At 48.5% G+C, this 115343-nt stretch carries 106 protein-coding genes (1 of these 106 running past the window's edge); 46 read left to right on the forward strand and 60 right to left on the reverse strand.

Annotated elements, in window-relative coordinates; all coding sequences use genetic code 11:
* Positions 1–275: 275 nt before the first annotated feature.
* Positions 276–1001 carry a hypothetical protein gene (locus EHO60_RS02050; protein ID WP_135766519.1) on the reverse strand — a complete coding sequence of 242 codons (726 nt, stop codon included), beginning with the start codon at positions 999–1001 and terminating at the stop codon, positions 276–278.
* Between the two features lie 322 nt (positions 1002–1323).
* Between EHO60_RS02050 and EHO60_RS02055 the strand changes: the two genes are divergently transcribed.
* Positions 1324–2100: a hypothetical protein gene (locus EHO60_RS02055; RefSeq protein ID WP_135766520.1), complete on the forward strand. Its 777-nt coding sequence runs from the start codon at positions 1324–1326 to the stop codon at positions 2098–2100.
* An 81-nt stretch (positions 2101–2181) separates the two neighbouring features.
* Here the strand turns inward: EHO60_RS02055 and EHO60_RS02060 are convergent, their stop codons facing one another.
* Together EHO60_RS02060 and EHO60_RS02065 are read right to left on the reverse strand one after the other, a co-directional pair.
* A complete protein-coding gene (locus EHO60_RS02060; protein ID WP_135766521.1) occupies positions 2182–2913 on the reverse strand; it encodes a hypothetical protein in 732 nt (243 codons plus the stop codon).
* A 100-nt stretch (positions 2914–3013) separates the two neighbouring features.
* Complete coding sequence (locus EHO60_RS02065) at positions 3014–3877, reverse strand: flagellar hook-basal body protein (protein WP_135766522.1); 864 nt, start codon at positions 3875–3877, stop codon at positions 3014–3016.
* Positions 3878–4003: 126 nt separating this feature from the next.
* Here EHO60_RS02065 and EHO60_RS02070 point away from each other — a divergent pair, with 126 nt between their 5' ends.
* From EHO60_RS02070 to EHO60_RS02085, 4 genes are read left to right on the forward strand one after another with little or no spacing between them, the layout of a single operon-like run.
* A complete protein-coding gene (locus EHO60_RS02070; protein ID WP_135766523.1) occupies positions 4004–5269 on the forward strand; it encodes an ATP-grasp domain-containing protein in 1266 nt (421 codons plus the stop codon).
* Positions 5259–5891 (forward strand): class I SAM-dependent methyltransferase, encoded by a 633-nt coding sequence (locus EHO60_RS02075; protein WP_135766524.1) that lies wholly within the window; start codon positions 5259–5261, stop codon positions 5889–5891. The genes EHO60_RS02070 and EHO60_RS02075 overlap by 11 nt, the downstream gene beginning before the upstream one ends.
* A complete protein-coding gene (locus tag EHO60_RS02080) occupies positions 5867–6754 on the forward strand; it encodes a class I SAM-dependent methyltransferase (protein ID WP_135766525.1) in 888 nt (295 codons plus the stop codon). Before EHO60_RS02075 ends, EHO60_RS02080 begins: the two co-directional genes overlap by 25 nt.
* The gene (locus tag EHO60_RS02085) at positions 6751–9003 is read left to right on the forward strand and encodes a YhjD/YihY/BrkB family envelope integrity protein (RefSeq protein WP_135766526.1); all 2253 of its coding nucleotides are present in this window, start codon (positions 6751–6753) and stop codon (positions 9001–9003) included. Before EHO60_RS02080 ends, EHO60_RS02085 begins: the two co-directional genes overlap by 4 nt.
* Positions 9004–9014: 11 nt before the next feature.
* On the opposite strand, the gene EHO60_RS02090 is transcribed toward EHO60_RS02085, so the two are convergent.
* The 6 genes from EHO60_RS02090 to EHO60_RS02115 all read right to left on the reverse strand — a co-directional run bounded on the left by EHO60_RS02090 (position 9015) and on the right by EHO60_RS02115 (position 14226).
* Positions 9015–9485, reverse strand: a complete 471-nt coding sequence (locus tag EHO60_RS02090; RefSeq protein WP_135766527.1) for a rod-binding protein — start codon at positions 9483–9485, stop codon at positions 9015–9017.
* Positions 9486–9487: 2 nt separating this feature from the next.
* Positions 9488–10561 carry a flagellar basal body P-ring protein FlgI gene (locus EHO60_RS02095; RefSeq protein WP_135766528.1) on the reverse strand — a complete coding sequence of 358 codons (1074 nt, stop codon included), beginning with the start codon at positions 10559–10561 and terminating at the stop codon, positions 9488–9490.
* Entirely contained in the window at positions 10558–11229 is a 672-nt protein-coding gene (locus EHO60_RS02100) for a flagellar basal body L-ring protein FlgH (RefSeq protein ID WP_135766529.1), read from the reverse strand. Before EHO60_RS02100 ends, EHO60_RS02095 begins: the two co-directional genes overlap by 4 nt.
* Position 11230: 1 nt before the next feature.
* The gene (gene flgA, locus EHO60_RS02105) at positions 11231–12139 is read right to left on the reverse strand and encodes a flagellar basal body P-ring formation chaperone FlgA (protein ID WP_135766530.1); all 909 of its coding nucleotides are present in this window, start codon (positions 12137–12139) and stop codon (positions 11231–11233) included.
* 5 nt (positions 12140–12144) lie between these two features.
* Positions 12145–12942, reverse strand: coding sequence for a flagellar basal-body rod protein FlgG (flgG, locus tag EHO60_RS02110; protein WP_135766531.1), 798 nt, complete (start codon positions 12940–12942; stop codon positions 12145–12147).
* 120 nt (positions 12943–13062) lie between these two features.
* Entirely contained in the window at positions 13063–14226 is a 1164-nt protein-coding gene (locus EHO60_RS02115) for a DNA methyltransferase (RefSeq protein WP_135766532.1), read from the reverse strand.
* 172 nt (positions 14227–14398) lie between these two features.
* Between EHO60_RS02115 and EHO60_RS02120 the strand changes: the two genes are divergently transcribed.
* The 3 genes from EHO60_RS02120 to EHO60_RS02130 all read left to right on the forward strand — a co-directional run bounded on the left by EHO60_RS02120 (position 14399) and on the right by EHO60_RS02130 (position 18057).
* A complete protein-coding gene (locus EHO60_RS02120; protein WP_246028095.1) occupies positions 14399–14911 on the forward strand; it encodes a hypothetical protein in 513 nt (170 codons plus the stop codon).
* On the forward strand, positions 14908–15759 hold the full coding sequence (locus tag EHO60_RS02125) for a penicillin-binding transpeptidase domain-containing protein (RefSeq protein WP_135766533.1): 852 nt from the start codon (positions 14908–14910) through the stop codon (positions 15757–15759). The genes EHO60_RS02120 and EHO60_RS02125 overlap by 4 nt, the downstream gene beginning before the upstream one ends.
* A 126-nt stretch (positions 15760–15885) precedes the next feature.
* Complete coding sequence (locus EHO60_RS02130) at positions 15886–18057, forward strand: cation:proton antiporter (protein ID WP_135766534.1); 2172 nt, start codon at positions 15886–15888, stop codon at positions 18055–18057.
* Here EHO60_RS02130 and EHO60_RS02135 read toward each other — a convergent pair.
* The 9 genes from EHO60_RS02135 to EHO60_RS02175 form a co-directional block, all read right to left on the reverse strand.
* Positions 18054–18758, reverse strand: coding sequence for a response regulator (locus tag EHO60_RS02135; RefSeq protein WP_135766535.1), 705 nt, complete (start codon positions 18756–18758; stop codon positions 18054–18056). The genes EHO60_RS02130 and EHO60_RS02135 overlap by 4 nt on opposite strands.
* Positions 18751–21414, reverse strand: a complete 2664-nt coding sequence (locus EHO60_RS02140; protein WP_135766536.1) for a sensor histidine kinase — start codon at positions 21412–21414, stop codon at positions 18751–18753. Before EHO60_RS02140 ends, EHO60_RS02135 begins: the two co-directional genes overlap by 8 nt.
* A gap of 21 nt (positions 21415–21435) precedes the next feature.
* Positions 21436–22023 (reverse strand): potassium-transporting ATPase subunit KdpC, encoded by a 588-nt coding sequence (gene kdpC / locus EHO60_RS02145; protein WP_135766537.1) that lies wholly within the window; start codon positions 22021–22023, stop codon positions 21436–21438.
* Complete coding sequence (gene kdpB, locus EHO60_RS02150) at positions 22020–24113, reverse strand: potassium-transporting ATPase subunit KdpB (protein WP_135766538.1); 2094 nt, start codon at positions 24111–24113, stop codon at positions 22020–22022. Before kdpB ends, kdpC begins: the two co-directional genes overlap by 4 nt.
* A 3-nt stretch (positions 24114–24116) precedes the next feature.
* Positions 24117–25805: a potassium-transporting ATPase subunit KdpA gene (kdpA, locus tag EHO60_RS02155; protein WP_135766539.1), complete on the reverse strand. Its 1689-nt coding sequence runs from the start codon at positions 25803–25805 to the stop codon at positions 24117–24119.
* 9 nt (positions 25806–25814) lie between these two features.
* A complete protein-coding gene (kdpF, locus tag EHO60_RS17355) occupies positions 25815–25931 on the reverse strand; it encodes a K(+)-transporting ATPase subunit F (protein WP_167880137.1) in 117 nt (38 codons plus the stop codon).
* A gap of 119 nt (positions 25932–26050) precedes the next feature.
* Positions 26051–27094, reverse strand: coding sequence for an arsenosugar biosynthesis radical SAM (seleno)protein ArsS (arsS, locus tag EHO60_RS02165; RefSeq protein ID WP_135766540.1), 1044 nt, complete (start codon positions 27092–27094; stop codon positions 26051–26053).
* 19 nt (positions 27095–27113) lie between these two features.
* Positions 27114–27455, reverse strand: coding sequence for an arsenosugar biosynthesis-associated peroxidase-like protein (locus EHO60_RS02170; protein WP_135766541.1), 342 nt, complete (start codon positions 27453–27455; stop codon positions 27114–27116).
* 152 nt (positions 27456–27607) lie between these two features.
* The gene (locus EHO60_RS02175; protein WP_135766542.1) at positions 27608–28096 is read right to left on the reverse strand and encodes a DUF4395 domain-containing protein; all 489 of its coding nucleotides are present in this window, start codon (positions 28094–28096) and stop codon (positions 27608–27610) included.
* A 70-nt stretch (positions 28097–28166) separates the two neighbouring features.
* Here EHO60_RS02175 and EHO60_RS02180 point away from each other — a divergent pair, with 70 nt between their 5' ends.
* The 6 genes from EHO60_RS02180 (at position 28167) to EHO60_RS02205 (ending at position 38010) form a co-directional block, all read left to right on the forward strand.
* Positions 28167–29558 carry a hypothetical protein gene (locus EHO60_RS02180; protein WP_135766696.1) on the forward strand — a complete coding sequence of 464 codons (1392 nt, stop codon included), beginning with the start codon at positions 28167–28169 and terminating at the stop codon, positions 29556–29558.
* 35 nt (positions 29559–29593) lie between these two features.
* Complete coding sequence (locus tag EHO60_RS02185; RefSeq protein ID WP_135766543.1) at positions 29594–30895, forward strand: adenylate/guanylate cyclase domain-containing protein; 1302 nt, start codon at positions 29594–29596, stop codon at positions 30893–30895.
* A 41-nt stretch (positions 30896–30936) separates the two neighbouring features.
* On the forward strand, positions 30937–31668 hold the full coding sequence (locus EHO60_RS02190; RefSeq protein ID WP_135766544.1) for a methyltransferase domain-containing protein: 732 nt from the start codon (positions 30937–30939) through the stop codon (positions 31666–31668).
* Between the two features lie 93 nt (positions 31669–31761).
* Positions 31762–35034, forward strand: a complete 3273-nt coding sequence (locus EHO60_RS02195) for an efflux RND transporter permease subunit (protein WP_135766545.1) — start codon at positions 31762–31764, stop codon at positions 35032–35034.
* Between the two features lie 132 nt (positions 35035–35166).
* On the forward strand, positions 35167–36741 hold the full coding sequence (locus tag EHO60_RS02200) for an FAD-dependent thymidylate synthase (protein WP_135766546.1): 1575 nt from the start codon (positions 35167–35169) through the stop codon (positions 36739–36741).
* Between the two features lie 90 nt (positions 36742–36831).
* Positions 36832–38010 (forward strand): M20 metallopeptidase family protein, encoded by a 1179-nt coding sequence (locus EHO60_RS02205; protein ID WP_135766547.1) that lies wholly within the window; start codon positions 36832–36834, stop codon positions 38008–38010.
* On the opposite strand, the gene EHO60_RS02210 is transcribed toward EHO60_RS02205, so the two are convergent.
* The 4 genes from EHO60_RS02210 to EHO60_RS02225 all read right to left on the reverse strand — a co-directional run bounded on the left by EHO60_RS02210 (position 38007) and on the right by EHO60_RS02225 (position 42046).
* On the reverse strand, positions 38007–38387 hold the full coding sequence (locus EHO60_RS02210) for a hypothetical protein (protein ID WP_135766548.1): 381 nt from the start codon (positions 38385–38387) through the stop codon (positions 38007–38009). The genes EHO60_RS02205 and EHO60_RS02210 overlap by 4 nt on opposite strands.
* A gap of 152 nt (positions 38388–38539) precedes the next feature.
* Entirely contained in the window at positions 38540–39829 is a 1290-nt protein-coding gene (locus EHO60_RS02215; RefSeq protein ID WP_135766549.1) for an aminopeptidase P N-terminal domain-containing protein, read from the reverse strand.
* Positions 39830–39831: 2 nt separating this feature from the next.
* On the reverse strand, positions 39832–40854 hold the full coding sequence (locus tag EHO60_RS02220) for a glycosyltransferase family 9 protein (protein WP_135766550.1): 1023 nt from the start codon (positions 40852–40854) through the stop codon (positions 39832–39834).
* Positions 40855–40921: 67 nt separating this feature from the next.
* Positions 40922–42046, reverse strand: coding sequence for a thiolase family protein (locus tag EHO60_RS02225; RefSeq protein ID WP_135766551.1), 1125 nt, complete (start codon positions 42044–42046; stop codon positions 40922–40924).
* Positions 42047–42175: 129 nt separating this feature from the next.
* Between EHO60_RS02225 and bfr the strand changes: the two genes are divergently transcribed.
* The 5 genes from bfr (at position 42176) to EHO60_RS02250 (ending at position 46371) form a co-directional block, all read left to right on the forward strand.
* Positions 42176–42643: a bacterioferritin gene (gene bfr / locus EHO60_RS02230; protein WP_135766552.1), complete on the forward strand. Its 468-nt coding sequence runs from the start codon at positions 42176–42178 to the stop codon at positions 42641–42643.
* A gap of 421 nt (positions 42644–43064) precedes the next feature.
* Positions 43065–43649, forward strand: coding sequence for a hypothetical protein (locus EHO60_RS02235; protein WP_135766553.1), 585 nt, complete (start codon positions 43065–43067; stop codon positions 43647–43649).
* Between the two features lie 56 nt (positions 43650–43705).
* Complete coding sequence (locus EHO60_RS02240) at positions 43706–44815, forward strand: THUMP domain-containing class I SAM-dependent RNA methyltransferase (RefSeq protein WP_135766697.1); 1110 nt, start codon at positions 43706–43708, stop codon at positions 44813–44815.
* A gap of 18 nt (positions 44816–44833) precedes the next feature.
* A complete protein-coding gene (locus EHO60_RS02245; protein ID WP_135766554.1) occupies positions 44834–46024 on the forward strand; it encodes an acetylglutamate kinase in 1191 nt (396 codons plus the stop codon).
* Positions 46021–46371: a DCC1-like thiol-disulfide oxidoreductase family protein gene (locus tag EHO60_RS02250; RefSeq protein ID WP_135766555.1), complete on the forward strand. Its 351-nt coding sequence runs from the start codon at positions 46021–46023 to the stop codon at positions 46369–46371. Before EHO60_RS02245 ends, EHO60_RS02250 begins: the two co-directional genes overlap by 4 nt.
* Positions 46372–46388: 17 nt before the next feature.
* On the opposite strand, the gene EHO60_RS02255 is transcribed toward EHO60_RS02250, so the two are convergent.
* The 3 genes from EHO60_RS02255 to EHO60_RS02265 are packed head-to-tail and all read right to left on the reverse strand — an operon-like array spanning position 46389 to position 49425.
* Positions 46389–47072 (reverse strand): iron-containing redox enzyme family protein, encoded by a 684-nt coding sequence (locus EHO60_RS02255; protein WP_135766556.1) that lies wholly within the window; start codon positions 47070–47072, stop codon positions 46389–46391.
* Entirely contained in the window at positions 47069–48121 is a 1053-nt protein-coding gene (locus EHO60_RS02260) for a D-alanine--D-alanine ligase family protein (RefSeq protein ID WP_135766557.1), read from the reverse strand. Before EHO60_RS02260 ends, EHO60_RS02255 begins: the two co-directional genes overlap by 4 nt.
* Positions 48121–49425, reverse strand: a complete 1305-nt coding sequence (locus tag EHO60_RS02265) for a KamA family radical SAM protein (RefSeq protein WP_135766558.1) — start codon at positions 49423–49425, stop codon at positions 48121–48123. The genes EHO60_RS02260 and EHO60_RS02265 overlap by 1 nt, the downstream gene beginning before the upstream one ends.
* Before the next feature lie 95 nt (positions 49426–49520).
* On the opposite strand from EHO60_RS02265, the gene EHO60_RS02270 reads away from it, so the two are divergent.
* The 3 genes from EHO60_RS02270 (at position 49521) to EHO60_RS02280 (ending at position 52677) form a co-directional block, all read left to right on the forward strand.
* The gene (locus EHO60_RS02270; RefSeq protein ID WP_135766559.1) at positions 49521–50195 is read left to right on the forward strand and encodes an HAD family hydrolase; all 675 of its coding nucleotides are present in this window, start codon (positions 49521–49523) and stop codon (positions 50193–50195) included.
* A 217-nt stretch (positions 50196–50412) separates the two neighbouring features.
* The gene (locus EHO60_RS02275) at positions 50413–51240 is read left to right on the forward strand and encodes a GerMN domain-containing protein (RefSeq protein ID WP_135766560.1); all 828 of its coding nucleotides are present in this window, start codon (positions 50413–50415) and stop codon (positions 51238–51240) included.
* A gap of 183 nt (positions 51241–51423) precedes the next feature.
* On the forward strand, positions 51424–52677 hold the full coding sequence (locus EHO60_RS02280) for a GGDEF domain-containing protein (protein ID WP_135766561.1): 1254 nt from the start codon (positions 51424–51426) through the stop codon (positions 52675–52677).
* On the opposite strand, the gene EHO60_RS02285 is transcribed toward EHO60_RS02280, so the two are convergent.
* The gene (locus EHO60_RS02285; RefSeq protein ID WP_135766562.1) at positions 52640–53026 is read right to left on the reverse strand and encodes an LIC11299 family lipoprotein; all 387 of its coding nucleotides are present in this window, start codon (positions 53024–53026) and stop codon (positions 52640–52642) included. The genes EHO60_RS02280 and EHO60_RS02285 overlap by 38 nt on opposite strands.
* A gap of 71 nt (positions 53027–53097) precedes the next feature.
* A complete protein-coding gene (gene mqnC, locus EHO60_RS02290; RefSeq protein ID WP_135766563.1) occupies positions 53098–54204 on the reverse strand; it encodes a cyclic dehypoxanthinyl futalosine synthase in 1107 nt (368 codons plus the stop codon).
* Between the two features lie 304 nt (positions 54205–54508).
* Here mqnC and EHO60_RS02295 point away from each other — a divergent pair, with 304 nt between their 5' ends.
* Entirely contained in the window at positions 54509–56593 is a 2085-nt protein-coding gene (locus tag EHO60_RS02295) for a heterodisulfide reductase-related iron-sulfur binding cluster (RefSeq protein WP_135766564.1), read from the forward strand.
* Between the two features lie 342 nt (positions 56594–56935).
* Here the strand turns inward: EHO60_RS02295 and EHO60_RS02300 are convergent, their stop codons facing one another.
* Complete coding sequence (locus tag EHO60_RS02300; RefSeq protein WP_135766565.1) at positions 56936–57535, reverse strand: CsgG/HfaB family protein; 600 nt, start codon at positions 57533–57535, stop codon at positions 56936–56938.
* Positions 57536–57815: 280 nt separating this feature from the next.
* On the reverse strand, positions 57816–59429 hold the full coding sequence (locus tag EHO60_RS02305; RefSeq protein ID WP_135766566.1) for a peptide chain release factor 3: 1614 nt from the start codon (positions 59427–59429) through the stop codon (positions 57816–57818).
* Between the two features lie 298 nt (positions 59430–59727).
* Here EHO60_RS02305 and EHO60_RS02310 point away from each other — a divergent pair, with 298 nt between their 5' ends.
* Both EHO60_RS02310 and EHO60_RS02315 read left to right on the forward strand, forming a co-directional pair.
* Positions 59728–60660 carry an ornithine carbamoyltransferase gene (locus EHO60_RS02310; RefSeq protein WP_135766567.1) on the forward strand — a complete coding sequence of 311 codons (933 nt, stop codon included), beginning with the start codon at positions 59728–59730 and terminating at the stop codon, positions 60658–60660.
* A 102-nt stretch (positions 60661–60762) separates the two neighbouring features.
* Positions 60763–61752, forward strand: a complete 990-nt coding sequence (locus EHO60_RS02315) for an HpcH/HpaI aldolase/citrate lyase family protein (RefSeq protein WP_135766568.1) — start codon at positions 60763–60765, stop codon at positions 61750–61752.
* Between the two features lie 387 nt (positions 61753–62139).
* Here the strand turns inward: EHO60_RS02315 and EHO60_RS02320 are convergent, their stop codons facing one another.
* Positions 62140–62580 (reverse strand): LIC11177 family protein, encoded by a 441-nt coding sequence (locus EHO60_RS02320; protein ID WP_135766569.1) that lies wholly within the window; start codon positions 62578–62580, stop codon positions 62140–62142.
* Between the two features lie 168 nt (positions 62581–62748).
* Positions 62749–63753, reverse strand: a complete 1005-nt coding sequence (locus EHO60_RS02325) for a rhomboid family intramembrane serine protease (RefSeq protein WP_135766570.1) — start codon at positions 63751–63753, stop codon at positions 62749–62751.
* A gap of 161 nt (positions 63754–63914) precedes the next feature.
* Here EHO60_RS02325 and mtnA point away from each other — a divergent pair, with 161 nt between their 5' ends.
* Positions 63915–64994: an S-methyl-5-thioribose-1-phosphate isomerase gene (gene mtnA, locus EHO60_RS02330; RefSeq protein ID WP_135766571.1), complete on the forward strand. Its 1080-nt coding sequence runs from the start codon at positions 63915–63917 to the stop codon at positions 64992–64994.
* Between the two features lie 27 nt (positions 64995–65021).
* Here the strand turns inward: mtnA and EHO60_RS02335 are convergent, their stop codons facing one another.
* From EHO60_RS02335 to EHO60_RS02350, 5 genes are all read right to left on the reverse strand, one after another.
* Positions 65022–66512 carry a DUF342 domain-containing protein gene (locus EHO60_RS02335; RefSeq protein WP_135766572.1) on the reverse strand — a complete coding sequence of 497 codons (1491 nt, stop codon included), beginning with the start codon at positions 66510–66512 and terminating at the stop codon, positions 65022–65024.
* 250 nt (positions 66513–66762) lie between these two features.
* On the reverse strand, positions 66763–67053 hold the full coding sequence (locus EHO60_RS17340) for an alpha/beta hydrolase family protein (protein WP_342775984.1): 291 nt from the start codon (positions 67051–67053) through the stop codon (positions 66763–66765).
* Positions 67050–67793: an alpha/beta hydrolase gene (locus EHO60_RS02340; RefSeq protein ID WP_342775985.1), complete on the reverse strand. Its 744-nt coding sequence runs from the start codon at positions 67791–67793 to the stop codon at positions 67050–67052. The genes EHO60_RS17340 and EHO60_RS02340 overlap by 4 nt, the downstream gene beginning before the upstream one ends.
* Positions 67794–67830: 37 nt before the next feature.
* The gene (locus EHO60_RS02345) at positions 67831–68343 is read right to left on the reverse strand and encodes a chemotaxis protein CheX (protein ID WP_135766573.1); all 513 of its coding nucleotides are present in this window, start codon (positions 68341–68343) and stop codon (positions 67831–67833) included.
* Positions 68334–69299, reverse strand: coding sequence for a hypothetical protein (locus tag EHO60_RS02350; protein WP_246028097.1), 966 nt, complete (start codon positions 69297–69299; stop codon positions 68334–68336). Before EHO60_RS02350 ends, EHO60_RS02345 begins: the two co-directional genes overlap by 10 nt.
* Before the next feature lie 130 nt (positions 69300–69429).
* Here EHO60_RS02350 and EHO60_RS02355 point away from each other — a divergent pair, with 130 nt between their 5' ends.
* On the forward strand, positions 69430–70173 hold the full coding sequence (locus tag EHO60_RS02355) for a class I SAM-dependent DNA methyltransferase (RefSeq protein ID WP_135766575.1): 744 nt from the start codon (positions 69430–69432) through the stop codon (positions 70171–70173).
* A 104-nt stretch (positions 70174–70277) separates the two neighbouring features.
* Positions 70278–71696: a dihydrolipoyl dehydrogenase gene (gene lpdA / locus EHO60_RS02360; RefSeq protein WP_135766576.1), complete on the forward strand. Its 1419-nt coding sequence runs from the start codon at positions 70278–70280 to the stop codon at positions 71694–71696.
* On the opposite strand, the gene perRB is transcribed toward lpdA, so the two are convergent.
* Positions 71686–72144 (reverse strand): peroxide-responsive transcriptional repressor PerRB, encoded by a 459-nt coding sequence (gene perRB, locus EHO60_RS02365; RefSeq protein ID WP_135766577.1) that lies wholly within the window; start codon positions 72142–72144, stop codon positions 71686–71688. The two genes, lpdA and perRB, sit on opposite strands and share 11 nt — an antisense overlap.
* A gap of 229 nt (positions 72145–72373) precedes the next feature.
* Here perRB and EHO60_RS02370 point away from each other — a divergent pair, with 229 nt between their 5' ends.
* Entirely contained in the window at positions 72374–73864 is a 1491-nt protein-coding gene (locus EHO60_RS02370; protein WP_135766578.1) for a sodium:proton antiporter, read from the forward strand.
* A gap of 92 nt (positions 73865–73956) precedes the next feature.
* Here the strand turns inward: EHO60_RS02370 and EHO60_RS02375 are convergent, their stop codons facing one another.
* Positions 73957–74967 carry a hypothetical protein gene (locus EHO60_RS02375; protein WP_210409308.1) on the reverse strand — a complete coding sequence of 337 codons (1011 nt, stop codon included), beginning with the start codon at positions 74965–74967 and terminating at the stop codon, positions 73957–73959.
* 16 nt (positions 74968–74983) lie between these two features.
* Positions 74984–75598, reverse strand: coding sequence for a helix-turn-helix domain-containing protein (locus tag EHO60_RS02380; RefSeq protein ID WP_135766579.1), 615 nt, complete (start codon positions 75596–75598; stop codon positions 74984–74986).
* A 98-nt stretch (positions 75599–75696) separates the two neighbouring features.
* Here EHO60_RS02380 and EHO60_RS02385 point away from each other — a divergent pair, with 98 nt between their 5' ends.
* Entirely contained in the window at positions 75697–76431 is a 735-nt protein-coding gene (locus tag EHO60_RS02385; protein ID WP_135766580.1) for an RluA family pseudouridine synthase, read from the forward strand.
* Positions 76432–76486: 55 nt separating this feature from the next.
* The gene (locus EHO60_RS02390; protein WP_135766581.1) at positions 76487–77329 is read left to right on the forward strand and encodes an SDR family oxidoreductase; all 843 of its coding nucleotides are present in this window, start codon (positions 76487–76489) and stop codon (positions 77327–77329) included.
* On the opposite strand, the gene EHO60_RS02395 is transcribed toward EHO60_RS02390, so the two are convergent.
* The 4 genes from EHO60_RS02395 to EHO60_RS02410 all read right to left on the reverse strand — a co-directional run bounded on the left by EHO60_RS02395 (position 77315) and on the right by EHO60_RS02410 (position 80660).
* Entirely contained in the window at positions 77315–78136 is an 822-nt protein-coding gene (locus EHO60_RS02395) for an HAD family hydrolase (protein ID WP_246028098.1), read from the reverse strand. The genes EHO60_RS02390 and EHO60_RS02395 overlap by 15 nt on opposite strands.
* A 10-nt stretch (positions 78137–78146) precedes the next feature.
* The gene (locus EHO60_RS02400; protein ID WP_210409309.1) at positions 78147–78965 is read right to left on the reverse strand and encodes a M23 family metallopeptidase; all 819 of its coding nucleotides are present in this window, start codon (positions 78963–78965) and stop codon (positions 78147–78149) included.
* Positions 78966–79368: 403 nt separating this feature from the next.
* Positions 79369–79800: a thiol-disulfide oxidoreductase DCC family protein gene (locus tag EHO60_RS02405; protein WP_135766584.1), complete on the reverse strand. Its 432-nt coding sequence runs from the start codon at positions 79798–79800 to the stop codon at positions 79369–79371.
* A 14-nt stretch (positions 79801–79814) separates the two neighbouring features.
* Entirely contained in the window at positions 79815–80660 is an 846-nt protein-coding gene (locus EHO60_RS02410) for a sulfurtransferase (protein WP_135766585.1), read from the reverse strand.
* 311 nt (positions 80661–80971) lie between these two features.
* Here EHO60_RS02410 and EHO60_RS02415 point away from each other — a divergent pair, with 311 nt between their 5' ends.
* From EHO60_RS02415 to EHO60_RS02430, 4 genes are read left to right on the forward strand one after another with little or no spacing between them, the layout of a single operon-like run.
* Positions 80972–81823, forward strand: a complete 852-nt coding sequence (locus tag EHO60_RS02415) for an LIC11113 family protein (protein WP_246028099.1) — start codon at positions 80972–80974, stop codon at positions 81821–81823.
* The gene (locus EHO60_RS02420) at positions 81816–83306 is read left to right on the forward strand and encodes a S1C family serine protease (RefSeq protein ID WP_135766586.1); all 1491 of its coding nucleotides are present in this window, start codon (positions 81816–81818) and stop codon (positions 83304–83306) included. The genes EHO60_RS02415 and EHO60_RS02420 overlap by 8 nt, the downstream gene beginning before the upstream one ends.
* Positions 83303–84679 carry a PDZ domain-containing protein gene (locus EHO60_RS02425; protein ID WP_135766587.1) on the forward strand — a complete coding sequence of 459 codons (1377 nt, stop codon included), beginning with the start codon at positions 83303–83305 and terminating at the stop codon, positions 84677–84679. Before EHO60_RS02420 ends, EHO60_RS02425 begins: the two co-directional genes overlap by 4 nt.
* A gap of 55 nt (positions 84680–84734) precedes the next feature.
* Positions 84735–85634 (forward strand): ATP-binding response regulator, encoded by a 900-nt coding sequence (locus tag EHO60_RS02430; protein WP_135766588.1) that lies wholly within the window; start codon positions 84735–84737, stop codon positions 85632–85634.
* Here EHO60_RS02430 and EHO60_RS02435 read toward each other — a convergent pair.
* From EHO60_RS02435 to EHO60_RS02445, 3 genes are read right to left on the reverse strand one after another with little or no spacing between them, the layout of a single operon-like run.
* Entirely contained in the window at positions 85631–87028 is a 1398-nt protein-coding gene (locus EHO60_RS02435) for a hypothetical protein (RefSeq protein ID WP_135766589.1), read from the reverse strand. The two genes, EHO60_RS02430 and EHO60_RS02435, sit on opposite strands and share 4 nt — an antisense overlap.
* A gap of 53 nt (positions 87029–87081) precedes the next feature.
* Positions 87082–88377: a lipopolysaccharide biosynthesis protein gene (locus EHO60_RS02440; protein ID WP_135766590.1), complete on the reverse strand. Its 1296-nt coding sequence runs from the start codon at positions 88375–88377 to the stop codon at positions 87082–87084.
* A gap of 3 nt (positions 88378–88380) precedes the next feature.
* Positions 88381–89334 (reverse strand): phosphatase PAP2 family protein, encoded by a 954-nt coding sequence (locus tag EHO60_RS02445; protein ID WP_246028100.1) that lies wholly within the window; start codon positions 89332–89334, stop codon positions 88381–88383.
* Between the two features lie 277 nt (positions 89335–89611).
* On the opposite strand from EHO60_RS02445, the gene EHO60_RS02450 reads away from it, so the two are divergent.
* The 3 genes from EHO60_RS02450 to EHO60_RS02460 all read left to right on the forward strand — a co-directional run bounded on the left by EHO60_RS02450 (position 89612) and on the right by EHO60_RS02460 (position 94458).
* Entirely contained in the window at positions 89612–90451 is an 840-nt protein-coding gene (locus EHO60_RS02450) for a lysophospholipid acyltransferase family protein (RefSeq protein WP_135766592.1), read from the forward strand.
* Entirely contained in the window at positions 90432–93797 is a 3366-nt protein-coding gene (locus EHO60_RS02455; RefSeq protein WP_135766593.1) for a methylmalonyl-CoA mutase family protein, read from the forward strand. The genes EHO60_RS02450 and EHO60_RS02455 overlap by 20 nt, the downstream gene beginning before the upstream one ends.
* 142 nt (positions 93798–93939) lie before the next feature.
* Positions 93940–94458 (forward strand): TIGR04452 family lipoprotein, encoded by a 519-nt coding sequence (locus EHO60_RS02460; RefSeq protein ID WP_135766594.1) that lies wholly within the window; start codon positions 93940–93942, stop codon positions 94456–94458.
* Between the two features lie 5 nt (positions 94459–94463).
* Here EHO60_RS02460 and EHO60_RS02465 read toward each other — a convergent pair whose 3' ends face one another.
* Positions 94464–96182: an O-antigen ligase family protein gene (locus EHO60_RS02465; RefSeq protein WP_167880138.1), complete on the reverse strand. Its 1719-nt coding sequence runs from the start codon at positions 96180–96182 to the stop codon at positions 94464–94466.
* Positions 96183–96569: 387 nt separating this feature from the next.
* Here EHO60_RS02465 and EHO60_RS02470 point away from each other — a divergent pair, with 387 nt between their 5' ends.
* Positions 96570–96881, forward strand: a complete 312-nt coding sequence (locus tag EHO60_RS02470) for a hypothetical protein (RefSeq protein WP_135766596.1) — start codon at positions 96570–96572, stop codon at positions 96879–96881.
* 28 nt (positions 96882–96909) lie between these two features.
* Here EHO60_RS02470 and EHO60_RS17240 read toward each other — a convergent pair whose 3' ends face one another.
* Positions 96910–97248: an LIC_11321 family protein gene (locus EHO60_RS17240; protein ID WP_246028101.1), complete on the reverse strand. Its 339-nt coding sequence runs from the start codon at positions 97246–97248 to the stop codon at positions 96910–96912.
* Positions 97249–97377: 129 nt separating this feature from the next.
* Between EHO60_RS17240 and EHO60_RS02480 the strand changes: the two genes are divergently transcribed.
* A complete protein-coding gene (locus EHO60_RS02480; RefSeq protein ID WP_135766597.1) occupies positions 97378–98376 on the forward strand; it encodes an LA_0442/LA_0875 N-terminal domain-containing protein in 999 nt (332 codons plus the stop codon).
* 88 nt (positions 98377–98464) lie between these two features.
* Here the strand turns inward: EHO60_RS02480 and EHO60_RS02485 are convergent, their stop codons facing one another.
* Together EHO60_RS02485 and EHO60_RS02490 are read right to left on the reverse strand one after the other, a co-directional pair.
* Positions 98465–99520, reverse strand: coding sequence for a class I fructose-bisphosphate aldolase (locus EHO60_RS02485; protein WP_135766598.1), 1056 nt, complete (start codon positions 99518–99520; stop codon positions 98465–98467).
* 98 nt (positions 99521–99618) lie between these two features.
* Positions 99619–101118: an ATP-binding response regulator gene (locus EHO60_RS02490; RefSeq protein ID WP_135766599.1), complete on the reverse strand. Its 1500-nt coding sequence runs from the start codon at positions 101116–101118 to the stop codon at positions 99619–99621.
* Positions 101119–101411: 293 nt separating this feature from the next.
* On the opposite strand from EHO60_RS02490, the gene EHO60_RS02495 reads away from it, so the two are divergent.
* From EHO60_RS02495 to EHO60_RS02505, 3 genes are read left to right on the forward strand one after another with little or no spacing between them, the layout of a single operon-like run.
* Positions 101412–101852, forward strand: coding sequence for a CBS domain-containing protein (locus EHO60_RS02495; RefSeq protein WP_135766600.1), 441 nt, complete (start codon positions 101412–101414; stop codon positions 101850–101852).
* 57 nt (positions 101853–101909) lie between these two features.
* Entirely contained in the window at positions 101910–102098 is a 189-nt protein-coding gene (locus EHO60_RS02500; RefSeq protein ID WP_135766601.1) for a hypothetical protein, read from the forward strand.
* A complete protein-coding gene (locus EHO60_RS02505) occupies positions 102095–102604 on the forward strand; it encodes an LIC_12238 family plasminogen-binding lipoprotein (RefSeq protein WP_135766602.1) in 510 nt (169 codons plus the stop codon). Before EHO60_RS02500 ends, EHO60_RS02505 begins: the two co-directional genes overlap by 4 nt.
* Positions 102605–102609: 5 nt before the next feature.
* Here EHO60_RS02505 and EHO60_RS02510 read toward each other — a convergent pair whose 3' ends face one another.
* The 8 genes from EHO60_RS02510 to EHO60_RS02545 form a co-directional block, all read right to left on the reverse strand.
* Positions 102610–104541 carry a hypothetical protein gene (locus tag EHO60_RS02510; protein WP_135766603.1) on the reverse strand — a complete coding sequence of 644 codons (1932 nt, stop codon included), beginning with the start codon at positions 104539–104541 and terminating at the stop codon, positions 102610–102612.
* Positions 104538–105002: a chemotaxis protein CheW gene (locus EHO60_RS02515; protein ID WP_135766604.1), complete on the reverse strand. Its 465-nt coding sequence runs from the start codon at positions 105000–105002 to the stop codon at positions 104538–104540. Before EHO60_RS02515 ends, EHO60_RS02510 begins: the two co-directional genes overlap by 4 nt.
* A 9-nt stretch (positions 105003–105011) precedes the next feature.
* A complete protein-coding gene (locus EHO60_RS02520; RefSeq protein ID WP_135766605.1) occupies positions 105012–105746 on the reverse strand; it encodes a hypothetical protein in 735 nt (244 codons plus the stop codon).
* 289 nt (positions 105747–106035) lie between these two features.
* Positions 106036–107097, reverse strand: a complete 1062-nt coding sequence (locus tag EHO60_RS02525) for a mannose-1-phosphate guanylyltransferase (RefSeq protein WP_135766606.1) — start codon at positions 107095–107097, stop codon at positions 106036–106038.
* Positions 107098–107099: 2 nt separating this feature from the next.
* On the reverse strand, positions 107100–107981 hold the full coding sequence (locus EHO60_RS02530) for a hypothetical protein (protein ID WP_135766607.1): 882 nt from the start codon (positions 107979–107981) through the stop codon (positions 107100–107102).
* The gene (hfq, locus tag EHO60_RS02535; protein WP_010411443.1) at positions 107982–108233 is read right to left on the reverse strand and encodes an RNA chaperone Hfq; all 252 of its coding nucleotides are present in this window, start codon (positions 108231–108233) and stop codon (positions 107982–107984) included.
* A gap of 14 nt (positions 108234–108247) precedes the next feature.
* Positions 108248–109144: a tRNA (adenosine(37)-N6)-dimethylallyltransferase MiaA gene (gene miaA / locus EHO60_RS02540; RefSeq protein WP_167880143.1), complete on the reverse strand. Its 897-nt coding sequence runs from the start codon at positions 109142–109144 to the stop codon at positions 108248–108250.
* Positions 109144–109593, reverse strand: a complete 450-nt coding sequence (locus tag EHO60_RS02545; RefSeq protein WP_135766609.1) for a TIGR02300 family protein — start codon at positions 109591–109593, stop codon at positions 109144–109146. The genes miaA and EHO60_RS02545 overlap by 1 nt, the downstream gene beginning before the upstream one ends.
* Before the next feature lie 111 nt (positions 109594–109704).
* On the opposite strand from EHO60_RS02545, the gene EHO60_RS02550 reads away from it, so the two are divergent.
* Positions 109705–110460 (forward strand): pyridoxine 5'-phosphate synthase, encoded by a 756-nt coding sequence (locus tag EHO60_RS02550; RefSeq protein ID WP_135766610.1) that lies wholly within the window; start codon positions 109705–109707, stop codon positions 110458–110460.
* Here the strand turns inward: EHO60_RS02550 and EHO60_RS02555 are convergent.
* On the reverse strand, positions 110411–111334 hold the full coding sequence (locus EHO60_RS02555) for a hypothetical protein (protein ID WP_210409310.1): 924 nt from the start codon (positions 111332–111334) through the stop codon (positions 110411–110413). The two genes, EHO60_RS02550 and EHO60_RS02555, sit on opposite strands and share 50 nt — an antisense overlap.
* Positions 111335–111457: 123 nt before the next feature.
* Here EHO60_RS02555 and EHO60_RS02560 point away from each other — a divergent pair, with 123 nt between their 5' ends.
* Both EHO60_RS02560 and nadB read left to right on the forward strand, forming a co-directional pair.
* A complete protein-coding gene (locus tag EHO60_RS02560; RefSeq protein ID WP_135766611.1) occupies positions 111458–113278 on the forward strand; it encodes a S41 family peptidase in 1821 nt (606 codons plus the stop codon).
* Positions 113279–113334: 56 nt separating this feature from the next.
* Positions 113335–114936: an L-aspartate oxidase gene (gene nadB, locus EHO60_RS02565; RefSeq protein WP_135766612.1), complete on the forward strand. Its 1602-nt coding sequence runs from the start codon at positions 113335–113337 to the stop codon at positions 114934–114936.
* Positions 114937–114947: 11 nt separating this feature from the next.
* Here the strand turns inward: nadB and omp85 are convergent, their stop codons facing one another.
* Positions 114948–115343, reverse strand: partial view of an Omp85 family outer membrane protein gene (gene omp85 / locus EHO60_RS02570; protein ID WP_135766613.1) — the 3' end only. 1128 nt of this gene lie beyond the right edge of the window; 396 of the gene's 1524 nt are visible here — the last part of the coding sequence; the start codon falls outside the window, past its right edge; the stop codon is at positions 114948–114950.

A 115343-nucleotide genomic window follows, 5' to 3' on the forward strand; every position in this document is an offset into this window, starting at 1 on the left:
AAAACGACGAACCAATTTTAGAAAATTAGGAAATTTCTTTCTGAAGAAATGTCAGCCGAATACTATCACTGTACAAATCTGAGAAAACCATAATTCTCGCAATGCCTCTTCCAGGTCTCATAGAGGAACTTTACAAACTCCGAATCGTACTTATCTAATTCATTCTTTCTCCTCTTCAGATATTCATAGAATCTGGATCGAGATGGTTTTCTCGAATTTAACAACTGTTCAATCGGATACTACCGTACAACAGCATTAGAATAAAATAAACTTTTCTAAAAGGTTTTCCCAAAAGATAAATTAAAAAATGCATTCCCTGACTTTGAAACTGAACTTACAGCAAGGTTTTGCTCATAAAGGGTTGTCGATATATTAGCAACTTGTGTACCTGGATCAAATATTCTTTGATCATATTGTGCCTTAGCGGAACGCCCACCTGTGACTTCTTTTAGAATTCCAATTTCTGTCTGTAAAAATGAATTTTCCCAAAAACTCCATCGCCATCCAAAATTTAGTGTAACGTAACCTACATTAAATCTCCTATATACTATATCCGTAGCTGATGAAGTTGTAAACCCCTGATTCCCTCCTAAAATAAAATCACGCCCCAAGTGAAAATTTTGCCTATAATCTGGCTGCCTACCAAGCGTCAACGTAATAAAAAATGAATTTGCAAATGGAAAGTATCTTAAATATGCCAATCCACCTGTTTTACTTGACTTCGAAGATTTATTAGAGCAAGAAAGCAATTGTGAATCGCAGCCGCTCGCAAAGTTATTTTCGATTTCTGCATCTCGCATAGTATAATTTAACGTTAATCCTATAGCAAATTTAGAAGATAGCCTTCTTTCATACGAAATTGTAGATGCAACAACTGGATCTAAGACTGAAGCACCAACCATTACTACATTTTGTTTCAATTCCTTTTCCTCTGCGTATAAAGGAATTGAATATAAAAATCTAAAAGCCAAGATACATAAATATGTTCTTTTGATAATCATTCGAACTTTTCCAAAATAGATTTATAAGGTGCTTTATCGTCGCAAAGAATCAGGCAATTTTCTTTGTCTAAGTTCATAAGAACATCACCTCCTAATATCGATATCCCGGAAGAAAACCAACTCTTCTACATTAGTTTATTTTCCTAACTGGAGATCCAAAACAATCTCCAAAAGAAATCAGATTCCCTTTTTACCAAATTTCCATTGATTATCCGATTTCTCTTATTTTAATATAACTGTGTCCCTGACTCATTTGAAAAAGTTGATTTTACTCTGGGCTGTACCCTTCGTAACATATTGCAATCGCGGAAGCAGTTCCGATATGGCACAGAATTTGACCCTGATTTCTCTTCTTACGGGGGGATCCGGGTGTGCGACTTTACAACCTACGAGTACTGTGCGACGGATGGCATTCGGCTATTTCAACGAGACAATAGGAACAGATCAAGGAATTCATACCGAAAATAAGATGCTAATTAACAATCTTGAATTAGGTCGAGGCGTGGTAATGATTTCTACTTCGACTGATTTGTCAAAATACTCGTCCTTTTTTTATAAAAATTACGATCCTTGTTCTCAAGTAGATACGTATCAATCCTCTCCTTCGCCCGATATCGCCTTGCACCAACATTCTCCAAATATTTCAGTGCCTGGTCCCATTTCTGGGTCTGGAAATTATTTGGTCATTACGGAATCAAATCAGGCGACGACCGCTGCCCCATCTGATGTTATGGTCTCGCTTAGTTCCGCAAATCCTTGCAAAAGCCCTGTTATAGTTACTACTTCGAGTCAGCCTGTGAGCTTTTACCAGATTGGATCGAATTCACTCCTTTTTCTCTATATATCGAACATTACCATTAGCCAGTCCGTAAATATTTATAGCACCACTACCAGTTTAGTACCTTTTGCGAATTTCCAATATCTATCGGGTACCAACGCTTGTTTTCCTGATTCCTTTAACACTGGAGCTTTTTCCATAAATGGAGCGAGTACATTTTATCATGTTATACTTAACCCTTCCACAAATGGTAGCTACTATATCTTCTTAAATGGAATAAACTTGGCGACACCAAGCGATATAACAGTAAAGATTCAATAATAATGATAAAATGATCGATAGATATCTTCCTTATCAAAGCGCCTATAATATAATCTTTTTAAATTACAAAGAAATCTATTTTTAGAATTTTACTCCTGCCGAAAAATTCAAAAAGGAACCACCAGGACGTGAAATATTACTTTGAGCATAGGCTACTTCGAAGAGCAACGTGTTTAGACTAGCGATGCTCGCTCCGGGCGCTGAAATACGACTGTCATAATGAACACTAACAGATCTATGACCGGAAAATTCTTTTATTGCCCCTACTTCGGCTTGAACAAAGAATTTTTCCCAGAAACTCCATCTCCATCCTACAGTGATAAGACCAAAATTTACATTCGTTCGCTTGTATTCTAACATTGTCACTGACGAACTCGTCGATGACGATGGAGAATCCAAATTAAAATCCTGATTTAAATGCATGTCTTGTTTTAAATTTGGTGTGTTTCCGGCACCTAACGATAGAAAGAAGGAACCTGAAAATGGATAAAATCGTAAAAATAACAATCCACCCAATTTTTTAGATTTATTATCAATCTTGCAATTTGAATCCGGCAAGATACAGCCGAATATTTCATTCTGATGCGATTCATCGTCAGATCGCACGAAATTAGCAGATAATCCGACCGAAAGTTTTTCCAAAGTAAATCGTTCGTAAGAAAGAGAAGTTGACAATACCGGTTCAATTCCGGAAAATCCCGCGAAAATAGCGTTTCTACTTTTTTTTCCTTCCCCATCCTCAGCTAAAATGGGTAGTGATAAAAGGAGGAAAATAATCGAAAAATTAGCGAAACTGGGGCGAGAGCGGTACACTCGATTTCTCGAAATAGAAGCCCGGAGGAAAGCTACGCTTGGTCTTCTTTTGTCGAAGAATTGTGTACTGCTCTCGGTTAGGATTGTCAACAAAAAATATCTACCTCAGAATATCGTTCAACAAACGACCTAACATCTGATCCTGCGTTTGGACGGTTTTTTGGTTCGCTTCATAGGAACGATTCACTTCGATCATTTCCACCATTTCGGTGACTACACTCACGTTAGACGCCTCTAGATACCCTTGGAGAACGTTCGGTTCGTCTTTCTCTTCGAAGGGCATCGGCTCTCCGGACTCGGGCGTATCGGAATAAAAGGAATCCCCTTCCTTATCCAAATGCCTCGGATTTTCCACGGTCCGTATTTTGATCTTATCCAACAGAACCGGAGTTTCGAATCTGTTCTTGTCTATGGAAGTGGAATTGACCGGATCGTTTCCGATTTCTCCGTTGATCCACACTTCCCCGTTTTCCCGGATGATGAAATTTCCTCTAGCGACTTTGATAGGACCGTTTTCTCCCATCAACGGAAATCCCTGAGGGGTGACCAGATACCCGTTCGTATCCAGAACGAATGCTCCGGAACGGGAAAGTCTTTCCCCCCGGTTCGTAAGCACGCTGAAAAATGCGGGGTGCTCGTTCCCGGGACGATCCTGGAGCATCAGATCGAAAGGATTGTCCGTCTTCTTTACGGCTCCCTGTTCGAACCTCGTATAAACTTCGTTGATTTCCCCGCCTAATCCTAGTTTGCCGATTACTGGCGCGGTGTCGAAGGATCCCATCGGAACCTTACCCACTCCGTCTTCGTTGTATCTATGCAGCAATAATTCGGGAAATGTTTTGAATACCGTGGTATCTCTCTTATATGCGGTCTTATCCACGTTGGCCAAATTGTTGGAGATCACATCCATCCGTGTCTGCTGGATGGTCATCCCGTTGGACCCGGTATATAATCCTCGTAGCATACCTTTTCTCCCGTTCTACTTCCGTAATGTACATCGGTATTTTTCGGATTTCCGAAAGAGGGATTTTGTCCCATATAGAAAAAACCTTTGACAGTCCCTTGTCTCGCAAGGATATCTATCCGTTAAATGAAAATGAAAGGGTACTTTCTTTCCGTCGGGGCAGGCAGAAACCAATTACCTTTAATCCGAGCTTGCAGGGATTTGGGGCTGGAAGTCATCTCCGTCGACCGAGACGACCGCGCTCCCGGCTTTGCTCTCTCCAACCTCAAAATCATAGAATCCACCAACGAATATCGCAAAATCCATAAATTGGTTTCGGAAAACCCTCTTCCCATTCCCGTTCTCGGGGTCGGCACCAGGTCTTACGGAAAAGCGACTTACACCACCGCTTATCTCGCCGAAAAGCTGAAGTTACGGTACGCGAGTACGGACTCGATCTCTCTTTTTTCGGACAAGCGTATCCTAAAATCCGTCGCGAGCGGAAAAGGGATCCGTGTTCCGAATGAAATTCCTTTTTCGGAACTCAAGGCAAAGGAGAAATCCTTCCCCTTCCCTTGGATCCTGAAGCCGAGCCAAGGCAGCGGCAAACAAGGAATCCAACTCCTCCATTCGAACTCGGATGTGGAACGTTTCCTTTCTACCCTAAATACTACAAAAAAGAAAAAGAGCAAAACGTCTCCCAAAGCGCCTTCTCCAAAATCGGTTCCTGAGGAAAAATGGGTATTGGAAGAGTTCATCCTCGGAACGGAATGCACCGTTTTGGGTCTGGTATCGGATACGGAATTTCATCTAGTTAGTCTCACCTTAAAGGAGACTTCCGATTTCCCTCCCTTTCTGGAGGCGGCTCATAGACTTCCCTTTCCGAAAAAGGAACTCACTGGAGAAGTCTTGATGCTTTGCAGATCCTTGGTAAAAGCCACCGGATTAAAGAACTGTCCTTTCGTTGCGGAATTCAAAATCGATCCTTCCGGAGAACCCGTATTGATCGAAGCCGCACCGGAAGTCGGAGGAGAATACCTAGCCGACGTCCTGATTCCCGAATATTCCGGTTACGATTATTTTGCCAACTTGGTAAAGCTGCTCGTAGGAGAACCCTTCGACCCGCCACCTTCTCTTTTGAAGATCGACTCGAAGCGGAAAGCGCAGATCCGATTCGAAATTCCTCCGCGCGGAGTCTCGGTACTAAAACGGTTTTCCTCTTTTTCCAAAACCTCTTCCGAAAAGATACTTTTTGAAAAAGGTTTACAGGAAGTGGGTTCCAAATTGGACACATCCGCCGGAAACGAGGTCAGGCCCATGGTGATAGGAATCGAATCCCGCACCTCCTCTCCGGAAGAAGCCTGGAGCGAAAGCGTCAAAAGTAGAATCAAGGCCGAATACGATGTCCGCTGACCATCCGTCAAAGGAAGTTTGGGAAAAGCATTACACCAGACCCAAATCGAAGCTCGCCTATCCGGACGAGAATTTGGTTCGTATTTTAGCGCGCATCCCATCTCCGGGAGATTCCTTCCAAGCCCTGGATTTCGGTTCCGGTTCCGGAAGACATTGTGTGTTGTTAAAAGAATTCGGCTACGAAGTCAGCGCGGCCGATTACAGCCAAAACTCGATTTCTTCGATACGGGAATCTTTCCCTTGGACAAAAACATTTCTCTTAAACAAGCCACCCTACCCTTTTTCGGATTCCGCATTCGATCTCGTTGTCTGCTGGGGAGTATTGCATTATAATCCTCCCGAGCTTGCGAGAGAAATGCTACTCGATATAAAACGTATTATGAAAAAAGGATCCTTTCTTGCCGCTTCCGTTCGCGCCGAAGGAGACACTCATTTGCGGGCAAAAGGGGAAAGGATAGGAACTCCCGACTTGGAAGGCGGATCTACTTGGTTTTATTCCGAAGATGAGATGAGACGAATCGGATCCGATTTCGATTCCTTTCAACTGGGATATACGGAACGAACACCTTTGGGAAAACTAGAAGAGAGGATTTGCCATTGGATCTTTCTCGCGAGGAAGTAATCCGGAAAGAATGCCCGACGGACGGACTATGTTCCTGGGAACCTCTATACGTCTCGGAGTTTCAGGACTTCCATCTGCAAATCCGGATCTGCAAAACCTGCGGATTCCAAGCGCAATTCCCTCGCCCGAAACCCGAGGAATTGTATACGGAAGATTATTATACGGGAAAAGAAGGCTTCACTTACAGGGACGAGCGACTCACGGAAAAATACGATCGATACGTCTGGTTTGCAAGATTGAAGAATATCTCCCGATTCAAGTCCTCGGGAAATTTTTTGGATGTCGGTTGCTCCTTCGGAGGCTTCCTCCAATGCGCCCGAGAAAAAGGGTTCTCCCCTTTCGGCGTGGAAATCTCGCCCTATTCCTCCGAAGTCGCAAAATCCAGAGGGATAGAAGTTTGGACTGGCCAATTTCTAGAAGCGGACCTACCCGAAAATTTCTTCGACGTGGTAACCATGATCGAAGTCATAGAACACCTGGAAAATCCGAAAGCGGTCTTCGATAAGTTAGCGCGGATCCTAAAAACGAACGGACTCCTTGTACTCCAAACGGCAAATTTCGAAGGATGGCAGGCCAGAGAAGCCGAAGCGAAATACCATTACTATCTGCCGGGGCACGTATATTACTATTCCGCCTCTCTGATTCATAAAATTCTTGCCAAGAGGGGATTTCGGAAGCAAATTACCTACTTCGGAGTGGATTTTCCGTTGCTTGCCAAACTTTTAAAATCCAGAGGCTCCTTTTCCTCCTGGAAGGATTACGGAAAATGGTTTTGGACCGCTTTGTACCATTTCCGTAGCAAACTCAAACAGGGCGGTTATCCTCTAACTTCTTCCATGGTACACTACGCGGTCAAACGATGAATTCCCATCCCAACCACAAATACAGCAGACTTTTCGATTATATTCCTGATTCTGGAATATTAAGAAAATTGAATTTTTCGGCGAGAGTCCTGGCCTCTTCCGCCTACCGTTTCGTCAAGGATGACTGCCTGATGAAGGCTTCCGGAATTTCCTACACGACGATCGTTTCCTTGATTCCGATGTTCACCGTGGCTCTTTCTCTGCTTACGATCACTTCCGGCCTGGAAAACAGAAAAGAGGAGATTTTCGACAGGATCAACGTCTTCTTTCTCGCGAGTAACATCAATCTGGACATCAATCCGTATTTGGAAACGATCGGAGATCTGATCGACGCGGCGAGGCAAATCGGCACAATCGGATTCGTAGTTCTCGTTTTCTCCGCCACCGCTGTGCTTCGTTCCTTGGAAAACGCCTTCAACGCGATTTGGCGCATCGAAGTCAGTCGTTCGTTTTTGCAAAAATTCGTATTTTATTTTTTTATCCTTTCGATAGGGCCGCTTTTGATCGTAATCGGACAAGGCCTGGTGGAGCGGATGACCGATTTCTTCCGCCCTCCTCACTATTTGAGCATGGACAAGGAACCGGACGGAAAGATCTGGATCGCCGGGGAAAACGGAAGCTTATTCAGACTGGATAAGGATTTAAAAGCGGATTATTCGTTAAACGAATCGGATATCGATCTGGAAAACATCCGTTGTCTCGATTCCTTCGGAACCAGACTGGACCTTTGTAAGAAACCGGAACTTCGCCGCGAGGAGTTCACCAAGGTTTTGGTCCGTGAGGAAAAAGTCTACGCCCTGTCCAAGAAAGGACTCTTTTTACACAGACCTTTGGAAGGTTCCGTCTGGAGCGCGATTTATTTCGAAAACGTCCAATTCTCCGATTTCGAATTCGTGGCGGACGGAAATTTTTATTTCATTTTCGGAAACGGGGAAGTCTTGCATTTTTTCAACCAAGGAACCAGCTATAAGCCTGTCTTTCCGAACACTCTGAAAATCCAAGCGAACCGGATTTATTTTCCCGAATTCGACCAAGGGTATCTCGTGGACGACGACGGAAACGTATGGAAGAGCGAAGACGGAGGCTTGACCTGGAGCGCAAACAAGATCTCCGGCCAGGGCCTGAAAGACATACATAGGATCCGCCCCGGAGAACTCATCGTAGCGGGAGAAAGAGGCGCCATCTACAAAACCGCGGACGGCGGACATACCTGGAAAAACCTGACCCACAAACGTTATACGTTCCGAAAAGTTTGGTCGATGGAAAACCAGGAATCCACGGATATTTTTCTGTTAGATTCCTTGGGAAATATCCTAGTTTCCATAGACGAGGGTGAACATTGGAATTCCTTTTATGTTCCCGCGGGCGGGAAAGTCTTCGCATCCGTCCTCTTCGACAGGAACGAAAACGGTAGATTCCGACTTTTGAATATTGGCGAATATAAAAAGATCAGCCTCTCGGAATACAGGGACGTGAAGTACGTAACAAAGATCATCCAAGGCGGCGACTCCCTACTTTCCCCCTACAATATATTGAAACTCGCATTTCCCTTGACCGCGATCTGGCTGTTTTTCCTGTCCTTATTCACGTTGATCCCCAATACGCGCGTCCCGATCCGCGCTTCGTCCATAGGCGCTGCGTTTACCAGCGCGATCTTTCTGCTCTTCCTCTACGGTTTTCGGGTGTATCTCACTTCGTTCTCGGAAACCACAATGATCGTGTACAAGGCTTTGGCCGCCATACCCATCTTCCTCATCGGAGTATATTCCCTTTCTTTAATCGTACTGTACGGCGCGGAGATCACCGCCTGTGTCCAGTTCCCGGCGAGATATCTTGTCCCTTTCCAATTGGCGGAAGAACAACATACCGCGTTCGGATACGAATTCCGGAAACTCTTGGCGGTCCTAAAAGCAGCTTATCTGGTGCAAAAGGAGGAAAAGACTTCGGCGAGCGAGGGAGCTCTCGCAGTCCGATCCGGAATCAATCCGGGAGAAATCCCTAGGTTGACCAAAACGCTTTCTCAAGCAGGTCTGTTAAGCGAAACGACGGACGAGACGTGGGTTCCTTCCGCTTCGGGAGAAGATCTTACTTTAGCAGATTTTTATAGGAAAATCCCCGAACCTCTATTGAAAGAGGACGGACACGGAATTTATCCCGACAAGGTCCGGGAAAAATTGGAACGCACGGAAGCGAACTTCCAAAAGGATTTGGACTCGATCACATTCCGGGATTTGATCGAGGGAAGGTAGCTTTCTCCGAATTAAGCCTTCGAGTTCAGCTTGGAAACCGGAGGCAGATTGGAAGACAAAGACTGATAGATCTGTTCCGCCAATCCTAAAGAGGAGTTTGCGGATAGATTCTTGGAGTATTCGTCGTACAACATATCCTCGAAAATTTCCTCTGCATATCCGCCTTCTATCAGACCGGATTTATGAACGGTGGATTTCATTTCCTTTAACATCATCTTTACGAATACGGATTCGAATTCCACGGATGCGTCGTATAATTTCTTTCTGTACGGATCCACGGAGATTTCTTCCCGGATATTGTGAGGCATACGCACTTCCGAGGAAGAGACTTTTCCGGATAACTTATCGTTGAATTCCTCGCGCAGCGCTTCCGGAAAACTCCGAGCGCCTCGGATCTGCTTTTCTTCCCGTAACAGATTTTGGATCTCCGGTTTTTCGATCAGATTCAATCTGTTGGAATAATCGTTGATTCTATCGATCATATTTATTGCACCTCCAGTTCCGCGTGCAATGCCCCGGCGGATTTCAGGGCTTCCAAGATGGCGATGATATCCTTGGTCGAGGCGCCCACTTTATTCAACGCGTCCACCACGTCCGAAACCTGGGTTGCCTCCTGTATGACGAAGGATTCCTTGACCGTCTGTTGGTTGTCTCTTCCTAGTCTCTGGGTGCGACGGTTTTTATCCGCTACGGATAAACTCAGTCCGGAACGGGAGACCGCCACTTCGTCGATGACGATACTTCCCCCCATAACGATGACTCCGGTACGCTCGTTGATAACCACTTTGGCTCTAGGAGAGGATTCCACTGTGATGTTTTCCAGATCCGAAAGTAAGGCCAATAGACCGGGAGACTTTGCGGAAAATCCGGGTCCGACTTCCATCACGATTTCGGAAGGGGAAAGCGCTTGGATCGATTCGCTTTTCAGACCGAATTTCTCGGGAACGGTCTCCCTGATCTTATTGATCAAATTGTTTAAAAGGGAAAAATCGGGAGAGTTCAATCGTACGACCACTCTTTGGCTGGAAAAGAATTCTTCCTTCAATTCTGACTCTACGATCGCCCCTTGGTGGACGGTGCCCACAGTCTTTTTGGAGCTCCGAGAAGAACGTTCGTTATCCGGTTTTCCTCCGAAGGAAATCACTCCGCTCGCCACCGCATAGATCTTATCGTTTGCGGTCTTTAACGGAGATTGTAAAAGGACTCCACCTTCCAGGGACTTCGCGTCTCCGATCGAAGAAACCGTTACGTCCAATCGATCGCCTTTTTTGGCGATCGAAGGAATATTCGCGGTGATTAATACGGATGCGATATTTTTGATCTGATCCGGTTTCAGATTCGATTCCACGCCCAGATTTTTCAGATAGTTCTTCATGCTCTCCGTCGTCATCGGAGTCTTGCTATCTCCGGTACCGGGCAGACCGACGACGATTCCGTATCCGGTGATCTGATTCACTCTGATCCCTTCGATTTTGGCCAGATCCTTGAGGCGTACCTCTGCGGCAAACGCAAAGGAAAAGCCGAAGAGAAAGAGAGACAATGCGAAGATCCGATTCATTTTGATTCACCTAACAGACGGTTTAGCTGCTCTAAAATGATCCTTTGCTTTTCTTCGTCCGAAAGTTCCGCCTTTAAAGTCACGGATCCGTCCGGATTCGTGATCGTTTTCATCGCGATCGGAGGCCTTAGATCCTTAGGCTCTATCCTTCCGACAAATTGGATCTGAAGGTCCGCGATCCGATCCGCATCCACCGAATTATCTCTGGAAAGAAATTCAGGGGAAAGCCTCCCGCTCAAGGAAACGGAGGAAGGTTCTCCGTTATAGGTGGAAGTCCTTTGCCCCTGTACGGTCAGCAGTCCGGTAGCCGGATCGATCGCGGTGACCGTCGCAGTAAGACTTCCCTTCAATTTTCCTTGGGATTTTATCTTTCCTTTATTCTTTCTTACGATACTTCTATCGCTGTTAAAGGACGGGTTGTCCGGAATGATTTTTTTGTCGGGAACGGATTTCACGGTGATATTCTCGTCCGCGGTGGATTCGATTTCGAATTCGGCGTTCCATCCATCCTTCAAACGGACAAAAACGGCGGTCCCTACTTTCAGGTTCTGGGACCTGGCATAAGGGTTCTTGTCCTGCCATTGCGAGAGTTCCTGCGCGGCGAGGGCCATACCCGCTCCGACCAGAATCGATAAGGCGGTGAATCTTTTTCTTCCCGTTACAAACATCTTAATTCTCTAATAGTACGGTGTTCTTCTCGACGACCCGTGCGCTAAGTTTTCCGTCCTTAGAATAGGAAGTCACTTCCACCGAATCGCCTACGTTCCCGGAACTGAGAGCCTTCGTTTTTGTCCTCAGCACCAAATTGCCGCGTGTGTATACCATTTGGACGTCCCCGCCTCTCTGAACGTCGAACAGGAAGCGCACATGTTTTTTCCGCAGCAGTTCCCCGGGGGGAAGGTCCTTCAAGGCGGTGGCCCCGATACTTTCCGGACCGACCCCGTCCGTAAAGGATTCCTCGGCAAACACAATCCTTTCCTCCAAAGAATCCGCGTCCAACTTCTCCCCTTTCGAAATCGCCTTTTTCGTAAAATAGGCGGAGGTCTTCTTTTCCACCTTGAATTTGATCCTTTGGGTATGAACCTTTCTTTGCTGAAAATAATAATCCAAGGAAGCTACGATTTGCCCCGCGTGAACCGTTTGCGGAATCCCCGCCCATCTTAGTTCCACTCCGGAAGCAGGGACGGATCTTTCCCCGCCGATATACGTGATCCGAAATTCCTGCTCGGAATCGTGGGAAAATTTCGAGATCTCCTTGTACAAACTTTCCTCGAGGTCTTTCGAATCCAATTCCGAGTTCATCGGGAGAACCAAGGTTTCCTTTCCGGAAAAATGGAATTGGGGAAACGACCTTTGCATTTCCTCCGGCCGTAGGAGAACGGGAGCCTCTAGGTTCTTCAACACCACGGGATCTTCCGATCCGTCCGGCAATCTTGCGATTTCGGAGAGTCTTACTTCCTTTTTTTCCGTCAAAAGTTTTCCGCGAAGATAAGCCGTTTCTATCGCATGCAAATCTCCTGCAACCGCTACGAGCGACTGCAAGAGAAAGCAGAAAAGCGAGAAGAAACGGCGACTCATTTCGATTAACGTTTCAAGCCGATCGCCGTGGAGAGCATGTTATCCGAAGTCTGTATCGCCTTCGAATTGGATTCGTAAGCTCTTTGAGCCACGATCATATTCACCATCTCTTCCACGATCTTGACGTTGGACATCTCCAGGAATCCCTGGAGCACGTTTCCGAAACCCTCCATTCCTGGAGTACCGGGGATTTCGGGGCCGGAAGCTACGGTTTCCTGAAACAGGTTCTTACCGATGGCCTGCAAACCCGCAGGGTTTACGAAGCGGTACAATTCGACTTGTCCTATGACCGTCGGGCGAACATCGGCGCCTATTTTTACGGTCACTTCTCCTTGCTCGGAAATCATCAACGTGTTCAGGATCGCTCCCTCCGGAAGGATGATCGGAGGCTCGAGCAGGTATCCGTTGGAAGTCACTACTTGTTGGTTGGAATCGATCTTGTAGGAACCGTCGCGGGTAAAAGCGAAACTTCCATCGGGCATTTGGATTTTGAAAAATCCCATTTCGCTGGTGATCGCCAAATCCAATTTATTTCCCGTCGCTTGGAAGGAACCGATTTCGAACAATTTCTGCGAAGCCGCCGCGCGAACACCGTGTCCTACGTTGACTCCTGTGGGGATCTCGCTCACCGAAGTTGCCGGAGTCCCCGCTAATACCATGTGCTGATAAACCAAGTCCTCGAAATCGGCTCGATTCTTTTTGAACCCGGTCGTATTGACGTTCGCAAGGTTATTGGAGATCGTATCGATATGGAATTGCTGGGCGATCATTCCGGTCGCCGCGGTCCAAAGGGATCGCATCATGGGAGAATACCTCTGGTTTTTTATCGGCCGATTTGAGATTTTCCCTAGGAATTCCCCCTTTTTTTGGAGGAATTCCCGTTTGCGAAACGGGCTTAGGAACGGTGGAAGTCGGAAAAAATCCTATTTATAATTCCGAAAGATGACGCAACGATTGGAGTTGGTTCCTTTTTCGTTATTGGAAACGTTCCAGCAATTGGCCAGTTTCGTGAATTTTTGGTCGTTGATGTACGTGTTTTCCCAGACAAGACTCGTTCCCTCTGCGCACCGGATCACGTATTCGTCCAGATTGAACACGGTCTTACCTTTTCTCACCTCGCCTACCTCCATCACCAGGAACCCTCCCGGCTGGAGTACACGGGACAATTCCCTCAAGGTGCCTTGGATGAATTCGCACCAACCGGCCAGAGTGGCGAAGATACTCGGTTTTTGTTCCTTCTCCAAGGAGATATTCAGGAACCAATACCTGAGCCAATTGTCCTCTTCATAATTCACTTTGTCTAGAAAAGGAGGAGAGGTCACTACCAGATCCACGCTCGAATCGGCGATTCGGCTCATATTCATAGAGGATTGATTCGTATAGAGATTCCGGGACGAAAACTCGTGGAAAAAAGGCGGAAGCTTTTCCCGTAAATCCCGTTTGAGCTTTTGCAAAATCCTGGGTTTTACTTCACGGTATTCCGGAACGATGCCTTTCTTTTCGTTGTTCCTCTTTTGTGCCGTAGGAGGGATGGAAATTTGCGGAAAACTGTAAACGGAAAAAAATCCGGGACTATGACCGTGGAGCCTGGATAGCGCGGTGATACCCAGATATTTCGCTTCGGGGGAAGTATCCTCCGAAAGAATTCGTTTCAAATTCTTTAATTCTTTTAACGTATCCTTGTGATAGAAGTGCAATAAACCCGAGTCCCCTTCCTCTTCGGGGAGATCGGAGCTCAGATCGAAACTCGCCAATTTTTCTTCCAATTCGGATACGGAAGGGATGATCCTTCTGGATTGGACGAGCGCCAAGGACATGGGACTGATATCGTTGTGAACCGCGATATGCCCTTCTAAATTCGCCTGGATCGCTGTCGTCCCTCTGCCGCCGAAAGGATCCAAAACCACGCCTTTTCTAGTACCCAAATATTTTCCGATAAAAAAGGAAGGCAGCTCCGGTTTAAAGGATGCGCGGTAACTGACGACGTAATGGATCGGGTGAGCTTGTCTTTGCTTGGAGGTCCAAAATTCCCCGATTTGGATTTTTCTTTCTCTTTCGAGTATCGCCGTGTTCGTTCTAGCAGCCATCTACCCTTATTTTTCGGAAGGTCGAATCATTCTGAAGTTCGGAAATTTTTCCCGTTCATCTTTTTACGAAAAGATCCGCGACATAAACGGAGGACTCTTCGATCGGCTTTCCTGCTTGTCCTGATAGCGTTCCGGAAAAATTCTGCAGAGGAAACCGCAAACGGAAAAGAGGATGATTCAAACGATGGAAACAAACGCGATGTACGAGGAGTTCGTCGCGGAAAGAAAATCGAACGGCAGATGGGAACTGGCCGGATTCGTCGTAGGATACGGATCCTACTTAATCTGCTTTTGGATCGTCTTCGGGTTGAAGCGGGAAAACCCTCTTTTTTCTTCCCTCTTCTTCTTAGGTCTATTCACCCGGTTCGCCAGCCTCATGATTGGAAGAGTATTCTTGGTTCCGAAAGTCTTTCTTCGACTGCTCTCCCCCGACGAAAAAGAAAGTGATTCGGCTTGGCAAACCGTCGACACGCACCGCGACGAGATCCTGGGAAGACTTGCGAGAAATATCTACGGCTGGAACGACCCGAGCGAACTCTACCGAATGGACCGAAAAGAACTCTGCGATTTTCTGAAAGAAAAGACGGTCTTGAATTGGCGGAAGATCGCGCGGATCTTTTTGTTTTTCTATTTTCCGGCCTGCGCTATCGTTCTGTACCTGACCTATCTGGCTTGGACGGAATGAGAGTCTTAGCAGGAGCTTCACTCGCGATTCTACTATTCGGGTGTTTCGGGACTTCCGTAAAAGAAGCTCCGTCTCGAACGGAAAATCGGGAATTTCCGGGAAGAAAAATTTGCATTCTATATTTGGAATCCGAATCGGACACCGTCGTGGAAATCAATCCTACGGTCTGTAAGACCCGAACGCCTCCCCTACATACGTTCCATCCTGCCATCGCCTTGGCCGCCCTCGAGTCGGGCAGCCTGAAAGATCCGAATGCACTCTACAAATGGGATCGCACCAAGTATCCTTATATCCGATGGCAGAAGGACCTGAACCTACAATCCGCTACGGAGTCGTCTGCGATCTGGTACTTCCAGAAGTTGGTCCGGGAAACGTCCCTGCCCAAAACGAGATCCTGGCTGCAAAACGCCGGACTCCCGGCAAACGCGACGGAAGAAAATCGGGCGTTCTGGCTAGAGGAGGGTTATTCCCTGAACGGGGAGGACTTCTTCGGATTTTTGCGAAACCTAGTATTGCAAAGACTTCCGGTACGGGAAAAAAACCGCGCGGCCGTACTTGCGGCGCTGGAACGATCCCCGGGAAAAATCAGCAACCCCACGGGAACCCACACTCTGGGCGGAAACTGGGGAGAAGCGGAGCGCTTTTATTCCGACTCCGGTACAGCCTATCTAGGAGGCAGGAGTCTTTCCCTTTTTTGGTTCTTTTGGAAATCGGGCACAAAGAGCAGATTATTTTTTTCCAGAGTGGAAAGCGAAACGGAGATCCTAAATCCTCTCGATGCAGCGCGCATCGGAACGGAATTCCTGCAAAAGGAACATCTGTGGGAAAGGTTCTTTTTTTCCCGCTAAACCCCCTTCGGTTTCGTTTTTTTCCCCGGGAATCCTGCCGAAAAAGATTCTTCTTTTCCCGGAAACCGCGTCCAACGATCATGGAAAGTCGTAGGCACCTGTCCTCTGTACTTCCGCGCTAACTGGATGAAACGTAACGCACTGTACTACACCGTCTTAATCGTCTCCTTTATCGCGGCTTTTCTAATCCTCTTACACTTCGGAAAAAAAGTAGAAACGGATCTTCCGAACCAATCTCAAATACGGAGTTCTTCGATCGGTTTCCAGATCGGCGCCTTTTTACCCGCGGAGCTTTTGACCAAAGGTTTAAAGGAACCTTTTGCTCTTCTTCTCTTCCAGATCGGACTCGTCATGGTCGCGACCAAACTCTTCGGAAAAGTCTCGGTGGCATTCGGCCAGCCCGCAGTGATCGGAGAGATCGTGGCGGGAATTCTGTTGGGTCCATCCTTGTTCGGTTACTTATTTCCGGAAGGATACGCTACGGTTTTTCCCAAGCCTTCTCTTGCGATCCTCCAATCCATCAGTCAGATCGGATTGGTTTTCTTCATGTTCGTCATCGGAATGGAATTGGATCTGAAGACGTTGAGAAACCAAGCGGACTCCGCGATCCTCATTTCTCATGCAAGCATCCTTCTCCCTTTCCTATTGGGAGGAGTGTTGGCCCTCTCCTTCTACTCCAGGCTGGCTCCGGAAGGAATTAGTTTTCTTTCCTTCTCTCTTTTTATGGGAATCGGGATGAGCATTACCGCCTTTCCCGTCCTTGCTCGTATCGTACAAGAGAAAGGATTGACCAAAACGAAATTGGGAAACTTGGCCCTGACCTGCGCCGCTTCGGACGACTTGACCGCGTGGTGTCTATTGGCCTGTGTGATCGCCCTCGTCCAGGCGGGAGGTCTACTCTCCGGACTCCTGACGATTCTATTGGCCTTACTTTATATTCTTTGCATGTGGAAACTGGTTCTCCCCTGGATGCGGAGGGCGGGTCACATCTTTACGAACCGCGAGGCTTTTACCAAAACCGCGGTCGCATTCTTTCTGCTATTCCCTCTCGGCTCCGCGTGGGTCACCGAGACCATAGGAATACATGCTTTATTCGGAGCCTTTCTCGCAGGCACAGTCATGCCGGATCGCCCGAAACTCAGAACCCTTTTGGCGGAAAAAGTCGAGGACGTCAGCACCGCCATCTTTCTACCTTTATTCTTCGCCCTGACCGGAATTAGAACCCAAATCGGTTTGTTAAACGAAGGCGGTCTCTGGATCGATTTTCTCTGGGTTCTCGTCGTCGCGATCGTCGGTAAGTTCGCAGGCAGCGCCTTAGCCGCAAGAGCGTCCGGCAAGGATTGGAAGGAATCCTTGTCCTTGGGAGCGCTGATGAACACCCGAGGTCTCATGGAGCTGATCGTCCTGAACATCGGCTACGACCTGGGCATTCTTTCCTCCCAGGTTTTTTCCATGATGGTGCTCATGGCTCTCGTCACCACGTTCATGACGGGTCCTTCGTTGGGCGCAATCAACCGCTTTTTCTCCTCGTCGTCCGCTCCGGGAAAAGAGAGAAAAAACGGAGGGATTCTCATCGCCTTCGCTCTTCATTCCAGGGGCATCGACCTTCTTCGATTGGCCAACGGATTCTTTTCTCCCGGATCCAAAGGCAAGGAAGTCACCGCTTTGCACATGAGCCCCGATTCCTCCATTTCCGGAAAAGTGGCCCAGAGATACGAAAAGACGAGTTTCGAACCCTTGCAAAAACTTTCCAAAGAATTCGGGATCAGGCTGCGGACTCTTTACAAACCTTCGGATAACGTCACCCGCGATATATTAAAAACGATTCAATCAGGAAATTATAATATATTTTTGACAGGCGGAGCCAGATCCCTGTTCAGCGACGACGTATTAGGCGGAAAGATCCGAACCCTTCTTTCCGAATCCGAAAAAAACGCTGGAATTTTGGTCGCGGAAAAACTGGGAAAAATCGACCGCCTAACGGTAGCCATGTATTCGGAATCGGATACGAAACTCCTTCCTGTCGCGGTCCGACTTTCCAAGAACCTCGGATCGAAAGTGGCGGTCTGGGATCCCAGAGGTGGAATCGCTCGTCTTCCCCAAAAAGATCGGAACCTATTAAAGAAAGAAAGGATTCCGATCCTACGAGAATCGGATCCGACGGTATTGGGAGAAGCCGATCTCATCATCTGCAACCTGGAGACCTGGGAAGCGGAACCGGAACTCCACAACTGGGAACTTTCCGACGGATCCGGGTTGTTCCTGATCCGATTCGCCGGAAATTCGGAATTCGTTTAATGGAAAACCGAGTCGTCTTCGGCCTTCAGATAATATCCGACTCCCGGCTCCGTAATGAGAATTTGAGGCTTACTCGGGTCCTCTTCTATTTTTTTCCGGATTTGATTCACGTACACCCTTAGATAGCCGGCTTCCGAAATTTGGTTCGGTCCCCAGAGTTCCTTTAAAATCTGGGTTTGGGTGATGATCTTTCCCGGATACGTAGCCAATAATTTCAAAAAGGAATATTCGGTCGGAGTCAGTCGGACATCCTTCCCCGATTTTGTAACCCGTCGGGAGCCGAAGTCCAATTCCAGAGTTCCGATCCTCACCTTGACATCCGTTTTTTCCGGAGAGGAATGCCTGAGCAAAACCCGGATTCTCGCTAGGAGTTCTCCCACTCCGAAGGGCTTCGTGAGATAGTCGTCGGCTCCGGCATCTAAGAGACGGATCTTATCTTTCTCCGCATCTCTCACGCTTAATACCAGAACGGGAACCTTGGAACCGCTCTCCCGGATCCTTTCCAGAAATTCCTCACCTCCTTTGTCAGGCAGGCCTAAATCGAGAATCACCACGTCGGGTCGGATCATGTAGAATTTGGACAATGCGTCCGTCACGGAAACGGCTTCCTCCAATTTATATCCTTCCGACTCGCAGGCCATTCGGAGCAATCGACGGATTTGTACCTCGTCGTCCACCGCGAAAACGATGGGGCTAGCCAAAAGATTCCTCCAAAGGAGGGAAGGTCATGACTGGAATTCGTATTAGAAAACGGGCTCCCCCCTCCGCACGATTTTCGGCCCAAATTTTTCCGCCCTGCGCTTCCACAAGCCCCTTACATATGGACAACCCGAGACCGGTGCCATGAGCGTAAGAAGACACCTTAGTGAATTTGTCGAAGATCCTTTCCTCTTCCCCCTTCGGAATTCCGGGTCCCTCGTCTTCGACGACCAGGAGAAGATGGTCTCTCGGAACACTGGCACGAACCCTCACCGGGGTTCCTTCCGGAGTATGTAAAAAAGCGTTTTGGATGAGATGAATGAGCACTTGCTGCATGATACGGTTGTCCAATCGCACGAGAGGCATGTTTTCGTCCACCTCCGAGACCAAGCTGTGGGAACCTTTTTCACTCTCCTCTTCCGCCACGGCGCCTAACACCAAATCGGCGGGGTCTTCCCATTGCAGGTCCAATTGCAGACGGCCCGATTCCAGGCGGGTCATGTCCAGAAGGTTGTTCACTAACCTTTCCAATTTTCGATACGCACCGCGGATTTCCTTCAGGAGAGAGATCTCCTTGCCCTTGTCTCCCTGTATCTCTCGATCCAGCAAATCCAGGGAAGCGCGGATTACCGTTAAAGGCGTACGGAATTCATGACTTACGGAATTGAAGAGAGCGGAATGCAATCTTTCCGACTCCTCCACCATACGAGCGTTTTCTCTCAATCCCAGAAGTTGGATCCTTTCCAGAGCCAAAGCGATCTGATTCAACATGGAATGGAGGAGCGCGTCTTCTCCCGGTTCCAAAGGTTGCTTGGATTCCCGATCCAAACCCAGGACTCCGAAACAACCTCCGGGAGAAAGAAGAGGAAGATACAGTCCTCGGGAAAGAGGGACCGTGTCCGTGGAATTTCCGGAAGGTTTTCTATTTTGGAAGGACCAGGATGCCAGCGCGAATTCCCTGGATTCCGGAATGAATCCGCTTTTGGGGTGAGCGGTCCTGTCCAGGCGACCGTCCTTATCCGCAATGACTACGAAGATAGGACAGGAGAAGGTTTTCGTCAGGACTTCCACTGACGCGTTCACGATTCCGTCCGTCGTATGCGTTCTGGAAAGCGCAAGAGAAAGCTCGTACAAGGAAGAGATCGCCTCTTCTCCGTATTTCAACGCTTCCTCTCTGGATCTCAACCGGGTGGTAAAGACTCCGAGCACCATCGCGAGCACGAAGTACATCACGAACATCATCCAATCCTCCAGTTTCCCGATAAAAAACGTGAACCTCGGAGGGATAAACAGGAAATTCCAGAGCAATGCGGAAAGAGCGGAAGTGACCAGAACCGGACCGCGCCCCGCAAACAAGGAAATGAACATTACAAAAAAAAGATATACTAATCCGATAGACCAGTAGCCCACCAGATTCAGAAGCAGAAGGTTCACCGAAGTGACCGCCAAAAGTCCTAAAAAGGAAAAGAAATACTGGATAGGCCCGGACTTTCCGATCCACCAGATAGGTCGTAAATTCTTGTATTTTCCTTCCCCTCCCGGAACGACGACCAATTGGAAATTCGCGGATTCCGCGGATAGCCTTTCCAGCAGGGAGCCTCCCTCCAGAAAATGCCGGAAACGACTGTGAGTGGTCCGACCGATCACCACATGGGTGGCCTTGGTTCTCTCTACGGCCCTTAGGATCCCCTGTACTAGATCCTTTTCGGGAAGGCTTAGGATCTCGGCTCCCAATTCTCTCGCCAATTGAAGATGGGAATGCAACTGTTTCCTTTCCTCGACCGTAAGGCTCCTTCCGTTTTCTATGTAAACCGTCACCCAACTGCACTTCAGTAAAAAAGCCATTCTCTTGGCGTGACGGATCAACTCCCCGGACCCGGGAGCGGGACTGATCGCGACCAGAATCTTTTCCGATAATTTGGAATCCTTCGTGGGCTCGAGTCGGGAAAGTTCCCTGTCCACGAGCTTGGAAGTATAACTTAAGGCAAGTTCCCGGAGAGCCGTCAGATTCGGAACTCGAAAGAAAGAACTTAAAGCGCCCGCCACTTTTTCGGAGGGATAGACCTTTCCTTCTTTCAATCTTTTGATCAGGTCGTCTGGGACAAGGTCCACTAATTCGACTTCATCGGCGATCTCGAGGATGGAATCCGGTACTCTTTCCGAGACGGGAGCCCCGGAGAGTTCCTCCACGATATTGGCTCGGCTTTCCAAATGCTGTACGTTTAACGTGGAATACACGTCGATTCCATGGTCCAGAATTTCGAGTACGTCCTGGTACCTCTTCGGATGCCGGGAACCCGGAACGTTCGTATGCGCCAATTCGTCGACCAGGACCAGTTCGGGTTTTCTTTCCAGCACCCCGTCCAGGTCCATCTCCTCCAACTCGACGTTCTTGTATTTCGATTTCTTTCGGGGAAGTAGCGCCAAGCCTGCCGCTTGCTCTTCCGTCTCTTTTCTTTTATGGGTCTCCAGATAACCCACAACCACGTCTCTTCCCTCGGACTTGGCTTTTTGCGCGTCCCGGAGCATCTCGAAGGTTTTCCCCACGCCAGCCGCCATCCCGAAGAAGATCTTGAACTTTCCTCTGGACTGCGATTCCGCTCCGATCCTGGAAAGCAATTCGTCTGGATCCGGTCTTTTTTCCTCAGGATAGGTCATACGGTTTTTTTACTTCTCTCTTTAGTGATTCTTTCCGTCGGAACGTTGCGCCAATTGCGCCGAGTCTTGCAAAGCCAAATTCAATTTGAGGACGTTGATCTTTTCCTCGCCGAAAATTCCCCATTGCGGAGGCTCCGAAACTTGCACGATTAGATCTTTTAGATGCCGAATTTGTTCTTCGTTTAATCCTCTTGCTTTTGCGACTAATGGAAGCTGGTATTCCGCCGCCCTAAGACTCAAATGCGGATCCAGACCGCTTGCAGAAGCGAAAACCAATTCTGCCGGAACCTCTTCGGCCCCTCCTCTCTCCAACCAGTATTTTCTTCTTTCCTCCATCTGTTTGCGTAGCGTCTCGCTAGTCGTTCCCAGATTGCTCGCGGCTCCTGACTCCGGGTTAAATCCGGCAGCGGAAGGTCTGGGGTGAAAGAATTCCGGGGAATCGAACTTTTGAGCGAGTAACGCTGATCCCGCCACTTTTCCGTTCCTCACGATCAGCGAACCCTGACTCTGTTCCTTAAATACCATCTTTCCGATTCCGTAAATTAAGAAAGGATAAAGGACTCCGCAAAGGACAGTCCAAAAAAAGAATTGAGAAACTACTCTTCTCATACGAACCACCCTTGGACGTAATTCAACAGAACGTCAATGATTTTGATGCCGAAAAAAGGCAATAGCAAGCCGCCGAAACCGTAAATGAATACGTTTCTCGCCAACACGGAATCCGCTCCTATAGGACGATACTCGACGCCCTTCAGGGCCAGAGGTACTAAAAACACGAGTATCAACGCGTTGAAGATCACCGCACTTAAGACCGCGGACTCCGGACTTCCTAATCCCAGGAAGTTCAGGACTCCTAGACTTCCTTTCCCGAACATGGGATACAGACTCGCAAAGATCGCCGGAAGAATGACGAAATACTTCGATACGTCGTTTGCCACGCTGAACGTCGTCAAAGATCCTCGGGTCATGAGAAGCTGTTTTCCGATTTCCACGATCTCGATGAGCTTGGTCGGATTGCTGTCCAAGTCTATCATGTTCCCGGCCTCCCTTGCGGTTTGAGTTCCGGTATTCATCGCGACTCCGACGTCCGCCTGAGCGAGAGCCGGCGCGTCGTTGGTTCCGTCTCCGATCATCGCGACTAATTTGCCGGAGGCCTGCTCTTCCCGGATTCGTTTCAACTTACTCTCGGGAGTCGCCTCCGCGATAAAATCGTCCACTCCCGCTTCTGCAGCGATCGCCGCCGCGGTAAGAGGATTGTCTCCCGTGATCATCACGGTCCGGATTCCCATCGTTCTTAAACGGGCAAAACGTTCTCGGATCCCGCCTTTTACGACGTCTTTCAAATGTACGACGCCTAAAATTTCCCTGCCTTCCGAAACTACGAGAGGGGTTCCTCCTTCCTTCGCTATGTCCTCCACGATTCGAACGATCTCGTCCGGAAATTCTCCACCGAGTCCGATCACGTAATTTCGAATCGCATCCGACGCTCCCTTCCGGATGTTCTGTCTGCTTTTTCCATCTGCCTGGGACGTAAAATCCACTCCGCTCATCTTAGTTTTGGCGGTGAACGGAACGAAGTTTCCTCCCAGCTCGGAAAGGTTCCTACCTCTGATTCCGTATTTTTCCTTGGCGAGCACTACGATGGATCTACCTTCCGGTGTTTCGTCGGAAAGAGATGCGAGCTGTGCGGCGTTCGCAAGTCTTTGTTCCTCCACTTTCGGAGCCGGTAAAAACCTCGTCGCCATCCTGTTTCCGAACGTGATGGTTCCGGTCTTATCTAAGAGAAGCACGTCTATATCGCCTGCCGCTTCTATGGCTCGTCCGGATTTTGCGATCACGTTCCTACGAATCAAACGGTCCATACCGCTGATTCCGATCGCGGAAAGCAAACCGCCGATCGTGGTGGGAATCAGGCAGACCAAAAATCCCACAAGAGCCGGAAGAGAACCGGAAAGACCTAGATCTCCTCCTCCTTCTTTTAAGCTGTAATGAACCGCCGGAACCAAGGTGGCAACAGCCAAAAGAAAAACGAGGGAAAGCGCAGAAAGCAGAATGGATAACGCGATCTCGTTCGGAGTCTTTTGTCTGGCCGCTCCTTCCACCAAAGCGATCATCTTATCGATGAACGTCTTTCCCGGGTCTGTCGTGATCTGAATGACGACCTTGTCGCTTAACACTTTCGTTCCTGCGGTCACCGCGGATCTATCACCGCCCGATTCCCGAATCACGGGAGCGGATTCTCCGGTAATTGCGGATTCGTCCACGGATGCGATTCCGTCCACAACCTCTCCGTCTCCGGGAATGATATCCCCGGCTTCACAGATCACCTTGTCTCCCGTACGAAGTTGGGAAGCCGGAACCTTAGTCTCCGAATTCCCGGTCAATTTCCTTGCCTGAGTCTCGCGCCTGGTTTTCCTCAAGGATTCCGCTCTCGCTTTTCCCCTACCTTCCGCAAGTGCCTCCGCAAAATTCGCGAACAATACCGTCGCCCAGAGCCATAAGGAAATTTGCGCGGTAAAAGCGAGATGCCCCGAACTTGAAAACAATTCCGCAGTCGTCAGAATCGCTCCCAAATATACCATAAACATCACCGGGTTTTTCCACTGAGTCCTGGGATCTAATTTGAGAAACGAATCCCGGATCGCGCGAAGTAAGAGATCGGAGTCGCCGAAAAACGAAGTCTTTTTATTGGAAGTCATAGATTAAAAGGTCCTCCCCAAACCGTGGAGCAGGTATTCGGCTCCCGGACCGAGAACGAGTAACGGTAGGAAAGTAAGAGCTCCCACCAAAACGATTACGGATACCAAAAGCAGAACGAACAAGGGACCGTCCGTAGAAAAGGTACCCTCTCCGGCAGGAGCTTTTTTCTTATCCACCAAGGCCCCCGCCAAACCGATGGCAGGTAGAATCACGGCGAACCTACCCAAAAGCATGCAAAAGGAAAGAGTCGTATTGTAAAAAACCGTGTTCGCATTCAAACCCGCAAAAGCGGATCCGTTATTTCCTGCCGCGGAGGCGAAAGCGTACAATATTTCCGTCAATCCGTGAGGACCGTTATTCGCGCGCGAAGACAATCCGAAATCGTAGGAAACCGCGACCGCAGTAAAAAGAAGCATACAGATTCCCGGAGCTAAGGTCCCGACGAGTGCGTATTTCACTTCCCTGGCCTCTATTTTCTTACCGAAGTATTCCGGAGTACGGCCCACCATCAATCCAGCGATGAAGACGGTGAGAATCACGTAAAACAACATTCCCGCAAGACCGACCCCGACTCCCCCGAAAACGATTTCCCCTAACAGAATGTTCCACAAGGCCGCTCCACCGCTTAAGGCGGAGAAGCTATCGTGCATGGAGTTCACGGAACCGTTGGACGCGGCTGTCGTCGCCATCTCCCAAAGAACACTCTGTGCGATTCCGAAGCGGATCTCTTTTCCTTCCCAATTCGGTCCCGCAACTTGCAAAGAGGAGTACAGTTCTGACCAAAAGGAGACCGCAAAACTTCCCGCGAACAATACGAGCATCGCGATAAACAGAGAAACTCCCGCCTTCCAGGATTTGGCCCATTTACCGAAAGCGAAAGGGAGGGAGGCAGGAATCAGAAGAATCGCCAAAGACTGCAACCAGTTCGAGAAGGGCGTCGGATTCTCGAACGGATGCGCGGAGTTCACTCCGAAAAATCCCCCTCCGTTCGTTCCCAATTGTTTGATCGCGATTTGGGAAGCGGCCGGCCCCATGGGGATCTTCACAGATTCTCCTTCCAACGTCGTAGCCCCCATATAGGAGGAAAAATCCATGATCACTCCCTGGGCTAACAGCACTAAGGCGAATAGAAAGGAGAGCGGCAGGAGGATATAAAGGACGGACCGGGTAAGATCCACGAAAAAATTTCCGAGTCCCGTCTTAGATGCGCCGAGTAGCCCGCGTGCCATCGCCGCGAGTACTGCGATCCCCACGCCCGCACTGACGAAATTCTGCACTCCCAAAAGGAGCATTTGGCTTCCGTAGGAAAGGGAACTCTCTCCAGAATAGGCCTGCCAATTCGTGTTCGTGGTAAAACTTACCGCAGTGTTCCAGGCCAGATCCCAGTGTAAACCCGGCTTGCCTTCCGGATTCCAAGGAAGAAACTCCTGGAAACGAAGTCCGAATGTCACCGCGAGTAGGCAGACCGATGTGAAACCTAGAATTTCCAGTGCGTAGGTTCTCGGACTGGAAGATTCTTCCGGACGAACCCCTGTCACACGGTAAATGATTTTTTCCACGGCGGCCACTGGCTTTAGAAATACGGGGATTTCTCCGTCCATCACTTTGGCGATAAACGCGCCGAGCAATGGAGAGACTAAAAAGAGAACCGCGAAATACAGAAAATAAAAAACCGAATCGTTTCCGTTCATTATTTTTTCCTAAAATTTTTCCGGTTTCATGATCGCATAGATCAGATAGACCACAAGGCCGAAGACGAGGGTTGCTAAAAGCGGGTACGACAAGAAAACCTCCGAGAGACGCGAACCTTGAAACAAGGTAGGTTCTCTGTTGCCAAGAGAGTAGCCTTTTTTCCGTTCTGAGTCAATATGGTGATAGTGCGGAAGTAGACCTGAAACGTTAATTTCGCGTTAAGATCCGAGTCGAAAGGCGTGTTTTACGCGATCGCACCGCCGCAAGAGGACCCGCTTCCCGCCGTACATCCGTAACAGTGTTGGTGCAATCGGATTTTTCTCTTCTCCAGAGATGCCAGATGAAAATCTCCGATCGTTCTCACGGTTCCCGCAACGGGCAAATCCAACATTTGATTGAAGTCGCAGTCGTACAGATTCCCGTCCCAGCCTACGCTCAGAGTATTCCTGCACATGACTCCGACGGCCGCAGCAGGATTATAGGAAGACACAAGTTTTTCCATGTATTCTTCCAAGTTTCCGCTTTCGATTAGGTATTCCAAAAAGCGGCTGATGGGCATGTTCGTAATGGTAAAGAGGGAATTGAAATCCACTCCGAACTGGCTTTTCAGTTCCTTTTTAAAATCCCCTTCCAAAGTGGATTGCCCTCCGGGCAAGAACGCTCCGGCCGGATTATAGACCAAATTCAAAACCAATCCGGAACCTGGGATCCCGTAACCGACGGAATTCAATCTGCGCAAGGCCTCGACGGATTTATCGAAGACGCCTTCTCCCCTTTGAGCGTCCGTTCTTCTCTTCTGGAAATAGGGAAGACTGGAAACGATCTCCACACGATTGGCGGCAAAGAATTCCGGAAGATCCCTGAACTTTTCTCCTGCGAGAAGAATCGTTAAGTTGCAACGGACCAGGACCTTTCTCCCTAAGCCTGAAGCTTCCTCCACGAACCAGCGAAAATTCGGATTCATCTCGGGAGCTCCTCCCGTAATGTCCAAAACGGGAATCTCGGATCCTGTAAGAACGTCCAAACATTGCCGCATGGTTTCCTGGGACATGATCTCTTTCCGGTCCGGTCCTGCGTCCACATGACAATGCTTGCAGGTTTGGTTGCATAGTTTTCCGACGTTCACCTGCAGGATTTCGATTCGAGTCGGCAGGAACGGCGCCAAACCCGACCCCTCGAGTTTCGTTTCGAAAAGAGGCAGAGACTTCTTTTCCGACACGTCGGTCAGGATCTTCAATTGTTCCGAGGAGGAGGAAAGTTCGCTTCCTCTTGCGAGCAAACTCTTCATAACGGATCGACGGCAGAACTCAGATGCTCAGCTCTTTTACCTTATTCAGAGCCTGAACGCTATGAACGAGACTAGCTCCGCCTCGAATCGCGGCTCCTACATGGATCGCTTCCCACATCTGTTCTTCCGTGACTCCTTTTTCCAAACTGTCGGCGGTATATGCGTCGATACAATACGGACATTGCACTACGTGAGCCACCGCCAGAGCAATCAAGGACTTCTCTTTGGCGCTCAAGGCCCCGTCCGCGAAAACCGCTCCATAGTAATCGAAGAATTTTTTTGCCAGATCCGGTTCGAACTCGCCTATGTTTCCGAATTTCTTGAGGTCTTCCGGTTTATAATACGTGGTCTCTTGTGCCATATTCTCTCCTCTATTTTCCAAACGAAAGTCTGCCGATCCATCAAGGATGCAGCGACAAAAAAGATCGATTTCGCCGAGAGTTTGACTCTTACAGCGGCCAAAGTTTCCCAAGCCTTGGTCGAAAAACACCCGTAAAACGGAAGTTTTTCGTTTTATTTTTCGGAGGAGAAGGTCAAGTTGTTACATTTCTCGCAGATTTCTCGGGGAATCCAACCCCATTCCATGAGTTTCCCGAACACAAAACAACCGGCACAAAATCCGAGAAAACATTCGAGTGCGGCAAAAAACGCCAAGATCCCTAATACGAACCGAAATTCTAATAGGAATCCGAAACCTAACAGAGCGGACGCGGTTCCGCTAAAAACCAAACCGATTCCCTGGGCAAATCGTTTTGGAGGTCCGGGAACAATACGTTCTCCCAATCTGAATACCGGTACGAGCACATGGATTGCCAGGCGGGCAAAGGGAGAAAATTTCGGCCCGTACAGAACCCGAGCCAAAAAACCGAATGCCAAAGCCAGCACGAGCCACAACGACTGGGTCCAAATCGTAAGCAAGGAAAGAAGCAAAACAAGCCCGGCCACAGAGCGAGCAGCAAACTCGTTTACGGTATCCGGGAAATTTCCGATGGAAATACGCATGGAAGCCATCCTGGACCAAGCCTAACTCAATTCCGTTTTATTTCAAGAAAAATCCGTTATATTGAACAAAATGCAGATTTTCTTCCAAAACACCTTGGGTCCGAAAAGGAACTCCCTCTCATGGAGGTTTTCTTTTCTTTTGGGATGGGCCCTTCCTCTCGCCATCTTTTCCCTCTTCTTTTCCCGATCGGATTTTTATCCGTTGCTGGTCGCATTCTGTACCTGCCTCACGTTTTATGCCCTTTCCCTCTCCTCTTTCAAAAGCGAACGGCTTCCCTACCGAGCGCTCCTCTGGGCCGGTCTTCTACTTCGAGGATTTTTTTTGTTTCTTCCTCCCGTACTCTCCGAGGACGTTTTCCGATTTCTCTGGGACGGGCTTTTGGAAGGGAACGGAATCGTACCTTATGCAGTATTGCCTCGCGACCTAGAACAAATCGGTTTTTCCGAAGCGGACGCAAGATTAGGCCTTCAATTAAAAGAGGAAATGAATTCCGCAGGATTCTACTCCGTCTATCCTCCGGTATTGCAGTTCTTTTTTTTCCTAGCTGGAGAAGGAATGAGGTTCTTCGGTTCCGTTCCGATCGGAATCGGAATCTGGAAAGGAATCGTTTTCGGATTCGAAATTGCCACCGCCGTCTTGGTTCGATTGCGAGGAACGGAGGAACACCGCGAAAATTTCCTCAAATACTGGATGCACCCCCTGGTTTTACTGGAAGGCTGCGGCAGCGGGCATCCGGAACCCATCCTCATCTTCTTTCTGTTCGGATTTTTCTTTTATCGATTCCGAGGGAAACCCTTACTGACCTGGATCTTTTACTCTGCGGCGATCCTTACCAAGCTGATTCCTTTGCTCCTACTTCCCTTCCTATCCTTTCGCCTCTGGCAGGACAGGAGAAAAAACGGGAAGGCGATCCTAGCCCTCCTCGTCTTCCTCGTTCTCCTTGTCCTAGGCATCTTATTGTTCGGAGAAAACCTCCTTCCTTCCATCGACAAACAATGGGAAAAAGGGATCGGAGTCTATTTCAGATTGTTCGAATTCCACGGAGGTACTTATTACCTATGGAAGGCCTTTTTACGCGGTACTTGGTTTCCGTATGCTGCGGGAATCCATCTCGCCATCCTTAGCGCGATCCTAATCTCCACTACCTCCTATCTCCGTTCCCGTAAAACGGAAACGTTGGAAAAAGCCGCGGAAACGTGGATTTCCGTTTTGGGAATCTACCTTCTTTTCTCTACGACGGTGCATCCCTGGTACATTTTGCCCTTGCTAGCAGGGGTCGTTTTTACGAATTCTCTCTGGCCCCAGGCGGCGGCCGGTATCTGGATCCTTTCCTACTCCACGTACCGGAACGCACCCTACAAGGATGAACCCTTTTTCATGATTTTAGAATATGCCTTCGTCTTGACGGTATTCTTCCTGGAAAAACGGAAACTCATTGACCCTGAAAAGGTCCGATGGTAGATACGGAACTCGTTCGCGAAAAAGGAAAAACTAGTATGGCCCCGAAACTACTGGATACGTTCTCCAACACCCTGGAATCAGAGACACTCCAAAGCGAAAAGATCCGGAGCAAAATCCTCCTCGCGAGTTTCCTGGTCGCTGCCACGGCTTGGATCGGCCTATCCTTTTTTGCGAGGAAAGAATTCAATGAGAGTTCCGGCACGATCTTTCCCTTCAAGATCATCATCGGGACCCTTGCCTTCGGAAGCGTGTACGAACTGATCGTTCTGCGCATCCTGGAATTTTGGAAGAAAAAAGAGAAACCTCTTCCCTTAATCCCTAGATTCGGGAATGCATTGATCGAGACTTCGTTACCCGGGGTCGTCCTATTCATCTTTCTGCACCATTTCGAGTCCCCGATCGTCACTCTGAATTCCCCCATTCCCAACCTATTCTTCATATTCATCCTGCTCTCCATACTAAGAATGGAGTTCGGACTTTCCTTGTTTACAGGTCTCGTGGCGGGAGTGGAATTCATGGTGCTGGGTCTGGCTTATACTCCTGGGACGGCTCCGACCGATTTTCCGTATCCGTTTTTCTACTCCAAAATTCCCGTCATCATGCGATCCTTCATATTCATCGGTTCGGGAGCTCTGGCGGGAATCGTGGGAATCCGGTTGAAAAATACGTTAAGAAAATCTTATACTTTATTGGAGGAAAGGAACCAAATCGTGGGTATGTTCGGACAATACGTCTCTCCGTCCGTGGTCGACAGACTCATGAGCCAAAAAGCGGAGACGATTTCGGAAAGTCGGGAAGTCTGTGTGATGTTTTTGGATATCAGAAATTTCACGAAATTCTCTGAAAAGAAAACTCCTACGGAAGTCATCACTTATCTGAACACCCTATTCGAGGATATGATCGACATAGTGAATCGGAACAATGGAATCATCAATAAATTCCTGGGCGACGGATTCATGGCGGTATTCGGAGCTCCCCTTTCCGACCAGGGAAAGGACGTGCAGAACGCCGTTAACGCGTCCATGGAGATCCTAGAAAAAGTGGCGGATCTGAATCGGGAGGGAAAAATTCCCGAAACGAAAATCGGAATCGGATTGCATTCCGGAGAAGCGATGACCGGCAGCGTGGGATCTTCCCAAAGAAAGGAATACACGATCATCGGAGACACAGTCAATCTCGCGTCCAGAGTGGAACAGCTCAATAAGGATTATGGCACCGCTCTCTTAGTCACGGAAGCGGTGTATGAGCAGATCAAACATTATATTTCTTGCGAATCCCTCCCCCCTGTAAAAGTCAAAGGCAGGGAAAGCGAAGTCCAAATCTATCGTCTGAACTAAGGAATCGGGACCGAAACTCCGGATTACTCCTAGATTGCCGCATGCTCACTCCCCAAGAACATTACGAAACCTTTTTGGCCGAAAAATACTCCTGGATGATCGGAGACGCCGACCAAAAAGAAGCCGAAGCGGCGGAACTATTCCGCAGTTGGGGAATTTCCCCGATGGGAAATCGGATCGCCTGGGATTTGGGAGCCGGAAGCGGAGTACAATCCTTTCCCCTCGCCAGATTGGGATTCCGGGTTTTGTCGTTGGATCTTAGTTCGAAATTGTTAAACGAATTATCCTCCAGGAACGTCGGACTGAACCTGGAAACCAGAGAAGCGGACATAACGGCCCCTTCCCTCTACGCGGGGGAATGTCCCGAACTCTTGGTCTGCATGGGAGACACTCTAACGCATTTAGAGTCCAAAACCTCGGTGAGGAAACTCTTTCGTCTCTGGGGTTCCTTTTTGAAATCGGGGGCAAGATTCGCGTTGGGATACAGGGACCTAGGTCGCGGAAAAATCGGAGAGAAGGTCGGCTTTCCGGTTCGGGTGGAACGGAATCGGATATTTTCCTGCATTCTTTCTTTCGAAGAAGATAAGGTTCTCGTAACGGATCTATATCACGAATGGGACGGAAATCTATGGAATTTCACGACGAGTTCGTACTGCAAACTGATCCTACCCGAAGCGAAAATCCTGGAGTGGGCCGACGAGTCCGGTTTTTCTCTGCGACAACAAGGCGAATCCAAAGGAATGTCTCTTTTCCTTTTCGAGAGAAACGGTTAAACCTACCGGAGTACGGGAAGTTTTCCCGAAAAAACCTATCGACACCTTCTTGAAGTCGTCGATGTTGTTCGTATCCTTTACCGGAAGCCGCGCATGATAGATAGACTGATCCGATTTTCCATCAAGAACAGACTCCTGGTCCTGGCAATCACCGGTATCCTGACCATGATCGGAGCCTATAATGCGATTCAGCTTTCCATAGACGCGATCCCTGATATCACGAACGTGCAAGTGTCTGTGGTCACCCAGTCTCCCGGACTCTCTCCGATCGAAGTGGAACAATTCATCACCTACCCGATCGAAATGGAAATCACCGGAGTTCCGAACGTCGCCGAAATCCGATCCATTTCCCGTACGGGAGTCAGTAGCGTCACTGCGGTTTTTAAGGACGGCACGGACATATACTTGGCGAGACAATTGATCAACGAGAGACTCCGTGCGGCGGAAGCTGCGATTCCGAAAGGGTACGGATCGCCGGAACTTTCACCAATCGCCACCGGCTTGGGAGACATCTACGAATTCGCTCTGACCAGCGACAGACATTCTCCCGAAGAATTAAGGACCTATATGGAATGGGAACTCGCCCGGGAAATCAAATCCACGGAAGGAGTCATTGATGTAAATATCATAGGCGGATATGCGAAACAGTACCAGATCAAGATAGATCCGCAAAGATTAGCAGTTCATAATATTACACTGTCACAACTCTGTCAAAAACTGGAGTCCGCGAACCAGAATACGGGCGGAGGCTATATCTCGAAGGGCGCCGAACAGATCGTCATCCGAGGGGAAAGCCAGTTCAAAACCGTGGAAGAAATCCGGAACGTGGCGGTAAAAACCGAACGGGACGGTGTCCCTCTCCTTCTCGGACAAATCGCCACGGTGGAAACCGGCCCGGCGCTTCGATTCGGAATCATGACGAAGGACGGAAAAGGGGAAGTGGTGGGAGCCACAGCCATCATGCTCATGGGGCAAAATTCCTTGGAAGTGGTCAAGAGAGTCAAGGAAAGGATAGAGATTCTGCGCACGAGGCTTCCGGAAGGCATGCAGATCGTTACCTATTACGATCGGTCCGAATTCATAGGGCGAACCTTAGGCACCATTTTTACGAATCTTGCGGAAGCGGCGGTTCTCGTCATACTTGTACTGATCCTCGCATTAGGAACGGTAAAAGGCGCATTGTTGGTAAGTCTTTCCATCCCGATTCCGATGCTTGCCACGACCATTTTCATGAGGATGTTCGGAATCGTAGGAAATCTGATGTCCCTAGGAGCCCTGGATTTCGGTCTCCTCGTAGACGGAGCCATCGTAATGCTGGAATCGATCCTACACGGATTCCTATTGAGAAAAACATTCTACGAATTGCAGAACACGCAGGACGACCGAGACCTTGCCTCCGAACAAATCATTACGGAAGCCTGTGTCCGTGTAGCCAGAGCGGCGACGTTTTCCGTCGGCATTATCCTGTTAGTCTATCTTCCCCTGATGACTCTGGAAGGAGTGGAGGGAAGAATGTTCCAACCCATGGCCATGACGGTAGCCATTTCCTTGGCCATGGCTTTGGCGTTCAGTCTGACAACCTTTCCCGCGGCGGCGAGTATCCTATTCAAAAAACCGATCTTTTACCAGAGCAAATACTGGGACATGATCACGGAAAAATACCTGGCCCTCCTGAATTTCGGAATGGCAAACAAGTCCCTCTTTCTCCGCACCGGTATCGGAGTCATCGCATTTTCCGTAGTCTTAGGTTCCACGTTAGGATCGGAATTCTTGCCCAGAATAGACGAAGGAGAATTCGCGATCGACATCAAAAGACTTCCGTCCACGGCTCTCCGCTATTCCCGGGAGACGAACACCGAATTGGAAAAGGTCATCGCGAAATTCCCGGAAACCGTAAGTGTCGTGACCAAGATGGGTCGGGGAGAATCCGCAGCCGAGCCCATAGGTACGGAAGAAGGAGAAGCCATGGTCAAGCTTCTGCCTACTCGGGAATGGACCAACGCTTCCTCGCGAGAGGAACTCATGGACAAATTCAAGGAAGCGATCCTGAATGCGGTACCTTCCAGCACGATCTCCCTTTCCCAACCGATCGAAAACAGAGTCAACGTTTTGCTTTCCGGATCTAAGGCGGATTTGGTCGTAAAGATTTACGGAGACGACTTACAAGTGTTAAAGGACACTGCTTCCCAATTCGTGGAAAAGATCAAAAAAGTTCCCGGTGCGGCCGACCTTCGGGTGCAGCGCGTATTGGGACTTCCTTTGATAGAGATCAAAGCCGACCGACAAAAAATGGCAAGGTACGGCGTGGAAGCGGAAGAAATCCTGACCACTGTGGAAGCTCTCCGGATCGGCAGACAGGAAGGAAAGGTATTCGAAGGATTCAAGAGATTCGATCTGGTCGTCCGTCTGCAATTGGACGTTTCGGATCTGAACGAAATAGAAAATATCCCCGTCATGACCTCCGGAGGAATCACGATCCCTCTCGGACAAGTGGCCTCCATCCAGTTGGAAGAAGGACCGGCGGCGATCTATCGGGAAGCTCTCAAACGAAGGATCATGGTGGAAGTGAACGTTCGCGGTCGGGATCTGGTGGGATTCGTAAACGATGCGCAAAAAGCGACGGCAGATCTGGAAAAAAACCTTCCGAACGGGTACAGAACGGATTGGGGAGGACAGTTCGAAAACTTTACCCGCGCAAAAAACAGACTCCTACTCGTGGTTCCTATCGCGCTTGCGATCATTTTCTTCATGCTGATGGCCGCTTTCGGAAGCATTTACTACGCGTTAGGCGTATTCATCGTGGTACCTCTCGCGATTTCCGGCGGAGTCATCGGGCTGGTGTTCCGGGGATTGCCGTTCAGCATTCCTGCGGGGATCGGTTTCATAGCTGTGAGCGGAATCGCGGTGTTAAACGGAGTCGTTTATGCATCCACATTAAGGGAAGAATTGAGCAAAGGACACGGTACCTACGACGCGGTGATCAACGCGGGACTCCATTCTCTCCGACCGGTTTTGACTACGGAAGTCATCGCCGCCATCGGTTTTATTCCCATGGCGCTTTCCTCCATGGCAGGAGCGGAAATCCAAAAACCGTTGGCGACCGTGGTGATCTTCGGAATCATTGTGGCGACCGTCTTTTCCCGAGTGCTTCTCCCGATCGTGATGGAATTTTTGCTGAATCTCTCCGAAGGCCAGGAAAGAAGGAAGGCGATCAATAAGAAACGGTTAGAAGCGGAATTCCAAAAATCCAGACACCTTTCCGTTCCCGCGGAAGAACCGACTTCCTCTTCTCACTTTGGATCTTGGGCGGAAGAAGAAACCGAAACGACCCCCAAAAAACCGGAAAGAAAGAAAAAGAAGTCCTAATTTTCGGCCAAATCGGCAGAATCCTCCTTTTTTTCTCCTGAAAAGGAGACATAAGAATCCAAATTATGTCGGAAAATTCTTTTCCTAGACCCTGTCCCTTTCATCCTAGCGTTTCCGGGAACCCCCTCATCTATGGAAAGCCAGAAACCCATTGTCCGACTCTTAGACGCCACCCAACAACCCTTTAACCTCGCCATCGCTTCTGCAAGAACCTGTTATTCTTCCAAAGGCATTCTTTTGCCGGAGGACATGATCCGTTCGGAAAAGTCCCTGGAGATCCGCGATAAGGTCGCCAAATCCACGAAAAAAGCGGGCCATTTAACCACGAGGCAACACCCCCATTTCATTTTTACCTTGGACAAGGTTTCCCGCCAATTCGTCTGGTCCTTTCTACATTCTCATCCCTACTACAATTCCGAGCAGGTCAGCCAACGTTATGTGGAAGTAAAGCCGGAGAACTACTATATTCCTACTTCTCTGGAAGGGAAGAAGAAGGAAACGTACTTGGATGCGGTGGAATTCGCCTCCCGAGCGTATTTCGAATTTGTGGAACTCCTGCATCCGTTCATCCAGGACGAATACTTCCTAGTCTATAAAGCCAGAGCGAATTACCCGGAAAAATGGCAACCCCAGATCAAAAAGAAATGCCTGGAAGTGGCCCGTTACCTTCTCCCTCTCGGAACCTTTACGTATCTCTATCATTCGGTGAACGGATTGACCCTGCACCGGTACCACCGACTGATGAATTCCTTCAACGTACCGGAGGAACAAAGAATCGTAGTCGAGGAAATGATCGAAAAAGTACGGGAAATGGATCCTCTGTACGTCCAGGAAATGGACGATCCGATTCCTCTGGAAGAAACGGCGGAATACCGCTTTTTCAGAGAATTTTATGCGGACGGTTCCTCCGACTTCCGACCCGGCAACGCGAAAATCTTCGTACGGGAATTCGACCAGGATCTGGACTCGCGTTACTCGCGCTTGGTATCCTATTCGGAAAATTCCTCGGAAATTCTAGCCTCTTCCGTGCGTTCGGTTCTGGGAATCTCCCGGGAATCCTTGAACGACGAGGAAGCGATTCGCTTGGTTTTGGACCCGAGTAAAAATCCTCATCTCACTTCCACCTTGAACGAAACCACCATGAGTCCCTTGGCGAGAGCCATGTTCAACGTGCACTATACGTTCAAGAAGCGCATCTCCCATACGGCGGATAGCCAGGACCAAAGACATAGAATGGTACCTGGGGCCCGCCCGGTGCTCCTATCCCAGTATGCGGGAATGCCGGATTATATCGTACCGAAAGTCGTGATGAAATATTCCAAATTGGAAGAAACCTACCGCACCAAAATGGACGGAATCTTTCGGAACCTGAACCGATTCCTGGAGGAAGGGGGAAGCCCGGAATACGCGACGTATCTTTTACCGAACGCGTTCCCGATCCGTTTTTACGAAAGCGGCGACCTTTTGAACCTTCATCACAAATGGAGGGCCAGAACCTGCTACAACGCGCAGGAAGAGATTTTCCAGGCTTCGATAAACGAACTGACGGATTTGCAGAAGGTCCACCCGGAAATCGCAAAATGGATCAAGGCCCCCTGCTGGATCCGCCTCCAGGGAGACGTAAAACCCTATTGCCCCGAAGGGGACCATTATTGCGGAACCCAAGTTTGGAAGAAGGAATTGAGCGATTACGATCGCACACTCTAAGGATCGAAAACCCGTCGGAAGCGACGGTTTTCGTCGAAAAAAGAGAGACAGGCTTACCTTCGATTTGTTCCCTGAACGAAAGGCCTTCCTATGAAATCCGTATCTCCGCAAAGAACCGATGAACTCGTCTCGTACCGCCGCTTCATACACAAGCATCCGGAATTGAAATACGAGGAAAAAGGTACCGCAGGTTTCGTCGCAAAACACCTGCAATCCCTAGGGTATACTTTCCAATCCGGTATCGCGAAAACGGGAATCGCCTGCCTCGTCGATTCCGGAAAGCCCGGAAAAACCCTTCTCGTTCGTGCGGATATGGACGCCTTACCTATATTCGAAGAAAATAAAGTAGAATACGCCTCCATCCACGAGGGGGTGATGCATGCTTGCGGACACGACGCTCATACTTCCGTGTTGATGGGCCTGGCCTCGGACCTGAAGGAAAATCCGACGAGCTTCATTCCGAAGGGAAGAGTGCTCCTAGTCTTCCAACCTGCGGAAGAAGGCGGCCAAGGTGCGGATAAAATGATCGAAGAAGGAATCCTGGAAAAATACGACGTAGACGCAGCCCTCGCCCTTCACGTATGGAATCATATTCCTGTCGGAAAAATAGGAGTCGTGGACGGTCCGATGATGGCTGCAGTGGACGAATTCACCGTTACCGTCCGCGGGATCAGCGGGCACGGGGCAATGCCCCAACATACAGTGGATCCGATCCTGGTCGGTTCTCATATCGTCACCGCCTTACAAAGTATCGTTTCCAGAAATACGGATCCTTTGGATTCCTGCGTGATTACTGTGGGAGCTTTTCATTCCGGCCAAGCGTTCAACGTAATCCCGGAAACGGCGGAACTCAAAGGCACCATACGAACCTTCACAAAGGAAATGTTCGATCGCGCTCCTCAATTGTTCCGTAAGGTGGTGGAAAATACCGCCGCCGCTTTCGGCGCCTCCGTCGATATCCGGTATGAAAGGACGAACGCCCCTACGATCAATCATCCTTCCGTTTCTTCTATCGTCCGACAAGCGGCGAACCATATTTTAGGTCCGGGCCACGTCACCGAAGAAGGAGCCAAGACAATGGGGGGAGAGGATTTTTCCGCATTTTTAATGCGAGTCCCGGGATGCTATTTTTTCGTCGGATCTCAGAACGAAAGCAAAGGATTGATCCACCCACACCATAGTTCCAAATTCGATTTTGACGAATCGGCCCTTCCGATCGGCTTGTCGGTTTTACGGGAAGCGATCCGACTCTACTTGGAATCGAACTAGGCAGCTCGGTCCAGTCCGATAAGCGCCGAAGGCTGGGACAGACAATCCCTTTCCAATTCCAGCAAAGCATTCATAAAACCGCTCAGGGAAGTGCCGTATCTGTAAGCAAGACAGGTCGATTCCCAATAATCCCGAAAATCCACACGGATCCTTTTACGGGAATCGCTCCGAGCGATTTTCCGGAACTCCCACTGCGACAACCTGCCACCTGCCTTACGAATCCGATAGGATTGCAATAAATGGGAATATAGAAATTTCGGATCACCCGCTTTTCTTACGGCAAAATCCCAAAGCAACGACAGATCGGACGAAACGCGCAGATCGATTCTTCTTAAAACTCCCTTTCTGATCAAATACCGGACGAATTTCTCTTCCATTTTCGGATCCTCCCGAAACGAGCCTATATCGCAAAAGATTCTCGGATGGCAAGGGTGTTTCCGGACAGCGATCCGAATATTTTTTAAAAATAGCGGATAAGACGAAAAGATAGTCTAACGCGTAAATTAGAAAGACATAATCGATCGGAAACTCAGCTTTTCAACGCTTCGATTTCTCCGATCTCTTTGGGAATCCCGGAAGTGAGCACGACCGGAGCCTCTCCATTCACAAGCACGTCATCCTCTATCCTCACTCCGATTCCTCGGAATCTTTCCGGAATACTCTCGTCGGAAGGATCGAAATACAGTCCGGGCTCTACGGTGACGACCAACCCGTTTTGCATGGGCTTGCTTTTTCCGTTTTCGAAATAACGCCCTACATCGTGGACGTCCATTCCCAAATAATGTCCCGTGCGATGCATATAAAACCGTTTGAACTCCCCTCTTTCGATCAATCCGGAAAGTTCTCCTTTCAAAAATCCGAGGTCTTTCAATCCGGAAGTCAATGTACGCACCGTCTTCTCATGAACGGAATTGAATTCTACCCCCGACTTCGTATTTGCGATCGCCTCTTTCTGAGCGAGAAGCACCAGCTCGTAGATCGTTTTTTGTTCGCTCGTAAATTTTTTACCTGCGGGAAATACCCGAGTCACATCCGCGGTGTAATAATCCTTTTCCGCACCGCTGTCCACCAGGATGGCGTCCGTCTCTCCGATCCTCGCTCGATTGCTGGTATAATGTAGGATGGTCGCGTTCTTTCCCGCAGCCACGATATGTCCGTATCCTCCGCCCCAGGCTCCGAGTTTGAGGTATTCCGATTCCAGAATCGCTTCCAATTCGAATTCGAACATCAGAGGCTTGGTTTCCCTCATCAATCTTTTGTGGCCGGCAGCGGTGATCTCGGAGGCTTCCTTAAGTTTTTCGATTTCTTCCGGACTTTTGATCATCCTCATTTCATGCAGAAAATTCGGAATCTCCCATCTTTGCGGACCGAATTTTCCTTCCCGCAAGCGCAGATTCAGAGTGCTCACCAAATCCAGCAGCTTCGTGTCTCTTTCCCTGTCTTTTCCGAAAAAATGATACAAGGTAAACTGGTTCGTCAGGATCTCTCCGATGCGGGAATCCCAATCGCTCAAATCGAAACTATCGTCCAATTCCAAACGACGGCCGATCTCTTCCTTCCCCAAACGGATTCCGGTCCAAATCTCCCTTTCCTTATCTTTCGGTAATGCGAAATGTGCGGAATGATTCCGGCGCAACGCCAAGACCCCGTCTTCCTCTTCGATTCCTGTTAGATAATAATAATCCGAATCTTGGCGAAATTTATATTCCACATCCCGGTTGCGGATCTTCAGATTTGCGGCGAATAGGAGAAAGACCTCTCCTTCCTTTAGAAGATTTTGAACCGCTCGGATCCGTTTTCTAAAAATGCTTTGGTCCATATCTACCTACTTATTAGACGAAGTGCTTCTCCGACGATTCGATTCGGATCCTGTTCCAGCATACAACGAAAATGTTTCTCTGGACAAACCTTTCCCCCGTGAATCCCGCAGGGCCTACAATACAATCCTTCGATTTCCGAAATAAACGAACGGGAGGCCAAAGGAGTGTATCCGAAATCCGGAACGGTAGCCCCGAAAACGGCCAAAGTGGGAATGTCGAAGGCGGAGGCAAAATGAATGGGAGAAGAATCGTTGGTCACGAGTAAAGCGGCTCCCGCAATCAGATAAGACATTTCCGGAAGAGAAGTTTTCCCCGCGAAATTGAGTGCGAAGCCCTTCCCCACCTCCTCGCAAAGATCCAGATCGCCTTTCCCTCCGGCAAGAACGATGGGCATTCCGGTTTTTTTCGACAATGCAATGCCGACCTCCCGGAATTTTTCGGCAGGCATCCGTTTCGTTTCCCATAAGGAAGAAGGGGCCATTAGAATATAACCGCCTTTTTCAAGTTTCCAAGATTTTAAAATGCCTCGGATTCCGTTGACGGACTCCTCCTTCCAATGCAGTTCCGGTCTCTTGTCTATCGTCTTCCTTTCCTCTTCCGAATACAAAAGGGAAAGCAGCTTGTCCACTTCGTGAGGACCTAGAATAGGCCTGGCCTTTTTTTCGGTGAGTAAAAAGGAAAACCCGGCGGTCCGATAACCGATCCGGACCGGAGCCCTGGAGCTCCAAGCGAGAAGAGAAGAACGGAAGGAAAAATGAGGGGAAAGGCAGATAGTAAAATTCCTTTTCCTTAGATCGGATGCGAAGTTCCAAAAACGGACAAGAGAAGACTTTATGGATTTTTTATCCAGGGGAAGGATCTCATCGATCCAAGGATTGGCTTCGAGAACGGATTCCGTCCCTTTGTTTACGATCACGGTCAGAGAGGAATTCGGAAATTTCTTCTTTACCGCCCGAAACAAAGGGGTCGTAAGGATCAGATCCCCCAGGAACGCGGTTTGTATCAAAAGAATCTTTTCCTTCATTCGCTGACTTGAAAATTTTCCGTTTCGTTTCGGATCCTACGGACTTTCGACCGGACTCTTTCCTTTTCTAATCTTCCGACCGCAAGATGGTGGCGAAATTGTTGATTCCCAATCCGCCTATGGAAAGAGCTAAACCGGTTCCGTACGTTTCCCGATTCATCAAGAAAAACAATTCCGCAATCTGTGCCAACCCGGAAACTCCGACCGGATGCCCTCTGGTTTTCAAACCTCCGGAAGGGTTGATCGGCAACCTTCCTCTCTTATCCGTCACTCCTTCCACCACGTATTTCAACGCTTTTCCTCGGGGAAATAGTCCTGCATCCTCCGCTCCGATCAATTCGAAAGGAGTGAATGCGTCGTGCAATTCCGCGACTCTAATGTCGGAAGGTGCCAGATCCGCTTCCGAATACGCCTGCCGAAACGCCTCAACGGAAGCCGGAAAACTGGTTCCGCCCGGTATGCCGCTCACATGTCCAGTTCCATGACCGGTCCCGGCCAGGAATATTTTGGCATTGTCTCCGGGGATCCGGGAAGGATCCGATTCCAGAAGCAGGGCACAGCATCCGTCGGAAAGAGGGGAAATATCATAAAGACAAAGAGGACTGGAAAACATGGGAGAGGAGAAATATTCCTCTTCGTTTAACTCTTTTTTAATATGGGAAATCGGATTTTCCAATCCGTTGTCGTGAAGCTTTTTGGATAGAGAATACAGATCCTTTCTGGTATATCCATAATCGTGCATATACCTGGTCGTCGTCATCGCTCCGCCCTGAGCCATGGACATGGCTAATCTTCTCTGGCTTTCCGAAAGTACGGAACCCAAAAGGAGATTGTTCTCTTCTCTAGGAAGACGACTCATGATTTCCGTGGCGATCACCAAACCGCGACGGAACTTACCGGAAAGTATCAGATAACGGGCCAAATGTAAAGCGGACGCTCCGCTGGAAGAAGCCGTCTCTGTCCGGACAACAAACAGACTAGGCAGCCCTAGACTCTCTTGGATCTTTGCCGGTAGAAAAATCTCTCCCGTATATTTTTCCGGAGCCATGGCCGCAAAAACCAGAAATTCCGGGCGAAATTCCGGATGATTCCTAAGCAAGTGATTCGCAGTCTCATGGGAAAGGGACCGATAATCCGAGTCCGATTTGCCGAATCGACTCAATATTGCATCCAGAATGTAAGCCCGATTCATCCTTCCTACAAGGGAACCGAAACCGCGTTCTCGGAAAAGTCAAAAAAGGGCGAAGTCGGGAGAAGGCAGGAATAGCGCTTTTCAAAATAGGGCCCGATCGTTTATAGTGATAAATTGGAGGAGAAACACGTGAAAGGTAACCAAGAAGTCCTCGAAATCCTAGCAGAAGTACTCTCCGCCGAACTGACTGCGATCAACCAGTATTTCATTCATGCCAAAATGAATAAAAACTGGGGCTACGAAAAGCTGGCAGACTATATGAAAAAAGAATCCATCGAAGAAATGCACCACGCTGACCAGGTGATTGAGCGTATTCTCTTTTTAGATGGAGTTCCCGACTTACAAAGATACATGAAAATCAATGTGGGAAAGGACATAGAGAGCATCCTGAAAAACGATCTGGATGTAGAATATTCGGCCGTAGACCGTCTCAACCGTGGAATCGAAATTTCCACTAAAAACAAGGACAACGGTACCCGTGAATTGCTTGAGAAGATCCTCGTATCCGAGGAGGAGCATATCGACTGGCTCGAGGCCCAGCTCGAAATCATCAAAACCATCGGGGTCCAAAATTACTTGGCCCAACAACTTTCCTAGACATTGTTTCCTAAAAAATCCGTGAATAAAAAAGGCCCCTCCTCCCGCTCCGCAGGAAGGGGCGCAGGATCCTCCGGTCCTTCCAAAAACAAACCCTTCCGCTCCGGAAATAAAAACCGAACCGACAAAGAGGGAGAATCCGGTCCCTTCCGCTCCAAGGAAGGAAAACGCACTTCCGATAAAAAACCCTTCCGTTCCCGAGAAGAGGGGGAAGAAAAAAAACCGTACCGCGCCCGGGAAGAAGACAAAGAGCGCAAACCCTTCCGTTCCAAAGAAGAAGGGAACGAACGAAGACCCTTCCGCCCTCGCAGAGATGGCGACTCCGGGTCCAGAAACGAAGGCCGAAAACCGTATTCTTCCTCCGGACGAGGAAACCGAGACGACGGAAACAGAAAACCCTTCCGTTCCAAAGAAGAAGGGAATGAACGAAGACCCTTCCGCCCTCGTGGAGACGGCGATTCCGGTTCCAGAAACGAAGGTCGAAAACCGTATTCTTCCTCCGGACGAGGAAACCGAGACGACGGAAATAGAAAACCCTTCCGTTCCAAAGAAGAAGGGAACGAACGAAGACCCTTCCGCCCTCGCGGAGACGGAGATTCCGGTTCTAGAAACGAAGGCCGAAAACCGTATTCTTCCTCCGGACGAGGAAACCGAGACGACGGAAATAGAAAACCGTTTCCTCCGAGAGAAGGAAGGGATCGCAAACCGTTCGGGACTTCGGAAGGAGGATCCCGGGAGAACCGCAAACCGTTCCGATCTGGAGATCGGAACGAAGGAAACGAAAGGCAAGAACGCACTCCTTTCCGTTCTCGTTCCGGCAATGGAAACAGAGAAGGCGGCAACCAAAGACCGTATCGTTCCCAAGAGGGATCCGGATCTCCGAGAGGGCGTTTCGGCTCCAGGGAAAACGGAACTCGAAAACCGTTCGGTTCCCAAAGAGAAAACGAATCCTTCGGGAATCGTCATGGATTTTCTTCCTCGGACGAGGATCGATACGAGGATGTGAGATCCGGTTGGAACTCCGCCAAACTTTCCTTAAGCGAGTTCGACAGACCGGAGAGTCTGACCTTCCACGCCTCCTGCGGCGATGGTCTCGCATTCTTATTAAAGGAAGAAGTGGAAGAAGCCGGTTTGGAAGTCATTTCCGAAAACCGGGGAGGAGTATTCTTCAAAGGTCCTGTCAAAAAAGTCAGGGATTTCTGTCTCGGTTCCGGGATCGCGTCCGGAATCAGCTTCGAACTGTCTTCTTGGAGCAATATCAAGGAGCCCGATGATCTCTACGAAGTCGCGGCGATGTATCCGTTCGAAAAACTGCTTTCTCCGGGAACCCGTTTCAGAATCGATGCGACCACTAAGGACAATCTCCCGGATTCGCGTTATGCGACATACCGGTTAAAGGATGCGATCTTCGACAGATTCCGTGCGAAAGGATTGGATTTACCCGAAGCAGACAGGGACGAACCGGAAGTTCTGTTTTATCTTCGCTCAAGAATGGATCAGGCGAAATTATTTTTGGCTCTCCACGCACAGCCTCTCCAACGCAGAGGCCACGAAAGACAAGGGGGAGAGGCCCCTCTCCGGGAAACTCTGGCGCAGGCCCTCTTGCGTTTCTCCAGATGGAAGGAAACCGAAGCGCTGTACGATCCGTTTTGTGGATCGGGCACGTTGCTGATAGAAGCCGCCCTCAGACTTCGGAACAAGGGATGGGTGAATTACCGAAGCCTTTCGAGATCCACGATTTTTACGAGACTCTTCGGCTCCTTTAAACCGAACGAAACCGGATCCCAAAAATCCGGGCCCATCCTTTTCGGATCCGACGTTTCCGAGGAAGCGATCGAATTGGCGAAGGAAAATGCGAGGGAAGCGGGCGTGTCCGACCTGATCCATTGGGAAGTTTTTGCCGCGCAAAATCCGCCGGCAGACTTTCCGTTTCGGGAAGGTAAAATCGTAACCAATCCGCCTTACGGAATCCGGATCGGATCCAAAGAAGAGGTAGCGGAACTCTACGAAAACTGGGGAAGAACCTTAAAGGAAAGATTTCCTTCCACGGACATCGCCTTGGTTTCCGGAGATCCTTCTCTGCTCGGCCATCTCAAATTAAAATCGGCCAGAGAACAATCCGTTACGATCGCGAAGTTAAAGGGAAAATTGGTCGCCTATCATATCGATTGAGGAAGAACCCGGGAGAAGATGAACCACCAGGAGATCCTGCTTAAACTTCTGGAAGTTACCGAAAATTCCAAGGACAGCTTTCAGTTTCTGAAATTGTTCCGTTCCTTGGAACCGGAAAAGTTCGCCGTCATTCATGCCGGAGCGGAAGCTCTGGCGGAATCGGCCGAAGCTCTATTATATAATCTGAAACTTCTCCAAAAGCTGGAACTCTTTCCGGTAGTAGTTCTGGAAAAAGAAGGGATTTCCTATGCGAATCTATTCTATCGCTCCCCTTCCCTTCCCAAAACCACCCTAAAGGAATTCAAAGAGGACCATCTCGAAGACGTACTTCCTGGTTCTCATAATCTTCCCGCAAAGTGGTTCCGCGATCCTTCTCATTCCCTCGAGTCCGTTCGTTCGGCGATTTCGGAGAGAAAAATCCCCGTATTCGTCACCGATCTAGGCGGTTCCGAAATCTACTCTTATCTTGCGAATCTCGGCAAGGAACTGAAATCGAAAAAACTGATTCTTTTGACTCCTCGCGGAGGAATCCATTCTCCGGAGGGTAAAAAAATTTCCATTTTGGACGTGCACTCCAAGGAAGAAGTATCGGAGGAAGACGAGCCTCTTCGCAAGGAAGCGGATCGTATATTCTCCCTTGTAGGAGATCCGAATTTCCATATCGCTGTCGCGTCCGCACCCAGTCTTTTAAAGGAACTTTTTACGATCAAAGGGAGCGGAACCTTATTCAGACAGAAGAATCGGATCGAACACCATTCCTCCGCACAGAATTTGGATCGGGAGAAATTGAACAATCTGGTCGAAGAAGCGTTCCGGAAAAGATTGAAACCCGGATTTTGGAGACAGGATTTTTCGGGAATACTTCTGGAATCCGCTTATAAGGGCTGTGCCCTCTTACAAAACACTCCTTGGGGAACCTTCCTATCCAAATTCGCCGTGAACGAAATCGCGAGAGGAGAAGGAGTCGGAAGGGATATCTGGGACGAGATGCTTTCCCATCACCCTAAGATTTTCTGGAGAGCCAGATCGGAAAACACCATCTCGAAATGGTACGCAAAAGAATGCGAAGGGTTGCAGAAAGAAGGAATCTGGATTTATTTTTGGATCGGCCTAGAAGACAAGGAGATTCCCGAAGTCTGTTCCTATTTGCGAAGTCTACCCGTTGATCTGGAATCCTCCGAAACCGCAATTCCCACGAACCGACCATGAACGAACGGATTTTTCTGTACGATGGAGACTGCCCTTTCTGTTTCCGATTGGGAAATTATCTAAAAAAGAACTGTCTCGATACTTCCGTACAATTCCGGTCTTTTCGGGAATTCCAAGAACAGGATTTGCGGAAACTCCATCCTAGTTTAGGGACGGAAATCGCCCAAGGCAACGTTCAGTTGATCGATAACGGGACGAGGTACCCGGGTTTTTTTGCGGTTCGTAGACTTTCCCATTCTCTCCGTGGCTGGAAGTGGTTTTCCCTACTGCTTTATCTCCCCTTCGTTCCTCTATTAGGAATGCTCGTAATGAGCCTACTCAAATCGCTCCGGAATTCCGGAAATTGATTTACCGCTTACATCTTTTAACCGGAAACGATAAGAGGCGAAACCCTTTGCAGTCCTTCGTAGAATAGAAGTCTAGCGTCCAAAGCCTGAACCATCCCTTCCCGAACCTGATCCCTTTTTTCGGAATCGATCGCGACCGTTTCTATCAACGCGAACATTTTTTCCGCATGAGATTCGTCCGCCTCCAGATTCACTTGAAAGAATTTGCCCTCCGGCAAAGGAACCCTCGACTTCAATTCCCGATAGGAGGCGAACATTCTTCCGTATTCCAGTTTGAGGAGATACTCGTTTGCAGGTCCAATAGCGCCTAACGCGGAATAAAAGTTGGAATTCACGATTCGCCTCATGATCGACAGATAAGAGGACGTTTCTGGAAGGAGATCCGTATCCGCGACCGTCTCTCCCATTTCGGATAGGAATCGGCGTAGAATGGAAACGTGTGCCTCTTCGGGTCTTCCTTCTCCCAATTCCTCCCAAATATTCTGGACCAAGACGATTTTCGAATCCACCGAGTCCGAAAGAGCCGCCGCATACAGGAACCAATTCACAAAGGCTACGGAAACGAAGTATTCCTGTTTGAGCCAAAGAGTAAGATCCCGTCTATCCATCCTCCGCTCTCTTTGTTCCAACCAATGATTGGCGGTCAAAACGGGATGTTTTCCCACTTCGACGCTCAATTCTTCCCGAAATTTTCCTGTCATAAACCTTCTAAGATTTCCCTGCGAGATTGATTTTTTGCGTATAAAAAACGTGCTTCCTGAAACTCGATTCTTGCTATCTCCAAAAGTTTTGCGAGCAAGGAAGAATAGCCGCCGAACGACCGAGAATAACAGATCGGAAAGCTGCTATAAAACGGGGAGAGTCCCGGAGTCGAATTCCATTCCAGAAAATTGGGACTGCCTTCTTTGTCCGCTTTCCAGTCCAAGCGGACTGCACCGCTAGTGCCGATGGATTCGCAGAGCCGCAAGGAATACTCTCGGATTTTTCCGGAGATTGTCGGATCGGAATCGAATCGAATTTTTTCCGGCATATGGGATTTCGTTTTGGTTTTCTCGCCGTAAACGTTCTCGTCCGCATCCTGCAAGGAAATGCGACCCACCTCGCTGGCTCTATATCCGCCGGAAGGAGAACCGATAACGGCCAGGGTCCATTCCGTGCCGGGAAGAAAAACTTCCCAGATCCAGGAAATCCCTTTCCTCTCTTCCGTTTCGAGAAAAGCGTTCAGATCCGATTCTTTTTTCAGACGGTTTTCCTCTCCGATTCCGAGACTAGATCCTTCGTATCTAGGCTTTATAAAAATCGGATATTTCTCCGGAGGCGGAAGCGCACTTTCCTGGCCCGCCTCGCAGATTCCCCAGTCGGCCGTAGGTATTCCCAGGGAAGATGCCATCAATTTAGAAGTATGTTTGTCCAAACTCAGAATCTGAGAATGAGCGTCCGAACCCGTATGAGGGAAACCGAAATATTCCGCGAGCGCAGGAAGCCAAGCCTCCCTGTTTCTGGAAAGATACCCTTCCACCAAATGAAATAAAACCGGTCGCTCGTCGAACGTGGTGCTCGAATTTTCGGCAAGAAGTACGAGAAGATCGGCGGGAGAAAACACGACCTTGACGGTTTCGCCTAATGTCTCCAGAGTTTCCCGAATGAATTCGACGGATTCCAAACTTTCCCATTCCTGAACCAATTTCCGATCCAGACTCGAAGCCGCTACATCCGCTACCAAAAGGACCGAAGGACGATTCCTTTCCATTAGGCCTCTCCCTTTTTCCGAGGAGAAACTCCCTTTTCGCTCGAGTAAGCGCTTTCCCGTACGGAATCCCAGACGGAATCCTCCAAAATCGGATAAAAATTTTCGTATCCGCTTTCCGGCGGCTCGGGACTCAAGTGAACCGTTCCCCTGACGGCGGACCGAAACACATGGTTCCGCGTTGGCCGATGATAGCCTAGATACCAGTTCGGCCCGAGAGTTACTTTCCCACCTCCTCCCGGGAGATCCGTCACGAACTGCGGAATTCCCATCCCTCCCAACTTTCCACGCATATATTCTAATATTTCAATTCCCTTATATAAAGGGGTTCGAAATCCTCGAGAGCCCGGAATCAGCTCCGGGTCGTACATATAGTAAGATCTTACGCGTAACTCCAGGAGTTTTTTATGCAGACGGAGCATGATTTCACCCTCGTCGTTGATCCCTTTCAAAATCACACACTGGTTTCCCACGCTTACACCCGCCTTGACGAGTTTCAGAACGGCCTCTTTGGCTTCCTGAGTGCATTCTTTTTCATGATTGAATTGAGTATTACAAAATATGGATAGACGGTCCGAATTATGGGATTCGATGACTCCGCAAAGTTCGGAGGTGATTCTCATAGGAAGGGTGACCGGATTTCTGGTTCCCAATCTACAGATTTTCACATGGGGAATCCGCTCCAAGTTCTCCAAAATCCAATCTATTTTTGCGTCCGAAAGATTCAGCGGATCTCCGCCCGAGATCACTACGTCGGAAATTTCGGAGTGGGAACGGATATACCCGAAACATTCCTCCAAATCCTCCGTCTCCATCCTTTCCGACGCGTCGGAAACTTTTCTACCCCGCATGCAATGCCTGCAGTACACAGAACATTCGTGATTGGAAAACAATAGCACCCGGTCCGGGTACATGTGCGTCAGTCCTTTTACCGGAGACAATCCCTCTTCGTGTAGCGGATCGGCGGCTTCCTCCGGAGAAAAGTAAGCCTCTTCCTCTCTAGGCACGATCATCCTTCGGATCGGACAATTCGGATCGCTCGGATCGGATAAGGATAGGTAATAAGGACTGGCTCCCACGTTCAAACGGATCGTTTCGCGAATTCCGATACGTTCGGATTCGGTTAACGTAAAATAGCGATCCAAGTCCCGGGACCGGATCCGGTTCCGGAGCTGCGCTTTATAGTCAGTCCATTCGAAAGAGGAAAAAAGCCGGGAACGTTCCTCTAAGGGCTCTAAGGGCTCTAAGGGCTCTAAGGGCTTCCCGCCTTCCTGTTCCTGAACGAGGTTTTTTTCGGTCCGATCCATAACGCCTTTTTCCATTACGGACCGAAAGGAAGGAAAATCAAGCGAAGGAAAAAAGGAATGCCTCCAATTCTCCTACTCACACGATGACCTTGCTCATGAAATGGAACCCGAAATCAATCCGTGCCCTCGCCTTTGATGTGGATGGAACCCTTTTTTCTTCCGAAGGAATCATCCTGGAAACGTATGCCGAAGCGATCCGACTCTTTTCCGTTTCTTCGGGGATCCCCTTACCCGTTCCGGACCGGGAAAGGATCATGCTGGAAATCGGAAAACCGGTAAAAACGATTTTCCTGAATTTAGTTCCCCAACTACAGGAATTCCAGAGGGACCAAATCTCGGATTCCGTGCTTCGCCTTTTAGTGGAAAAAATCAAATCCGGATCCGGGGAATTCTATCCGAAAGTCAAGGAAACCGTACTATCCTTAAAACGAAAAGGTTTTCGGATTTTGGCGGCCTCCAATGGAAGAAGGCCTTACGTAGAGACCATCCTGGAGGTCTCCGGGATTTTGCCCTTGTTCGACCCTATCCTGATTCTGGACAATGCCTCCCTCAAAACCAAGGGGGACTTGGTAGCAGGCTACCTGAAAAAATACGAATTATCTCCTGCAGATCTTCTAATGATCGGTGATCGGTCTTCCGATTACGACGCGGCCCGAGAAAACGGATGCCCCTTTGCCTTTTGCGCTTACGGCCATGCTCCCGAAGGAGAAATTCCTGATTGGGAAATTTCCCTATCCAAATTGGCGGATTTGGATGCGATATTAGGTTAGGTCCCCACCCTACTCTGGGCGGGGGCCGGTGCGGTGGTACCGTCCCCCCTCCCCCAAACCAACGCCAAATATCACATTCTTCCGGTCTTGAAAACCCATTTTCTTCAAACAATCTCCGTAGGAACTCCTACAAAGTCTCCGAATCCGAACCAAAGAACATCCGCGAATCGCTCAAAAAGATGAGAGGAGCATTCCGAGATGTTCCGAAAATCAAAATGTGCCGGATTCGGAAAAACTCAAATCCCTATTGTACGTCCTAACGGGAATTTTATTCGTACTGGTATTGCTGGATAAATCCACCGGTTCGGGCTTCCGTAGTTCCGGATCAAAAGAGGGAAATTCCGGATTCTTTTCCAGATTCAATACGCTCGGCAAAAACAATCCTCTTCCTCCCGCAAGTCCCGGGGAAAAAGAATCCCACGAAGAGGTAATGGACAAGGCCGAGGACGAAATCTTATCCGAATTGATGCAAAACGGAACCGCATCCGTCGGCCGGGATTGGTCGGAAAGCGAATCGAACGATTCGGACGACATTTATATCCCTGTAGTTGACCCGGCACGGACTTCCGGAACGGAAAGCACGGAACATTCTCTTCGCCAGGATCCGGGAGAAGTGGAACTCTATTTCTTGAAATTCTTCGGAAAAGGAAACAAGAGCCATTCCAGGTTAGTACGTGTGAAAAGAAACTATTCCTCCGGAGACAAACTGCATTTCATCCTACGGGAATTGTCTAAAGGCCCTGCACCCGAGGAAAAAACGAAAGGGGTACTGAACGCGCTACCGCAGAAGTTCACGTACTCGAGCGAATACAGTGTCGAAAACGGAATCCTAAAACTCTCCCTAGGAAGCGAATTCGAATCCGGAGCAGGTCCGGAACTTTTGAAAGATCGAGTGGACCAGCTTTGCTATAGTTTGCTGGAAAATCTAAACATAAAGGGAATCAAGCTGTACATAAACGGTAAAAAAGTACATTCCCTTGGCGGTGTCGGCTTACCGATTCCGGAAGTTCTCACGAAGAATCCGAGGAAAATTGCCGTCTTGTAAAATGATAAATCCACTTTTTTGACACAATCACACGTTATTCGCATTTCTTAACAAAGTTCTCCAATCGATCCGACGTTTTTTTGCTTCGTACAAATTTCTTTCTTGCAGGGAGAAGGAAGGAATCTTAACCGTGGATCATAGACAGATGAAATTCGATTTAACTGTTCTAAGCGGAAAAAAGAAATGTTTCAGTGGATTCCTTTCGGTGATCTTAGAGTTCGGCACCTATTCAGGCGGATTCTATTCAGCAGCTACCCGAACGACTTTATCGAGAAGAACTTAGCGGACATTCGCCAATCACTTGCGATCCACTACTCCTTCTGTATTTTAATCAGCCTCTTCACTTTTCTGATTCCCGATTCCCGGACGTTAACGGGAGAACCGTTATTTTTACTGCATTCGAGCAGGGTCACATTGATTCTACTCTCTCTCCTATTTCTATGGAAGAATTCCCGAAAGACGGATTGGAATCCGCAAAATATGGAATCGTACAAGGTTTGGTCTTCCTCGGTACTCCTCGTATCCTTTTTACCTTTCCTTTATATGGACGAGATCCATTACGACATTTATCTACACCAAGCGACCGCCATCCTTTTGAGTATGAACATTCTGCTTTGGTTGACCACTTCCACAGTGGTTTTGGTCAATCTTGCCTTCGGAGGGGCTTTTTTCGGAGTCTGCTATCTCTCCGATTCCCTCTCGGAAGCGTTCCAAGAATTTCCGATTCTCCTGACCTACGTATTCCTAGGAACATTCGGAAACGTAATCATGAACTACTGGAGAATGATGGATTACCGGGACAAAACCAAACTTTCCAGAGCCGTGATACGACTCCGTAAAAAGAACGATCAGATCAGAAGGATCTCCAATATAGACGACCTCACGAATCTCTACAATCGCCGCTATCTGATCGAACAGTTTGATATATTCAAAAAGCGGGCACGCAGATACAAATTCAATATGGGACTGATCATATTGGATTTGGACCACCTCAAGGAGACGAACGACAAGTTCGGACACATGACTGGGGACGAGGCCCTGCAGACCTTGTCCGCAGTGATGAAATCCAGAGTCCGCGCCACCGACGTATGCGCCCGAATCGGGGGCGATGAATTCTGTATTCTTCTCGATTCCGTGGATCCGTTAGGCCTCGAAATGTTAAGCGAATCCCTTCGGAAAGGAGTGGAACACCAGGCCTTATCCGAAGAGGACGAATACGGAAATCCGATTTACGTCACCGTATCGATAGGCGCCACAATTCTACCCTTCGATCAGGATTTTACGTTCGACGATCTATACCAGTCCATCGATTCCGCTTTGTACGAATCCAAAGGCGCGGGAAGAAACAAGGTTACGATCGTAACCGCCCGTAAGCTGGAAAAAAAAAGAGATAAAACCTCTACTTCTTGGCCGCGGGAAGTTCGTATATATAGGTAAGTTCGCAATACTCCCCATCGCCGAAGTACGTCTGGGCCTTTTGTTCCAAAAAAAATAATCTGTGCTTTTGGTTTGGCTCCAACTCGTCCAGCCTTTGAGTCACCTGCAACTTGGCCGCTTCGCAGGAGGACTTTTTCATTTTAAAAAAATCCTGCTCTTCTACGGAAACGGTGGAGGCTTTTCCGACCGCATGAAACTCGTATTTATGAGGTCCTAAGGTGTTCACCGTAACGCCCGTCTCCATATGAAGCCTTTCTTTGTGCGTTCTAAAACAAGAGGAAAAAAGAAAGGATCCTGCAAAAAGCAGAATGAAAAGACGGGAAAGCACGAAATCTAGGCCAAAACTCATACCGAAACTCCTTAACACATCTTTCGAAAATAACAATATTCTTTTTGAGAAATCAAAGTACGCTTCTCTTATCAGGAAAGCGTGGGAGAAAATTCCCGCCCTTCGTACCGATCGTAGTTGTAGAGAAGGTCTCTCCGTTTCGGCTGAAAACCGCCGTCTTCGAGGAATTTCAAGGCTTCCTTTTCCGTTTTCAACCCGAAAGAGCGAAGCACATTTTCCTCGATCACCACGGAGGAGATATCATCCGCTCCGCAAAAAAGCGCGAGTTGCCCCACTCCCTTTCCCAAAACCATAACGGAAGTTTCAATATGCTGAATATTATCCAGAAAGATACGGCAGATTCCCAGTACCTTCAGATATTCCGTGGTGGGGACGGAACGCACCTTGAAACGCTTGGTCTGAGGCTGAAAAGTCCAAGGGATAAAGGAAAGAAAGCCCCCGGTTCTATCCTGTAAATTCCGGACCACGGTGAGGTGTTCTATCACTTCCGCTTTCGTCTCCTCAGAACCGAAAACGATATTCGCACTTCCGGGCAAACCCACTTCGTGACAGATTTCCATTGCTCGCACCCATTCCTGTGTACTCGCTTTTTTGGGAGAAATGATATTGCGCATCCGATCCGTCAGGATCTCCGCGCCGGCGCCCGGAACGGAATCCAGTCCGACACCTTTTAGAATTTCCAGGACTTCCGCCAAAGGTTTTCCGGTGATCTTTTCCAGATTGATGATTTCCACCGGAGAAAAGGCGCGAATATGCATGGTCGGATATTTTTTCTTAACGGAGGAAATCACGTCCAAATAATAATCGAAGGGAAGGTCCGGATATACACCTCCCTGCAAAAACATCTGGTCCGCTCCTTCCGCGACCGCATAATCCATCTTTTCCAGGACTTCTTCCTTCGAAAGCACATAGCCCTTGCCGTTTCCGATCTCGTCCATAAACGAGCAAAAATTGCATTCCACATTGCAATAATTGGTATAGTTGACTACGCGAAACATGGTATAGCTCGCGGAAGTGAGGGGAAGAATTCTGCCCCGAAGCTCCCTTGCAGTTGCCATGATTTTTAAAGGATCTCCGTTCTCGTACAATTCCAGGGCTTCAGCGGGAGAAATCCTTTCTCCATCCAAAGCTTTTTCTAAGATAAAATCGGAGGGTTGGTTCTGGAAGATTTGTCTCATTCTGGTATTGGCTTTTCCGTACTTCTTCCTTTCAGACTTTTCCTGTACCCGAAAAATGCGACTTCTTTTTCCATCTTTGATTTCAGAAAGGTAGGTTTTGCGACTAATTCTCGATTAATACAAAAAACATCCGTACCGATCTCTTACCTCATTCCGAAATAGCGCTTCCGAGAGAACGAAAACCCGATTCCTATGTCTTGTCGTATAGAACGGGCGTTACGCTAATTTTTCCTGGACAGGGTAATTCGCGATCGTTACGGTGCTTTTGAAGACCATCCAAAGACAAAGGTACTACTGAAAGATTATGACTATATCTAAGATCGCCTTCCACGTGATATTCACGGCTATGTTTGCAGTGGCGAACTTCGTATTCGTTCGCGCGGTAATCTACCGTCTCAAACTCGTTTTCAACGGTAGAAAAGCTGCCGGAACCGAAGACTTCCGGGAACATCCGAACTGGGCATTCCGAATCAAAAGCTTTCTCCTGAACGTTATCTTGCAGAAAAAGAACTTCAAAGAACCTCTTCGCGGGATCATGCATGCGTTCATCTTTTACGGATTTGTCACCTACCTATTGCATACCTCGAGCCAGATGGTTGCGGGAGTGTTCGGTTACGGACTGGAAGACGGTTATAAATTCTCTTTAGTCGGCGCCATATTCGGAGATACCGTCAACTTCGTATACGAGTATGTCCTACAATTCGTATCCGTTCTCGTCTTAGTCGGCTTGGGATTCTTCGCATGGAGACGTTGGGTCCAAAAGGCGAAAGGCTTGGACGTTCATTCTCCCGCTTCCGCCATCGTGATTGCGATGATTTCCATCCTGATGGTTTCGACTTTGCTTGGCGAAGGAGCCAAAGCGGTCGGAGCGGAATACGCGGATCCGATCCACGATGCCGCCCCGATCGCGGCAGGAATCGGAGTCGTTTGGCAGGCAATCGGAGTGGAATATTCCACTGCGGATTTGGTCGTCCAAATCATGTGGTGGACTCACATTCTCGCGGTCTTCGCGTTTATGCTCTATGTTCCCACCTCCAAGCATGCTCACTTGATCTTCGCACCTTTTAACTATTTCCTACAATCGGATACCCCGAAAGGCGCTCTCTCCAAGTTGAATCTAGAGGACGAAACCGCAGTTTGGGGAGTGAACCGGACGGAAGACTTCCCTTGGCCGAACCTTTTGGACGGCCTCTCCTGTATCGAGTGCGGTCGCTGCCAAGTGCAATGTCCCGCAAATCGTACCGGAAAAGTTCTGAACCCGAAAGCGATCATCGTGGAATTAAAACACGCGCTCATGGAAAAGATGCCGGAAGTCGCCAAAATTCGGGACACCCAACCGGAAGGTACTGCCGAGGCGGTTGCCGCACTGGACACTTCTGTGATCAACCAATATGAGGGACTTTCCGAAGAAGCACTCTGGGGTTGTACTACTTGCTATGCTTGCGTAGAAGCTTGTCCTGTGGGAAACAACCAAGTGAACGCAATCATGGAAATGAGACGTCACTTGGTTTTGGCGGAATCCAAGTTCCCGACGGAACTGCAAAACGCATTCGTAAACATGGAAAACAATTCCAATCCTTGGGGAGTCGCCGCACATTCCCGCGCGGATTGGGCGGAAGGGCTAGGAGTAAAAACTCTCGCGGAAGATTCCAACGTGGACGTGCTCTATTGGGTCGGCTGTGCGGGAGCGTACGACGATCGCAACAAACGGATCGCCCAATCCTTCGTAAAAATCCTCCAAAAAGCGGACGTAAAGTTCGGAATTCTGGGAACGGAGGAAGGATGCTCCGGAGATTCTGCTCGGAGAGGCGGAAACGAATATCTCTACCAAACGTTGGCACAAGCAAACGTCGATACGATGAACGGATACAACGTTAAAAAGATCGTAACCGCTTGCCCTCACTGCTACAATACGATCAAAAACGAATACCCGCAATTCGGAGGAAACTTCGAAGTTGTCCACCACTCGGAGTTCATCAACGAACTTTCCAAAACCGGAAAGATCGACGTCGGTGTGGCCGAAGATGCGAACGCAGGCAAGTACACGTACCACGACTCCTGCTACATCGGACGTTATAACGACAACTACGAGAATCCGAGAGACGTGGTGAAAAAAGTCTCCGGAGGAAAGTTGGCGGAACCGTCCGACCACCATACCAAGGGCCTCTGCTGCGGAGCGGGAGGAGCTCAGATGTGGATGGAAGAGCAAAACAACGATCGGGTCAATTTCAAACGAACCAACCAATTGCTCGATACCGGAGCCACGACGATCGCTACCGCTTGTCCTTTCTGTATCACGATGATTACGGACGGGGTAAAACAAGAAGGAAAGATAGAAGAAGTAAAAGTGAAAGATATCGCGGAATTGGTTGCGGAAAATCTAAAATAGACGGCAAGCACCAACCGGTGATCATTCCTTTGGGAAAGCCTCCGATTTTCGGAGGCTTTTTTATTCAGGAAACGGTCTCTTTTCCGTTTTAAAACCAGGGAAGGATTCCCTCCCTACTCCCGGGAAACTGTTCTAAAACGATCGGAATAAAAAAAAGCGGAACAAGTCCGTCCCGCCTGAATCATCTGGTGCAAATACGGTACATACGACGGAACGAAGACGAGAACCCTACGGAAGATTCCGATTTTTTAACGGGAAAAAGGGGATTTTTCCACCAAAACCGAATGGCGACGGAATCCTTGCTTTTGCCCCAAACGCCCCCCGAATTCCCGGAAGGGAGCCTTAATTCTTAAGTTTTTTGCTCAGGCGGTCGTACAGGGTATTTTCCACATCAAGCAGAGTCTGTTCCCCGTTATTAAAGATGGAATGTCCTTTTAAGATCGCTTCCCAGGCGATGACACCGCTCTCGATATCCACCGCTTTTACGATCACTTCCGCTATAAAATGAGCTCGTACTGCCTTTTTGGCAACGTTATAATGGGTGATCTTTCCGAAGAGGGCGTAATTCGCATTCAGTAGTTTTCCTATATTCAAGCCGTCACTTTCCGCCAAGCCGGTCTTACTGAACGTCATTTCGTTTACCAATTTGTCGACCCGACTTCTCTCCAATACGGTCAACCCGGTTTTGACCAATGCCATTTCCGCCTTTTCCCGATTCCGGTCCTCGATGATCTTACGACGGTTTTCCACAGCTTGCTTCAATTGCAGTCCTTCCGCCATGTCGAAAGGGAAAACGATGTATTTGTCCTTTCCCGGTTGGGAAATTCCGACTTTCCCCACGGTGACTTGCACTTCATATCTAGGCAATGCGCTCCGGCAATCCAGAAAGAGAAGGAGAGAGGAAACCAGGAAAGGGATATAAGGAAGGATTTTTTGATTCATGTGTTCTCCAATTCGATGTGATTCGGAAACGATGTCTCCGTGCCCGCTTCGTTCGAGCGGCGGAAAAACGGATCAATGCTTACCGCAATACCTGATTTTTCAATCCAAACTTTGTTCTCGGCGGAAAAAGTAGCGGTACCGATTTGCTAAGCGAAATATAGGCCGCGCAAAAATGGCGAACCGGGATTCGAGCAAAGGAAAGATCGGACCCTATATATTCCGTTTTCTTAATTCCTTTTCCGTCCGCGCAGTCGAAAAATCGGGTTTCAAAAAATTCGATTCAAAGCTTGGGAATCTCTTGGGTCGGATAATCCAAAAGCCGGATCTCCGGATTTTTCTTTTGAAAATACCCCTTTTCCCATTCGGAATCGAAGAGTAAGGCGGCTCTGCCGATGCTATCCGTAACGAGATTAGAACCGCTGGGAACCTTCCCCAAGTCCTCTGCCGGAAGCCAACAGGAAACTTGGTAAGGAAGGACATTGATATTGGTAGGAGCCCCATACTCGTCCTGCAACCTTCTGCGGAAAACCTCGAACTGCAATTGCCCCATCGCTCCGATCACGGGAAGTCCCCCGCCTACCGTTTGGGAGGTAAACAAATGCAGAATTCCTTCTTCCGCCAATTGTTCGATTCCCTTGCGAAAACTTTTTAAGGCCCCCGTTTCAACGCAGGACAAAGTAGCGAAAATCTCCGGAGCAAAAACAGGCAGAGGTTTTAAGTCCGGCACTTTCCCCGACGCTAGGACGTCTCCGATGGAGTACGTTCCTGGATTGACGAGTCCGATAATATCTCCCGGATAAGCCTCGTCCACGGTATTCCTGTCCTGACCGAAAAAGGCGAAGGAGGAGGAAAGCTTCACCTGTTTGCCCAACCTTCCGTGGTTCACGTTCAGTCCTCTCTCGAACTTACCGGAACAAACTCGCAAGAAAGCGATCCTGTCCCGGTGCGCCTTATTCATGTTCGCTTGGACTTTAAATACGAACCCGCTGAAAGGGGTCGTCACCGGATCCAATCTGGAACCGTCTCTTAACGGAAAGTACAACGGCGGAGGAGCGATTTCCAAGAAATGATCCAAAAACAACTGGATTCCGAAATTGTTCACCGCCGATCCGAAAAATACGGGAGTGATCTTGGATTCCAAGAATTCCGTTAGTGAGAAGGTTCCGATTCCGTCCTCTACTAATTCTACCTCTTCCCGAAACGCCTTTAGAACCCAATCCTCGAACATGGAATCCAGACTCGAGTCCTCTACTCCGGAGCTCTGGAATGCGGATTTTTGAGCTCCTCCCGGAGTTTTATCGTACGTGTAGATCTTTTTATCGATGCGGTTATAGACTCCGCTAAAATCCACACCCGTACCGATCGGCCAAACCATCGGTATCGCCGTGATCTCTAAGACCTTTTCGATTTCGTCCAGTAGCGCGAAAAGCTGCTTCGTGGGCCGGTCCATCTTGTTCACGAACGTAACGATGGGAATCCCACGATCCCTACATACTTTGAAAAGTTTGATCGTTTGGGGCTCCACGCCCTTTCCCGCATCCAGAACCATGACGGCCGTGTCTGCGGCAATCAAGGTACGATACGTATCTTCGGAAAAATCCTCGTGCCCCGGAGTATCCAGAAGATTCAAAACGTGGTTTTTATATTCGAATTGCAGTGCAGCGGAGGTGATGGAGATTCCTTTTTCTTTCTCCATCTCCATCCAGTCGGAGGTCGCTCCCTTTCGATTCTTCCTCGCTTTTACGGCCCCGGCGAGTTGGATCGCGCCTCCGTAAAGCAACAGCTTTTCCGTAAGAGTGGTTTTCCCGGCGTCGGGATGGGCGATGATCGCAAAGGTTCTCCTGCGTTTTGTCTCTTCTTCTACACTTCTTTGGGTTATCGCCGATTCAGACACTCTCCGTTTCTCCTTGCAAGGAATACGATTTTCCGGGCTCGGGCCTTGTCAGCACGAAAACCCCGGATTTATTCACGGATTCGTATCTATCCGGTAAACGCCTCGTAATCAGATTGCCCCATATTCCATTCTCGAAACTTCGAATTCGGACTTTCCTTCTTCCGAATGGAACGCTTTTTTCCCCGGAAAACACTCGGGAGGGGGAATCCCTCCTCCTATTTTTCCGTTTCCTTTTCCTCGCTTTTCAGGTTGTCTTGCATTAAGAGCCGTAGTTTTCTGGCCTTTGATCGTCGATAATATGCAATCGCCTAAGACCAAACATCTGATATCCTGGAAAGACTGGACCGATCACGAGGTCTTGGATCTGTTGCAGTTCGCGATCCATGTAAAACACCATAGAGCCAATTATTTGGGCCACATGACGGGGCGCACCCTCGCCATGCTCTTCCAAAAAACCTCCACAAGGACCCGGGTTTCCTTCGAAGTCGCCATGACCGAAATGGGAGGTCATGCGATCTATCTGGACTGGATGACTTCCAACTTCCTCCTTTCCGACATCGATTTAGAAGCCGAATATTTATCCCGGAACGTTTCCGTAATCATGGCGAGGATGAGAAAGCACGAAGACCTTCTACAATTGAAGGAAGGTTCCCAGGTGCCGGTCATCAACGGATGCTGCAATATGTTTCATCCCTGCCAATCCTTGGCGGATATATTGACCATCGCTTTGGATAACTCCAAGCCTCTTTCGGATCTGCAAATGACCTACATAGGAGTTCACAACAATGTAGTGAACTCGCTCATCGGAATCACTTCCGCGTTGGGAATGCGATTGACTCTCGTGACCCCGATTGCCGATCCCGAAAACATAGACGCGCCCACGGTGGAACAAGCCAAAAAGAAAGGCACCTTGTTCTGGGAGACCGATCTGATCCGAGCCGTGAAGAAAGCGGATTATATCTATACGGATACCTGGGTAGATATGGAGTTTTTTAACGATCCGAATTTCGCGGATAAGAAAAAGGCGAGAATGGAACTCATGATGCCCTACCAGATCAACGAGGCGCTTTTAAAAGAAACGAGTGCCAAAGTGATGCACGATATGCCCATCCATTCCGGATACGAGATAACGAGAGAAGTGGTCAGAAGTCCCCGCTCGATCATCTTCCAGCAGGCAGAAAACCGGTTAGACGCGCAGAAAGCGGTGATATTGCAGCTCTTAGAAGCCTAGGACAGGATCTCTAAAAATCCGTTGCCGGGAGGACCCGCTCCGAGAACGCTGTTCCCAAGAACGGCCGCGATCGGCTTTAAAAACGGAAACAAAGGTATTTCTATGTCCAAACAAACCCATCCCAAGGATGCGCTATTCGAAGGAGAGAAGCCCTTCCCCATCATTCCTGCATGCGAGCACTTTGCCGGATCCGAAAAACTGATTACCAAAGCTCTGGAACTCCAGAACAAACTCGGTGGCCTCTTCGACATCACGATGGACTGCGAAGACGGAGCCCAAACCGGAAAAGAAAAAGAACACGCGGAGATGATCGTCCGCATCCAGAACTCCGAGCTGAACAAGCACAATATGAGCGGGGTTCGTATTCACGATTATACCAACTCTTACTGGAAACAAGACGTCGACATTATCGTTCCTGGCGCGGGACAAAAGATCGCTTACATTACCATTCCAAAACCGACGAAAGCGTCTCAAGTCGAAGAGATGATCGGGTACATTCAAAAAGCGGCCCAAAAAGCTGGAATCAAACGTGAAATCCCGATCCACGTACTGATCGAAACCCACGGAGCTCTGTGGGATGTGGAAAAGATCGCAGCTCTCCCCTGGATGCAGGTCCTGGATTTCGGTCTGATGGATTTCATTTCAGGACACCACGGAGCCATTCCTGCGGCTTGCATGAAGAGCCCGGGACAGTTCGATCATGAACTCCTACGTCGCGCGAAATCCACCGTAGTGGCCGCCGCTCTGGCACACGGAGTGATTCCCGCCCACAACGTTACATTGGATCTCAAAAACCAGTATCAAACCTACAAAGACGCAAAACGTGCTCATGATGAGTTCGGCTTCCTTCGTATGTGGTCCATCTACCCCGCTCAGATCCAGGCGATTCTGGACGCGATGTCTCCGGACTATAGTGAAGTTCAGACTTCTGCGGAGATACTAGTAAAAGCCCAAGATGCAGAATGGGGTCCGATCCAGCACGCGGGAGACCTCCACGACAGAGCGACCTACCGTTACTTCTGGGAAGTGTTGCAAAAAGCGAAGATCACCGGAATCGCAATCCCGGAAGAAGCCTCAAAAAGATTCTTCTAATTTAAAAGGGAGAATCCATTTCGGAAAAGCCGCAGGTGAAATTGCGGCTTTTTTTATTCCCCACCCTACTCTGGGTGGGGGCCGGTGCGGTGGTACCCCGTCCAAAGCGACATCACAACGCGCTTAGCACGGATCCTTATTTATGTAAACCTTTTTCCGTAAAAATTGTTTGTATGAGGTCCTGCATGTAAAGTGCGCAAAAAGAAGTCGTGGATATCAATTTTTTGTGATGGAGAAATGGCGGGATTGTCTCACCACCCCACCCTACTCTGGGTGGGGGCCGGTGTGGTGGTACAGCAATGCCTATAGCACAAAACTTTTCCTTGGGCAAGCGATTTTGCTCGTCCCTTCTCTGTAGGAGCTCCCACAAAGACGGAACCGTGAATCTTATTTATTGAATCGATCGTTCAACTTTCCGATCAGCTCGGAGAGACTACGTTCCATATAATCCCAGGCCTTTTTGCTCATCGGCTCTAAGGGCATTTTTTTTTGGAGTTGTTTGAAGCGATCGAAGGATTCTCTGGCAAAATCCAGAAAACGACGAGGAGTGATTCCTAAGCGATCGAACTGCGCCTCGTTTGCATTGAATAGCTCGGCGACTCTTTCCCGGTACTCTCCTTCCAAAAAATAAAAACGAAGGTCCGACATGGACTCATCCATCGTTTTATAGATCTTGGAGCCGGGACCATCCTCTTTCTTAACGGACGCTGGGGGATCAGGTCTGACTATGATGACGCTTTTTGACTTTTCCTGTTCTTTTTTTGCGAGTTTCTGAAATTTCTCCCGTTTCAGAACATCGCTTAGAGTCGTTTTCTTCTTTTCCGCCAATGGTTTCGGACCCTTTTACGTTCTATGCATCGAAGACTCGATTCGAAACTAGCATATAAACTCGGAAAATTTGTGTCCAGTAGTTTACGCCGCTTTTTAGATTGGAGGACAAGACCGATCCCTATTCCCCTATCTTCCCGAATCGATTCGTACTCTCCGCATGAACCTTTAGACGAGAGGATCTTTTTCTCCCAACTTCCGGAGTTCGCAATTTTGTAGCCAATTGCATCGTAGACAGATCGGATCCTCCAGATTATAGGTCGGCGGCGGACAAAGATTCGTATCCTTGGCTTGGATGGGAAAGAGAAACTTCTTTTTTTCTTCCTTCGAGGCCAGAGACTCAAGAGTTGCGAGAAGGTCCTTGTTCTTACGGATTTGAATTTCGAAGGAATCCTCCAGGGATTCCGTTTTGGCCGGGATCTCCCGCCTTCCCCGTTTCAGAAACATAGGTCCCTTAAAAGGTTTTCCCCAATGAGAAAGTAGCCTCCATCCTAAGAATCCGAACACAGTGCCTCCCAAATGCCCCGAATTGCTCATCATTCCGAAAAAGGATTGATGACCTTCGTTTTGTCGGTACTGCAGAAAGGTAAAAAGGTCGTAAGCAAAACCCACCCCTACCAAAACCCAAGGAGCGTATTTCGCTCGCACAGGGGGAAAGACGAATCTCGCGTCCGGAAAAATCAGACCGAATACCGCCAGAATTCCGAATACGCCGCCGCTCGCGCCGATGGTAACCGTATGATAGCTATCCCAGGCGCTATATTCCGGAACCAAACCGGAGGCATGACCGATATATGCAAAAAGAAGAATAAAGATCCCGCCTCCGAGTTGGGACAACAGATAAATGGTAAAAAATTTCCATTCGCCTACGTAACGGCATACCCAGAAACCGAGGGTATAGAGACCGAACATATTCATTCCTATGTGTAGGAAGGGCATAAAAAATCCCTCTCCGACCACGTGCAGAAAACCGTAGGTGAACACCTGCCAGACCATTCCTTTTTCGACGAGCAAACTAGGATTCAGACCGAAAAAGTAGGTTAAAATTCCGCTCCCGGACTCGAGCATCAGCAAAATCCAAACGAGAAGATTTACGATGAGGATGAGATTCAGCGGATGGAATATGGAAAATCCGAACAGCTTCAGACTAAACCCGGAATTTCTCTTTGCCATTCAACAAGGATTCAGGGAACTGGTAGTGGAGTCAAGTAGGCAAAGCCGGGGCTGATCGCCCCGGTTCGTCCTCATCCCTTGGGAGTTCGGGATGATTTCAATCACACTGTAATGATCGTAGGAAAGGAGGGGCCTCTTTAGCATTTAGGGCCAAAAAAATCTTGGAAAAGCAGAATTTACGTCCGATTTTTTGGGAGGGAGAAGTTCTCCGTCTGTTGGACCAACGACTGATCCCCGGAAAAAAAGAATGGTTCCTCGCGTCGAACGCTCAGGACGTCATTTTTGCGATTCGTGAAATGATCGTAAGAGGGGCTCCCGCGATCGCCATCACCGGATTATTCGGAGCCGTTTTGGAACTCAAAAAGGTCGGATCCAAACCTTCCTACGCCGAATTCGAATCCTTGCTTTTTCGCATCCTGGAATCCAGACCTACTGCAGTCAATCTACGGACAGCCTTGGAAGAATTGAAATCTCTCTTCCCTCCGCAATCTTACGACTCCTTATCCTTTTCCGAAATGAAAAACAAAGCGGAAGAGTTTGCCGTCGCTACCTACGAAGAAGACATTCGAAATAACCTTTCTCTCGCGGAACATGGACTTTCCCTTTTTTCGAAAAAGGATCGCAAGCTCCGAATCCTGACTCATTGCAACACTGGTGCCTTAGCTACCGCCGGACACGGAACCGCATTGGGGGTGATCCGATCCTTGCATAAGGCGGGTTTCGACTTAACCGTATATGCGGATGAAACAAGACCGTATCTCCAAGGCGCGCGACTGACCGCCTGGGAATTGAAAGAGGAAGGAATCGAATCCTATCTCATCACGGATAGCATGGCCGGTTGGGTTATGGCTACGCAAAAGATAGATGCGGTGATCGTAGGAGTGGATAGAGTCGCAGCAAACGGGGATTCCGCCAATAAAATCGGCACATACCCATTGGCCATAGTGGCCAAGTACCACGGAGTTCCGTTTTATATCGCAGCCACGGAAAAGAGTTTCGATTTTCGGATCCCTTCCGGCAAAGAAATTCCGATAGAAATGAGAAACCAAGACGAAGTCACCAGATTCAGTTTCTTAAAAAAAACGGACGGAACGCCTGTTCTGGAAGAAGGAATGATCGCACCAGTGGATGTAAAAGCGTTGAATCCGTCTTTCGACGTCACTCCGGCCGATTTAATCGCTGCGTTTATAACGGAAAGAGGGATCGTAAAGCCGCAGGACATCCGATCGGTATTCGGCTAAAGCCTCCGATCGGGGTTTTCTTTCTTCCTACTTTTGGGGCTTTACCGCGACCATCGCGGCCTTGTCCTGTCCCGGATGGAAACGCATCATGAATGCGGATTGGAATTTCTCCACCTTTTCGATCTGCCTTCTGTATTTGATCACGCCTCCCTTGTACGCACCTTTTCGGACCACAAGTTGCACTTCCCCTGGATGAAATCTAGCCGCTTTTAAAGCCTCCACTTTGTTTTTCAAAGCTTCGATAAATCGGCTTTTCTCGTTATATTCCGCGAAGACCTTACGATATCCTTCTTTTTTCTCTTCGGGAATTTGACCTCTGGATCTCTGCACGAGCTGCTTGATCTGCTGGATCTTGGGAAGAACCTTCTCCATCTCTTTTTCCGCGGAGTGAAGTCTTTTCGTCAATTCTTCGAAGGCACGATCATTTCTATAATGAAATCCTAATTCTACTACCGTATCCAATTCCGCCTGAGAGCCCAAATGTCCGCAAACCAATCCGGTAAAAGCGGTCACAGTGGAGGACACCAGGTTCGAGTTCGCCCCGTTCAAAGCGACGGTTCCGAGGCAAAAGATTTTCGAGTTCAGAACGAACCCTTCCACCACCAGATCCCCGTCCACTTCTATCTCGGCGTTTTCGATGAACTTCGCGGAAAGATGTCCTCCCACTTTGATTACGTTCTTGCCGTCGCCCTTGATTCCGCCGCTCACTTCCAGATCCCTTCCGACCTGGAGTTCGGAAGATTCCACGTTTCCTTTTACGATCAAACTTCCGTTCGTGGTTACGGAGGCGCCCGGCTCGATGTCCCCCTTGACGACGACATTACCGTCGTAGTTGACGTTCCCGGTTCCGAGTCCTACGTTGGAATCGATTTGCAATTCCTGGGAAACGGTTACCGAAGTTTCCGTAGAAAAGATAGCGCCGTTCGTGCTCGAAAAATATTCCCGCAATTCCTTTCCGTCCACTAACCCTGTTCTTTCCTGAACGTTCTTACCGATCGTAAGCTTGGGACGTTTGATCGAGGGGGGAGCGATGGGTTTTCCGAAGACGTCGACTCCTTGCTTTCCGGGAATCCCTTCGAAAAGACTCGCGAGCTTCTCTCCCTCTTTTACATAAATATAACGTTCGATATTTCTGAAATCGGCTTTTCCATCTTCTCCGATCTTCACGCGCTGGGCCTGAGGATGGTAGAATTTCACCCAACCGTCTTCCCCTTTCATTGCAGGGACTCCCGCTGCGATCGGAAACGTGACCGGAGAAAAATTCATTTTGGAAGTGGCTTCCGCGAGTTGCTTCAGGACTTGGTAGATTTTATCGTTCAGAACCCGTTCTTGGGAAATGTCTCTTCCGTGCAAGAACTCCAGAATGACTCCGGTAGATAAGGCTCGCCCTCTGATCATTCCCGGACGGATCGTAAGCTCCGCGGATAAAGCATCATTGGCCACCTTTAAGGTGAATACGCTTTCCCAGCTAGTATCTTGTTCAGGCAACCCTGACTTTTGTTCAGTACTCACTGCCATTCTACCTTACTAACAATCGAGCCCTGGTCTCTGTTGCTTCGTTTTTTGGAAACAACTCTAAGTTAACAAGTTTCTGACTTTTCGATTCTTAGTTCTTTTTTTTCACGTCGACAAGAGGAACCACCGACCACTGTCGAAGTCTCACATGCCTCCATATATTCGTCGACTAACAAACGGTCCGACTCGAGGTATTTTAGGACGAAACTAGTAACTTACCTGACGGATAATTTCGTATAAAACCTCACCCTATTTACGAAAAATCCGACGCCTTTTCAAGAAAATATCCCCAGAGACGCGCCAAAGGCAGAATCTCGGGGATTTGGGTGTAGAACGGCAAATGATCGCCGTGGGTCAATAATTTTGAGCTCAAATGGCTGGAGGCAATTTTCCGTTCTCGCAGGGCGGAATATAAGGTTTCGGACTCGGCCGGCGAAATTACCGGATCATCCGCACCGTGCAACAAAGCGATCGGGGACCGCCAGGACTCGACGACTCCCCTAGGGGAATTTTCCCGGATGAAATTCCGAGGGAGTTGGTTCAAAATCTCTTCGGAGAGAGTTCGGCTCGAAAAGAGGAAGTACCCACGTTTCTCACGAATTCCCTTTCCTTTTCCGAGAGATCCGAAATCAATTTCGGTGCGACGGCCGCGTCTCCGGTCCGTTGCAAACCCGCATCCAAGGAGGATTCCAGATAAAACCGTTTTAAACCGGTAAGCTCGGAACGGACCTTGTCTACGTAATTGTACAGTACCACAAAAACCGCATATGGATCCCTCTCGAAATTCGAAACCACATATGGGAGCGTCGTTCCAAAATCGAAGTAGGTGCCGACGAGAAGGGTCGCGCCCAGTCTCGACTGATCCTCTTCTTGCGCGAGCGCAACCATCCCCATTCCGGCGGAAAAACTCGCGGAAAGAAAGGAGACAGACTTCCCTTCCCGTTTTCCGATGGCCCGGAAAACGGACCGAATTTTTCGGACGGTTTCGTCGGTAATCTGCAGATTCTTCACTTCCGTCAGTTCAGGGAGATACACTTTGAACCCTGTATTCCTCAGGTGGGTCGCCAGCACCAAAATTCTCTTGTCCTCGATTCCTTTGGCGCTCATTCCGTGCTGTAGATAAATTACCGGAGAGTTATCTTCAGGACCGAGAATCTTCGTTCGTACCGAGACTCCGATTTCCGACTCCAATTCGACTTCAAGAATCGGAGATATGGGAGAATCTCGAAATCCCGCATAACGTAATAAAAAGGGAAACCCGGTAAATATGGTATCGTCGATCATTTCGATTTAGGATAAGATCTCGCGAATCCGAGAGGGTTCAATATTTCCGCATCAGCAAAACCAGATAGATTCTGCCCAGATATTGTTTCGCGATTTCGTCCTTCAGAAAATAGATCAATATATATTGCCTGTATTGCTCGGAATCTATCGGAACGAGTTTATGGTTCAGATTCTCCGGAGGGGATACTTCCATTTCGAATCTCCCCGACTTCATTTCGGATATCAACTCCGCGCAGATTTGATTCGCGAATTCGAGCATGATGGAGGCGGCGTGGCTTCGGATCGTAGGATCTATATGGAAGGACTTTGCTATCTTCGGAAGCAATTTCAGCTTCGTATAGCCGTCCATCGCGAGAAATAACTTTCCTTCCGCTTCTCCCTTGAATTCCACACAGGTGCAGTTCTCGTAACATAGCCCTTCGTTTCTCGAAGGACCGAACGCTTCCCTTACTGCATGCACCCCCAAACTCTTATCGATGAATTCGGGAAAAATCTGCGAAACGGTGAGTATGAACTTTTCGTCGAGGAGTGGATCTATATTTACAGACATACTAAACGGTTCGGTCCTTCTTCCAAAGATAGATACAACGCTTCCCTAGCTTTCGGTTCCCAATCCCTATCGTCTTTCCTGACGCGGACTCCGGCCCCCACATTCAACGAACGTTTGGGAGAACCTAAAAATTCCATCAGGGAAGGAAGAGATTTCTGAAAAGAGATCCAGTCGGAAGTGGACAAAAACGAAGCCGCCCGGTTTCCGCGGATTCGATAAAGAAGGATGGAATCATGGAATTTCTCCGACCACCATCGACCGAAACTTTTCAGTAGGACCGAACGTTCGTCGATCGAAGCGAACTCCAGGAACAGGAGTATTTTAGGTTCTTCTCCTTCCTTTCTTTCTTTTTCCAAGGCGTTGCAGAATGCCAAATAGGATCCCCATCCGGTCTCGAAATCCTCCGTCTTGGAGGAAAGTGCCAGAGCTTCCGCGAAAGAGTGTATTTTTCTCGATAACTCTTTCTCTCTCGATTCTCCGCCATCTTCCAGACCGTTACACACCACCTTTCCCATCTCGGAGCCTTCCCATTCCAGAACCCAGGTCAATCCATCCGACTCCTCTACGACGGCTTCCGGAAATCCTTCGGATAGGACGATCAAACTTCTCTGTTTGGATGCGCAGCGGCTCAGCTTTCCGTACTGGGAGAACAATTGGATCTCCCAACTTCCGTACTCCGAGAGGGAATCCAAAAAGTCGCGAATGGATTCGTAGATTTTTCCCTTTACCGGCAAATGAAAATAACTTCTTTGAGAGAGGTCCGAAACCGTTTCGATTTCGGACGGTTTCGAAAAATCTTTCGGCAGCTCGGGACTTTCCGGTATTTCCTCGGGAGAAACTTCCTTAGGGACTTCGGAAGATTCCGATTTCCGTTCCAAATTGGTTCGCACTACAAACCCGAACAATGCCAGAAGCGCAAAAGATACGCTTCCCAAAGCAAGGACTTGTCCGTCCATCCAAACCGAAGGCTGTTCCGCGAAGCCGGGAAAAATAAGAAAAAAATCCCTGAAAAATTGCATTTTATCGGACTCCGTTCCGTTACTATATGTAACGGGCGGATTTCTCCCCGGCTCAAACGATTTTTCCATGAAACTGTATTCGGAACTCGCGGAATATTATTTCGATATAGAAAAGAACGCCCGAAAGTTCGATTTAGAAACCCAATTTTTAGACCGACTCTTCCGCAAACATAGGATCCGAAACGTTCTGGATCTGGGCTGCGGAACGGGAGAACACGTGACCCATTTCCAGGGCCTCGGCTATAAATTAAGAGGGGTCGATTCTTCCGCGAGAATGATCGAAGTCGCCAAAAAACGGTACTCCCATTGTAGGTTCGAAGTCGGCTCCATGCAAACGTACAAATCCCAGGAACAATGGGACGGGATCATTAGCCTATTCGGCTCCTTCAATTACCTTCTCACGAACGAAGAAGTGGAATCCACCTTAAAACAACTGGAGTCGAACTTAAAACCTGCCGGGATCGCGGTACTAGAAGTCTGGAATGCGGAACCGTTACGCAAAATCAAACGCAAAGCGATCACTCCCGTTTCTCAAACCAAAACGAGAAACACCGTGATCCAAAGAAATCGGGGATTCAGATTGGTCCGAGCAGACCAATCCACAGTGGTGGAAGTCAATTATATCTATAATTTGAATTCCAAGGAAGTAAAGGACAAACACCTGATGCGGGCCTACTTCTTGACCGAATTCCAAAGGATCCTATCCAAACACCGGATGGAAATCCTGAACGTGTATTCGAATTACAACGAGGTAAAGTTCCGCAGCAATGCAGGGCGGATGATTCTCGTATTGAAAAAGAAAAGCGCTTAAAGAGACCGGGCCCTGCTCGATACCTTGGCCCGATTCCGAACGGATCCGAAAAATCCTTCCCAATCCGCATTCCGTTTGAGATCTTAGATCCCCGGAGGAAATAGATGGCCGAAAGTTTTGATGTGACCGTAATCGGCGGAGGACCGGGCGGATACGTGGCTGCGATTCGCGCGGCGCAATTGGGTCTGAACGTCTGCTTGATCGAAAAGGAGAGACTCGGCGGAATCTGCCTCAATTGGGGATGCATTCCCACCAAAGCTCTTCTGGAATCCGCTCACCTTCTGGAATCGGCGCGTAAGGCAGAATCATTCGGACTTAAAATTTCCGGTATCAGCGCCGATTTTCCCGCAATCGTCAAACGTTCCAGAGGAGTCGCGGATACGATGGCCAACGGTGTCGATTTTCTCATGAAGAAAAATAAGATTTCCGTTAAGAAGGGAAGCGCGGTGTTCAAGGATAAGAACACGATCTGGCTTCCGGATTCCTCCAAGGAGGAAATCCGTTCCGAATTCTTCATCATCGCTACCGGGGCAAGACCGAGAGAACTTCCGGGACTTCCGTTCGACGGGGAGAAGGTACTTTCCAGCAAACACGCAATGATCCAGGACTCCGCTCCGAAATCGCTCGCAATCGTAGGAGCGGGAGCCATAGGAGCCGAGTTTGCCGATTTTTACGCCAGCATGGGAACCCAAGTGACCTTGATCGAAATGCAGGACAGAATTCTACCGTTGGAGGATCCGGAAATTTCCGGGCTGCTGAATCGTTCCTTCTCGAAACGGGGAATCCAGGTTTTGGTAAATGTGGGCGTCTCGGATCCCAAAGCGGATGCGAAGGGGGTTTCCTTTCTTCTCAAAGGAGAAGGTCTTCCTCCGGAAGGAGAACGCAGGGAATTCGAAAAAGCGTTAGTCGCCATTGGAGTCGTCCCGAATACGGAAGGGATGTCTCTGGAGGAGATCGGTGTCTTTTTGCAGAAGGGATTCGTCAAAGTTGACGCCAAATTAAAAAGCAAAATACCGAATATTTACGCGATCGGGGATTGCATCGGAGCTCCGTTATTGGCCCACGTCGCCTCTATGGAAGGAATCAAAGCCGCGGAAGCGATTTCGATCGCCAAAGGAAATTCGCACAACCTAATCTTCGAGCCGATCGACTACGATAAGATTCCCGCCTGTACCTATTGCCACCCCGAGGTCGCTTCCGTGGGTAAGACGGAGGCGGACGCGAAAAAAGCGGGCATAGAAATCTCCGTGGGGAAATTTCCCTTCCGGGTCAGCGGACGCGCCCAAGCCCTGGGTGAAACCGAGGGAATGGTCAAACTGATCGCGAATAAAAAGACTGGAGAATTGCTCGGAGCCCACATGATCGGTCCGAACGTAACGGAACTCTTGGGGGAAGTGAATCTAGGAATGGGTTCCGAACTGACACTGAAGGAAATCGCAGGAAGAATACACGCCCACCCTACTCTTTCGGAAGCCTTAATGGAAGCCGCCGCCCAAGCCTTGGGAGAAGCAATCAACCTATAGCGGACGAATTGGGTCTTGGATCCATGGTCCCGGAGAACAGAATATCTACCTTGCTCACCTTGAACTCCGTGGGAAGCTCGGATTCGAGGTGAAGCATGGAGGAATCCACATCGTGGAATTTTCCGGTAGTCTCGTCGAAGAAATGGTAATGGTCGTCTATATTGCTATCGAACACGGATTTTCCCAGACAGGAAAATTTGAACTCCCGCAGCAACCCTGCCGAAACCAGTACGTTCAACGTGTTGTAAACGGTGGCTAGGCTCATCTTAAAGGATTTCCGGTCCACCCACTCCTTTACTTCTTCGGCGGTAGGATGGTCCGCTTCGCAAAGAACGTACTGGCAAATGGAGATCCTCTGCATCGTAGGCTGGATGGAAACGGATTTTAAACGTTTCGCAATCTCGTCCGGAGTAAGGCAGTAATTATTCTTTTTACTAAAATGATCCATTCTAAGCGATCTTGAAAAACAAGGGTTCCTATAATATAGGACGGTCTTTCCCCTCGGAATCCGCCGGAAAAAAATCGAATTCCAACGTATTCTAAGGAAACCTTTGGATTCCGTTGGAATTTCGCAATCCAAAAACCCGGAGAAAAATCCGGGCAAACAGGGTTTTTATTTTGATACGGATCCTTCGGAACCATAACCTGTCCAAAAATCTTCGGAAACGATAGGAACGATGAGAAACAGAATCCTTAATTCCATCCTTATCTTTGCGCTCCTCCTTCCCTTTTCGGCAGGGGCTCAAAATTCCTCGGCCGGTCTCGGCACGGCGGAAACTCTTGCCCAAGCGGAATCCGCTCCTTCCCCAACGGAAGCTCCGGTCGAACACCACGAATCTGCGCCGGCGCATCACGAGAGCTTAGGCGGAGACCTTCCGTTCTGGTCGGTAATCCCCTTCATACTGATCCTGCTGAGCATCGCATTGTTACCATTGATTTCCCACGCGACCGCCCATTGGTGGGAAAATAACAATAATAAGCTGTTAGTCGCCTTGGCGTTGGGAGGAGTTTCCTTCGGGGTACTTTTGGCCTACAATTGCGGGGAAAAGATCTATCACACCATGGTCTTTGACTACATTCCGTTCATCATTCTTCTGGCCTCGCTCTTTTACATTTCCGGAGGGATCGTTCTAAAAGGGGATATTGAAGCCACGCCGATCAATAACACGATCTTTCTGATCGTAGGTACCTTTCTTTCCTCTTTTATCGGAACCACCGGAGCCTCCATGCTCATGATCCGACCGATCCTAAAAACGAATTCCGAAAGAAAACACGTGGTCCATACGGTCATTTTCTTCATCTTTCTGGTTTCGAATATCGGCGGTTCCTTAACACCCCTCGGGGATCCTCCATTGTTCTTAGGATATCTGCAAGGCGTGCCTTTTACCTGGACCTTCGGCCTTTTTCCGGAGATGCTTCTCACCTCGGTACTCCTACTAGTCGTTTATTTCGTATGGGACACGGTCATGCATAAGAAAGAGACCAAGAAGGACATCCAAAGGGACATCCGGGAACAGATTCCGATCGGATTGGAAGGCCAAGTCAATATCATTTGGCTCCTCGGAGTGGTGCTGTCCGTAGCCTACATCAACGAACATTACATTCCTGCGATCAAACACAACCATTACCTGGGATTCCTCCGTGAAGGAGTTCTCGTTCTGCTGATCCTTGCTTCCAAATTCACTTCCGATCCGAAACTGCGGGAAAGAAACAAGTTTACTCTGCAGCCGATCCAGGAGGTCGCGTATCTATTCATCGGAATCTTCCTTACGATGATCCCAGCGCTTCTATTATTGGAACACCACGGAAAGGAATTGGGAGTCACACAACCTTGGCATTTCTTCTGGGTGACAGGACTCTTTTCCGGTGTTTTGGATAATGCGCCGACCTATCTCACCTTCGTGTCTCTGGCAAAAGGCTTGCTCGGATTTACGGACATCCACCAAATCTTGGCGGATCCATTCGGAGAATCCTTGTTAAAAGCCATATCTGTGGGAGCGGTATTTATGGGAGCCTTGACCTACATAGGGAACGCCCCGAATTTCATGGTTAAATCCGTCGCGGAAGAGAATAACGTTAAAATGCCGAGTTTCGGAGGGTACGTACTCTATTCCTTGAGCCTACTCATCCCAACTTTTATCCTTTTGACCTTCCTCTTCTTCGTTTAATCGCGGAAGTCGGACCCGGAAAAAACCGTCGAGAGCGCTGTTCTCGGCGGTTTTTTATCTTCAGGATGCGAAAAGGAAAAGAAAGGGGCTTTTCAATCGGAAGATTGAGGAATCGGAGTGAATACTGCCGAGTGAAGACTCCGGCTACTCTTACCGTCCGGAGAGATTTTTTCCGTATATAGAACTTCTACGTTCGTGGATCTAGCCGGTCGATACATGACGACCTTTCCGATCCAATCGTAAACGGACAGCGAATAATCCACGACGCTTAACGCTGCCTGTAAAGGAAGGAATCTGGATTTGGACAACGGTTTCACTTCTCTATCGTTGGCAGCCATCATCCACTTGTAAATCCTCGCGGATCTACCCATGTTCTTCAGATTCTCCCATTCCAATTTCGTCTCGGGTAAAGTGGCTTCCACCTGACCGAACTGGACTCGAACCGGAATCCCTTTTTCTTTGGATTCCTGGATCGCCGTGGACAATTGCAGATCGAACGTGTCCTCGTCCAAATACTCGATTTGATTGCAGGAGGAAAAGACAGTCTCGCAAATATCTCCGTATCGTTTGTGAACGATATAGACCAGAACGATATTCCTGGTCTCCGGATGGTACAAAACCTTGGCGTTATAGTTCGTCGTCGGCCTATAATAAATTCCGCGGTACACCCTTTTGAATACGTTCCAGCCTACGAAACCGACTTCCTTTAGGACGGGAGGTTCCGGCAAATCCAAAGCGCGTACGGCTATATGCAATTTTTCGATAGCAACTCTTCCGTCCCGTTTGGAGATTTCCAACAAAAAGTCGCGGATCTCTTCCAATTCGTCGTCTCCCAATTTCAGCCGCTTTTTGGAAGTATCGATGAGCACCTTTCCTACGTTTTCCGACAGAAGTCTTTTCAATTCGGACTTCGTACCTTTTTTCGCGATTTCTTCCAGATCGTATTGGATACAATCCTCTTGATGACAGGAAATCTGTTCTTCATACCGATCCACGCCGAAGGTTCCCGAAGGCGGTGGCTTCGTTTCTGCGGATCCGGTTTGCGCTTGGGAAGGCAAAACCCCGACGAGAAATAAAAGAAGTAGGAGGACTTTAGATCGCAAAGATCGCACCGGAATTTTAGGAAACTTCGTCCCGGTAATCCATGACCAGATACATCAGAGTCTCGTTGTCCGTAGGATTGATATATTCGTGAGGCACGTCCGCCCGGAAAAACACGGAATCCTTGGCGTCCAGTTCGACTACCTTATCAGCCACTCTAAGTCTGAGCTTTCCGGAAACGACCACGAGATTTTCCGTCGTTCCCGCTTGGTGAGGTTCCGCGACTTCGATTCCGCCCGGCTTCAGAACGAGCTCGTAAAATTCCGTTCTTCTCCCGCCCAAAAAAGGAAACAAGGCGCGGCTGGAAAACACTTTGGAACTGGAATACAGGATCTTCGTATTCTCCGCTTTTAAAACCAGAACTCCGTCCGTTCCTTTTTCTTTAAGTAGCTCGCTGAAGGGTACGTTCAAACCGTTCGCGATTTTCCATAAAACAGCGATGGTGGGTACGCTTTTTCCTTGTTCGATTTGCGATAACATGGCACGACTCACTCCGCAACGAGACGCGAGTTTGTCCAAAGAGAGTCCTTTAGTATGGCGGATTAATTTAAGGTTTTCTTTGACAACTTCCGTAATATGTTCGCTGGAAACGATATCCTTCGCCTCGATTTCTTCCGCATCGACTTGGTTCATACCTTTTTCATCCAATATAACGGAATCAATGTCAATCCAATTTCGAAAAACACGTCTTAAGTTTACAGGAAGCGAGAAGATTCGATTCTAGGACCGGTATGAGTGAGAAACATTCCGGGCCCAAGTCTCTCGGGTACGAACGAAAGAAACCGGAAAAAATCCCGGTTTTGTACAGAGACGATTTTCTCCTGGTCGCGGAAAAACCCGCCGGACTCCCCGTTCACGCGACATTGGATCCGAATCGTAGAAATTTTGCGGACGAACTCCAGGCTCAGGAAAAATTACCTTACTTACGTTTGGTGAACCGTTTGGATTTGGATACGAGCGGACTCGTACTTTTTTGTATCGATGCGGAACGAAACAAAGAAGCGGATCACATCCTTTCCGAATCCGAAAAAAGATATTTGTGCATCGTAAAGGGACTCCCGGCAAAAGATTCCTTTCGAGAGGAATGCTTCTTAAAAGAAGGCAAAGGTAAAGTATCCGCCGTCCGTTCCGGAGGAAAGAAGGCGATCACGGAGTTCGAAGTTCTTTCCCGGAATCAAAACGGGAATATTTCCCTTCTGTCCGCAAAATTGATCACTGGCAGGAGACACCAAATCCGTTTTCAGATCGCTTTTGCCGGCTTTCCGATTCTGGGAGACCATACCTACGATCCTTCCGGAGACGAATTCAAAAACAAGGTCCCTTCTCCCCATCGCTGCCTACTCCATTCCTATCTTTTAAAATTCCTACCGCCGAATGCGGAAAGACCCTTGCAAATCCTGTCTCCTCTCCCGGAAGATTTTCGGATCTACCTTCCCTTTTTTCCTGGAATTTCTTTCCCTTTTTGAATAACCTGGAACGGAATTTTTTCGGTTCGGACACGAATCGACGATAGGGGGAAAAATGCCCGAATCGATTGCCCTAATCGTAGGCGGCAGCGGCGCCGCAGGCCAAAGCGCGATACAGGCCTTTCACGAGGACCGAAGTAATTCCGATCGGAATTGGAGAATCATTGCCACCACTTCGGGAGAAAACTCCGTCCAAGGCGCCGATAAAACCTTAAAACATATCGGACTCGAAGACGCCGACGACGCGATTCTGAAAATCGTAGAAGCGCTGAAGGCGGAAGATCCCGTGGATGTCCTAATTTATACTCCCGCTAGAGGGAATCTGGGATATCCGGTCTCCCTGACTCCGGAAGAGGACATCGAAGAAGGTTTAAAATTTTGTTATGATCCGATGCTTGAATTGGAAAAAAAACTTTTCCCTCGTTTAACGATAGGATACTCCGCATTCTATTATCTTCCGCATCTTCTTACGTTCTACGGTTCTCTCGCCTTCATTAAAAAGAAGATGGAGGATTGGGCGTTGGAAAAGCCGGAATCCAGAAAGGTCATACGCGCCGGAACCTTTTTCAGCCAGAGCGTTCGGGGAATCACCCTGATCCTACAAAGGTTGGCCAAATCCTCTCCGCATGCCGAACTGCAAAAATTGCTGGAAGAACAGAAAGCCTCCGGCAAGAAATTCCCCGACTTCTTTTTGGAATATATCGCCGCCAAAGAAAAGCAAAGTTACGAATCGGATTTTCCGAATCTCCCGTACCGTATGACGGAACCGAAAGATCTCAAAGAGGCTCTTTTAAGGATTTTGGGAGGAGAACCCGCGCCCATCGTTTCTTTAATGGGAGCTTGGGTTTGGACCGAAGACAAGCTTCCTGCGATGCCGGAGTATTTAAGGAAAAGATGAAGAGATTACGGGCCAACCCTCCACGGGTTGGACCAAAGATCCGAGCGGAGGAACCTTACCTTTTCCGCGATCCAGAAAAATCCCTTGTAATTTAGAATTTTCTAATAAGGGAAAATCGTTTTCCGTGTCTCCGAACGCGATTTCGTAACCTTCCCCCCCGGTGGCTTCCAAAATCCTGCGTACTTTTCCGCTCCCGTAAGTGAAAGGTTCCTTTACGCCTCGCTTGAGAATTCCGGACTCCTCTTCCAATTCCACTCCCAAGACCCGATCCTCCGGAATTCCCCAGACGGAAGAGACTTCCTGAATGACTCCCTGCGGGGAAGCGGTTACGATCCAGAGATCCGCGCCATTCTTTCTGAATTCCCGAACGAGTTCGATCAACGCGGCATAAGGTCGAACCGCTTCGGAAGAAGAAGACTTTCGGTTTTCCTCCCAGACCTCCCGAGCGGTCCGGCGTAATTCGGAATCGGAGCGTCCCGAAAAAATCCAAGTCGACCATCGATAAGAGGCCTCTAATCCTTCCGCCTCGTGGACCGTTTCATAAAATTTCCAGGTTTGCTTCTGGAACGCATTTCCGTCTTTTTTCCGCAATTCGTTCAGTTTCGTTCCCGTTTCGGCATCCGAAAAAAAGGGGCGGATATCTTCGATCCAGGGAACTCCCTCCAAGAGGAGTCGATTCATCACCGCTTCGCCGAAATCGTTCCGGACCAACGTATTGTCGAAATCGAAGACCGCACGGATCGGTCCGCGACGATCCAAAAGATCTTGTAAAAAGGAACCTAGTTCAGGAGTCCAGAGACGATCCAACAAATGGTTTTTACTGTTGGACCGTTTCTTTGGCGATTGCGACCTGGGAATCCCGGTCGGCGAGGAAAGGTGGAAGGTAATGTTCCGGATTCAATACTACGTTTTGATATCTCACTTCGAAATGCACATGCGGGCCTGTCGTATGTCCCGTATTCCCCGAGAGAGCGAGCACCTGCCCTTTTTTTACCTTATCTCCTTGCTTTACGAAAAGCATGGAGTTATGCGCGTAGAGAGTTTGGATTCCGTTGATTTGAGGATGCTGCACCAGAACCCTGAGACCGTATCCACCGTCCCTTTTGGAATCCAACACGATTCCGTCAGCAGCGGCAATCACAACGGATCCGTTCGGGCAGGCGATATCCACTCCGGCATGCAATGCGTTCCAACGTCTTCCCAGGCGAGAAGTCACACGGGAATGTTTAAAACTCAAGGGCCAGATCAATTCCCTGGAGTCCGAAGAAAAAATTTCCCGTCCTTTATCTTCCAGCAATAGGCTCCGAACGAAGTTACCGTTATACGGAAAAAATACTGGGTCGCTAGAAGGAATTTTTCCCGTGTCATGGATTCCGTTCAGCACCCGGACTTCCAATTCGGAAGTTCCGAACTTGTGATACAGATCCTCTAAAGATTCTTTCATCTTTCCGGTGACGATCCAAATCCCTTCCCTACCTTGGTAGGTCTGGATGTACTGATTGTCGATCTTGACTTCTTCTAAATTTGAATTTGCGAAAGACTTGAGTGCAAAAAGTAAGATGATTCCTGCGGAGAGCCCCGCAATTGTAAGGCCGGTTTTGCTTTTCATTTGGTTCTTTCCTTGAAGCGCTGCCAAAAAAATTCTTAAGAAACGTGGCTCATTCCTAAGATCGGCAGAAATTTTCCGAAAGTTCATCCCATCCTGCCTGTCCGGAATCCTTGGACAAGAATTTTTCCATTCCGGAAAGCCCCAGTCGGCAGGAATCGTTGCATGATATTAGGTAATAATCGATGATTTAAGAGTTTTTCTTTCTTTTTTGTCATAATTTGACGTATTTTAAGGATTTTGATCAGAAATTCTATTCGGAACTTCCCCTTTTCCTTCCAGGTTTTTCGAACAGATTCTCATGTAAAACGGATTCTTACGACGAGAAGCCCAGTTTCCCCTCGATAAGAGACAGAATACCGAAAAACTTCGGGAAAAAACCATCCGAGGACGGATAGTTTTGCAAGGATTCGAAGAATGGGAAAAGAAATGGCTAGTCTAGGAACCGATCCGCGACTTGGGGAGAAGGAATGGAACAGGAATCCGTTCGGCCGAACCAAAGATACCGGTTTTTAGCGATCCATTCGTACACGAAATCCCGGAGAAAAATCGGGAAAACGAAGCAAACGACAGCCAAATTCCAGGGGAAACCGAGAGCGGAAAGGATTTTCAGAACTGCCGTAGACTTCTCATACAAAGATCCGTTTTGGTAAAAAATGATACTGGAATCCTTACCTTCCGGATGACGGGCATCCCCCGAAAGAGGGAGGGCTCTCCCACGTTCCGATTGGAGGTGGGCAAATCGGAGTATTTTCTTTTTGTCCCTGGCGATCAACCAAGCGACAGTACCATTGCATAGATTGCATACCCCGTCGAAAAAAACGATCTGTCCGTTTCTTTCTTCCAGGGCCGCCCGAGTCTTCATTCTTTCCTCTGCGGTCAGCCTTTCCTTTCCGCACCACCCACTCTAGGCGCACTTCCCGTTGCCGTTTGTCCGTACACCGCCGCCGCCTGCTTCGGAAGACTGGACTTTCTCCATTCGAACCAGGAACCTATGTATACGTTCACGTCGTTATAACCCACTTCTTTTAACATCAAAGCCAAAAGGGAAGACCTGGCCCCGTTGTAATCGTAGATCACCGTCGTACGCTCCGGCATGAACGGAAACGCTCTCAGTTTTTTGTTGAAGAAAGTTTTATCTACCAACTCCCCGCTCGCGTCATAAAGCATACGCCAATCCCAGAGAAACGCTCCCGGTAAACGACCGCACAGACTCCCGGGTTCCGGTGCGGTGAGCCGGGGAAGCTTTCCGTCATATTCCTCCGGAGTGCGCGTATCGAAAATCTGAAGTCTCGTAAGGTTCTTTTCCAGAAAGGCCTTATCTACGATCCCTTCCAATTTGCGGATTTTGGTCGCTGGAGCAAAATCGAATTCTCTGGCGCCCTTTTCCGTAGTACCTTCCACCGGCCATTTCCGATCCAGAATGTACGTATGAACAAAACCTGCGGACCGGAGAAGAAGAGTCAAACGGGCAGCGAACATACCCATTCCTTCGTCGAAGACGATGATTCTAGATTTTCCTTCCTTCTTGGCCAAGGCGATCACCTCGTCCAACGGACCTAACATTTTCTTAAAGGATTCTGGATCTGACGCGAATGCTTTTTTCACGAAAGGGAAATAACAGGAACCTTTTAGAGTGGATTCCTGAAATTGCACTTGGGAACGGCAATCAATAATAAAGTCCTGATCGGTCAGGTCGGATTTTAAAAAACTCCAATTGGACAAGCTAAACTACCATTTTAATCTAGTTTCAGATTCGGATTTCGAAAATCTGTAGCAGATGGAATCTTGCGAACGAAAAGCAAAAAGCCCAAAATTCCAAACTAACTTTTAACCATATTCCTAAGTCCCTTCCGAAAGTTTAACTTTTTTTTCACAGATGGAAAAATTCGCGACATAAGGGAGAAAAATGATGCGATTTTTTTCTTCCGCCTCCGCTTCGGTAAAATACGGTTTTTCCGGAGCCGATATTCTATCTAGTGAATCCCCCGGTCCGAAAAAATTTAGCATTCCACTTTTTCTCGGCGCTCCCTTGCGTGTTTGTCCTGCTTTTTGCCGGAACCGTTTTGTACGTTTCTGGAGTTTTTGTACCTTCTCTCCAAGCACAGGAGACTACGACACTCGATGCTCCTTCCGGCGCGGTTTCTTCCACTTCCTTCCTGAACGATTCCGAGTTCCGGGACGGATGGAAAAAATACTCCAAAGAAAAAGACGCGCGTCCCCTGAAGGCCTGGTTCCAAAACCGTTCCAGCGTATCGATCCGCCCCTGCTCTCTTCTAAAGACCTTGGAATTCGAAGGACTCCAATATTTCTCCTTAAAATGCCCCGGCGAAATCCTGAGTGGATTTTTTTACTCCGGACGAACCAAGGTTACCGCTCCGGAGACGGTTGACGCAATTCGAGTCAAAGGCCCGGTCAAGATCGGCAAGGCCGTCTATTGGGAACTGGCTTTTTCCGACCTGGATCTTTCCGATCTTGGAACCCCCACCAAAATCGAACCTCGCAAAAAAAGGCCCAAACTCCCCGACAGACCGCCCGACAATCTCGGACTACAGTATTTTTTAAGCATAGCAAGAAGGCCCGCCGCGAGGCCGACCCCGAACGGAAAGGAAGTCTTTTTCGATTCCTCCTGTCCTCTGGTGTATCTAGGAAAAGACGGAGATTTTTATTGGGATAAAGCAGTGTACTTTTCTTTCCAAGCGAGTTGCCTCCCCCAATCTCCCTATTCTTGGGTAAGAATCCGTGCGGATTTTACAGGAAATGTGGTGTTGGACAGCAAACCGTCCCAGAGCCTGCAAGAAGGGGAAAGATTTCTGGCGAAGTTGAAGATCCAGTCGGTGGAAAAGGATAAGATCGTATGGTCGGAGGCGGAGTTGTTCCATGAGTAAGACGCGTTTTCTACTTTTCCTTTTTTGTTTCTCCGCGCTTTTCGTTCTACCCGGAAGTCCGGTCCGCAGCCAAAACAGTACGAGCGGGAACCAGGACCTCAAGAACCTTTTCGGAAGCGTGGTCATCGTACGAAGCGATAGCTATCCGGATCCCTCGGATCCTCTCGAATTCGGGGACCAGGATCTTTCTAAAGATGTAGGTTCCGGCTTTATCATTCAGGGAAATCGGATCCTGACGAACGCGCATGTGGTCGCCGATTCCAAGTTCCTGAAAGTGAAACATTATAATAGCGGCAAGTACTACGACGCAAAAGTGGAGTTTTTAGGTTACGACTGCGATCTCGCGCTCTTGAAGGTGGAAGACGACGAATTTTTCATGGGGATAGAGCCTTTGGAAATCGCCGACGAATCTCCTTCCTTGGGAAGCAATCTTTTAATGCTCGGCTACCCGGAAGGGGACGAGAACCTCACTCTCGAAAACGGGATCGTCAACAGAGTCGAAAGATTACGCTATTCGTTTACCGGTCTGGATTATCGGAAAGTCGTTCGCGTTACGGCGAATATTTTACCGGGGTATTCCGGCGGGCCGGCGATTCAGAACGGCAAAGTGGCCGGAATCACGTTCGAAGTCAGCCAATTGCAAGGAAATACCGCCTATTTGATTCCGCCGGAAATCGTCCTTCATTTTCTGAAGGATGTGGAGGACGGCAGCTACAACGGTTTTCCTTACGCGGGTTTTACATTCCAAAACGGAAATTCCGAATCCTTAAAACGGTATCTGAAAGTCCCCGCAGGACTACAGGGAGTACTGATCAATAAGGTATATCCGGATTCCTCTTTTTCAGAGGTCCTGCAACAGGATGATTTCCTGTACAAGATAGACGACGCGTTTTTGAATAACGAAGGCGGGCTCCAGGAATTTACCGGAAGGACCATCGTGGATCTGATCGAGCCGAACTTCATCGGACAAACCCTGACTCTGTTCTTCTATAGGAACGGAAAACACTACAAAGTTCCCACCCAATTAAAGCAGACCAAGTCCTTGGACATGTACCGGGATCGGGAGTCCAAGAATTTCGTAGGAGCGGGTCTGATGTTCCAATCCGTGAATCGAGCCTTGTTCGGAAAGGAAAGCCAAAGAATCGAAACGGCGCTCCGTTATCACTACAGTTATTACATACAGGACGATCTATTTCGATTCACCGAACGGGATCTGATTTTGACGACGATCTTTCCGGATCCTTTGAATTCCAAATATCTTCCGTACCGTTTCAAGATTCTGGAATCCATCAACGGCAAGACTCCTTCGGACCTTTCCGACTTCAAGGATCTCTGGAACAAATATGCCGACGGAACGATCGTGCTGAAATTCAGGGGAGTCGGTTTGCCTTTGATTTTGGATACGAAAACGATACGAACGATAGATGCCAGAGTGAAAAAGCGTTTCGACGTCCGACCGGACGCGAACAAGGAGGGAAAATGAACTTCCGAGTTTTGGGAGCCGGCTTATTCCTTTGCGCATTTTTGCCCGCATTTTCTCCCGTCGAGTCCAAGCAGGGAGGAGAATTCTTCCTACTCGTTCATTTTCGGAAATACTCGCACCACAACCCTTTTCAAAAAGGAGTGCCCTTCCAAAAACGCGTGCCCGCGATCCGATTGGACGAAAAGACCGCATTGGCCTTGTTGAAACCGGGGGACATTCCTCTCTTTGCGGAAATGCATCCTGATGAATCTGCCGGACGCAAAGCCTATTTCGAAAAGGTCGATCCGGAAACCGGCTTAGGCATCCTGACCTTGCCGAACGACATGAGTCGCTCCAAAAAAAGGATCCCTTTCTCTCACCTTGAGCCCCATCGCAATTCCAAAACCTGCTCCTCTTTTTTTCCCACTCTAGAATGGGCCAGTCTCGAAAATTCCAGAGCTCTACTTCCTCTTTCTAGAATTTCCAGAAAAGAGGGAACCGAACCCGTGAGAAAGTTTCTAATATCTCACGGTTTTATTTGCGGTTTTACGGACGGATCCTGGAACGGAGGAGCCGATCTGTTGCGACGGTTTTATTTCAACCGAGGAATGTCTCCTTCCCCCTTTCCTCACCCCGGTTTTACCGCGGACACAAGCCTGACCCCCGCGGAGGAAAACTATTATTTTCCGAAAGGTTCCGTCGGAGTGGTGGTGTCCGAAGTTCTTCCCGGAGTGGGTCCTATGCACAATCTCTTTCCTGGAGACGCAATCCTTTCGGTGAACGGAATTCCGGTATCGAGCAAGGACAAGCAAGCGTTGTATGATTTAATCCTAAGAAGACACGGGGTTCCGGTGAATTCCGGGGAAAACGTCCATCTGTCCTTGTATAGAGACGGACGCAGGAGAGAGTTGTCGTATCACTTACGGCCTTACGACGAGGATTCGTTTCTGATTCCGGAACGCACCGGAAAATCCGCGCCTAGATATCTCATTTCCGGCGGTTTATTGTTTACGGAGCTCACTCAGTCTTATTTGAAGGAATTCGGCGAAAAATACAAATCCTCCGCGGAAAGAAAATTGGTATATCTCGCGGAAAGTTTTTCCCGCAAATTGCATCCGGAGAAAAAAAGAATCGTTCTTTTGTCCCGTACTTTTCCCGACGAAAAAAATCGTGCTTACCAGGAATTTCAGGATTTGATTTTGGAATCCGTAAATGATAAAATCGTGGATTCGATAGACGGATTAAAAGAAATTTTGGCAACCTCCAAGGACGATTTCTACGTTTTCCGATTCGCCGGGAATAAGATCGTGGTGTTCACGAAGGAAGAAGCGAAGGATTTGGATAGTCGTATAAAATCCTTATATTCCTTGGATACATTGGATAACGTGAACTGACAAAATCCTTGACTTAGTCCTCATACTCGGATTTTCTTTGGATTCGGAACTTTCCATGAAAATCCTATTCGTTGACGACGAAGAAGTGATTCGGGATCTTTTTCAGGAAATTTTCGGCGGAGAATACGAACTCACTCTCGCAGGAACCGCCGAGCAAGCCCTGGAAATCACGACCGCAGAATCCTTCGACCTTATTATCACGGATATCCGTTTGCCTAGAATGAACGGTATCGAGTTGATCACCAAACTTCGGGAAAAAGGTGTCGAAACTCCGTTTATCGTAATTACAGGAAATCAGGATATACAGATTTCGATTAATGCGTTGCGTCTAGGAGCCGTGGATTTTTTCCTCAAACCGTTTCGGATGGAGGCGATCCGTTATTCCCTCCTTCGGTTCAGAAACCTTTTCCATGCGGGAAAGGATTTGGTCGACAAGAGATTTTTCCAAATCCGGGAGTCGAAGCAGAATTTTGCTCTCATTCCTAGATTAGGAAATTTGAATCAATACGTGCACCTTATCCTGCGGTCCATTTCCCATCTTCCCGGTCTTCATAACGACGACCTTCTTTCCTTGAAAGTGGCTCTGTATGAATTAGTGGGAAACGCGATCGAGCACGGTTGCGCCGGAATTTCCTACCACCAAAAGCAGGAACTCATGTTCAGAGAAAGCGATTATTTCGCCTATGTGGACCGAATCTGCGAATCGCGGGAGGATTGGATCGAAGTGCAGATCGATTACGACGACAAGCAGGTCGTGGTCGTTCTGGAGGATAATGGAGAAGGGTTCGATCCGGACAGGGTTCCCGATCCTGTAAACGATCCGAACGCGAGCCAACTTTCCGGAAGAGGAATCTTCCTGGTGAGAATGAACGTGGATTCTTTGGATTATAACGAACGCGGCAATAAGGTCACGTTCATTAAAAAACTACAGACACAGATCCTCGCGAAAAGCTAAAATCGGATTCCTGCACTGGCATACCACCGGAAATATTCTCGGACGGCCATCGGCCTTTTGATTTCGTCCAACAATACGGATTCGTCCTGACCGGGCTTGACCCACGCATAAGCGGCCCCCAAAAGTGCGAAGCCTACTTCCCCTTTCCAGCCCCCTGCCGCGATCAGCTCCAGGCCGCGACCTATATAAGAAATTCCTAATCCTGTAGCCAGGGTCGCGCTCCATCCTTGAGAAAGTTCCTTCCTCAATCCGGCTTGGTAGTATTGAAGACCGTCGTTTTCATAAACGGGTTTGCGGTAGGAATCGATTCCCGCAAACGGAGCGTCCTGCTTGGCCTGAAAATCCCGGAGCAACAATATGGAGATTGGCGCCAGAAATCCTCTAGGATCCCCTTTAATTCCGGCAAATCCGTCGGATCGGTTGTCCGTCCTGAAAGTCCGGTCCGACTTGGAATACAAGCCTCGTACGAAAATCGAAACAGGACCGGTTTCATAGGTGGTCGATACGGTGGCTAGAAAAGAATTCGTAGTTTGCCTCGTATGGTAGGAATCGGTTGCATCCTTTCCATTTTCCCTCCTTCCTTCTAGGTGGAAAAAAGAACCTTCCCACTTCCATTCCTGCCATTTCAAAAACTCGAATTCCGTTCCGGAATATCTATAAAAACCGTAAGCCTGGAACGGTTGAGCTGTTTGAAAGAAGGAAGCGGGAACAGCTTCCTGCCTAGGTTCGGAATATTGGTAATGAAAGAATCGCAGACGTTTCCACAGTTTGTGCGGTTCCCAAACCAGATCCCCTCCCCTGACCGAAAGAGGAGATTCGGAGTCCTCCCTCGGAAGATAGGAAAGTCGGGACTGGAATTCCAATCCTAGGAGACTCCCTTTCAAGTTCAGGGATTTTATGGACCAACCGAATTCCGCATAATTCGCGAGACTTGCGAATAGAAAGCCCGCGCCGTCCAGACGCTGGAATCCCCTTCCCCCTTCGATTCTGAGAGAAAGAAAAGAAAGATTCAATCCTAAAGAGGCGATTGCTTCCCCGTCCGTCAATTTGTAGGTTTGGGCCCTGGAATCCTCCTTTTCCATATACGTCAGATAAGGAGAAGCCAAAACCATCGCTTCCCAACGAGAGGAGCCTCCGATCCATCCGAACTCGGGACTAAAAACTCCCTTAGCGGAAGTTTTCCGCGCCTGGTCGGACAGTACTCCTCCCTTTTGCGAAAAGGAGCGTCCGAAAACGTACGGGTCGACGTAGAAACCGTACTTCGTACGGATCTTACTTGAATCCTCCTGAGTGCGGGCAAAACGCCCGACGGAAAGTACGGGAATATTACCGTCGTTTAATAAAGAAGAGTCGTCCAGACGATATTTCGGATAGGAATCGCCGAAGATCCCCATACCCGGGAGCAAAAGAATAGTACATAAAAAAAATCGAATATACTGGGACGGGCTCACTTAATCGTAGGCCGATAATAGGCGAGAAAATAACCGCTCAGGATCAGCCAGGAAGGAATCTGACCTAGAAAAAAGGCTCCCGCGGCCCCCATGGGTCCGTATTCCGGAATCAGAAGATTATCCAAGACTAACCCGGATAGCATTCGGACCAGCGCTAATAATGCGAGAATTCTAGGTTGGCCTAGAGCGAATAAGGCCATCCCAAGGGGGGAAAAAACCAACTGGAGGAGATAATTCGGATATAGCAATTGAAAGACGGGAACCGACTCCGGATATTTCCCGGAAAACAAAGCAGCGAACACCCAGTCCGAAAGCAAAACCCAGGGAACCAAAAGTAGGGCAACCCCAGATGACATCAGAATCGTACGACCCAAAAATTTCGCAAAATCCTCGCTTTCGGTTAATCTGGAAAGTTTGGGATAGATCATCGAATTCAGTACGGAAAACAGGATCACGAATCCGCTGAAAGGCTGCAACGCGGTACCGTAAGAGGCCACCGCTTCGTTGGAATGGTACCGATTCAAAAAAAACAATTCCATGCGATCCGAAATGATCGCAAACAAGGAGGCCAAGAACGCGTATCGATTAAAGGAAGTAAGTTCCCCGATCTGGACTCTGATCTCCTCTTTCCCGCCTTGCCATTCCAACTTTTCCCTAGGAAATAGGAAAAAGAAAAGAAGGATCGTAAAGGCCGGTGCGGTGGTGAATATCGCGAGTATATCCAGATTATTTAATGCTCTATCCGTAAATTGGTCCGCAAAATACAGGATCACGAGTCTGAAAAGGTTCGGTAAAGGATACCAAACGGACAAAGATTGGTATTGCCCGAAAGAGACGAAAATGCTTTCGAAATAGCTGTTAAACGAAAGGACAAAACTCCCGAACACGAGCAGGAAAGCAGCCAGGGCATTTTCGCGCAAAAGAAGGGTCGCAAATCCGGTAACGATCGCTAGGGCGGCAAAAGCTCCCCATTTGATCCATAAGGAGGAGGCCAGAAGGACTCCTATCTTCTTTTTGTCTTCCGTCAAAGGAGCAAGGTATTTCACCAAGGCGGCAGGGAGGCCGAATTCCGCGACCGTTAAGAGTACGGGCAGGAATCCCGAATAGTATTGAAAAATCCCGTTCTCGTTCTTGCTCAGAATCCGTACGGAATACACCATGAAGACGAAATTCAAAAGGGAAGCGAGAACCTTGGAACCGCCTACGGAAAAGAAGGAACGTAGGAACCCGGAACTTCGGAGACGATTGACGATCTCCGGTAAAACTTTCATGGTATCCGATAGGCGGGACATTCTTTAAAGCAGATAGATTCCGCCTCTCATCCTTTTCAAGAGGAAGGGGGAAAGGTGGCCGATATAGTAGCAAACGATCCCATACCTTAGGTATCTGGCAACCGGATTTTCCGGGAAAAGGAAAGCGAATATCCGCCCCAAAAGAACGTAAAGGATCAGAATGCCGATCGCGACCATCCCCATCCGAACCCCCCAAGAAATTCGGTCCTTCGCAGGCCCCCAATCCAACCCTCGGGCACGATTCGAAAGGATCCCGATTCCGAATCCAGCCAATGCCCCCGACGAAGATACCACTTGCTCCCAGGAGTGGACGGCTTCCCTCGTACCGCCTTCTTCCAGGAGCAACACACTCGGAATCGTCAGCGCGATCCACAACAGACTGTAGGATTTAAGCCTAGAGGAGGAACCGAGATCGACGCCGGAAAAATCCGGTTCTAACATATCCGGGCGGACTTTCAACCAGAGTTCCGTTCCGAAAAGGACCAGGACTCCGAGGATCAGACCGCCGATAACATCTCCTAGATAATGCAAGCCGGCATACATCCTCGCGATGGGCATGAGGAAAATACAAAACACACCGAGCCGTTTTATAAAATTCGATTTTATATGCAGAAATAAAATTCCGTAAAGCACCACCGCTGTCTGCACATGTCCCGACGGAAATCCGTACGAACTTTCCGAAATTCCCAGCTCCTGAGCGAAAGGCAAACCGACCGGTCTAGACGATTGAAAGATCGCTTTGCAACTTCCGTTCAGGATCCCCGCAAGCATCAATCCTAAAGCCATCCGAATTCCGATCTTACGATCCACACAGAGATAGATGAAGGAAACGAGCGCCATAAAGAATGCGGTCGAACCTAGATAATGGAACAAAACGGAAAGCGGCCCTAGCAAGGAATCCAAGAAAGTTCCGTGCATGGCTTCCAATACCGAGTTACCGAACATCGTTTCGTTCATGGGGATCTTCGTCCAATTCATAGAGCCAATTTATAAAAGTGGAAAGCCGAATCAAAAGCTTTTCGGTCTTCGAAAAGGGATCCCGTAATTCCGAACGATTGATAGGTTTCCCATAAGAATTGGTTTCGAAAGAAAAAATCTCGGTTGAAGGTTGGAAGGCGGAAGAGTAGCATGAATCGAAAGCGAAAGATGAAATGAACGTTTGTTAACTTGACGTTTGGGATACGAAACCGCTTTCCCCGTTTTCGTAATTCGAGTCTCGAGAATAAGGATCCGCATGAACGAAAGCGCGCCTCGACCGGGAGAATTGGAAAGTCTGTTTCTGATTCCCAGGGAATACGCCAGAATATTTTTGAAAGGCTTGATGAATCTCATTTATGATGTGGAGGTTCAGGGAGTGGAAAACGTACCGGAATCGAGCGGAGGAGTGATCGTCTCGAATCATACCGACAACTTGGACGTCATCGTACAAGGCACGGCGGTTTCCAGAAAAATCGTATATTTAGGTAAATATGAACTCTTTCATCCTCAAGAACCGTTTTTGGAATTGCTCAAAGACCCGTCTTTCGAACATTTTCCGTTAAGTCTGGTAAAAGCCGGATTAAAAACGACCTTCGACGCGATCGGAGGATACCAGGGAAAGACCTTGTTAAACTGGGGAGGAGTTCCTATATTAAGATCACATAATATTACGGACTCGAAATCGGCCGCAAAATATTACGAAGACCTGGAAAATTACATGGTCGATCTCGTCCAAAAAGGAGAGTTGATTTCCGTATATCCCGAAGGCACCAGATCCGAAGACGGAAAGTTAGGATCCTTCAAAGCCCTGGCCGCAAAAATCGCGATCCGCGCGGGGGTTCCCATCATACCTTCGGGGATACACGGAGCTTGGAGAATGACGAAATTAGACTCGTTCCTGACGGGGAAAGTGTTTAAGACGAAGATCGTATATAAGATAGGCCGACCGATTTTCCCTGCCGAATTTCCGAACGAGCCCCTTAAGCGCTCCGCCAAACTCCTCACGGAAGAATTGGAGCGCAGGGTGGCGGAACTTTCCGGAGCAGATCTCCCGAATTCCCAGGAGGATTCCTCGAATGGAAACCGAAATCTATAGACCCAAACACAAACTCAAATTCGTGACCGCGGCGTCGCTCTTCGACGGTCATGATGCATCCATAAATATTATGAGAAGGATTCTGCAGTCTTCCGGAGTGGAAGTGGTTCATTTGGGTCACAATAGATCCGTCCAGGAAATCGTGGATTGTGCGATCCAGGAAGACGTGCAAGGAATAGCGGTGACGAGCTATCAGGGCGGCCACGTGGAATATTTCAAATATATGATCGACTTGTTGCGCGAGAAAGGCGCTGGTCATATTAAGATATTCGGGGGAGGAGGAGGAACCATTCTCCCGAATGAAATTAAAGAACTGGAAGAATACGGAGTTTCCAAGATTTATTCCCCCGACGATGGACGCAATTTAGGACTGCAAGGCATGATCAACGACGTGCTGAGCAAATCCGATTTTTCCCCTCCTCTCACGTTTAACGGAGATCTGCATTCCGCCTTAAAACTCCGGAATCCGATCGCGATCGCTCAATCCATCTCTTTGGTGGAGAGTTCGGACCTAGCTCCCGCTCGGACTTCCGAAAAGTTGAATTTTCCTCCCGCCTCCAAGAATATTCCTGTGTTGGGAATCACTGGGACCGGAGGAGCGGGAAAATCTTCCCTGACGGATGAACTCGTAAGACGTTTTCTGTCCGATTTCCCGGACAAATCCGTGGCGGTCCTATCCGTCGATCCTTCCAAAAGAAAGACCGGCGGAGCGCTGTTAGGTGATCGAATCAGGATGAATTCCATCTTTCATCCTCGGGTTTATATGAGGTCCTTTGCGACTCGGGAGGCCAATATCGCGTTAAACAAGAATGTGAAACGAAGTATAGAAATCCTGAAAAGTTCCGATTTCGATCTGATCGTGGTGGAGACCGCCGGAATCGGGCAAAGCGATTCCGAAATCACCGAAGTGGCGGATGTCAGCCTTTACGTGATGACGCCCGAGTTCGGCGCGGCCACCCAATTGGAAAAAATCGACATGATCGATTATGCGGATCTGATCGCGGTGAATAAATGCGATAAGCGTGGAGCCAAAGACGCGATCCGAGACGTTCAAAAGCAATTCCAGCGTTCCCGACAAGACTGGGCGACCGACCCGGAAAAAATGCCCGTCTATGGGACGATTGCCTCCCAATTCAACGATCCCGGTACCAATAACCTATACGCGTCTTTGGTCCTGGTTCTGAATTCGAAATTCGGATTGGAATGGAAATCCGGTTTGGCAGTCACTCAGGAAAGCAGTCTGAAAATCCATATCATTCCACCCGATCGCCAACGATATTTGGCGGAAATTGCGGAAACCTGTGACGAATACGAATCCTTTACGGAAAAGGAAGCGGCCGCGGCGGAAGTATTGTACAGGATCAAAGGAGCTATTGATGTGCTGAAAGAGCGCGACGCGGATACCTCTGCGCTCGAGTCGGAATATTCCGTGCGGGAATCGAAACTCCATCCGGAAACGAAAGCCATCCTGAACGGTTGGGAAGAGAAAATCCGGAAATACTCCGGAAAGTATTTCACCTATACCGTTCGCGACAAAGAGATACAGGTTCCGAATTTCACAAAATCTTTAAGTAATATAGATGTCCCCAAAATCTCCGTCCCGAAATTCAAAAGCTGGGGAGATAGAGTGCGCTGGTCCTTCCGGGAGAATTTCCCGGGAGAATTCCCTTTTACCGCAGGGGTATTTCCTTTCAAGCGGACCGGAGAAGATCCGACCCGCATGTTCGCGGGCGAGGGCGGTCCGGAACGTACAAACGCAAGATTTCATTACGTAAGTCTGGGAATGCCGGCACAAAGACTGAGCACTGCTTTCGATTCGGTGACTCTTTATGGCGAAGACCCCGGCGTTAGGCCGGACATTTACGGAAAAATCGGAAACTCCGGAGTCAGCATCGCTACGTTAGACGACGCAAAAAAACTCTATTCCGGATTCGACTTATGTAAGCCTAGCACATCCGTCTCCATGACGATCAACGGCCCCGCTCCGATGATACTATCCTTCTTTTTGAACGCCGCTGTGGATCAATCCTGCGAAAAATACATTCGTGCCCAAGGATTGGTGGAACGCACAGAATCCAAGATGAAGGAAATCTATCTGGCAAAGGGCGTTCCGCTCCCGAAATACGAAGGACAGATTCCTATAGGAAACGACGGCTTAGGACTCCTACTCTTAGGAGTGAGCGGAGATCGGATTCTCGAAAAAGAGACGTATGAAAGGATCAAAGCGGATACGCTTTCTACGGTGAGAGGGACCGTCCAAGCGGATATCCTAAAAGAGGACCAAGCCCAAAACACCTGTATTTTCTCCACGGAATTCGCACTCAGACTGATGGGAGACGTTCAGGATCATTTTATCCGCAACAAGGTACGAAACTTCTATTCCGTTTCCATCTCCGGCTATCATATCGCCGAAGCGGGAGCGAATCCCATCACCCAAGTGGCCTTCACTCTTGCAAACGGATTTACTTACGTGGAATACTATCTTTCCCGCGGGATGAAGATAGACGATTTTGCGCCGAACCTTTCCTTCTTCTTCTCGAACGGAATTGATCCGGAATATGCGGTGATCGGTCGAGTCGCGAGGAGAATCTGGGCCAAGACGATGAAAAGGAAATACGGAGCGGGCGAACGTTCCCAGATGTTGAAATACCACATACAGACTTCGGGAAGATCGTTACACGCCCAAGAAATTGCGTTCAACGATATCCGAACCACTCTCCAGGCTCTATATGCGATTTACGATAATTGCAACAGTCTCCATACGAACGCATACGATGAAGCGATCACCACTCCAACGGAAGAATCCGTTAGAAGGGCGATGGCGATACAACTGATCATCAATCGGGAACTCGGATCGGCCAAAAATGAGAACCCTCTGCAGGGGGCCTTTATCATCGAAGAGTTATCGGACCTGGTCGAAAAAGCGATCCTGACGGAATTCCGGAGAATTTCCGAAAGAGGCGGAGTGTTGGGAGCGATGGAGAGCATGTACCAGCGGAATAAGATCCAGGAAGAATCCCTTCATTACGAACATTTAAAACACACGGGCGAAATTCCCGTGATCGGAGTGAATACTTTTCTCGGAAAGGACGGATCTCCCACCGTATTACCCGAGGAAGTGATACGTTCCACGGAATCGGAAAAGAAGGCGCAAATCGATCACCTGGAAGCGTTCCAATACCGAAACCGTTCGGAGGCGACGGAGGCTCTGAAAAAATTGAAGGAGGCCTGTGTATCGGATTCCAACGGTTTTAACGAACTCATGGAAGCGGGAAAAGTCTGTTCTCTCGGACAAATGACTTCGGCGCTCTACGAAGTAGGCGGGCAATATCGCAGGAGTATGTAAACTCCGGAATTCCTTACCGATAAAAAAGATTCTACATTGAGAGAAAAGAGGTTGATTTCGGATCCGACTCACCTATAATTTTTTGACAAAAATTTCGGCTCCTCCCTGAAAGGATTCAGAACACCATTGAGGAAAATCGGTAATGAAAAAGTTTTCCGGAATCGTTTTATATCGGGCTCTTCCCGTCTTTTTATTCCTCCTTTTTCAATGCAATAATCTAGGTTATGCAGGTCCGGGAGGCGTGAAAGGAAGCGACGCGAAGTTAAAGATCAAAGAAGCTGTCAGCGACGAAAACGATCTATTCGTTGCGCAAGTGTATCCTCTCCTCATAAATCCTCCGAGCTGTACGAATTACGGAGGAGCCAGAAGTACGCGTCTCAGCGGGTATGATGCCTTGGCTTTCAAGAGTCTATTGGCAAAACTTCAGAACCTCCAAATTTCGGATACGGTCGTATATACCCAATCCTCTTTGGACAAATGCACCTCTACGATCCGAAACATAGGAGTGAGCTTGGATGTACAATTCGCCCAGTCCGTCCAGCTATATGCGACATGCAACACCGCTCCCCAACCGATCGATTTAGGCTCCTACGTCATCTACGAATCTTGTCAGTTGGACGAGGTGGGTCTCATCCAATGGAACAAAACCAAATTTCCTTGAGGAAATCAAAGACTGTCTTTTCGGGAAAATCGTAAGCATAACTTGCGAGGTTCCGGATCGAGAGCCGGACCCAAAAGGTCCGTTTTCCGGAAATACGGAGCCGAAGTCGCAGACATAGAATCGATACTACAATCCCATCTGAGGATTCCCACCGATAGGACGATCTCGCGGGTTTCTCCCGGTTCCAGTTCCAGGACGGCAGTCTTTTTTTCTTGGATCGTATAGCGAAAGATCCTTTTTCGATCCGCGCCTTCTTGCCGGAAACCGAGATCGCCTCCGAGGAAGATCCGTCCGGGACTCCCGATTTTCATGCTCCCTTCTCCTTCCAGAATATAGGATTCGCTGATCCGATCCGGAGGGAAAAAAGTACCGAAACGGGAGAGAGGCTGTCCGAAAAAAGGAAGGCCTAAAACAGTCAGACAAAGTATGATAGGGACGTAAATTTTCGGACCAATGGCCCCCCCCCTTCTCTTACCGTTTAAGGATAATAGAAGAATCCAAAATAGGATCTGAGTCGATCTCAAAAAAAACCATTCCTGAAACCAGGAGTATACGAAAATTCCGAGCGCGGCCGAAACCAAAATCCGATGCGCTCCCCCTCTTTTCTTCGTCGCAAAACGGATCCCTCTATAGAGGGCGCCTCCCCAAAGAAACAGATACAGAAACAAACCGGATAACCCCGTCCCCACCGCGATTTGCAGGATTTGATTGTGGGTCGAATGCAACCTCGTGCCTTCGCCTTCTTCCTTTAATACCTGTTCATTGGCCCATCCGTACGACTCCATCCCCCAGCCGAAGACCGGCGATTCTTGGAGTAGAAGCAATCCGGCGGAAAAAAGTTCCTTTCGCTCTTCTCCCAAGCCCGGGAAAAATTCCGTCTTTGCAAATACCAACGGAAACAGGACGGAAAGAGAGATCGCCGTAACGACTGTAAAAAGCGCGAATTCGGTACCGAACGGGAACCTCTTCCGATGCGCGAAAAACTGCAGGACGGAAAACAGTAAACCTCCGACGAACAAGGAGAAAAAAGGTCCTCTTGCACCCACCAAAACGAAGATGGCAAAGAAAACCGGGATCGGGAATAGGACTAGGAAAAATTTCCGAAGATTCGAGCTTCCCTTTTTAACGAAAGAACGGATGGCCAGAAAAACGAACGGCGAGCAAGCCACTAGATACATTCCGAACCAACTTCTGTTCCAAAATAAGGACTGGATACTGCGGGACTGGAAATCGGGCACCAAAGGGAGAACCCGATGAGACAAATCCCGATCCACATATCCTCCCAACCAAATATGATAAAAATCTAAAATTAAGGATATTTTCGGAGAAAGAAATTCGCCGATTCCTAGCACGATCGAAATCGCAAATCCAGTAGTCACTCCCGCGATCACGGTATTTCCGATCCGCAAAGCTGGTTTCTTTTCCGTCACGCCGATACAAAGAAACAGTATTACGGAAACGAATGTGGAAAAAACCGTCCTAAACGGAAAAAACGGTTCAAGCTCTCCGGACCGAAAGAAGAAATAGGGAGAAAGATGGTAATGTTCCCAATCTTTCCAAATCTCCGGCTGCCAGAACGTTCCTAAGACTCCGGTAAAAATCAAACCGAGACAAACCAAGCCCGTTCGACTTTTCAAAAACGTTAAAACGCGAGTATCTGCTCGCCTGCTTCTGAAAAAAACTCCCAGAATCCAAACGACCGATAAAAAATCGAAAATCTCCATGAACCTGCCGCCCGGATGGTTTCCGAAAAGAGGCAAGGAAGCGAAGAGTAGAAAGAGTGCGAATCTAGACCGAAAAAACGAGATGAGAATCCAGATGATTCCAAGACCAACCGTCGGAATGCGAAAAGAAGGAGGATAATACGGTAAAAAAGAGAATAAAACCCCTAACGGAAACAAAGAGAGAAAAAGAAAACGGAACCTTATCCCTTTGCTCCGGAGCCGAGATCGCAAACGCAAAACCGACAAGTTACGAATAGAATTCATGCAAGATGACACAATCGGACCATTTCGTTTACCAAAGATTCCTTTTTTGTTCTACTCTACCAAAAAGGCTTTCGTTTTTTAGTATCCTGAATCGACTAACTGCGGAAATTTTGGTAAGAAACCATGGCTTCCTCCGTTATTCAGTTTCCAGAGACGAATCTATATCCGGATCAGAACCGGTTTCGGATCGTCTTTACACGAAACGTTTGTTCTGTCGAAACGGAAGAGATCGGATTGATTCTCGCAAAAATCCAGGATGTGAATCCCAAGTCGGTCGAGTTGAACCTGGAAAGCGTAGTCGCAATCCCTTCCCTCATTTTGAACAGAATCCTGAAATTACTGGCGGAACTGAAATCCAAAGGAATTCCCGTGGAAATCAAAACGAGCGAAGGGTTGAGAGCCGTTTTGAACCGACTGAAAATTTCCCTACAGTAAAAAGGTTTCCGTTCGGATTCTGTAAAGGTCAGTCCCAGAGCGATTGAAAGCAGATCGGGGAATCTTTCAGGTAACTATGATATCCCGGCTTTTTCACACATTCCTCTTCAGTGGAAGGAAAATAATCGAACCCTCCCCCCTGGTACCGGATACGGCAACACCCCTTTTGCTGCTTTTTACCTTCCAAATCTTTTTGCTTGGACTCTTTACTTGCGGAAGAATCTTCTACGACTAGGATCCGATCTGTATGGAGGCTTCTCGGAAAATAAGGATCCGTGAACGAGGATGTATCTTGCAACGGCAATAAGGCGGAAACCACTCCGACTAAAACGGTAGAAACCTTTCGCCAAAAACGCATAACTATCATGTATCGATTCCCGGCTTCTTCCGCAAATCAAAAAAGAGAACCTTTCCGTTTCATCCCTTCTTTTTTCACTTGACGTCCTTTGAATAAGGAATCCAAAAGAATGGTCCTCTGTTTTCAGGCCGGTCTTTTATGTCGAAATTCAAGATTCCCAATTTAGTAAATAATTTATTTCTATCCGTTCTTCTGTTATCCCCGCTCTGCGTCGAAAATCTATGGGCGGAAACGATTCTATATAAGAATGGGGATAGAATTTACGGAACCGTAATCGACCAGTCGACGGATAAAGTCGTGGTCCTAAAGGACGATAAGAAACAATCGATTCCCAAAAACCTGATCCTGAAAATAATATTCAAGGATGTAAAGGACGAGACAGAAATAAACAGAATCGTCGAGGCCGAAAAGAAAAAATTGAACAAGGAAGGCAAGAAGACGGAAAAAGAGGAGCAGCTCGACACAATCGTACTAGAGCAGATGATCAAGGAAAACAGTTATAAGATCGTTCAAAAACGACTGGCCTTGGTCGAAAAATACCTCGAAGAGCAGGACGCCACTTGGGAAGAATACATCACCGCGAAACGCAGTCCCTGGGATCCCGTCTGGAGAGCCGCGATACTACCGGGTTGGGGGCTGAGCCACATGAAGCAAAACGGCTATGCGCGGACTTACCAGACTTTTTTTGTCCTCTCTCTACTGGCCTATGTCGGCCTAGATCGGGCCGCCCACGATCGTTCCGATAAATATAAGGAAAAGACGAACGATCTAATATTTAAGGATCCTTTAATATACTCCCAAGTAAATGCGACATTACCTGCCGCGACGGCCCAATTGTTTATACAGCAGGATCAGATTTCTAAGCTGGAAAGTCTGAATTCCATCAAGAACCAGGAGCACAGATATTCCGCCGACGGACATACCGCTCTAGGACTCACCGTTTGGATCTATGCACTCCAACTGGCTCACAGTTATCTTACCGGCCGCAACTGGGCAAAGCACAACGTCATAGAAACCCCGTCCGGAGAGTCCGCTTCCGCGGGATTCAATTTCAAGAATACGTATGGACCGATCGCGGCCGGAGGTGCTGTGATGCGCGAATATAGATCGGAAGTCAGGTACGTGACCCTATTCTAAAGTAAGTTTTCTTTTCGGAGAAGGCCGGAAAGCGAGCGGACAATTCGGAGAACCTCGGAAATGTCCGTCCGCTTTCCCTGCAGAGGAGTTAAGCGATGGTGACTTCTTTGGACAGATATACGTCTTGGATAGCGTTCAAAAGCGCGACTCCGTCCTTCATCGGTTTTTGGAAAGCCTTGCGTCCGGAAATCAGACCCATGCCCCCAGCTCTCTTATTGATCACTGCCGCTTTTACCGCGTCTCCCAAGTCATTCGAGCCGGAAGGTCCTCCGGAGTTGATCAGTCCGATCTTACCCATGTAACAGTTCGCTACTTGGTACCTTGCCATATCGATCGGGTGCTCGGAACTCAGATCCGTATACATCTTGTCGTCTTTCTTTCCGAATTTCAGATCCTTGAATCCGCCGGCATTGGTTTCCGGAAGTTTTTGTTTGACGATATCCGCTTCTATCGTGGCTGCCAGGTGATTGGCCTGTCCGGTCAAGTCCGTCGCGATATGATAATCGGTTTTGTCTGTCTTAAAGGAATCGTTCCGCAGATATGCCCACAAAATCGTCACCAAACCGAGTTCGTGTGCACGATGAAAGGCTTCCGAAATCTCCTGGATTTGACGGGAACTCTCATCGGAACCGAAATAAATCGTAGCGCCGACGGCTGCAGCACCCATATCGAAAGCTTGTTCCACATTCGCAAATAGGATCTGATCGAACTTATTCGGAAAAGACAGGAGTTCGTTGTGATTGATCTTTACTACGAACGGAATTTTGTGCGCGTATTTTCTGGAAACCAATCCCAGTACGCCCAAAGTGGATGCCACAGCATTGCAGCCGCCTTCGATCGCGAGTTTCACTATGTTTTCCGGATCGAAGTAAGCTGGATTCTTAGCAAACGACGCGCCTGCGCTATGTTCGATTCCTTGGTCTACCGGAAGAATGGATAGATATCCCGTACCTGCCAAGCGACCTGTGTTGTAAATGGACTGCAAATTACGCAGAACCGAATTATTCCTGTCGGTTTTGGAAAAAATATCGTCAACATAGGAGGGACTCGGAATGGTGAGGGATTCCTTGGAAATCGTCGTAGATACGTGATTCAATAGGAAATCCGCCTCTCCGCCGAGTGCGCTCTTGATTTTGTCTAACATTCCTGTTGCTACCTTAATGGATTTGGATCTTGGTGCCCAGTTTTTTGGAAAAGCCGAAAATTTCCATCGCTTTTCCTCCCTAAGAATTCCGGCAAAATCTAACGGCAGGGAACGGGCAAACGAACGATAAAGTCCGTCCCGGAAGGGGATTTCCGAATCAATAATCTTCCGCGATTGGACTGAATGATTCCGTAACATACGGACAACCCCATACCCACCCGGGTATCATCCGACTGTATGATTTCGAAAGGCTGAAAAGCGTTATCAGGATCGATCTCCAGTGAGGAGGATCCTGATACCCGAATTTCAAGAATGGAATCCTCCGCCTTTTCCTCCTTATCCCGAGGACGGAATTTAGCGGAAAGTCGGATTCCTCCCTGTGCAGCCATCGCGGCCACATAATAATAAAGTAAATAATAAAGAACTTCCTTGATCTGACTCTGTTTTAGGTAGAGTTCGGGCAACTCTTTGGAAATATCCTTGTTAAGTTCCAGATTCTTGGATTGGAGAAGAGCGGAAATCATTCCCTCCACAGTCGAAACGATCTCTTCGAACCGTACCCAAGTAGCCTCTTCGTTATCGGACTTGGAGAAAAGAATCAGGTTCCGAACGATCCCGGAGATCCTTTCTCCCTGTTCTATGATCACCCTAGCGTAATTCCGGATGTCGGCCTCGACGTTCTTGTGATTACGAATAATGTTTCCGTAATTGATAATCCCCATGAGCGGATTGTTGACCTCGTGAGCGATACCCGCCGCCAACTTTTGGATCGAATCCAACCGCATTTCCGACTGGATCACTTTTTCCATTTCGGAAATTCTCTGTTCGGAGACCGTCAAAAGGGAAAGTTCCGAAAACGTGATGATGCTTCCGATAATGCCGCCTTTCTCGTCTCTGATGGGAGAGACTCGGAATCCGACCCGAACTTTCTTACCGTCGAGACGAACGAGTACCGCCGGAATATAGCGGAGATTATTTCCCCAATCGGAATAATCCTCTTCGGATTCTCCGAACTGGGTTTGGATAAAAGAAAGTACCTGATCCCCGGACTGTCCCATCGCTTCCGAAAGTTTCCAACCGGTTAACTCCTCGGCGGCATGATTCAGGAAGATCACCTTGCCGTCCTCGTCCAGGGAAACTGCTCCCTCGGATATGCTCTGGATCACGTTGCGATACTCGTTTCCGCTTTCCTTTACCTGTCCAAAGCGCTTCTGTTGTCGTAAAGCGATCTCAATGGACGATTTGAGTTGGTGATTCTGAAACGGTTTCGTAATGTACGCGTATGTGGACGCCGAATCCATCGCACGCATAAAAGTGGAATCGTCCGTGTATGCCGTCATGAATACGATCGGGACGTCCTTGATTCTCTGGATGGTTTGTGCGGTTTGAATTCCGTCCATATCCCCTTCGATGGAAATATCCATCAATACCAGATCCGGATCGGTCTCCTTAAAAAGCGTCTGAGCGTCCTGTCCGTTCGCGGCGACTCCCGCGACACGATAACCTAGATTTTGGAGGGTCTTTTGGAGGTTGAAGGAAAGCAACCATTCGTCCTCTACGATGAGTATGTTCGGTTGCTCGGAAGAAGTTGGGCTCATAAGTCGTTTATCAATGATTGCTTTTTTAGCCCCGAACGGAGACTTCTTCCCCTCTTCGATATCCTTCCACGTTAGAGGGAATTGGGAAATCCTTTTTTTCCTTCTTCCGTTTTTCGGTTCGGCATATTTTAGAATTTCTCGAAAAGGTGACTCTGATTCTGACCTATTTTACGAAAAATTCCTTCAAATTCCCTTAGATTCGCCTTTCACTTTCTTTTCCTGCTCGTTTAGAATCGATAAAAAATCCTTGAATCCGGATCTCTACGGAAATAGACTCTAGCCCAGAGGTTATCATGCTAGTTAAGGAAATCTTGGAAAAGAAGGACCAAAAGATTCTTTCCGTGGGACCCGAAACAACCGTTTGGGAAGCGGTTCGCTTCATGACCAAGTATGACATCGGGTCGGTCATTGTCCTAAACGGTGGAAAACTCGCCGGAATTTTTACTGAACGCGATCTACTTCATTTCTCCTCTACCGATCGGGAAAAAGTATTCGATAAGACCGTCGGTGAAGTCATGTCTACCCAATTGACTACCATGACACCGGGTGATCAAGTGGACGACGTGCTGGCAATCATGCTAAAAAAAAGGATCCGTCACATGCCGATTTTCGACGGCAATCGCTTGGTGGGAATCGTTTCCATCGGAGACGCGGTAAAGGCCAAAATCGCCAAAACGGAAGAAGAAAACAAAAACCTCAAACGATATATCTATAGCGAGTCCGGCTTTATCTGACAAAGATTTTCGAAATCGGATTGCCGGATTCCGATTCGCTCCAAGAATGATTTCAGGATGAAATTCCTACTCTTTTTACTCTTGGGGTACCTGCTTTTCCGTACCTTGCGCAGCGTTTTTTTCCACGAGAAACATCCTCGTTTTACCGTCGTTTTTAAGGACTTTCCTCAGAATTCTTCCGGAGGAGAAAAGGACATCTCCGATCGGGCCAAAATCCTGAACTCGAACGATTCCGAAAAGAGATGAAAAGAAATCTCCTCCGAGCGCTCTCCGTCCTACTTTTCTCTCTTTTTTTCGGGACCTGTCTCGGGATGAAAGGTGAATTCGGATGGGCTCTGCTGGATGAGGACCAATTGGATTTTCTGGAAAAGAAAATGACTCACGTCAGCGAATTCACTTTAACTCGCGAAAAGCTCGTCTTTCCCGGAGATAAGACTCTAGTTTTTATCTATAAATTTTCCAAACTTCCCGACCCGGAAGCTCCGACCTATGTCAGCCTGAGCAGATTCCAATTGGGATTCAACGAAATCGAAGTCAGCAGAAAACGTCCGGACCTGTCGACCTCCACCATACGCGGAAGTTTTCGTGATTTGCCGGAGGGAAAATACCTTCTCAAGGTATCATACGACGAAGAGGTGATCGATAGCGTGGAATTCCGGATCGTATCACCCGAAGGCGGCCAAGAAGAAGACGAGGAAGCCGGGACCGACTCCGACGATATCAAAAAGTATTCCAAAACAAGAACCGAATAGTACGATTAGGGGGAATCTCCCGCCAAAGGATCGCGTGGATACGGGTCCCTTAGGATTCCATCTTCCAGAATCCTGTTGATCCTCTCGATATTCTTTAGAGCCAGATTGATTTCCGTCTGATTCCCCACTTTCAGGATCTCTTCGTTGTATTTTTTGGCGGACCGAAAATCTTTTTCGTATTCGAAAAGTACGGAAGCTCTTTGCATCGCTTTCGGGCCGGGAGAAGTGTCCAGCTTGGTCCGAACCACATCCATTCTCTCCTTCGCTTCCTCCAGTTCCAGGTTTTTTAATCTGTACTGGGCCATGTCCTGGTCGTTGGTCTTTTCCAACAGTCCCTTCTTAATGGACAATAACTCCTTCTTTCCTTCCGAGTATTTGTTCTCTTCCTTTTGCAGATTTTCCCTGAGTTTATCGTAGGAAGCCACCGCTTTGAGGAGTTCCGACTTTTCCAATTCGGGTTTCTTTTCAAAACGGAATAATTTCGAAATTCCTAGATGTGCAAGTACTTCCATCCGGAATCTTTCCTGGGAATCCGGAAAGGACAGTTCGGATTCCGTGGCCTGTTGCTTCTCCCTTTCCTGCAACCAAAGGGAATAATATTCGTTCGCCTTTTCCAAATTTCCGATGCGATTCTCGAAAAAGGAACCGAGTTCGAAGGAATACAAGGATTTCCGCGCGGGGTCCGGCTCGGTCTTATGGTATTTTTCGTAATAATCCGAGGCGGGAACGTACTGCTTCAATTCCGTGTATAAGGAAGCGACTTCTCTGTAAACGGACGAGATCTCCGCATCCGATCGATTCTCCTTTAAAGCAAGGGTTAGAAACTTGAGATAGAAATCCAGAGACTTGGCCTTCTTACCTGCGGAACGCAATTCCTTCGCTAGCTCCAGTACCACGTCCGAATATTCTGGATCCAAACGAAACGCCAGCTCCAGAAGTCCGGCGGTACCGAAAAAGTCCGTGTTCCTTTTGTAGTCGAAGAGAACGAATATCCCCTGGCCGCTGACCGAGGTTTTGTTCACCACTTTCAGCCTTTCCTTGTTTTCGTTCTCCGCTTCCCTGACTCGTTTCGCTAAGTCGAAAACCGCCTGAGCATCTTCCCTGGATTTCTTTTTAAAAAAAGGATAATAGTTTTTTTCGAAGGACTCTTTGTACGCGAGATCTGCTCGTTTCAGATTTTCCTCGGTTTGTCCCACGTTCTGCTTGGCGGAAGCGAGGTCGGCGGAAGAAGTCCTTCGCTTCTGTCCGTTTTCTTCGAAAATCAATTCCGTTCCGCGTACGTTCGCGGCTTCTAACACATGGACACGATCCTTGGCACGATTCCACTCCTTGCCGGCATTTTCCAATTCCTTCTTAAGCTGGCCGTGTCCTTTTGCTCTTTTGATTTCGTCGGAATCGTAAAGTTCCAAGATTCTACTCTCCTTGGAAAACGCCTCTTCCGTATGGGAAAAATCCCGGTATCTCAAAGCGGTGATCCCTTCTTCCAAAGCCTTGAAGTTTTGTTTTTTCTTGGAGTATTCCTTTCCGAGAAGGGAATGCAATTCGAACAAGATCGGAGAATCCCTCAAGACGGCGGCGTCGGTGATATGCCCGACCATTTTCAAAATCAGCAGTCGGAGGGAGTTCCTGTCGGTTTTTTCCGTAAAGATCTTTCCGAGTCTACGCTCTTCCTCCGTACGCTTCGGATCCACGAACTGTGCGTAGTACGGATCCAGTAGATTTCGGATAAGAGAAATCGAATCGGCTCCTTCTCCTTGCGTAGATAATGTTTGTTTTAATTTTGCGACTTCTGCGGGAGGAATGGCCTGGTACGGAAGTTTGTAGATTCCTGCAGGATCCAATCTTTGGTCCTGCTCGTCCGCCAAGAACCGGTCGCCCGCCCCGATTCCGAAAAGGAATACGAGGAGAACGCCCGCTTTCAGGCGTGATCGATTCATTTTGCCGCCGTGCCCAGCTCCGAAAGTTCTTCCGAACCTAGAATCTTTTCTATATCGATCAGAATGATGAATCGATCGTCTTTTTTACCGACCCCGGTAATGTAACGGGAAGAGATCCCTTTTACGGAAGGAGGAGGAGGATTGATCGTGTCCGGAGGAAAGAGAGCTACGTTTGCCACCTTGTCCACGATGATCCCGACGGACTCCCCTCCGATCTTGACCACGATCGCACGATCATAGTCCACTTCGTGAATTCTGGGGATGTTCAATTTGATCGTCAAGTCGACCATCTTGACTACCTTGCCACGAATGTCCATGATCCCGGCAAAGTAGTTCTTGGAACGAGGAACCCTTACGAGATTATGAATCTTAATGATCTCGTCCACCAGGGTGATCGGAATCGCATATTCCTCTTCCCCCAGATTGAATAGAATGTATTGGTGTTCGATTTCGGCGGACATTCCCCCTCCTTAGAAACGGGTGTATCCGTAATAATAAAAATACGACCCGGCTCCCAAGAATAAAATCACCTTGAAGAACAACGGATCGCGTTTCCTCAGTATCCAGTCCAATCCGCCAAAAAGCAAACCGAAAACCGCAAGGGAAAAGCCGAGCAGGTAAAAATCCAGATACGCATACCAGATCCCGAATGCTGCGCTTAATCCGACGATCAAATCTTGCAAATCCCCCCAAATACGTCTCCGTACTCGGCGCCAAAAAGGTTCGGAGGGAGTCCTTTCTCCGAAGATTCTTTCCCAAAAAACCGGCGTTTTACGGATTCCGAAGACATGGTCGTACCTCGTGGAGACTTCCCAAGGTTTTGCCTCCTTTCTGTCCGGCAATCCGAGAGGTTCCGTGGAAACACCGTACGCCCCCCCTACCACTTGGAGAGCGTCACGGTCCGGTAGGGAGGAAATCAGATCCCGGAACGGAGCAAATCTGGAATACAAAGGATAAGAACGCCCCGTACTCAAATCAGTCTCTTTTAAGATGGATCCGTCCCGGATGGTAGAGACGTAAATTTTACCGTTTTCTCCGGCGACTTCGAGAGTGAGCCGGATCTTTCGATCATGATAATGAAAGTCCCCCTGGAGGATATCTCCGTCAGGCGTTTTCGCTTGGTAGGATTTCGTATATCCTTTGGCGGGGGGGAATTCCGGTTTCCACCAGCGACGTAAAACGGAATAATCCTGGAACGCGGTCATACAACGTTCCTATCGGTACATTCGGAAAATTGCTTTAGGTCGGTTCGGATCCGTTTTAGGTTCGGGGGAAATCCGCTGCGAAAATGAGGTGGGCGGCGAGACCGGGATTCGTTTAACGAAGGAACCCGGTCGTCATCAGTCCGGATGAGAATCCGGACTATTTGCCTTTCTTCTTGTGACGGTTAAGTCTTCTCTTTTTCTTCCTTTTATGAGTCGCGATTTTTCTTCGCTTTCTTTTTTTACCGGAAGGCATTCGGTTCTCCTATGGGGTTCCTTCCCTGCCAGAAAATTACTCGGTGTACTTTTGTAAACCTTTATTTTTACGGATCTCGGCAACCATCGATTTGATGTCTCCGACTCCTTGCTTGGAAGAGATAAACAGCACATCGTCTTCTTCCACCACGATCAGATCGTTGACTCCTAGGATTGCGGTGAATTCCTTTCGGGTCTGAGTAACGTTTCCGGAAGATTTATAAAAAAGAATTTCCTTACCGATGTGTCGATTTCCTTGCGAATCTCCCGGGAGCACCCTCTCCAAGGAAAGCCAGGAACCTACGTCGTCCCAAGCGAAGCCCGCCTCGACCATTCTGATCCTAGAACTTCTTTCCATAATCGCGATATCCACCGGATCGGAAGGAAGCAACCGGAACGCCTCCCCCAACTCTCCCGCCTTCTTAAACGGAAATCTGTCCTGCAACGGTTTCAGAATCTTAGGGGAATAGGAGGCGAATTCCTCAAGAATCAGGCTAGTGCGCCAAAGAAAGATTCCCGGATTCCAATAAAAATTCGATTTCTTAATGTACTTCATAGCCGTCTTTACGTCCGGCTTTTCGAAAAAGGACTTCACCTCGAATCCGTTCTTAGTCGGCTTCCCCGCCGCTATGTATCCGTACCCTACCTCCGGACGGTTCGGTTTGATCCCTAAGAGAACCAAATGTTCCTTCGTTTCGGTCAGGGCCTTTTGTATCGTCTTCGTAAATTCCTTATCGGAACTGATCCAAGCATCGGCGGAAAGTACTACCTGTATCGGATCTCCGAACATCTCGCGAAAATAAAGGGAGGCCAACGCGATAATCGGCGCGGTGTTTTTCCCTTCTGGTTCGATGATGAAATTCTTTTCCGGGAAATTCCTCTCCTGAGTCAGGATGGCTTTTTTCAGAGTGGCATTCGTACCGATAAAGATCCGATCCGGACTCGTGATGTTCAAAGCCCGGTTTAAGGTTTCCTTTAATAACGTATTTTTTGAATATACTTTCTGAAGTTGCTTCGGCGTCGAGATCCTGGAGCGAGGCCAAAACCTCTCCCCTTTTCCCCCCGCCATAATCAATACTACGGGTTTTTCTTGGCTCATCTCTACTCCACTTCTTTGGGTTTTCGAGCGTTTTGTTGTTTCTTTTTCCCCAAAGCCTTAGGATCCCCTAAAATGGATTCCGTAGGAAGGAGGATGATTTCGACCTTATCTCCCAGGCTCTCGTACAGGACAAACTCTTTCATTTCTGGATTCTTTTTTAAAAAATCCCTATATGCTTCCCAGCGGTTCTTGGCGGCGGACAATTTTGCCTCCTCCTGGACCAAAAACAATTCCGCTTTTTTGAGGGATTCTAGCTTCTCCTGCTTTTTCGCCAAAAGGTAATTCGGATTTCGGAATAAATTATTGATTACGATCGGATCTGGGACTCTCAATTCCAATATCCGTACGGACTCCAATGTCAACCAGGGAAAGGAATTCGCAATCCCGGGCCAGGAATCCTTCCTAAAAAAGGCGGAAAGGGTCTCTTTGGTTAGGTTCGGGTTCTTTTCATCCTCGATTCTCGCCCGGAGCTGGGACAGGAAGATTCCCGCCAAAAATTTTCTCCTCGCTGATTCCGTCCTTCCGCCGGAAGAGAACCATTTTTTAGAATGTTCTCCCTCCAGGGAAAAATTGACCTCGAATCTGGCGAGAATGCTTCCCTCCTCCGAATCCTTGGGAAACAATCCGGAAGACAGATCGTATTCGATCCGGACTTCCTGGGACAGGCCACGAAGGTCCTCTCTGGAGACCGAATGGTCCCAGAATAGAAATACCCGAGGCTCGTAGGCAAACCCGGGCCCTCGAATGAAGGAAAGAAGTCGCGAATCGGAGGACCAGGTTACCAAGGACTCTCCTTCTCCTAACACATAAAGCGGATAGGCGAGGCAAAACGCGCCCGCTAAAACGAGGAGAAGGAGAAGGATCCTACCGAACCATCGAATCATTTAAGCGGAAGGAGTTTCCTTCGCGGCTTCCTCTGTATACAGTTTGATCACTTTCGAAGGAATGATGGTGGAAATCGCGTGCTTGTAAACTAAACTCTGCTTGTTTTCCTGTTCCAGGATGATCGTGAAATTATCGAAACTTACGACCTTGCCCTTTAACGGAACCCCGTTCAAAAGATAAATGGTAAGCTCTAACTTTTCCTTTCTTGCGGTATTTAAAAGTTGGTCCTGGATATTATTTTTCGCAGACATAGGTTTTATCCGTTTTATATATTTTGTATATTTTCGTACGCTTGGGTCGGGCTCACCGGAATCAAAAAGGATCGTTTTCGAAACCAAGTGATCTGTCGCTTCGCATAATTCCTGTGGGATTGGCTTAGATCCCCAAAGAATGTCTCAAGATTGGACTTTCCTTTAATATTTTCAAGCGCGAAATTATAACCTAATGAGGAGAGACCCGGGCAATCCTCCCCGTACCGCTCCGCGACCGCACCGGCTTCTTCCGCCAAGCCGTCCGAAATCATTTTTCTCGCCCTCTCGTCTATTCTTTCGTACAATTCTTTGCGATCCAAATCCAAAAAATAACCTGCTAAAATATTCAAATTTCTAGTTATTAGGGCGCCACTACCTTCCTCTATTTTTAATTCGGACCATCTGGCTCCCATGAGATTCACTTCGAGAGCCCTGCCGTAACGATACTCGTCGTTAGGGGAAATTTTTTCGAAAGCGATCGGATCCATTTCCTGAAGAAGAGCGATTTTCTCCTCCAGATTCATTCTTTCCACCCTATCCCTTACCTCCGGCGTCACCTTGGGAACGGGATACATTCCGAATAAAAATGCATTCAAATAGAATCCGGTTCCCGAGGTCAAAACGGGAATTTTTCCCCTAGACAAGATTGAATCCAAAGCTGCTTCCGCGAGTGCGGAATATTTTGCCGCGTCCACGGATTCGGACGGGGGAATCATTTCTACTAAATGGTGTCGGATGCGATTTCGATCCTCGGGAGACGGGGAGGCCGTTCCGATCGGAAGTTCTTGGTAGATTTGTCTGGAATCAAAGGAAAGAATCTCAAACCTGGCGGGATCCAATTCCCGTACCAGAGCGGTTTTGCCGGCTCCCGTAGGAGCCGCAAGTATGACGATAGGAGAAGCGGTGCGAATTATTCCTCCTGCTCCTCTTCTTCGTCCTCCTCTTCTTCCAGAGGTTCTTCCACAATCGTTTCTTCGTCTTCGAAGCCTACTTCCGCATCGTCCTCGGCGATATTGTCCTCGAGGAATTCCTCTTCTTCGATCCTAGGACGGGCCGAACGGCTCTTCACTACCGGCTTCTTGTTTTGGTCCGCACCGCATTTCGGGCAGATTTTTTCTTCCTTATTCAAATCGTAAAATTTCGTCCCGCAGGTATGGCAGGTGAATTTTTTACCCAACGGACTTAAGGCATTTTTACTCCCGGCGAATTTTCTGAGAGAGGAAGAACCGGCGGCAGGCTTAGCGGAAACTACGATTTCCTTCTTTTTCGCCACGACCTTTTTTTTAGGGGGCGTTTTTTTGACCGGAATTTTCTTTTTCGGAGCCGGTTTTTTCTTAGCCGTTTTCTTAGCGGTTGCCATTGGAATTGACCATCCTGGAATACCGAAAACCGGATTCAAGCACAAAACCTGCTGGAAATCTACTTTCCGAATTCCCATCGAATTTTCAAGATAGAACGCGAAAGGGTGCAAATGATCCATCTTAGCGTGAACGTAAATAAAATCGCGACCTTACGGAATTCCCGGGGAGGAAACCACCCGGACCTACTCCATTTCGCAAAATTGGTATTGGAAGCGGGAGCCCACGGAATCACGGTCCACCCCAGGGAAGACGAGCGACACATTCGAAAATCCGACGTTTTTGCGCTGAAGAATTTTCTGAAACAATACAACGTTTCCGGAAATACTAAAGTAGAATATAATATAGAAGGAGAGCCCTCTCCCCGTTTTTTGGATCTCGTCCTGGAGGCCGCTCCGGACCAGGCGACGTTAGTTCCCGTTATACCCGGAGAGATCACCTCCGACCACGGATTCAACCTCAAAACGGAGGGAGAATCCCTTTTGCCGTATATCGAATCCTTTCGGAAGGCAGGCATTCGCGTTTCCCTTTTCGTGGAAACGGATCTAGAAAATCTAAAGTACGTTCAATCTACGGGGGCGCACCGTGTGGAATTCTATACGGGACCTTATGCGGAAGCGTACGACTCCTCTCCCGAAAAGGGAAAAAAAAGCTTCGAACTCTACAAAGTAGCGGCGGATTCCCTTATCGGAAAAGGGATCGGCATCAATGCGGGACACGACTTGGACCAATTCAATCTTTCCGTTTTTTCCAAGCTACCCGGATTGCAGGAAGTCTCCATAGGACATAGGCTGATCTCCTACGCATTGGAGGTAGGAATCAAGGATTCGATCCGGTCGTATCTGAAAGCTCTTTCGCCAAATCCTTAAAACGCGCATAAGCGGAGTCTTCGGACAGGAGCAAAAAGGCGGCCTTCTTTAGTTGGAGGGCCAATTGTTTGGAAGTCTGACCTTCTTTGGAGAGATCTTCCAGACTTTTCCGAAACGTGAACAAATGCTTTTTGGCGCCGAGAAGATCCTTAGCGGACACCGAAGCCCGAAATTCCTTCCAGGATCGGGTAACTGGATTTTCCGACGGCGCCTTGGGATTTCTTCCGAACTCTCCCGCAAGATCCCAGACTTTCCTGTATGGATGGTTTTTTTCCAGGGTTTTATAATATTCTAACGAAGGTTTGCGGGAATTCGGTTTTGCCGTCGCAAGGACCGCGGAGTCGATTCCACATTCCTGAAATATTCCCCGAGACAAAGTCTCCTTGGAAATCTCTCCGGAGGAAACTAAAGGGGAAATCCAGCCGGACGCCTCCGCTTTTTTCCCCTCTTTACAGGCTTGGACGGCTTTTTTAAGCGCTTGCTCCCCCTCGTCCAGCCGATCGTTTTCCGAAGCCGGCTTCAAATCCGAAAGGGAATTCTGAAAAACTAATTCCGCATACAAAGGATCCTTCGGGTCCGACGTTTTTGCCCTTTGGGAATATTCGGCCGCAAGTTCCTTCTCCCCCATCGATTGGTACAATACCGAAAGATTATAACAGGCCAAACCTCTGTCCGGACGAAGGGACCTGCAAGCGGATCTTAAAAGTTTTAAGGATTGCGCTCTCTCTTCCTCCGTTCCGTAAAAATCCAGAATCGCCTGTTCTTGGATCAACTCGGCTCCGAAGCGGCCCCCTCCGGGAACGGATACAGACGAGCAACCTAGAGTTCCCAAAAACAGGAAAAATAAGTTCAGAAAAACGAGAAACAAGGTCATTTGCTTTTGTCGATTTTATTTCTCCCGGAAACGAAGGGAACGCCTTTTCGGGGGAATGGATTGACAGACCCTTTACGAGGTGGAAAATGATCGAAAACAACCCGACCGGCAAGAGGAACCGAATTGAAAAGCCTGAGATCCCTCTCTTTCTCCTTTGTCTCCGTCGTACTCTGTACGAGTATCTTTTTTTGCGAGCCTTCCTCGGGACACACCAAGACCACCGCGGATTTTACCCTAAAGGATTTCGACAGCGTGGTCAAGACAGTTGATCGGAACTACATCGATAAAAACATCGATAAAAACCGCGCCTACAAGGATGCGGCGGTATTCGCTCTTTTCTCCCTCCCCCATCCTTTGTACATGTATCCCGAAAGTTATTTCAAAGACAGGGAAAAATACGAGGAACCCGACGATATTTTCCCGGGCAAAACGTTCAAGCTCTCTGCCGAAGATAAGTTCCTGTTGCTCGATCCGGATTATAAGGAAGTGGAAAAAATTCGGGATCGAAAGCTGAAGGAAGAAGCCAACAAACCCAAATTGTCGGGTGAAGAAATCCTAAAATTGGTGGAAAGGGAGAAAGTCCGCAAGGCGGTACTGTCCGCAAAATGGGAGCAGACCAACTTCTCCAAAAAGGACTTCGATCGAGTTCTCGCTTTCGTAGAAAAGAATCTCCAAAATTATACTACTTCTCCCCTCAAAGATCCGTTCGGCTCGGAGGAAAACAAGGACAAGGAACCGTTCTCCATCAAAGATGTCTATCTTGCCGCGGCGAACGGATACCTTTCCTCCTTGGATCCTCATAGCCAGGTGTTTCTGAAAGCCGTATGGGAAGAATCCATGGCCAAGATCGAGGACGGAAGCTTCGAAGGAATCGGAGCCATCCTGAGCGGAGGCGGAAACAAGGAAGTAGTAGTGGAGAACCCGCTGGAAGGAAGGCCGGCCGTCAACGCCGGAGTGCGTGCCGGTGACGTCATCCTTGCCGTGGATGGAAAGTCCGTCAAAGGAATGATCCTGGACAAAGTCGTGGAACGCATCAAAGGGAAAAAGGGATCCAAAGTCAGCCTGACGATCCGCCGCAAAGGTGTCGCCGGAACCTTGAATATAGATGTGGTTCGCGATACGATCGAAATCAAAAACATCGCGAGCAAGCTCCTCGACGGCCATACGTACATCGGTTATATCAAATTGACAGGATTCGTAAAATCGGATCCTTCCGTAGATAAGGAATTCGTACAGCACTTCCGGGAATTGGAAAAACAGGCGCAAGCCAAAGGCACGAAATTAAAAGCGCTCGTGCTCGATCTTAGAAATAACCCGGGCGGGTATCTGGACTTGGCGATAGACCTGGCGGATATGTTCATCACGAACGGACTGATCGTTTCCGTCAAGAGTCCGAACCGTAGCCCGGAAGATTCGAATGCCAGAAACCGAGACCTAACGGATCTCCCGGTGGCTGTATTGATCAACGCAAAATCCGCATCCGCGTCCGAGATCGTCGCTTCGGCACTGAAGCACCACGGTAGAGGATTGATCTTGGGAGAACGTTCCTTCGGCAAAGCTACGGTTCAGAAACTGCAGGAACTTCCCGGAAACGGAGCTTACTATATCAAACTGACCCAATCCAGGTACTACTCCCCTTCCGGGAACACCATACAAGTCGTAGGAGTAAAACCGGATGTGGAAGTTTCCGGAGAAGAAGACGGCAGCTTTCCTTTCCACTATAGGGAAGAAAATATGTGGAACCATTTGCCCGAGCTTCCGTCCGCAGCGGAGGAGAAAAGCCATTTCGACGTAAAGAAATTGGACACTTGGGTAAAGGCGAACGGAAAAGCGGATAAATTCATCCAGGAACACAAGAACGATCCGATCAAACCGGACTATCAATTGATCCGATCCATCGATTACGTGGAAGCTCTCATCAATACGGGCGCCAAACGCAAATAAACGAAGTCGAAAGCCCGCGATCTCCTGATCGCGGGTATTTTCCGGGGACTTAAATCATGCCAAGAATTCGGACCGACTTTCTGATTATCGGGAGCGGCATTACCGGACTTTTCCAAGCCTTAAAGTTGGTTCCTTACGGCGACGTAACCATCATCACCAAAAAGTCGGATTACGAATCCAACACGAACTACGCGCAAGGAGGCATTGCATCCGTATTTGCGGAGGGAGATAAATTTGAGGACCATGTGCGTGATACTCTGGAATCGGGAGCGGGACTCTGCGATCCGGAAGCAGTACGGATCCTGGTCCAGGAAGGCCCGGCGCTAGTAAAGGAACTCCTCGAATACGGGGTTCCGTTCAATCTGGATTCCCAAGGCGCGTTCGATCTGCATAGAGAAGGCGGTCACGGCACGAGTAGGATCGTTCACGCGCACGACCGGACCGGACGGGAAATCGAAAAAACCCTGCTCGAAATCGTAAAAAGAAATCCGAATATTCAAATCTTAGAATATCATACTCTTGTAGATTTGATCACCCCCCACCATCTGAAAAGGAAAGGATTGATCTGCTTCGGCGCCTATGTATTGTCCAACCATAGCGGAGAAGTGATTCCTATCCTGGCCAAGAGAACCGTACTTGCGAGCGGCGGAGCGGGACAGGTATATTCCCACACGACGAACCCGAAGATTGCGACCGGAGACGGAGTGGCTTGCGCTTACCGTGCAGGCGCTGTGATTAAAAATATGGAATTTTACCAATTCCATCCTACCTCCCTCTATCATGAAAAAGGCGAATCCTTTTTGATCTCGGAAGCGGTCCGAGGTAAAGGAGCGGTATTGCTCGGCATGGACGGGGAACCTTTCATGAAAAAATACCATCCGATGGCGGACCTCGCTACCAGAGATATCGTCGCACGTGCGATCGACGCGGAAATGAAGCGGTCCGGAGCTCCGCATGTTTGGCTGGACATCTCCCACAGACCCGCGGACCAGATCAAGGCCGCCTTCCCTTCCATTTATGAAAAATGCCTGGAACTCGGGATCGACATCACCTCTCAGCCGATTCCCGTGGTACCCGCAGCGCATTTCATGTGCGGAGGCGTGGCAACGGACCTCCAAGGAAAAACGAATATTTCCAACCTTTATGCTGCCGGCGAAGTGGCCTGCACCGGTGTGCACGGAGGCAATCGCCTCGCTTCCAACAGCCTTTTAGAATGCTTGGTTTTTTCCAATCGGATCGCTTTGGATGTGAAGCATACCCCTCCCGAATTCCTGCCGGAACATGACCAAATCCCTCCTTGGAATAAGGAAGGCCTGGTCAATACCGAGGAATGGGTGTTGATTTCCCACGATTTAGTGGAGATCAAAAATACGATGTCGAACTATGTGGGAATAGTGCGCTCCGATTTACGCTTGGAACGCGCATTGCGACGAATGGATCTGATCTTTTCCGAGGTACGGAATTACTACAAGCGCACGATCATAACCGCACCCCTTCTGGAACTCAGAAATCTCGTTTTAGTCGGAGAACTGATTATCCGCGCGGCCCTTTCCAGAAAGGAAAGTAGAGGGCTTCACTATTCCACGGATTATCCGGAAAATAGGGCGCCTTCCAGACATGATACGGTATTGGTGGACGATACCGTCCTCAGAGGATGACATGACAGTCCTCAAAATACGTGGCTGAAATTTACGAATAACTGTTCGTCTTCTCGCGATTTCGCATAATCGATCATGATAATCGTTGCTTGGTTCCAAGCGATCCGGAGTCCGAGTCCCCTGGAATATTTGTAACCTTGGGTTCCGACCTTATGTTCGTCGTCCCAAACCCTCCCGAAATCGAAAAAAGGAACGATATTGAACGCGAAATATTCCCCGCCTACGGATGCTTCCGCGAATTTCCATCGTACTTCCAGGTTTCCCCAACCCATCACTCTTCCGACGAACCGATCCTGCTTGTATCCTCTGAGCGTTCTCAATCCCCCTAAACCGCCGATGACGCCCTCGGTTCCCCATAGGTTTCTATATTCGAAAAACGGAGTATTCCCGTCTGTCAGCCCCATGCC

Origin of the sequence: Leptospira fletcheri, from assembly GCF_004769195.1 — a bacterium.
Lineage (GTDB): Bacteria > Spirochaetota > Leptospiria > Leptospirales > Leptospiraceae > Leptospira_B > Leptospira_B fletcheri.

Excerpts from the sequence above, each read along its gene's own strand:
- EHO60_RS02190 (WP_135766544.1), top strand. The coding sequence starts at position 30,937 with ATGCTCACTCCCCAAGAACATTACGAAACCTTTTTGGCCGAAAAATAC.
- EHO60_RS02425 (WP_135766587.1), top strand. The coding sequence starts at position 83,303 with ATGAACTTCCGAGTTTTGGGAGCCGGCTTATTCCTTTGCGCATTTTTG.
- EHO60_RS02390 (WP_135766581.1), top strand. The coding sequence starts at position 76,487 with ATGCCCGAATCGATTGCCCTAATCGTAGGCGGCAGCGGCGCCGCAGGC.
- EHO60_RS02550 (WP_135766610.1), top strand. The coding sequence starts at position 109,705 with ATGATCCATCTTAGCGTGAACGTAAATAAAATCGCGACCTTACGGAAT.
- EHO60_RS02350 (WP_246028097.1), bottom strand. The coding sequence starts at position 69,299 with ATGGACGGACAAGTCCTTGCTTTGGGAAGCGTATCTTTTGCGCTTCTG.
- EHO60_RS02510 (WP_135766603.1), bottom strand. The coding sequence starts at position 104,541 with ATGAATCGATCACGCCTGAAAGCGGGCGTTCTCCTCGTATTCCTTTTC.
- EHO60_RS02245 (WP_135766554.1), top strand. The coding sequence starts at position 44,834 with ATGAACCACCAGGAGATCCTGCTTAAACTTCTGGAAGTTACCGAAAAT.
- flgG (WP_135766531.1), bottom strand. The coding sequence starts at position 12,942 with ATGATGCGATCCCTTTGGACCGCGGCGACCGGAATGATCGCCCAGCAA.
- EHO60_RS02200 (WP_135766546.1), top strand. The coding sequence starts at position 35,167 with ATGGAAAGCCAGAAACCCATTGTCCGACTCTTAGACGCCACCCAACAA.
- EHO60_RS02085 (WP_135766526.1), top strand. The coding sequence starts at position 6,751 with ATGAATTCCCATCCCAACCACAAATACAGCAGACTTTTCGATTATATT.
- EHO60_RS02515 (WP_135766604.1), bottom strand. The coding sequence starts at position 105,002 with ATGTCCGCCGAAATCGAACACCAATACATTCTATTCAATCTGGGGGAA.
- EHO60_RS02120 (WP_246028095.1), top strand. The coding sequence starts at position 14,399 with ATGATTCAAACGATGGAAACAAACGCGATGTACGAGGAGTTCGTCGCG.
- EHO60_RS02480 (WP_135766597.1), top strand. The coding sequence starts at position 97,378 with ATGTCGAAATTCAAGATTCCCAATTTAGTAAATAATTTATTTCTATCC.
- EHO60_RS02465 (WP_167880138.1), bottom strand. The coding sequence starts at position 96,182 with ATGGAGATTTTCGATTTTTTATCGGTCGTTTGGATTCTGGGAGTTTTT.
- EHO60_RS02170 (WP_135766541.1), bottom strand. The coding sequence starts at position 27,455 with ATGGCACAAGAGACCACGTATTATAAACCGGAAGACCTCAAGAAATTC.
- EHO60_RS02055 (WP_135766520.1), top strand. The coding sequence starts at position 1,324 with ATGGCACAGAATTTGACCCTGATTTCTCTTCTTACGGGGGGATCCGGG.
- EHO60_RS02355 (WP_135766575.1), top strand. The coding sequence starts at position 69,430 with ATGAAACTGTATTCGGAACTCGCGGAATATTATTTCGATATAGAAAAG.
- flgA (WP_135766530.1), bottom strand. The coding sequence starts at position 12,139 with ATGAGTCGCCGTTTCTTCTCGCTTTTCTGCTTTCTCTTGCAGTCGCTC.
- EHO60_RS02180 (WP_135766696.1), top strand. The coding sequence starts at position 28,167 with ATGCAGATTTTCTTCCAAAACACCTTGGGTCCGAAAAGGAACTCCCTC.
- EHO60_RS02405 (WP_135766584.1), bottom strand. The coding sequence starts at position 79,800 with ATGAAGACTCGGGCGGCCCTGGAAGAAAGAAACGGACAGATCGTTTTT.
- EHO60_RS02090 (WP_135766527.1), bottom strand. The coding sequence starts at position 9,485 with ATGATCGATAGAATCAACGATTATTCCAACAGATTGAATCTGATCGAA.
- EHO60_RS02340 (WP_342775985.1), bottom strand. The coding sequence starts at position 67,793 with ATGATCGACGATACCATATTTACCGGGTTTCCCTTTTTATTACGTTAT.
- EHO60_RS02385 (WP_135766580.1), top strand. The coding sequence starts at position 75,697 with ATGAGTGAGAAACATTCCGGGCCCAAGTCTCTCGGGTACGAACGAAAG.
- EHO60_RS02495 (WP_135766600.1), top strand. The coding sequence starts at position 101,412 with ATGCTAGTTAAGGAAATCTTGGAAAAGAAGGACCAAAAGATTCTTTCC.
- EHO60_RS02310 (WP_135766567.1), top strand. The coding sequence starts at position 59,728 with ATGCAATCGCCTAAGACCAAACATCTGATATCCTGGAAAGACTGGACC.
- EHO60_RS02450 (WP_135766592.1), top strand. The coding sequence starts at position 89,612 with ATGAACGAAAGCGCGCCTCGACCGGGAGAATTGGAAAGTCTGTTTCTG.
- lpdA (WP_135766576.1), top strand. The coding sequence starts at position 70,278 with ATGGCCGAAAGTTTTGATGTGACCGTAATCGGCGGAGGACCGGGCGGA.
- EHO60_RS02555 (WP_210409310.1), bottom strand. The coding sequence starts at position 111,334 with ATGACCTTGTTTCTCGTTTTTCTGAACTTATTTTTCCTGTTTTTGGGA.
- EHO60_RS02070 (WP_135766523.1), top strand. The coding sequence starts at position 4,004 with ATGAAAATGAAAGGGTACTTTCTTTCCGTCGGGGCAGGCAGAAACCAA.
- EHO60_RS02125 (WP_135766533.1), top strand. The coding sequence starts at position 14,908 with ATGAGAGTCTTAGCAGGAGCTTCACTCGCGATTCTACTATTCGGGTGT.
- EHO60_RS02260 (WP_135766557.1), bottom strand. The coding sequence starts at position 48,121 with ATGGAAAGGAATCGTCCTTCGGTCCTTTTGGTAGCGGATGTAGCGGCT.
- EHO60_RS02470 (WP_135766596.1), top strand. The coding sequence starts at position 96,570 with ATGGCTTCCTCCGTTATTCAGTTTCCAGAGACGAATCTATATCCGGAT.
- EHO60_RS02210 (WP_135766548.1), bottom strand. The coding sequence starts at position 38,387 with ATGGAAGAGAAATTCGTCCGGTATTTGATCAGAAAGGGAGTTTTAAGA.
- EHO60_RS02325 (WP_135766570.1), bottom strand. The coding sequence starts at position 63,753 with ATGGCAAAGAGAAATTCCGGGTTTAGTCTGAAGCTGTTCGGATTTTCC.
- EHO60_RS02430 (WP_135766588.1), top strand. The coding sequence starts at position 84,735 with ATGAAAATCCTATTCGTTGACGACGAAGAAGTGATTCGGGATCTTTTT.
- EHO60_RS02545 (WP_135766609.1), bottom strand. The coding sequence starts at position 109,593 with ATGGCAACCGCTAAGAAAACGGCTAAGAAAAAACCGGCTCCGAAAAAG.
- EHO60_RS02270 (WP_135766559.1), top strand. The coding sequence starts at position 49,521 with ATGAAATGGAACCCGAAATCAATCCGTGCCCTCGCCTTTGATGTGGAT.
- EHO60_RS02280 (WP_135766561.1), top strand. The coding sequence starts at position 51,424 with ATGTTTCAGTGGATTCCTTTCGGTGATCTTAGAGTTCGGCACCTATTC.
- kdpB (WP_135766538.1), bottom strand. The coding sequence starts at position 24,113 with ATGACTTCCAATAAAAAGACTTCGTTTTTCGGCGACTCCGATCTCTTA.
- EHO60_RS02345 (WP_135766573.1), bottom strand. The coding sequence starts at position 68,343 with ATGTCTGTAAATATAGATCCACTCCTCGACGAAAAGTTCATACTCACC.
- EHO60_RS02460 (WP_135766594.1), top strand. The coding sequence starts at position 93,940 with ATGAAAAAGTTTTCCGGAATCGTTTTATATCGGGCTCTTCCCGTCTTT.
- EHO60_RS02520 (WP_135766605.1), bottom strand. The coding sequence starts at position 105,746 with ATGACCGCGTTCCAGGATTATTCCGTTTTACGTCGCTGGTGGAAACCG.
- arsS (WP_135766540.1), bottom strand. The coding sequence starts at position 27,094 with ATGAAGAGTTTGCTCGCAAGAGGAAGCGAACTTTCCTCCTCCTCGGAA.
- EHO60_RS02100 (WP_135766529.1), bottom strand. The coding sequence starts at position 11,229 with ATGTTTGTAACGGGAAGAAAAAGATTCACCGCCTTATCGATTCTGGTC.
- EHO60_RS02050 (WP_135766519.1), bottom strand. The coding sequence starts at position 1,001 with ATGATTATCAAAAGAACATATTTATGTATCTTGGCTTTTAGATTTTTA.
- EHO60_RS02185 (WP_135766543.1), top strand. The coding sequence starts at position 29,594 with ATGGCCCCGAAACTACTGGATACGTTCTCCAACACCCTGGAATCAGAG.
- EHO60_RS02455 (WP_135766593.1), top strand. The coding sequence starts at position 90,432 with ATGGAAACCGAAATCTATAGACCCAAACACAAACTCAAATTCGTGACC.
- hfq (WP_010411443.1), bottom strand. The coding sequence starts at position 108,233 with ATGTCTGCGAAAAATAATATCCAGGACCAACTTTTAAATACCGCAAGA.
- EHO60_RS02265 (WP_135766558.1), bottom strand. The coding sequence starts at position 49,425 with ATGGATCGGACCGAAAAAAACCTCGTTCAGGAACAGGAAGGCGGGAAG.
- kdpA (WP_135766539.1), bottom strand. The coding sequence starts at position 25,805 with ATGAACGGAAACGATTCGGTTTTTTATTTTCTGTATTTCGCGGTTCTC.
- EHO60_RS02335 (WP_135766572.1), bottom strand. The coding sequence starts at position 66,512 with ATGGCAGTGAGTACTGAACAAAAGTCAGGGTTGCCTGAACAAGATACT.
- EHO60_RS02255 (WP_135766556.1), bottom strand. The coding sequence starts at position 47,072 with ATGACAGGAAAATTTCGGGAAGAATTGAGCGTCGAAGTGGGAAAACAT.
- EHO60_RS02175 (WP_135766542.1), bottom strand. The coding sequence starts at position 28,096 with ATGCGTATTTCCATCGGAAATTTCCCGGATACCGTAAACGAGTTTGCT.
- EHO60_RS02485 (WP_135766598.1), bottom strand. The coding sequence starts at position 99,520 with ATGTTAGACAAAATCAAGAGCGCACTCGGCGGAGAGGCGGATTTCCTA.
- EHO60_RS02065 (WP_135766522.1), bottom strand. The coding sequence starts at position 3,877 with ATGCTACGAGGATTATATACCGGGTCCAACGGGATGACCATCCAGCAG.
- EHO60_RS02095 (WP_135766528.1), bottom strand. The coding sequence starts at position 10,561 with ATGAATCGGATCTTCGCATTGTCTCTCTTTCTCTTCGGCTTTTCCTTT.
- EHO60_RS02420 (WP_135766586.1), top strand. The coding sequence starts at position 81,816 with ATGAGTAAGACGCGTTTTCTACTTTTCCTTTTTTGTTTCTCCGCGCTT.
- EHO60_RS02130 (WP_135766534.1), top strand. The coding sequence starts at position 15,886 with ATGAAACGTAACGCACTGTACTACACCGTCTTAATCGTCTCCTTTATC.
- EHO60_RS02285 (WP_135766562.1), bottom strand. The coding sequence starts at position 53,026 with ATGAGTTTTGGCCTAGATTTCGTGCTTTCCCGTCTTTTCATTCTGCTT.
- EHO60_RS02445 (WP_246028100.1), bottom strand. The coding sequence starts at position 89,334 with ATGAACGAAACGATGTTCGGTAACTCGGTATTGGAAGCCATGCACGGA.
- EHO60_RS02505 (WP_135766602.1), top strand. The coding sequence starts at position 102,095 with ATGAAAAGAAATCTCCTCCGAGCGCTCTCCGTCCTACTTTTCTCTCTT.
- kdpC (WP_135766537.1), bottom strand. The coding sequence starts at position 22,023 with ATGAGAAGAGTAGTTTCTCAATTCTTTTTTTGGACTGTCCTTTGCGGA.
- EHO60_RS02225 (WP_135766551.1), bottom strand. The coding sequence starts at position 42,046 with ATGAATCGGGCTTACATTCTGGATGCAATATTGAGTCGATTCGGCAAA.
- EHO60_RS02530 (WP_135766607.1), bottom strand. The coding sequence starts at position 107,981 with ATGATTCGATGGTTCGGTAGGATCCTTCTCCTTCTCCTCGTTTTAGCG.
- EHO60_RS02250 (WP_135766555.1), top strand. The coding sequence starts at position 46,021 with ATGAACGAACGGATTTTTCTGTACGATGGAGACTGCCCTTTCTGTTTC.
- EHO60_RS02300 (WP_135766565.1), bottom strand. The coding sequence starts at position 57,535 with ATGAATCAAAAAATCCTTCCTTATATCCCTTTCCTGGTTTCCTCTCTC.
- EHO60_RS02195 (WP_135766545.1), top strand. The coding sequence starts at position 31,762 with ATGATAGATAGACTGATCCGATTTTCCATCAAGAACAGACTCCTGGTC.
- EHO60_RS17240 (WP_246028101.1), bottom strand. The coding sequence starts at position 97,248 with ATGATAGTTATGCGTTTTTGGCGAAAGGTTTCTACCGTTTTAGTCGGA.
- perRB (WP_135766577.1), bottom strand. The coding sequence starts at position 72,144 with ATGGATCATTTTAGTAAAAAGAATAATTACTGCCTTACTCCGGACGAG.
- EHO60_RS02440 (WP_135766590.1), bottom strand. The coding sequence starts at position 88,377 with ATGTCCCGCCTATCGGATACCATGAAAGTTTTACCGGAGATCGTCAAT.
- EHO60_RS02220 (WP_135766550.1), bottom strand. The coding sequence starts at position 40,854 with ATGAAGGAAAAGATTCTTTTGATACAAACCGCGTTCCTGGGGGATCTG.
- EHO60_RS02500 (WP_135766601.1), top strand. The coding sequence starts at position 101,910 with ATGAAATTCCTACTCTTTTTACTCTTGGGGTACCTGCTTTTCCGTACC.
- mqnC (WP_135766563.1), bottom strand. The coding sequence starts at position 54,204 with ATGAGACAAATCTTCCAGAACCAACCCTCCGATTTTATCTTAGAAAAA.
- EHO60_RS02115 (WP_135766532.1), bottom strand. The coding sequence starts at position 14,226 with ATGGCTGCTAGAACGAACACGGCGATACTCGAAAGAGAAAGAAAAATC.
- EHO60_RS02235 (WP_135766553.1), top strand. The coding sequence starts at position 43,065 with ATGAACGAAGACCCTTCCGCCCTCGTGGAGACGGCGATTCCGGTTCCA.
- EHO60_RS02370 (WP_135766578.1), top strand. The coding sequence starts at position 72,374 with ATGAGAAACAGAATCCTTAATTCCATCCTTATCTTTGCGCTCCTCCTT.
- EHO60_RS02525 (WP_135766606.1), bottom strand. The coding sequence starts at position 107,097 with ATGAGCCAAGAAAAACCCGTAGTATTGATTATGGCGGGGGGAAAAGGG.
- EHO60_RS02380 (WP_135766579.1), bottom strand. The coding sequence starts at position 75,598 with ATGAACCAAGTCGATGCGGAAGAAATCGAGGCGAAGGATATCGTTTCC.
- EHO60_RS02295 (WP_135766564.1), top strand. The coding sequence starts at position 54,509 with ATGACTATATCTAAGATCGCCTTCCACGTGATATTCACGGCTATGTTT.
- EHO60_RS02075 (WP_135766524.1), top strand. The coding sequence starts at position 5,259 with ATGTCCGCTGACCATCCGTCAAAGGAAGTTTGGGAAAAGCATTACACC.
- EHO60_RS02435 (WP_135766589.1), bottom strand. The coding sequence starts at position 87,028 with ATGGGGATCTTCGGCGATTCCTATCCGAAATATCGTCTGGACGACTCT.
- EHO60_RS02205 (WP_135766547.1), top strand. The coding sequence starts at position 36,832 with ATGAAATCCGTATCTCCGCAAAGAACCGATGAACTCGTCTCGTACCGC.
- nadB (WP_135766612.1), top strand. The coding sequence starts at position 113,335 with ATGCCAAGAATTCGGACCGACTTTCTGATTATCGGGAGCGGCATTACC.
- EHO60_RS02140 (WP_135766536.1), bottom strand. The coding sequence starts at position 21,414 with ATGACCTATCCTGAGGAAAAAAGACCGGATCCAGACGAATTGCTTTCC.
- EHO60_RS02215 (WP_135766549.1), bottom strand. The coding sequence starts at position 39,829 with ATGGACCAAAGCATTTTTAGAAAACGGATCCGAGCGGTTCAAAATCTT.
- EHO60_RS02490 (WP_135766599.1), bottom strand. The coding sequence starts at position 101,118 with ATGAGCCCAACTTCTTCCGAGCAACCGAACATACTCATCGTAGAGGAC.
- EHO60_RS02315 (WP_135766568.1), top strand. The coding sequence starts at position 60,763 with ATGTCCAAACAAACCCATCCCAAGGATGCGCTATTCGAAGGAGAGAAG.